Raw genomic sequence first — 115,343 nt, forward strand, 5'->3', positions numbered from 1 at the left:
TTTGATTTATGGTTTGATGGGGCTGATTCTTTCACTATCGTACTATAAAACACAACGCTTGGAGGTAAGTATATCCATTCATTTTTTAAACAATATACTTCCAGCAATCGTGATTGCTTTAGGTTTGATATAATAAAATAGAAATAAAAAAAGCAAAAAATCTCGATGATTTTTTTGCTTTTTTTATGATCAGGAGCTAAAATTTCTTACAACATTCCGCGAATTATGATCAGTATAACCATGTGCAGTGGGTAAAATAGATAAAAGCCCCATTTAACCCAATTTGGCGAGTAGCCACGTTGACCATTATAATGTAAAAGCAACGGAATTGTTCCTAAAATGCCCAAAACGGATACCAGTTCATACCAAGGGACTGAACTAGGGGAAATAAGATAGGCAATCAATAGCAATAAAAACAAGAACCCAGCCGCATAAACGGGCGGAATAATTTTTTTAAAGTTAGGATTTTGAATCCGATAAAAACCAAAAATGATCAACACGCCAATCAAATTCCAATCAGACATTACTGTGGCAAAAGAAAAGCCAATGACTAAAAGGGTATGTTCAGCTGTATTTTCTGTTTTATCATATAAAGTAATCAAAATCAGCCCCATTAGAAGCGTAAAGAAAATATTATTGACTAACTCGGTCGCACTAAAAGGATGATCAGGATAGAATAACATATGAAATGGATAGATAGAAATAATCCAGAAGAAAGCTAAACGCGTTGCATATTTTTTGATATTTCGCGTGTAATGAAAGCCTTCCACTAATAAATAGGCCATGATAGGAAACGTCAACTTCCCAATGAATTCAGTAAAAAAGAATAACTGATCGGAATACTCATAAAGCTTAAACCCGCTACCAATATGATTCAGCAACATAGCAACAATTGCAATTACCTTTAAATGAAAGGCATCTAATTTTTTGTTCATAAAATAATTCCCCCTAAACCTTCTGATTTAAAAATAACATATGTATCATTAAGAATCTTGGGGCTTTAGCTGTATTTTTCACTCTGATTTTTTAGATTGATGTTCACAATAATGGATTTAAGTGGTTCGTTTTGTATACATTTTTTTAGTTTTAGATTTTTACATCGTGTAAAAAAAATGATATATTATTCTTATGAGGAAAAATAGTGAAAGTCTTAGGTTAGACAGATGCATGGCATCGAGCGTTATAGGCTATCTCGCTATTAAAATGAAAGGAGGACAAAAATGAAAGAAGATCAGCGTTTCGGAATAATGAAAAAATATGTCAATCTTGTTTTAGATATTGTTTTAGGCGTGCTTGCCGTACTTATTTTAATTTTTATGATTCGTCAATTGATTGACATCAGTACATTTATTGCCAAACCAATGACACCAAAAAACTTATCGATCGTAATGCAGGAAGTTGTGGCATTTTTCATGTTATTTGAGTTTATTATGATGGTGATTCGTTATATTCAAGAAGGTCATCATATTCCAATTAGGTATTTGATTCTGATTTGTATTACGGCAATCTTAAGACAACTGATGGTGATACATGGGGATGCAATTCAAACTTTACTGTTATCAGTGTCAATTTTATCATTGGTGATTGTATTGTTTGTACTTAATTTAAGCGGCAATAAGTCTTATGTGGGATTTAAAACCAATGTGGACGAGAGCAAAGAATCAATTAAATAAACAGAAAAGAGGTTACTCCAGTGTAAGGCTGAAGTAACCTCTTTTTAAATACTTAATAATGAAATCAAGACGATTGCTAAAAGTACTTGAATAAAACCAACGGATAATCCGTAAATCAAAAAACGTTTTCCTTCTTTGAAAAACTTTTGAAAGTCTAAGCGTAAACCAATTGCTGCTAAAGCAGTGATTTCAAACCAACCACTAAAGAAATGGGCTATTTCACTGAATTCTTTCGGTAAATGAATCAGACTATTTACAATACAAAATAAAAGAAATCCTATTACGTACCATGGTAAAGCTGAGCTCTTTTTCTTAGATGGTGATCCGACATTCTCTAAACTAGGCGTTCGTTGTTGTTTGAAGCGACCAAAAAGGTAAACAACTACTACCAACAACATGATGCGCATGATCTTAAATAACATAGCGAGTTCCACTACTTGTCCATTGATCATACTGGCACTTGCTACTACTTGCCCAACGGACTGTAAAGTACCGCCAATCAAAGCACTTTTTGTTAAAATGTCACTCCCATAAATAATAGACCCAATAAGGGGGAGTAGCAGCATCAGGATCGTGCCTAGCAAATTGACTAAAGTGATGATTTGCCCTTTCTCTTCTTCCTTTGCATGGATCGAAGGGGCGATCGATGCAATCGCAGAGGAGCCACAGACAGCATTTCCACCAGCCATCAATAAGGACATATTATCTGAAAATAACATTTTTTTTCCAAGAATATACGTCGCAATAATTGTCAAACTCATTTGTAAAAGGATAAAAAGTCCGCCTTTTAGCCCGATTTGAGAAATGGTCTGAAAGGTAACGGTTGCCCCTAACAAGACCACGGAAAATTCTAACAACTTTCCTTCAGCAATTTTGGTTCCTTTTTCAAGAACTGGATTTTTCAAAAAAGTATTGCCTAATAAAATACCCAGTAAAATAGCAATCGTAGCAGCGCCCAAAGTTGGTAGCCAAATAGCCACTACTTTGCTGATAACAGCTACGACAAACGCAGTTATTAGTCCTGGTAAAATGAGCATGATCGTTGTTGCATAAGAATTTTTTCCATTATTATTTTTCACTAAATCATTCCTCTTCTTTCTTTGTATCTCTTTGAATCTAGTATAACGAAATAATTTGCATTTGAGAAATAAATAGTTAAAATAATATCTATAACGAAAATGAATGGAAAGGATTACTATGTTTAAATTACTGAAAACCTTTCGTAGTGTTTACGAAACAAAAAATTTTTCAAAAGCGGCAGAACAGCTGTTTATCTCCCAACCAGCAGTGTCTAATCAAATTAAACAATTAGAAGAAGAATTAGCTATTCAACTATTTATTCGAAATGGGCGCCAAGAAATCATCACAACCAAGCAAGCAGATATTTTATATCATCATTTGCTTAATTTATCAGATGATTGGGAAGATGCACTACAAGCACTGCGAATCAAAGCAATTCCTAGAGAAACATGTCGGGTTGTTGCTTCGAATACATTCGCCGTGTATTATCTGCCAGAAATGATAGTGCAGTTGATAAGACAATTTCCAGAGGTTTCATTTATTTTAGAAATGGATAACTCTGAACAGGTCTTAGACAAAATCGAAAAACATCAAGCACACTTTGGCTTTATTGAAAAACCTTTAGTCACAGATTCAATTATTCGCCAAGAGATTTTATCCGATGAGTTAGTTCACGCTGGTGATTTTTCTCAAAAGCTTTGGCTTGTTCGAGAGGAAACTTCTGGTGTTTTTCATTATACAGAACGTTATTTTTTAGAGCAGAATCTGAATCCTCAAAAGATGGTCATCAAAAATAATGAAATGATCATTCGATGTTTAGAGCAAGGCATAGGTCAATCCATCATATCCAAAAAATCCCTGACGAAGAAAATAACCTGGCATTCTCTAAGCCAAGAATATCGAAGAAACTTTTATTTTATAAAAAGACAACACATCGAATCATCACAATTGCAAGCAATCAATCGATGGATTCAGGTCTATTGTCATAAAACAAATAGTTGAACTGCTTAAGAATGGTCGTTAAATGAATCGAAAGATTATTGTGTAAATAAAATAGCCGTTTTAATGGAAAAAAATAGGTGTCCTGTGCTATCTTAAATAAGAGATAATGAATAAAAATAGAGCAAGTATGTAGCTGAGTTTTGAGATGTGAGATGTAGTATAGTAGCTGTATGACAGGAGGAAACATCGTGGGAGAAGGATTTTTATGGAACATTCAGTTAAAAGAGTATGTGGCAACAGTGGACCAAACAATCAATATCGACCAAGAATTCATTGATTATTATCAAAAATTGGCAACGCAAGCCAATCAATTAGTAGCCAAAATAAATGCTGAGACATTGGCTGTAACCCTACCTAAATTGATGGCGATAGATGAAAAATGCACATTGGTTATTTTTTTTATCTTTAATGATTATGCACTAGAAAATGATACTGCCATCGATACAATTCGCTTAATTGAACAAGACTATAAAAAAACACATAGGGAAAAATACATTTTTGATATGCCGGAATACGAAACCTGGTCAATTTCGCAAAGAATTTTCTGATCGGTCTATCATTGTTACATAGGAACTTATTGGTAACAGCTAAAATCACTAGAACAATTTTGAAAAAGTGCAGCAAACGGTTAGCGTTGGTTGTATTTTTTTGTAAGTATTTCTAAACGTAGGAAAAACGATGAAAAGTGCTTTCTTTTTAAGAAAATGGCATGATACAATAATTCAGTCTAACTCGTTGACATAGTGAATAAAAGGGGGTGTAATAGCATAAAATCAATTGATTATGTAGCAAAAATTATTAAAGAAATGGGAATAGATCACTTATCAGAATTTAAAATAGAAGAACAAAATAAAGCCTACGAAGGCGCAACCTTTGAAGTAGGAAATCAATCCTTTAGAAGTAGAAGAGCCAAAAAAACACCTAAAAAGTTAGGCTATTTTGTTGCATTTTGGGAAAAAGACGAGAACCGTAAAAATCAACCTTACGACTACGAGTCAGCACCAGATAAATTAATCATCACTATATTTGATCAAGATAAAATAGGACAATTTGTCTTTCCAAAATCAATTTTAGCAGATAAAAATAGTTTAACTAATAAGAAAAAACGAGGTAAAATGGCCTTACGCCTTTATCCAGACTGGATAAAGGGGTTGAATAAAACAGCAGCGGAGACACAACGTTGGCAACATTCTTATTTTATAGATCTGACAAATACGTGGGATTTGGATTTTTTAGACAAACTTTATTTTGGCTGAGCGTTTAAAAAAAGCTCAATCAAAAAAATGGAGATAAGCAAAATGCTTATCTCCATTGCTAATAGTCATCAATTAAGAAAATACAAATAACGATGTTTTTATAAAAGGAAGTATTGAAAAAGGGTGCGTTGGTTTGTACATTGCATTTTCTTAAAGAATACTTGGGAGTAGTAATTGACTATTAGCTTAAAAGAAACGCTGCTTACTCGTTTAATCATCCAGGAGAATGGGTAAGGCTGGTTGGGATCAGCCTTTAATCTTGTCAATGGTTGGTTGACATTGATATGTTATGAAAAAAAGTAAGCAAGCGTTCCTACCAGATAGAAACGGATAAATAAAAAAATGGCGCTGGATACACATCCAACGCCATTGTAAGTTCAATAAATAAACATAAACATCTCCATGCCAGAAAAAACTAGTACAAACCTCTAGAAATTTCTGTCAAAATTGAGTAAAATGGAAGATGTCAATGTATAAATATTGGCTTAAGCAACTTGATTGGTCAGGTGTTCACTGACTGTTCAGGGCTTCATGATTTAGTTGGTAGCTAAATCATGAAGTGCTTTTTTTTATCCTATTCGTTTCTATCTAACTTCCATTTTATAGGAAAACCGTTTTAGGGTCAATAAAGGGTTGGAAAAAAATTACATGAATGAGTATTTTCTAGTACTTTTCATGTGTAAATTATCTCTTTCATTAAAAAGGAAATAACTGTCCATTCTTGTTTTTAATAAAGAGAATAGAATACTAGCTTCCTTGAAGTGGATGGATGAGATGGCTACTGCTATCAAAACAATACCATTATTTTGGTTCTACAGGATATTTCACTGCGTTTTTTTTCATCTTTTCACGAATGATTTGTGGAACATCTAGGTCTAAGTCTGAAGCCAACATGAGTGAATAGATGAGGACATCTGCTAGCTCCTCTTGGATATTTTCAAAAGTGGCTGAGACTGCTTGTTCACTGGAACACCATTGGAAGTTTTCCAATAGTTCTGAGGCTTCTAAAGAAATTGAAATGGCTAAACTTTTTGGGGTATTATAAGGACGCCAATTCCGTTCATCTCGAAACGCATTTATTTCTTGAATCAATTCATTCATACTTATTCTCCTAACCATTTACATTTTTATCTATTCTAACATAGAAATTTTTGACTGAAATAGTTTCTGCCAAAAATTCAATGATTCTTCCCTTTGAAAAAAGCCAATGCTAGCGTAAAATGAATGGAGTACAAACAAAAAAGCTGTGAGGAGAGAAGCAGTGTTGATAGAACTTGTAATGGTACTGACAGTTTTTACATATGGCAGTAATTTTATTTTATACATGACTCTTAGAACAAAAGAAAAAATCCAAGGAATTGAAAAGTTATCGATCTTTTTTGGTGTGAATATGACGGTTCTGCTTTTAGTTGGTATTTTCTTGTTTATTGGTAAAGTCTTATCCGATAGTGGTATAACTGTTTTGGAATAGGTAAATATAAATTTCTGATAACAAATTATAGATATAGTAGCCAACAATACAATTTGTAGAAGAAATAAATGATTATTTTTCATGAAAATGAAAAAGATTATGAGCGAATAAAGATGATTTTGGGAACACTAAAGCAGAAGCAGATGAATTGACCGTAGGTAAAAAATATACGGGAAAAATTGATTATGATTCAGATGAAGATCATTTTTTCAGTAAAGTTGATTTAAATAATCCCTATGTGATAGTAACGAACAAACGATTAGTTGCGTTTGAAAAGAGTGAAGACCTAGAAAATCCGACTAATTGGGTTAGCGGAAGAGGAATACGCCAGTCTGATGAAAGAAATGGCCGATTCTACGCAACGTGGGAAACGAGCAATCCATCGAATAAAACGTTAACCTACCTTTATTATTGTATGAGATGGGGAAAGGGCGACACTTATGAGCTGGAATTAGTGCCATATAAAAAGACAGCGCCAATCGTCAAAGAAAAAGAAGTCAAGATAAAGGTTGGCGAAAGCTATCAAATCGAAGCACAAGCCACAAGTGGACTACCAGAAGAATATCGCTTAAAGAAAGAAGTGTTCTACGAAAAAAGAAATGACCGAATCGCATTTGGTAAGAACAATCTAGACGAAACAAACCGAACAAAAGAAATAATAGGAGTGGAACCTGGGACGTCATCTGTGACAGTAATCGACGAAATCTCTTATGAGAGAACAGAAATTAATGTGACGGTAGTTTCTTAGACACAACCATATTGAACGATGAAAAAATAGTCTATAGTTAAATCTTATTTACTTGAAAAGATTAATCATAGGCTATTTTTTTATTTAGAAATATAAAACTAAGTTGTAACATTGTTCCAAAAATAGAATGCGCATTGTTAAGAATGGGTTTGCTTGGAATTAATTTCCATTTTTTAAAAGAGGCTATAGAATTTACGTGATTAAACTTAGCGAGGGGAGATAGAAAAACTTTTGTTTCTTTTTTTTATTAAAATTTCGGCTAAAAGTCCTATATGAATGACGCAAATTTTCTGATAAGGTACAATAGAAGGAAATAACTGGAGGGTAAAAGAATGGCAAAAATCATGATTATAGAAGATGAAGCAACGATTCGCGAACTGATCAGTGAAGAGTTGCAGAAATGGCAGTTTGATACCTTTGGAACAACGGATTTTAATAATGTTTTAGAAGATTTTCAGCGTGAAGAACCACAATTGGTTTTATTAGATATCAATTTACCTGTGTTTGATGGGTACTATTGGTGTCAGAAAATCCGAGAAATTTCGAAAATTCCAATTATCTTTATTTCAAGTCGCAATACGAACATGGATATGATCATGGCGATGAACATGGGCGCAGATGATTTTGTCACAAAACCATTTCAAATCGATGTGTTGATTGCTAAAATCAATGCTTTACTGCGTCGTTCGTATAATTATTCTGAGGTCGGTAGTGAAATCATGTCCCACAACGGAATTACATTGAATGTGGATAACGGCAGTATGGAAATCAATGGTGAAGTGATCGATTTAAGTAAAAATGAATACCGTCTATTGTATATTTTGATCAAAAAACATGGGAAAATTTTAACGAGAGAAAAATTATTGCGTGCGTTGTGGGAAGATGAACGTTTTGTAGATGATAATACCTTGACCGTCAACATCAATCGGTTAAGAAAAAAAATTGAACAGGCAGGGCTTGAAGGCTATATCGAAACAAAAGTTGGGCAAGGCTATATTGTTCCATAGATAGGAGAAGAAAATGACGATTTATAAGTATTTAAAAGATCATTGGCTTCTGTTGATTGGCTGGCTATTTTTTATTGGAGTGACCTGTTTTATTTTATGGTTATCGCCTGATATGGTTGTGAATCCATCGATCATTGGGTATCTCGTGTTATTACAAGGACTATTTTTACTCTTGTTTTTAACGATCGATTATTCCTTAAAAAAACGGTGGTGGCGCTCATTAGATATTACGGAGCATCCGCCCTCTTTACAACAATACCTAGGAGAAGCGTCAAAATCAGAAGAAAAATTAGTGCAGGATTATATCAATGGCTTGTTAGTGGAGCATCAGCAAGGTATGCAACAAGCAATCAATAATCAACAGGAACAAAAAGATTATATCGATTCATGGGTTCATGAAATTAAAGTTCCTTTAGCAGCAGTCAATTTGATTTTGCAATCGATCGAAGATGATATTCCAGAGAAAAAATATTACTTAGTTGAAAATGAGCTGAGCAAAATCGATGAATATGTGGAACAAGTACTTTATTATGCTCGTTTAGACAGTTTTTCTAGAGATTATTTAATTCAGGAGTATTCGCTAAAAGAAATCGTCCAATCTGTGATTCGCACGCAAGGCAATTATTTTATTCAAAAGAATTTGCGTTTTTCGATCGAAGGGGATGATCAAATAGTTTTGACTGATGCGAAGTGGGTCGCATTTATCTTCAAACAATTAGTGAGTAATGCCATTAAGTATACACCGGCTGGCGGTGAGATTACAGTTACTTTTTCACAGACCAAAGAAGGTGCTTGGTTAGCCTTAAAAGATTCAGGAATCGGAATTCCTAAAGAAGACCAGCGTCGGGTTTTTGACAAAGGCTTTACAGGTGAAAATGGCCGGACAAGTGAACAGCATTCAACAGGTTTAGGACTATATTTGGCGAAAAGTCTTGCTGATAAGCTAGGTCATCAATTGACGATGGAATCAGTCGAAGGAGAAGGAACAACGATTTACTTGTTGTTTCCATTTTTAAGTTATTTTAACGAGCGAAGATAAGCATTAACATACTAAGTAAGGTGCTAATAACGAATAAAAGAATGTTAAAATCTTTAAATGAGAAAAAATCTATCAAAATTTTCCTATCTTATAGTTGTATAGTAAACGCTTTTATTGTTAGACTGAACACATCATACTTTTGATAGGAGTAGATTATGGAAATAGTAGTAGCATTGATCCCAATGTTTGCCTGGGGCAGTATTGGTCTTGTCAGTGGTAAAATCGGTGGTAGTGCGAATCAGCAGACTTTAGGCATGACCATAGGTGCGTTGATTTTTTCAATAGTTGTTTTTTTTGTTGTTCAGCCAGTGATCACTATTCAGATGATCGTGATTGGTATTTTATCCGGTTTATTTTGGAGTGTCGGGCAAAAATCAGCAGTTTCATGGTATGAAATATTTAGGTGTGTCTGTAGGATTGCCTGTTTCAACAGGAATGCAGCTGATCGTCAATACGATTGCAGGTGCGGTTTTTTTTCATGAATGGAAAGGTAGTCGGGATTTTATTTTAGGATTTATTGCACTTGGGTTATTGGTGTTAGGGGCGTATTTAACGGCTCGACAAGATGATGACAGCGGTGTAGAAACAACGAATAAGCTATTTGATTTTAACAAAGGGTTACGAGCATTAATTGTTTCAACAATTGGTTATGGTGCGTATACGATCATGATCAACGCAGCTGGCCTTGATCCGATGGGAATCATTTTGCCTCAAAGTATTGGTATGGTAATCGGTGCGAGTTTCTTTGCATTTAAGAAGGTTAAGCTGGATCGTTATGTCTGGACGAATATGACTTGTGGTCTGTTGTGGGGGCTAGGAAATATTTGTATGTTGTTGACGATGCGTCAAATTGGTTTGGCAATTAGTTTTTCTCTGTCCCAAATGGGCATTATTATTTCAACTTTAGGCGGAATCTACTTACTTGGTGAGCGCAAGTCTAAAAAAGAAATGAGATATGTCATTATTGGTTGCCTATTCGTTATTTTAGGTGGTATTCTTTTAGGGTATATGAAAGCGTAAATGTCTTATTTACGCTTATTTTTATGAGGACATTTTGGCAATGATTAAGAGTAGAAAATGGATAGATTTATTGGAGGAAAAGCAATGTCGATGTTTCGGAAAAAAGAGCTAACGGCTGTCTCAAGTGAGCCAAGCGCAATGAAAAAGGATTTAAAAACAATGGATCTGATCATGCTTGGGATTGGTGCCATTGTTGGAACAGGAATTTTTGTCGTGACAGGAGTTGCGGCTGAACAATACGCAGGACCTGCGTTGTCGCTTTCATTTTTAGTTGCGGCAGGAGCAATTATCTTAGCCGGGTTATGTTACGCGGAATTTGCCTCAAGGATTCCGGCAATCGGCGGTCCATACGCTTATATGTATGTTGTGTTTGGCGAACTTGTTGCTTGGATGACAGGCTGGTTAGTGATTTGTGAATTCTTTCTAGCTGTTTCTTCTGTAGCTTCAGGCTGGTCAGGTTATGTTCATGGCTTTTTAAATAGCCTTGGTGTAGATTTTCCAAAGGCATTGAGTAGTGCCTACAATCCAGCGAATGGTACTTATGTTGATTTGATCGCGATGCTGGTGCTTTTAGCAGTTACTTTTTGGGTGTCATTAGAAGCCAAAACAGCTTTACGGTTAAATAATGTGATGGTATTTGTTAAATTTGGCATTATTACTCTCTTTTTAATCGTCGGCATTTTTTATGTGAAACCTGATAATTGGCAGCCGTTTATGCCGTTTGGATTTTCAGGTGTGGTAAGTGGTGCAGCTGTGGTTTTCTTTGCCTTTTTAGGATTTGATGCAGTAAGCATGACGGCAGAAGAGGTAAAAAATCCTCAAAAAGATATTCCAAAAGGCATCATCGGTTCGATCATTATAGCCACTGTTTTATATGTGATCGTGACATTAGTTTTAACTGGAATCGTACCGTTTGATGCTCTTGGTGTGAAAGACCCTGTCGCATTTGCGATGCGTTTTGTACAGCGCGATGGCGTAGCAGGTGTCATTTCCGTTGGGGCGATTTTAACACTTTTGACTGTGACAATTTCCATGATGTACAGTTTAGCTAGAATTATTTATGCCATCAGTAAAGATGGTTTATTGCCAAAATTTATGAGTAAGATCGATGAAAAAAACCGCACACCGAAAAATGCGACTTATGTAGCTGGGGTTTGCACCATGATTTTCGCAGGGCTAGTCCCAATGGAATTATTAGCCGAGTTGACGAATATTGTGACTTTGATGTACTTGATCGTTATGGCGATTGGCATTATTCGTTTAAGAAAAGTAGCCGGTGATCCTAAACCAGGGGAATTTAAAATTCCTTTTGTCCCGCTTGTTCCTATTTTATTAGTCATCGTTAGTATTGGGTTAATGCTGCAATTACAGGCGGCAACTTGGAAAGCTTTCGCAATAGCCTTGGTTTTAGGCTTTGTTATTTATTTTGCTTATGGTTATAAACATAGTAATGAAGGTAAAATTAAACATTAAACGTCAAAATCAGTGATCGAAAAGGTTGCTGATTTTTTGCTGTCTTTTTTTAGAATAAAGGAATTTTACTGTAAATCGTGATTCGTTTACAGTATAGTGATAGTAAATAATGAAAAAAGGAGAGGATCAAAAGCATGTCCTATCGTATTGAAAGGGATTCTATGGGAGAAATTCAAGTCCCAAAAAATGCTCTTTGGGGAGCGCAAACCGAACGCAGCCGTCAAAATTTTAATATTGGTATCGAAAAAATGCCGATTGCGCTTATTCAAGCCCTAGCACTGGTAAAAAAGAATGCGGCTAAAGCCAATGAAGCAGCTGGGAAGTTAAATACGGAGATCAGTCAAGCAATTCAACACGCAGCAGATACGATCATCAAAGGTGAGGTAGATGAACAGTTTCCGCTCTCTTTATGGCAGACCGGCAGTGGGACTCAAACCAATATGAACGTTAATGAAGTCATTGCTTATTTAGCGGCTAAAACTGGCATGACCGTGCACCCCAATGATCATGTCAATATGTCTCAAAGTTCAAATGACGTTTTCCCCACAGCGATTCATGTAGCCGCTGTTCGGTTGATTGAGCAGCAGCTATTCCCGGTCATGGAGCAGATGATTCAAACGCTGAAAAAACTAGAAACTGAAAATGAAAAAATCATAAAAATAGGAAGAACTCATTTACAAGATGCAACACCAGTGACTTTTGCACAAGAAATCAGTGGTTGGCGTTCTGGTCTGGAACATAGCTATCAGATGCTAGAGTTGACGTTGCATGAACTGAAACAATTGGCGTTAGGAGGCACAGCGGTAGGAACTGGATTAAATGCGTCAAAAGAATATATCCAACTATTTTTTAACTTTTTGAATGAAGAGACAGATAATCAATTTATAGAAAATCCTAATAAATTTCATGCATTAGCAAGCAAGGATGCTGTTGTTTTTACTTCAGGAGCATTAAAGGCGCTCGCTGCTAATGCGATGAAAATGGCTAATGATATTCGTTGGATGGCAAGTGGACCAAGGAGTGGCTTAGGTGAAATCACGATTCCTGCAAATGAACCAGGTAGCTCTATCATGCCTGGGAAAATCAATCCAACGCAATGTGAAGCATTGACCATGATTGGAATCCAAGTCATGGGAAATGATACAACAATTGGGATCGGTGCTTCCCAAGGCAACTTTGAATTAAATGTCTACATGCCAGTAATAGCATATAATCTGCTCCAAAGTATAGAATTGTTGGCCGATGGATTGCGTTCATTTGATCAAAATTGCTTGATTGGAATTAAAGCAGATCAGGAAAAAATGGCTTTATATGTGGAACGCTCGCTGATGCTTGTAACAGCTTTAAATCCTCATATCGGTTATGATAATGGCGCGAAGATCGCGAAAAAGGCTTTCGAAGAAAATACAACGCTAAAACAGGCCGCTCTATCTTCTGGATTAGTGACAGAAGAAGAATATGAACGTTGGGTCATACCAGAACAGATGTTAGGACAATAAATAGCGTTAATTTGGAAAGGAATGGGGAAATTATGGCAGATATTTATGAAGAAGCATTAAAAGCACACGAACAATGGCGTGGGAAAATCGACATTCATTCAAAAGTAACAGTAAAAACAAAAGAGGCCCTATCTTTAGCTTACACACCAGGAGTCGCTGAACCATGTAGAAGAATCCATGAAAATCCAAATAAAGTCTACGATTATACGTGGAAAGGGAATACTGTTGCAGTCGTAACGGATGGTACCGCAGTTCTGGGTCTAGGTGATATTGGTCCTAAAGCTGCATTGCCAGTTATGGAAGGGAAAGCCTTATTATTTAAAGAATTTGCTGGAATCGATGCGATCCCAATTTGTCTAGATACGAAAGACCCAAAAGAAATCATCAATATCATCAAAGCTATGGCTCCAACATTTGGCGGTATCAATCTAGAGGATATCTCCGCTCCACGCTGTGTAGAAATCGAGCGGACATTAATGGAAGAGTTGGATATTCCTGTGTTTCATGATGATCAGCATGGTACGGCCATCGTTACGATTGCGGCATTGATCAATGCGCTAAAAATCGTTGGTAAAAAAGTCGATGAAATAAAAGTAGTTGTATCAGGAACAGGCGCAGCTGGTAGCGCAATTATAAAAATGTTGCATCATTTTGGCGTGAAGAAGATCATCGCATTTAATATAGATGGTGCATTATCTAAAACGCTGGACAGACCGCTGAATTTCTTAGAAAAAGAAATTATTGAAATCACGAATCCTGAAAATTTTAGCGGTTCTTTAGGAGAAGCGATGGTTGGAGCTGATGTGTTTATCGGTGTTTCTGCGCCTAAATTAGTCTCAAAAGAAATGGTCGCTTCAATGAATCCAAGTGCTATCGTATTCCCAATGGCGAATCCGGAATCAGAAATCGATTATCAAGATGCGATCGATGCAGGTGCGGCAGTTGTTGGAACCGGTCGTTCAGATCATCCAAATCAAATCAATAATGTCTTAGCTTTTCCAGGCTTGTTCAAAGGGGCATTTGTCGCGGGAGCCACGAAAATCACTGAAAACATGAAACTAGCGGCAGCAAAAGCAATTGCAGAAATCATTCCTGAATCAGAGCTTACAAGTGAGTACATTATTCCTTCACCGTTTAATCAAGAATTAGTGGATGTCATTATACGTGAAGTTGCTGCAACTGCAGTACAAGATGGTGTTATTAGAAGATAGATAAAAAAGACAAAAAAGTTCTATCTATTGCTTTTTGCAAAATAGGTGGAACTTTTTTATCTAGAGAAAATAACAGGATTTCTAGTTCAATAAAGCCAAGTGTGGTATACTATTTAGGAGTAATTTCAAGAGAATGCTAGAAGGAGGATGTTTCTACATGTCAGAAAAAGAAACATTTTATATCACCACCCCGATTTATTATCCAAGCGGACAACTACATATCGGCAATTCTTATACAACGATTGCCTGTGATGCGATGGCCCGTTACAAACGTTTGATGGGCTTTGATGTATTTTACTTAACAGGTGTGGATGAGCACGGACAAAAAATTGAAAATAAAGCCTCGGAATTAGGCGTTACACCAAAAGAATATGTCGATAAAATGGCAGCAGATGTTCAAAAGTTATGGAAAACGCTTGATATCAGCTATGATAAGTTTATCCGTACAACAGATGATTACCATAAAAAAGCTGTTCAGCAAATTTTTGATCGCTTATTAGCACAAGGTGATATTTACCTTGGTGAATATGAAGGCTGGTATTCTGTGTCAGATGAGGAATACTTTACTGAAACACAACTAGCTGAAGTGTATCGTGATGATGAAGGCAAAGTGATCGGTGGTAAAGCACCTAGTGGGCACGATGTTGAATTGGTAAAAGAAGAATCGTATTTCTTTCGTATGAGCAAATACGCGGACCGCTTGTTAGCATATTACAATGAACATCCAGAATTTATCCAACCAGAATCACGTAAAAATGAAATGATCAACAATTTCATCAAACCAGGTTTAGAAGATCTGGCTGTCTCACGTACAACATTTTCTTGGGGAATTCCTCTATCGAATGATCCAAAACATGTTGTTTATGTATGGATCGATGCATTATCAAATTACATTACCGCATTAGGCTACGGCTCAGAAGATGACAGCTTGTTTAAAAAATATTGGCCGGCAAATGTTCACATGGTCGGCAAAGAAATCGTTCGTTTTCATACGATTTATTGGCCAATCATGTTGATGGCGTTAGAATTACCACTACCAAAGAAAATTTTTGGACATGGTTGGTTATTGATGAAAGATGGAAAAATGTCTAAATCTAAAGGAAATGTTGTTTATCCTGAGATTTTGGTCGACCGTTACGGCTTAGACGCATTACGTTATTATTTATTGCGTGCGATTCCATTTGGAAGTGATGGCGTCTTCACACCAGAAGATTTTGTTTCTCGTTTAAACTACGATTTGGCGAACGACTTAGGTAACCTTTTAAATCGTACGATTGCAATGATCAATAAATATTGTGAAGGACAGGTTCCGACCTATGCCTCAAAAGTAACGCCTTTTGATAGTGAATTATCTACAACTGCGGCAAATGTAATCGGAAAATATCATGAATCAATGGAAAAAATGGAATTCAATACGGCAATTGCTGAGGTTTGGACATTGATTTCACGTGCCAATAAATATATTGATGAAACACAACCATGGGTTCTAGCAAAAGATGAAGAAAAGAAAAATGAATTAGATAGTGTGATGGTCCATTTAGCTGAAAGTTTACGGATTGTAGCGATCCTTTTACAACCAGTGATGACTGAAACACCCAAAAAAATCTTTGAACAATTAGGGTTAGATTCGGAAACAATGAATATGGAAGTCATCCATTTTGGTGAGTTTCCAACAGATATTAAAGTTGTTGCAAAAGGGACCCCAATTTTCCCTCGTTTAGAGATTGACACGGAAGTTCTCTACATTCAAAAGAAAATGGCGCAAAACGCCCAAACAACGACAGAAGAAATCAAATGGAATCCAGAAGAAACAGAGCTTATTTCAACGAAAGAAAAAGAAATCAAGTATGAGGATTTCGACAAGGTAGAATTAAAAGTTGCTGAAGTCATTGATTGTAAAAAAGTCAAAGGTGCAGATAAATTATTACAATTCCGCTTAGATGCAGGTGATGAACAAGATCGTCAAATCCTTTCTGGAATTGCTGAATTTTATCCAGACCCAAGTGCATTGATCGGTAGAAAAGTCGTGATTGTAGCGAACTTAAAACCAAGAAAAATGCGTGGTCAGATCAGTCAGGGAATGATTCTTTCCGCTGAATCACCAGAAGGTAAACTACAGATCGTTGACGCACCGAAAGATATGCCGAACGGGGCAAGCATTGCCTAATTAAAACAGTAGAACATATAAAGAAGAGTAACAGCCTCTATGCTAAGAGTTATCTTACATAGAATTAGCTGTTTCTTTTTTTTTAATTATTTACAAAAAGGCAAGGATGATTTTATATAAATATAAGTAAAAAAATAATATCGCTAAAAATTATATCAAATAAACTTATTTTATTGTATCATTATGATAGAACAAAATAATTGAATTGGAAATAAGGAGAATGTTGGATGAAAGTGAAAAAGTATCTGTTGGGGATCATCACAAGTGTAGTGATTTTGTTATTAGCAGCATGTGGATCAGATCCTAGAAAAGAATTTACTAATGCCATGTTTAGCTCTAAAGGACAAGAGTATAATGCAGCAAGTTTTGAAATGAAGATCAAGGATTTAACGTATGATGGGGATGAAGGCGGCGCCTATGTCAAAATGTTTGCTAGTCAACTGAAAGATATGAGTATTGATGGAAGCTATGCGGTCGATGAGAAAAAAGATACGGTGGAAATGGAAATTACAGCAAATTTGTTTGGTGAAAAATTACCATTCCAATTCGTCGGAAATAAAGAGAACTACTATATGTCTACTAGTTTTGTCTCTGGATTGTTGGATTTAGCCAATTCATTTGGTTATCCCTTTGAGCTTAGTAAAAGCGATTTGAATAAACTAAAAGGAAAATATATTGATATTGCTGAAGCTGGTGATACACTTTCATCAGGTGAATTAGACAAGAAAACGAAGCCATTGAAGGATAAAACTTTTGTAAATATGGAAGAGTCCAAAATGGGAAGCGAAATGAAAAAATTAATTGAAAGCTTCGATAAAGATTCGTTTAAAAAAGATAAGGATGTTATCACACATACCTTTACTAAAAAAGAAATTATTAGAATGATGGAAAAAATCGATGAAGTTGCCAAAGAAGACAAAGACTACAAAAAATCAGATGATGCGAAAGAAATGAAAGATGCCATCAAATCACTGAAAAAAGACATGGACAAAATGGATATAAAGGTCAGTATCAATCAAAAAACAAAAGCCTTTGATACAGAAATTGCTATTGCAGCAACTGATGAAGATGCAGCGTCCATGACTATGGTCATGGCAATCTCAGTACAACCACAAAAAAATAGTGCAAAAATCAAAATACCAAGTAAAAAAGAAATCATCAGCCAAGATGAGTTGGAAGAAATTTTAGCAGAGATCACTGGAACTATTTCGGACGATTCGGATTTCGAGTTAGAAGATGATATATATGATTACAGTGATTTAAAAGATGATCCAGATATGCAAGAGCTGATCGATGCTCAATTAGATGCAATGATCGAACAAATCGAAGCCAATCCAAGTGCCGTCACCGAAGCAAAAGCTAGTGAAGCACGTGAAGAGGCGAAAGAAATTTTCAACGACAAACAAATGAAAAAATTAAATGAAGCACTAGACAAAGCGCTAGAAGCGGGAACCATTTAAAAGATCATAAATAAGCGGTAGCTTCTACAATCAAATCAGTGATTTGATTTGTACAAAGCTATCGCTTTTTCTATTACGATAGAACGGTCATTGTGTAAACGATCAGGGCACAGAAAATTTACTTGAGTAACTAGAGTTTCAGTTCAAAGGAGGAGTACGATGTGTATTTTTTGCGAGATATCGGATTTTGTTTTAGAAAATGAATTAGCTGGAGCATTTTATGATAAATTTCCTGTGAATGAAGGACATTTGTTGATCATACCTAAAAATCATAGAAGTGACTATTTCGATTTATCACAAGTGGAAAAACAAGCAGTCGAGGAACTGATTCAAGCAGGGAAACAACTACTAGAAAAAAACTATCAACCCGTAGGTTATAATATTGGGACCAACTGTGGTGTATATGCTGGTCAAAGTATTATGCATTGTCATATCCATCTAATTCCTAGATATGTTGGCGATCTAGAGAATCCTAAAGGCGGAGTAAGAGGTGTGATTCCTACAAAACAAAATTATTAAAATAGGAGTGAAGTAGCATGCTTTTAAAGGAAGTAACGTTATTAGATGAACAGATGTATTCAATTACGAAATGAGTTGACAGAGGAGAGATTACAAAAATGGTTCCGTGCTATTGGGTTGAGTTAAACGGCCAAAATAAACAGCACTTCCTAAGTAAAAGTGCTGTCTATTTTGGCTGTTTACGCCTATCATCAACTAAAATCTTAATTTTTTATTTGATTTAAATTTGTGGAAACGAGCGGGTAAAAGCATGATCAAAATCGCATAAGGAACACTGATGATCGACCAAGCCAAAGTTCGGCTCAAGCTATTGTATTTATATAACCAGTTTAATAAAAAATGTAGGCCTAAGATACCAAGAGCTACAAAAGTTAGAACAGCGTAGCTCGACTCATTTTTTATGGCAAAGCGAAAAATACTGCCAATCAGCGGGACCAAATAAAAATAGGCACTCGTCAATGAAATACGCCAACTTTTAGCAATCGTTTCAAGATTGATCAAAAAAAATACAATGGATAACACAATTCCTAGTGGTGGAAAAAATGCAACCAAGGTGGCATAAATAGCTCCCCATAAAATCATCAAGGGTCCCTTTACAATTGCTGCAATCACAATAAAAAGAGCAATCAGCAGAAATTGCTGTGTCATCGTTCCATAAGCCAATAAACCGAACAGAATCAATAAAAGCCAATGCCAAACTGTATTAACTTGAGGCTTCCTCTGGATCGTAACATTTTTTTGAATCGTTGATTTCAGAAAGTCAGAATCTTCGAAGAAATTTTTCAAAAGCACTCACTCCTATCAAATTGAAAATTAGACTGGAATTAAGTTTACTGCTGAATAGATAAAAAAACATCGGGCTAAAGTCGGTTGTTTTAGCCTGATGTTTTTAAGAATTCATTAAGTAGCATGGATTCGTTTTTAATATTACTTAGAGGCAAGCAACTCAGAAATCTCCCCGATATAAGGTAGAAATACCTGTTTCATCCCCCGAGAAATTGCTGTATAAAGAATTTTCTTCTCTCTTTCAGTTGTCCCATAACGCACGGTAGAAGGATCGTGGATGATCACATTATCAAATTCAAGCCCTTTTGCCATATCAATCGAAAGAATTTGGGCATCAAAAGCACTATTTTTTTGTAGAAGCTGCTGTTTCAATAATGCTGCTTCGGACGCTGTTTTGGTAATCACTACAGTATCTTCTTTCTGTGCCAATGAATCCAAAATAGAAATAAGAGTATTTAGATAACTCGCTTCATCTTTACATGAAATAAAGGTCGGTTTTTCGCCATCTTTTCGGATAGAAACAATCTTGAGTTTCTCATGATTTGTCACTAACGTTTGGAATAGCTGTGTAATTTCTTTGCTTGAGCGATAGCTATTCAATAATTGATACGAAGTAACAGAACGACTGGAAGCGGATAACAACTCTTTCAATGCCATAAAGCTGATCGATGTATTAAAAATCGCCTGATTTTCATCTCCAGCTAAAGTAAAGTTCGCTTGCGGGAATAATTTAAGCAATAAAAGAATTTGAGCTTCAGTATAATCTTGTACTTCATCTACCAAAATAAACGCCATTTGTCGATTCGATAAATCTTCAATAAATGTATCTTTGAGCAATAACAAAATTACGACTTCATCTGCCGTATAGGCGGTCGTTACTCGTTCATACGTCTCTTGCTGATACTGTTGATACAATGCTTCAAAAAGTAACCATTGATCAAACCAAGTAAAATCAGCAATCGCAGTCACTACTTTGCGGTATTTTTGTTGCAATCGTTGAAGGGCAAATTCTGCTAATTGTTCCTCATCTTCTTCTGTAAAAGTCATGTCAAAATAGCGTAATTGTTCTGTTTCAGTTAAGTCTTGCATCTGATCGATCATTTGTTTCGATTTCGCTTGCTTGATCAAATAACGATTCCACAAACTTGAAAGCTTTTCCTTTGTTGCAGAAAGTCGATCTCTGATCGATAAATTCGTTGGGGTTTCTTGATATAAACCAAAAATCAATTCAGCAGAAAATAGTGTTTTTCGTTTGAATAAAATTGGTTGGAATAGCGATTGTTGAATGAGAGATGCATCTTGAAAATATTGAATGAAGTCCACAAATTTCTGTGACTGAATCACTCTTTGTTGGGTAGCGACTTGTTCAGCAGTGATTCGTTTAAAATAAGCTGCTTCACTTTCAATGGGTGCTTTTTCCCGAAAGGTAAATTTAAGAAATTGCAGCAACGTCAAATTCATGGGATTCCGCTCCCCTAAATTTGGCAATACTTGAGAAATATAGTCAATAAAAGTTGAATTAGGAGAAAGCAGTAAAATATCATCGGCAGTGATTTTAGTCCGATGATTATAAAGTAAATAAGCAATCCGTTGCATGATTGCAGACGTTTTCCCACTGCCGGCGATGCCATTGACTAAAAGCAAGGGATGACTTTCATCACGGATGATCTCATTTTGCTCTTGTTGAATCGTCGTCGTGATATCTTTCATATATTGAGAAGAATCAGCCTCAAGTGTATGAAGTAAAATATCATCCTGAATCGCAAGGCTGGTATCAAAAAAGTTGATCAAACGATCTTCTTCAAGGATCAATTGTCTTTTCAAATTTAAGGTAACAGGAATTTCATTGTTGCTGACATGATAATTGCTGTCGCCTAAAACATTATTGTAAAAAAGAGAAGCAATCGGTGAACGCCAGTCGTAAATTCGTGATTCTCCATCCAAATTGGTAAAATCATTCATGCCGATATAAAAAACGTCACGATCCGCACCATCATCTAAAAAAGTCACATCGATTTTTCCAAAATAAGGGACTTGAAGTAGGCGTTCGACTTTTTCTAATTGTTTAGCCGCAGTTGCCTGCTGCAAATTTAATTGATCGATTTCTCTATTTTTCATTTCCATTACGGCAAATGTCTCTAAGTTATCAGAATAACTGTCGAAATTTAGTTTAGTATCACCGCTAAATTGGTCTAATACTGATTGTCCTGTCATATTAACATCATCAATAGCGGTTTGATAGACATCTTTTGCTTGGGTCAATTCCTCGTAAACTTGGTGCAGATGCTGGGTTTCTTGTGTACGCTCGTTTGACATAGGGGTTCCTCCTGACATAAATTGCCGTGACCGAATAGTATAAGCTATTTTGTTGAATAAAGCAATTATAAGAAGCTGATAATTTATCAGTGCTGTCCATTCAGATTTTGGTTAAAATGTGATAAAGTATAGAAGACAGAGGAGGGGTTTACTTGATTTTTGATTCTCATACCCATTTAAATGCAGAACAATTTAATGAAGATATTCCAGAAACAATTCAACGTGCGAAAGAATTAGGTGTAACGGAGATGGCGGTGGTTGGTTTTGATACACCAACGATCGAAAAATCTCTGGAGCTTAGCCAACAATATAAAGAAATCCAAAGTATTATCGGATGGCACCCAACAGAAGCAGGGAGCTATACACCTGAAATCGAGAAAAAAATTCAGCAATTATTAACCACGCCTAAAGTAGTCGCACTTGGCGAAATCGGTTTAGATTATTATTGGATGGAAGATCCAAAAGAGGTTCAAGATCGTGTGTTTCGACGTCAAATCGCAATCGCCAAAGAAATGAATTTACCAATCAGTATTCATACACGGGATGCGATGGAAGACACATACAAGATTTTAAAAGAAGAAGATATTCGTGATATTGGCGGAATCATGCATAGCTTTAGTGGTGACCCTGAGTGGATGGCAAAATTTTTAGAGATGGGCATGCATATTTCTCTAAGTGGCGTTGTTACGTTCAAGAAAGCTTTAGAAGTGCAAGAAGTAGCCAAGGCAGTGCCGTTAGATCGTTTATTAGTCGAGACTGATGCACCGTATTTAGCACCTGTTCCCTACCGAGGCAAACGTAACGAACCAGGCTATACCCGTTATGTAGTAGAGAAAATCGCAGAATTACGAGAAGTCCCATTTGAAGAAATTGCGAAGCAAACAACTACGAATGCTCATCGCTTATTTAGGTTAGATAAATGACAGACAAATTGAGAATTGAAGAAATTATTGTCGTTGAAGGAAAAGACGATACCAGACGTATCCAAGAAGTTGTGGATGCTGATACGATCGAAACGATTGGCTCAGCAATCAATGAGGATATTCTAGAACAAATCGAGCATGCACAAGAAACACGCGGCGTGATCATTTTCACTGATCCAGATTTTTCAGGTGAAAAAATTCGTAAAACGATCATGGAAGTTGTTCCCGATGCCCAGCATGCGTTTCTCTCACGACAACTTGCTGCCCCTAAAAAAAGAGGGAATAGCTTAGGTGTGGAACATGCCAGTGATGAAGCGATTTTAGAAGCACTAGAAAAAGTAGTGACGCCTGTTATTGAATCAGATGATTACCAAGAAATAGCTAGACAAACCTTGATTGAATATGGTTTAATAGCGGGAGCTCGTGCAAAAGAACGTCGTGAAAAATTAGGAGATGAATTGCGCATTGGTTATACCAATAGCAAGCAATTGACCAAACGCTTGAAAATGTTTCGTATCACAGAAAAAGAATTGATAGAGGCAATGCATAATATAAACGACTTACCTAGTGAAAAATCGGAGGAATCAATTTGACAGAGTACAAAGAAATCGCCACTCCTTCAAGAACCAAAGAAATTTTGAAGAAACATGGCTTTTCATTCAAAAAAAGTTTAGGACAAAATTTTTTGACCGAACCAAATATTTTACGCAAAATCGTTGAAACAGCAGGAATCGATACCCATACTAATGTAGTAGAAGTAGGTCCTGGTATTGGGGCTTTAACAGAACAGCTAGCCAAAAACGCAGCCCAAGTCTTAGCTTTTGAAATCGATGATCGCCTGATTCCTGTTTTAGAAGAGACAATGAGTCCGTATCAAAATGTCACAGTTGTCCATAATGATGTACTAAGAGCCGATTTAGTCGGTACAACCAAAGAAGTTTTTAAAGAAGAGCGTCCAATCAAAGTTGTTGCCAATTTACCTTATTACATTACAACACCGATCATGATGCACTTTTTAGAATCTGATTTAGATGTCCAAGAAATGATCGTTATGATGCAAAAAGAAGTCGCAGATCGAATCTCAGCAAAACCCGGAACAAAAGCTTATGGCTCGCTATCAATCGCAGTCCAGTACTTTATGGAAGCAAGTATCGCGTTTATTGTACCGAAAACGGTCTTTATCCCGCAACCAAATGTTGATTCTGCCATCATCAAATTAACTAAACGTGACAAACCAGCCGTTGAGGTAACAAATGAAAAAGAATTCTTCAAATTAACAAAAGCGTCTTTCCAGTTACGTCGTAAAACACTATGGAATAACCTGATTCATTACTATGGTAAAGATGATGAGACAAAAGCATGGTTAACCCAAAGCTTATCCGAAGCGGAAATTGACCCATCACGTCGTGGTGAAACATTGTCACTAGAAGAATTTGGACGTCTAAGTAATACATTGGAAAAAAATCGTTAACTCTGTACTAAGCAAAAAGGGAGTGAGAAAAGTTGATAACTTTTCTCACTCTCTTTTTGATAGTAGACGTATAGAAGTCTATCGAAATAATTTATTTTAACTTTATGTAAAATAATTGCTTTCAGTTATTGACTTTTTCTGAATATCAAGGATAATCATAAATAGAAAGCGCTTTCTTTCGTTAGGAGTGAAAATATGGAAAATAAGAAGACGAGAAATATTCATTGGATGCTGGCAGCTATTTTTTTAGGATACACATGTATTTATATCGATAAAACAACAATTGGTATGTCACTGGTGACGATTGCAAATGATTTAGGATTTGATCCGCAGCAAAAGGGTTTGGTGTTGAGCGCCTTTTTTCTAGGGTATACAGTTTTTCAAATTCCTTTTGGGTATTTATCAAGTAAGATTGGTACGAGAAAAATGATGATCATCTCCGTTTTTTTAGTAGGAATTTTTCTATTTTTATTCGGGTTTGGCTTTTCTTTATTGTATTTGATTTTAGTTCGTTTCATGACAGGTGCGGTTGCTCATTCGGGTTATCCGTCTTCTGTCAGCACGTTCATTTCACAAGAATTGCCAATAGAAAAACGTGGGCCGGCACAATCGACTATGATCGCTTCATCAGGTTTTGCGGCAATTGTTGGTCCCTTACTGATTGCGCCACTTTTACTTCAAGTTGGTTGGCATAGGACTTATTATATTTTAGGGGCGGTGGTTCTTTTGATTGCAGTATTGATGTATGTTGTGATTCCTAAAGAATTTGGTGGAGTAAAAGAGCATTTAAAAAATAAGCGTACGATTTCATTCAGAGAAGTATTACAGGATAAAAATGTTTGGATTTTGATATTTGCAGCGTTTTTCATCAATGCTGCAATTTATGGACTAAATGGCTGGATGGCGACTTATCTAGTCGAAGCGCACGGACTGGCTCTAACTCAAACGGCTTATGTAACGGCAGTTATTGGCTTTTTCACAATGGTGGCAGCGATGTTAGGCGGGGTTATGGTCAATAAATATTTTATTGGAAAAGAAAAAAAGGTGATTTTTGTCGCAACGATAGGTGGCGGACTTTTTGCTCTTCTAGTTTCAGTTGTCGGATCATTCTTCATGAGCATGATTTCATTAGCTTGTGCGGTGGCTTTTGCTAGTTTAGCTTTTGCGACGCTAATGAGCATCCCAGTGAAAATATTCCCTTCAGATGAAGTTTCTGCTAAATATGCGACGATCAATGCGATTGGTGTTTCAGGTGGGTTTGTGGCGCCGACTATTATTGGGGCATTGATTCAATTTTCTAATGGCGGCTTCTTCAGTTCATTTTTATTTATTGGCGTTTCATTCGTTGTTTCTGGAGGGATCACGTTATTGATTCAAAAAAATCAGAAATCCTAATTCAGAATTTTGAAAAAAGTAAAAGGGTGTGAGAAGATGTGTACGGGAATCACAGTGAAATCTAAATTAGGGAACAGCTATTGGGGACGGACACAAGAATTTAATGTATTGTTGGATTACGACGGTGCGATTATCCCTAAAAATTATGATTTAAGTACATCATTGGATCATTATAGGACACATTTTGCTGCAATGGGTATAGCTCTAGCTGGTAATCCATTATTAGTAGACGGAGTGAATGAAAAAGGATTAATGGGTGGCTCTTTTTATTTCGGCAATGATAATCGCTATGTTGAATCGGATGAAATTCGCAAGATGGGAAAATTGCCATTGGCTGGCGCTGAATTTGTGACCTATGCCTTAACAAATTATGCATCAGTTGCGGCAATAAAAGAGCGAGTCAATCAAGAGACAGCGATTGCAATTGTTGACAATCAGGTTGGCATTCCGCAGCACTACATTTTCCAAGATGAATCTGGTGCATCGATCGTTGTAGAACCATCGATTGAAGGCGGCTATGAAATATATGATAATCCTGTGGGAGTTTTTACGAACAGCCCAAAATTTGACTGGCATTTAACCAATCTTCAAAATTACGTAGGACTTAGTGACATGATCGCACCAGCTATTCAGATGGATAATCTTTATGTGTTTTCAAATGGTAAAGGATCTGGTTTGCTCGGAATCCCAGGCGATTTTACTCCACAATCTCGTTTTATTCGTGCAGTCTATCTAAAACACTTTTCTGAAAAAGTAGATGATGAACAGGTAATAGAACAAATTTTCCATATTTTAGATAGCTTTGATATTCCTAAAGGAGTTGTGAAAGTCAGTTCACAGACGGATGTGCAGTACACCCAATATACCAGTGCCTACGATAGTAAGGAAAAGCAACTGTATATTCATTTGTATGAAAATCGTATGATCCAAACCTTGTCATTAAAAGCCGGTAGATTAGATAATTCTGTACCTCAGTATTTTGAATTAAAGAGGGAACAACAATATTATTCAATGCCTAAAAAGAACGAAAAATAGACCTAAAATAAAGTTGATGGAAGAGAATTACGGGAGAGACTAGTCATAGCACCGAAGGAATAAATAATCAATGACGCAAATCATTGATCATGAAGATCTCAGGTAAAAGGACCGTAATTGGACATCACTCTGGAAAGCGAAAGCACCGAAGGAGCAACTCTTCAAGAGGAAGACGAATCTCTCAGGTTTTTTACAGAGGAACTAGCATTTTTTTAAGATGCCTGTTCCTCTGTTTTTTTATATAGTTTAGATAGCTTGGAGGTGTCATTGGTTAAGTACTAAAAATACACAGAAGCAAAGGAGTAGAAAAGATGGATTTAAAAACACCTTTATATGACGCACATCTTGAAGCCGGTGGAAAAATGGTTTCATTTGCTGGCTACACACTACCTGTTCAGTACAAAGACAGCGGTGTGATCAAAGAACATTTAGCTGTTCGAAATCAAGTAGGATTATTCGATGTTTCCCATATGGGAGAGGTCGTTTATGAAGGAAAAGATGCTTTAGCGAATTTGCACTATTTGTTAACCAATGATTTTAGTAACTTAGAAGTAGGTCGTGTTAGATATACCTTGATGTGTAATGAAAACGGCGGTGTGATCGATGATCTACTCGTTTATAAATGTAGCGATGAAAAATATTTATTAGTAGTCAATGCAGCGAATAGAGCAAAAGATGTTGCATGGATGAAAGAACACTTATTTGGTGAAGTGGCATTTTCGGATCAATCGGATCAATTTGTTCAAATTGCATTGCAAGGCGCATTTGCCAAAGAGATGATTGAAAAACGAACGAAAGAAGAAGAGATTCCTAAAAAATATTATAGCTTTACTGAAAATGCGGATGTAGGCGGTGTGACGTGTCTATTATCACGAACCGGTTACACCGGAGAATTTGGGTATGAATTGTACTGTAAACCAGAAGACGGAATCAAATTATGGAATTTATTACTGGAAACGGGTCAAGAATATGACATCATTCCCTGCGGCTTAGGAGCTCGTGATACGTTACGGTTAGAGGCTGGGATGCCGCTTTATGGTCATGAAATGACAGAAGAAATTACTCCTCTTGAAACGGATTTAAATTTTGCCGTCAAGATGAAAAAAGAAGATTTTATCGGCAAAAAAGCGCTCATTGACAAAGGGGAACCTAAAATTACTCGAATCGGTCTGCAGTTAACGGATCGAGGAATTGTTCGTGAAGGAGCTGATGTGTATTTTAATGATAAGAAAATCGGGCAGACCACCTCAGGCACCATGTGTCCATTCATTAGTAAAGCCTGTGCAATGGCTTTAGTTGAGAAAAATAGTGTAGAAATTGGTTCTCCCATAGAAGTTGAGGTTAGAGGCAAAAAAATTAAAGCAGAAGTTGTCACACTACCATTTGTAAAAAAATAATTGAAAAAGAAGGAGTCGTTTATTATGACAAAAGCTATGGAATTGAAGTTTTCAAAATCACATGAGTGGGTACTTTTTGATGGAGATAAAGTAAAAATCGGTCTGTCTGATTATGCACAAGATCAATTAGGTGATATCGTTTTTATTGATTTACCAGATGAGGGTGACGATGTTACCAAGGGTGAATCGTTTGCAGATATTGAATCTGTCAAGGCTGTTTCAGAAGCGTATTCTCCAATCACAGCTACAGTGACAGCAGTCAATGAAGAGCTTTTGGACAGTCCTGAGTTGATCAATTCAGCACCGTTAGAGTCATGGTTAATTGAAGTGGAAGGGGTAGACGAAATCGAAGACTTGCTAAGTGCTGAGGAATATAAAAAATTCTGTGAAGAAGCTGAGGAGGCATAATGAATGGGTAACTATCTTGGTTCAACGCCACAACAACAACAAGAAATGCTGAGAACGATCGGTTTAAAAAATATGAGTGACCTATATCAGGATATCCCGAAAGAAATGATTATAAAAAATCTAGCTATTCCAGCGGGAAAATCAGAATTTGAAGTACGACGTATTTTAGAAAAGATGGGCAAGAAAAATAAAGTCTTCTCCAGCATTTTTCGGGGTGCGGGTGCCTATAATCACTATATTCCTGCTATTGTAAAGCAAATTTCAGCAAAGGAAGAATTCATGACGTCTTACACGCCATATCAACCAGAGATCAGTCAAGGATTGTTACAGTCGATTTTTGAATATCAAACAATGATTTGTGAAATTACCGGAATGGATGCAACGAATGCTTCTGTTTACGATGGTGCAACGGCTGCTGCTGAAGCGATCAATATGTGTTTAGAAAAAAAACGCTTAAAGGTTTTGATTTCAGAAACGACAAATCCAATGACGATTCAAACAGCGTTGACTTATTTTAGTTCTAGAGAAATCGAATTTGTGATGATTCCAGAGAAAGATGGATTGACAGATTTATCTGTTTTAAAAGAAAAATTAGATGATACAAGCGCTTGTTTTATTGTCCAACAACCTAACTATAATGGAGGAATTGAACCTGTCGAGGCAATCGCTGAAATGGTTCACGAAGCAAAAGCTAAATTTATTATGAGCGTCAATCCAGTTGCTAGTACGGTACTAAAGACAGCTGGTGAAGTTGAGGCAGATATTGCGGTTGGCGATTCACAGCCATTTGGGATACCATTAGCTTTTGGTGGACCTTATATTGGGTTCATTGCGACAAAAGAAAAAATGATTCGTAAATTACCTGGGCGTATTGCAGGGGAAACAGTGGATGAAGCAGGTGATCGAGCATTTGTTTTAACACTGCAAGCTCGTGAACAACATATTCGTAGAGAGAAAGCAGCTTCTAATATTTGTTCAAATCAGGCACTGTGCGCCTTAACTAATGCTGTTTATATGAGTACAATGGGCGCTCGGGGTATTCAGGAAGTAGCTGAGCAATGTTACAGCAAAGCTCATTACCTTTTGGATGGACTAACGCAAATCAAAGGGGTAAAACGAACGAATGATAGTCCCTTTTTCCACGAATTTGTGACAACTTTTCCAGTAGCAAATGAAGTGGTTCTAGCTAAATTAGAAGAACATGACATCTTAGGCGGCTATCCGACAGAGCAAGGTTTACTATGGTGTGTAACAGAAATGAATACGAAAGAACAAATAGATGAAGTCGTTGCATTGGTGAAGGAGGCGTGTGGACAATGAAATTAATTTTTGAACGTAGTGTAGAAGGGTATTATAACGAAATGATTTCACCATGTGATGTACCAACCACGGCTCTTCCAGAAGAAATGAAGCGCCAAAAAGAACTCCATTTGCCCTCACTGCCTCAACCTGAGATCAGTCGACATTATACAGAACTAGCAGATGCAACATTTGGTATCAATAATGGCTTTTATCCTTTAGGTTCTTGCACAATGAAATACAATCCTAAAATCAATGATGAAATGGCTACCTATCCCGCTTTTGCAAGTATTCATCCTTTGCAGCCAGAGCATACAGTTCAAGGTTCGTTAGAAGTTTTTACCATGACGGAAATGTTGCTGAAAGAAATCACGGGGATGAATGCAATAACATTTCAACCAGCAGCGGGTGCACATGGTGAGTTTACTAGCTTATTGATGATCAAAGCGTATCACAAAAAGCATGGTCAACCACAACGAAACAAAATTATTGTCCCTGATTCTGCTCATGGAACAAATCCTGCAAGTGTAGCAATGACAGGGATGATCACAGTGAATATTCCATCAGATAACTATGGTTGTGTGGATATTGAAGCGCTGAGAGCTGCGGTTGGGGAAGATACCGCGGGTTTGATGTTGACCAACCCAAATACAGCTGGGATCTTTGATAAAAATATTTTAGAAATCACGAAAATCGTTCATGATGCGGGTGGATTGAACTATTATGATGGTGCAAATTTAAATGCCATTATGGGTGTTGCACGTCCAGGTGATATGGGCTTTGACATTATTCATTTAAATCTACACAAAACCTTTTCAACACCACATGGTGGCGGTGGCCCAGGATCTGGCGCTGTTGGGTGCAAATCATTATTAAAACCATTTTTACCGGACTATTATCCAGTCAAGGAAGGAGCGGAAATAGGCTTTACGAGACCTGTGAATTCAATTGGATTAGTAAAAGGCTTCTATGGTCAATTTTCAGTCTTCTTGCGAGCGTTGACCTATATTTTATTTTTAGGATCAGAAGGAATTTCGTCTGCCTCCAAGAGTGCAGTATTAAATGCTAATTACATGCTTCATGAATTAAAAGATATCTTTGAAGTGCCATATGGCGAGTCTTGTATGCATGAATTTGTAATTAGCTTAGATAAATTGAAAAAAGAAACAGGTGTAACAGCACTAGATATAGCGAAAGGGATTTTAGATCATCATATGTATCCGCCAACGATGTATTTCCCCTTAACTGTACCGGAAGCTCTGATGGTGGAACCGCCAGAAACAGAGTCGAAAGAACGGATGGATGATGCAATTGCCGTTTATCGTAAACTTTATGAAGATGCTCATAAAAATCCGGAAGCTTTTCATGAATATCCTTTACATGCTCAAATCCATCGTGTAGATGAAGTAAGAGCTGCTAGACATCCCATTGTTCGTTATGACTTTGCTTTGGAAAACAATGAATAAAATGAGCTGCTATTGAAAAGTACAAAGCGGAACGTTGTTACCTTGAGTTATCTAGCTATGCAGGCTAGTCTCTCAGGAAATAAGAAAAATAAAATGTGATAAAGAGCATTGCAGTTCATTTTTCCTATTTTTCAGTCGAGATTAAATAAGCCCGCTATGCTTTTTACCAAAAGAGTAAGGAGGAATGGTATGCGGTATGATCTAATCATAATCGGGGCGGGGCCTGGTGGATATGTTGCAGCGATCAAAGCGGCTCAGCTGGGGATGAAAGTAGCTCTTGTTGAACGTGATCGAGTAGGAGGAACATGTTTAAATCGAGGCTGTATTCCGACGAAAGCATTATTACATTCAGCTGAAACAGTTCGTGAAATAAAAAACGCGAGTGAATATGGTATCTATATTGATGATAGCCAAATGAACATGGAAGAAATTTACGCAAAGAAAAATAAAGTAGTTGAGACTCTCGTTCAAGGAATCGAAGGTTTGGTCAAAGCAAATAAAATCGAATTGATTTTCGGATCAGCACAAATCATCCAAGTGGGTGTAATTGACGTTGACGGATCAAGATACGAGACCGAAAAAATCATGATCGCAACAGGTTCAAAACCAGTGATTCCACCGATTCCAGGTAGCAATTTACCAGGTGTATTAACAAGTAACGAACTTTTAAAACAGCCAAATACCTATAAAAAAATGACCATTATCGGCGGTGGAGTGATTGGCGTTGAGTTTGCCTCGATTTTTAATGCGTTAGGTTGTGATGTAACGATTATTGAAACTGCTAATACATTATTACCAAATTTTGATAGTGAAATTTCCAAAAAATTAGCAATGGTTTTAAAAAAACAAGGAATCAAAGTAGCAACCAAATCGATCGTGTCCGGTATTTCTAAGGAGGAACAGTTGACCTGTACCTATACGTCTAAAGGAAAAGAAAAAACTGTTACAAGTGATGCAGTTTTGATTGCTACTGGTCGAAAAGCAAGCTTTGAAGAGGTATTTTCAGCTGATTTGAACGTAGAAATTGAAAATCAAAGTATTTGGGTCAATGATGCTTTTGAAACGTCTATTAAAGGCATTTATGCCATCGGAGATGTAGCAAGCCGTGGCACTCAATTGGCTTATGTAGCTTCTGCACAAGGCGTGAATGCTGTTTTGGCGATGAATCAAAAAGCAGTGGAATATGATTTAGAGGTAATTCCTTCTTGTGTTTACACTACACCTGAAATCGCTGCTGTCGGAATGACAGAAGAAGAGGCAAACAGGCAAGGAATCTCTGTGGATGTTGGCAAATACAACATGGCGGGAAACGGAAAAACAATGATTGCAGGGAATTCATTAGGATTCATCAAAGTCATTGCAAATGCACAAAATGGCAAAATTATTGGTGCGCAGCTGATGTGTGATCGGGCAACAGATATGGTCAGTGAATTTACGACAGCAATTGTTAACTGGTTGACGATTGAGGAAGTAATGTCGATTGTTCATCCACATCCAACGTATAATGAAGGAATAGGCGAGGCTTATGAAACGCTTCAAGGTCTTGGAATCCACACAATCCCTAAAAAATAATAGAAATATACCAAATATTCTGAAATATTTGGTACTATAATAAGAGAAGCAATTTTTCCGTTCGCTTTGGGTACATGATTGGTTTTTACAAATTTATTGAAAGTCATTTCATTTAAAAAGAAAAGGAGAAAAAATAATGCTGACAGAAACACAAAAAAAAGTTGCCGATAGTTTAGAAGACGAACTAATTCAAATCAGAAGACATTTACATCAGAATCCAGAAATAGGGATGGACTTACCGAATACTGTGGCTTTTGTAAAAGAGAGACTCACAGAATACGGCTATGAACCTAAAGCATGCGGAGAGTCTGGTGTCACCGTTGTGGCGGGTAAAAAAAGTGGTAAAACATTTTTACTAAGAGGTGATATGGATGCACTGCCGATTCGCGAGCTGACTGATCTACCATTTAAATCCGAAAATGGCTATATGCATGCCTGCGGTCATGATATGCACACAACGATGTTGCTTGGTGCTGCAAAATTATTAAAAGAATTTGAAAATGAATTAGACGGACAAGTGAAGTTATTATTTCAACCTGGGGAAGAAATACTTTCAGGTTCAAAAGACTGTATCAAACATCAGGCACTAGAAAATCCTACAGTAGATGCTGGCATGATGATCCATGTTTTCCCATTTGAAGGGTTTAAAGCAGGTCAGATCATGCCAACACCAGAAGGGACTTTTATGGCTAGTGCGGATTGGTTTGAAATCAATATCAAAGGTCGTGGGGGACATGGATCCCAACCTGAAACATCAATCGATCCAATCAATGTAGCTGTCCATATTTATACAGCGCTACAAGAATTATCAGCGAGAGAAATTGGTTCAGAGGAACGGTTTGTGCTGACCATCGGCGAATTTATTGGGGGAACACCAGGTGCTTCTAATATTATTCCAGAAACGACAGTGATGAAAGGAACCTTACGAACCTTAAAAGAAGAGGTCCGTGGACAGGTCAAAGAACGAATGGTTGCAATCGCTGAAAATATCGCAAAAGCATTTCGTGCCGAAGCTGAGGTGGTTTTCACGAATGGTTGCACAACCAATGTGAATGATCCTGAATTAACGGCATTTACTAAAAATTCACTGATAGAAACATTTGGAGCAGAACGTATTGTCGCTATTCCGATGTCAACACCATTGATGGGTAGTGAAGATTTTGGCGAAATCAGTCAATTGATTCCAACAACAACCGTTCTTTTGGTGGCATCTGAAGAAAATATCAATCTCCATAATCCAACTATTGTTTTTGATGAGTCTGTGTTGGTTGAAGGAGCAAAAGTTTATACAGATACAGCAATGTCGTGGTTAAAGAACAACTGAAAGAATTGATGGAATGGAGAGGAAAGAATGGTCAAAACAGATATTGAAATTGCACAAGCTACTACGATGTTGCCTATCACAAAAGTAGCAGAACAACTTGGTTTGGATGAAGAACAATTTGAATCGTATGGAAAATACAAAGCTAAAATAGAAGTTGAAAAAATCAAAGGCAACAAAGAAGGCAAAGTGATCCTGGTTACAGCAATCACACCCACGCCTGCTGGGGAAGGCAAGACAACCACAGTTGTCGGTCTAGGTGACGCATTGAATCGAATCGGAAAAGAGGCGATTATCGCGTTAAGGGAACCTTCTTTGGGACCTGTTTTTGGAATAAAAGGAGGAGCAGCTGGCGGCGGCTATGCGCAAGTTGTTCCAATGGAAGATATCAACCTTCATTTTACAGGGGATTTTCATGCGATTGGAGCAGCAAATAACCTGTTAGCAGCAATTATTGACAATCATATTTTTCAAGGGAATGAGCTAGGAATTGATAATCGTCGTATCACTTGGAAAAGAGCGGTGGATATGAACGATCGTCAATTAAGAAATATTGTTGATGGTTTAGGGGCTCGGGTCAACGGTGTTCCTAGAGAAGATGGTTTTGAAATCACAGTTGCTTCAGAAATCATGGCCGTTTTATGTTTATCTAATGATATTGAAGATTTGAAAGAAAATCTAGCTAATATCATTATCGGTTACACCTATGATAATCAACCTGTTACGGCCAGAGAACTGAATGCACAAGGCGCTATGACAGCTTTATTGAAAGATGCGATCAAGCCCAACCTCGTTCAAACATTAGAAAACAATCCAGCATTGATCCATGGTGGACCATTTGCCAATATCGCACATGGCTGCAATAGCGTGATTGCAACGAACACGGCTAGAAAACTAGCCGATTATGTTGTGACAGAAGGTGGTTTTGGTGCTGATCTAGGCGCTGAAAAATTTATCGATATCAAATGTCGGAAATCTGGTATTCGACCTTCGGCGGTTGTTGTTGTAGCGACTGTTCGTGCATTAAAAATGCATGGTGGTGTACCTAAAGATCAACTTGGCGCTGAAAATATAGCAGCCTTAACAGACGGATTGCCAAACCTTTTAAAACATATCGAAAATACAACGACTGTGTTTGGGTTACCAACAGTAGTAGCCATCAATAAGTTTCCTACAGATACAGATGCAGAACTTGAACTTGTGAAAGAAGAATGCCAAAAACGCAATGTGAATGTAGTTCTTTCAGATGTTTGGGCTCAAGGTGGTGCCGGTGGTGAAGAGCTAGCGAAAGAAGTAGTTCGACTAGCCGATCAGGAAAATCATTTTTCATTTGCCTATCCAGACGAATTGCCAATCAAAGAAAAAATCAGTGCCATCGTAGAGAAAATTTATGGAGGAAACGCTGTTCGCTATGAGCCTATTGCGGAAAGAGAAATTGCTAAACTGGAAAAACTCGGGTTCGGTCATTTGCCAATTTGTATGGCTAAAACTCAGTATTCATTTTCAGATGACCAAACCAAATTAGGAAGACCCACCGATTTTGCGATAACAGTCAGTAATATCAAGATATCGGCTGGAGCAGGGTTTATTGTAGCTTATACGGGGTCAGTAATGACAATGCCTGGGTTACCAAAGAAACCAGCTTATGAAAAAATCGATATTAACCCCGATGGAAAGATCATTGGTCTGTTTTAAGTCGAAATAATCTGTAACATAATAAATAAACTCATTGATACGGCTATATACTGTCCGCAATGAGTTTATTTAGGTTTCTATACGAGCAACTACTTTTTAGTCAAAAGCATTACCTATGTGTCTTGACACCTAGTTGTTTTTACTTTAAAATGAATATTATCAGATATGTCAAGACACATAGGAGGGAATATGAAAAAGAACTCAGTAAGACATTTAACAATTGCCTCTTTATTAGTGGCAATGGGCATTATTATTCCTATGGTCATGCCCAGGATCACGATCGGACCAGCATCCTTTACATTGGCTAGTCATGTACCGCTATTTTTAGCAATGTTCTTTTCACCAGGAGTAGCAGTAGCAGTTAGTTTAGGAACTGGATTTGGGTTCTTTCTTTCAGCAACGCCGATTATTGCGTTAAGGGCACTTTCTCATTTACTATTTGCTGTGATAGGTGCTTTTTATTTAAAGAACCATCCAACGATTGTTTTATCTAAGCATAAATTGGTTTTGTTCAATGGACGTTTTCAATTGTTTAATTTAATGATAGGCTTTATACATTCTGCTGCAGAATTAGCTGTAGTAAGTGTTTTTTATACAGTGGGTAATCTGCCGGAAACTTACTATTCACAAGGGTACATGTATTCGATTTTTTTGTTGATGGGACTTGGTGGATTGATTCATAGTTTGATTGATTACAACATTGCTTATTTTGTAGCGAATGCTTTAAGTAAACCGTTTGATATTCCAGTATTTAGTCAGGCTAAAAAATTGGAACGAGCAAAAGTGGCCATTCTTCCCCAAAAGACTGAACCACAGATATAAGAGGTTGTTACAAAAGTCGTTTAGGCTTTAGCAATTGGACCAAAGAGGTTGGGACAGGAGTGTTTAATCCCGAGAATCACGTAGGTACTGTGCAACATCAACTCATACTTCGTTGTATTTTACAGCAATAAGAAGGAATTCACAAAAATGACAAGAAACACGGAATGTTTAATTACGATGTTGAATGATTCCTAATTGGTGCTTTTCAAATTTTTGTGAATTTCAGCTTATTTCCGAAGCCTTCAAATCTTAGTGCTTTAGCACTTAGAATTTGATGTGATCGAAGCGAAGCGTAGTGATTGCTTCTGCTCCCACCGTTTATTTGGCTTCACGGTGACATCAATAAATCGCAAAGAGTTTTGTCTTAGTCACTTTTATAGTTTAAGGTAGTTTGATTACTTGCTCAGTTTCTGGATCGAAGAAATGGGCTTTATTAATATTGAATGCTAAATCGACCAGTTCTTCTGGCTGATGGAAATCACGCGCATCAACTTTTGAGATGAATTCTGTATCACCTAATCGGGTGTACAACATTGTTTCAGCACCTAGTAATTCTGATACAACGACCTCAGAACGAACGACAGCGTCATTCATTGTATCTAAAGCTACTTGCTCACTATGGATATCTTCTGGTCTAATACCAAAAATAATCGATTTTCCTTCGTAACCTTTTTCACCTAATAATTTATTTTTTCCTTCTGGAATCTTTAGTTCTAATCCATGACCATCACGAATAACACCATTATTTAAGGTAACATTAAAAAAATTCATCGCAGGTGAACCGATAAAGCCTGCTACAAAAACGTTATTTGGTGTGTTATAGACCTCTTTTGGTGACCCGATTTGTTGAATAAACCCGTCTTTCATGATAACGATGCGATCAGCCATTGTCATCGCTTCGGTTTGGTCATGTGTCACATAAACTGTAGTTGTTTCCAAACGACGATGCAATTTAGCGATTTCAGCACGCATAGCAACCCGTAATTTTGCATCCAAGTTTGATAAAGGTTCATCCATCAAGAAAACTTTTGCATCACGAACAATTGCTCGACCTAAAGCGACACGTTGGCGTTGTCCACCAGATAGTGCTGCTGGTTTGCGTTGCAGATAATCAGTCAAACCTAAGATTTCACCTGCATTTTCTACCCGTTTTTTGATTTCTGCTTTATCATATTTACGCAGTTTTAAGCCAAAGGCCATATTATCAAAAACAGTCATATGTGGATATAAAGCATAATTCTGGAAAACCATGGCAATATCTCGGTCTTTCGGTGCGACATCATTCATTATTTTATCACCGATGGAAAGTTCGCCTTCCGTAATATCTTCTAAACCAGCAATCATTCTTAAAGTTGTAGATTTTCCGCAACCTGATGGGCCAACAAATACAATGAATTCACGATCAGCAATTTCTAAATTAAAATCAGTTACAGAATAATTTTCTGCATTGTCGTATTTTTTATAGATATGTTTTAGCGCCATTTCTACCATTGTCGTCACTCTTTTCTTTTTTTTGTACCTTCAGTATAAATGAAAGCGCTATATAATCTCAACGGAAGGTTGCACAAGAAAAAAACGTTTTTTCGTCAAAGTGACAAATAATCAATCGTTCTTTTACTTTGTGAGGGTTGTCTTTGTTATAATAAGGAAAAGAAATGAAAAGAGGGCGTAATCATGAAAATTGCATTGATCGCACATGATCGAAAAAAAGAATTAATGGTCAAACTATCTTTAGCCTATCAACCAATATTAAAAGAGCATGAACTATTTGCCACGGGAACGACAGGATTGAAAATTGCGGAAGCAACTGGATTACCTGTTCACCGTTTTAAATCAGGTCCTTTAGGTGGCGATCAGCAGATTGGAGCCATGATTTCAGAAGATAAACTAGATATGGTGATTTTTTTACGAGACCCACTGGCGGCACAACCTCATGAGCCAGATGTGACCGCTTTGATTCGTTTGAGTGACGTTTATGAAATTCCTTTAGCAACCAATATCGGTACTGCTGAAATTTTATTAAGAGGCTTACAAGCAGGCTTCGCAGATTTTAGAAATGTAGTGCATGAGACAGATAATAAGCCCTTATCTTTTTAGTCAAAATTGATTGCAGTGAATAATGGAATATGCTATATTGCTCTTAGGCTTAGGCCTAATAAAACAGAGTAGGAAATAAAGCGTTAAGTGCCGAGAGGATGGGATGTTGCCTTTCGGACGAAGAATATAGGAGAATAGTGATTTTTACTATACGAACTAGCTTTTTGAAAAGTAGATAATTTTCAAAAGAGATCAGCAGTTCGCTTCACTTTTCAATGATCTAGCTGCATGAAGCAGCCTTTGAGGAAAGTAGACAATATGAACATGGAACAAAAGACGTTCCATGTTCATATTCCTAACTTTCTAAAAGGCTAAACGCTTCATTCCGCTTTTCAATGATCTAGTTGCACGAACCATCTCTTTAGGAAAATAGACAAAGTATCAGTGAAACAAAAAGCGTTTCAATGCTACTTTCCTAATTTTCAAAAGAGATAAGCAGTTCGCTTCCCTTTTCTATATTCGCGGTTTTGTTTTCGCATTCGCTGCATATTTTGTGTAGCAGCTCTTAGAGGAGATGCTAGAAATGAATAAGACAAAGATTGAGACCCGAATCATTACGTTGATGAGTCTATTGATCGCATTAATGGTGGTTTTCACACGATTTATTTCGTTTGAAACCCAATTTTTACGTATTAGTTTTACCTTTATCCCAGAATCATTGATGGGCATTCTTTTTGGTCCGTTTTGGACAGGGATCGGTAGTGCTGTTGCTGATACAGTCGGCATGTTGCTGTTTCCTAAAGGACCTTATTTTCCAGGGTTTACCTTGAATGCGTTTATTTCCGGCGCGATTTATGGTTTCTTTTATTATAAGAAGGAGTTAACCTGGAAACGAGTGTTTTTAGCGACTTCATTAGTCACGTTGATCATTCATATGTTTCTAACACCACTATGGCTTGGTCTAATGTATGGCGTAGATCTCTCTAATCTGGCTTGGTGGATACCTAGGATTGTGAAGAACATCGTCTTTTTACCAATCCAAGTAGTTGCTACTTACTATTTAGGCAATAAAATTCCTTATAAGCAAATTTTAAATAAATCTTTAATTAATTTAAAATAAAAAGAACCTCAAACTGTCCTACATCCCAAGGAAGTTTGAGGCTTTTTTGTTCTTTATTTTACAGTTGATTTTTAAATTGAGCTTCATATAATGCGTGATAATACCCATCTTTTTTATCAATCAATTCATCATGACTGCCGATTTCAACAACAGATCCTTGTTCCATTACTAAAATTTTGTCCGCATTTTTAATGGTTGAAAGTCGGTGCGCAATCACAAAACTTGTTCGACCATTCATCATCTGTAAGAAGGCATCTTGAATATTTTTTTCAGTCAACGTATCGACCGAACTAGTTGCTTCATCTAAAATCAGCATTGGTGGATCACTGATCATCGTTCTTGCAATGGTCATCAATTGTCTTTGACCTTCAGAAATTTTGATGCCACTAGCACCAATCAAGGTGTCTAAACCCTCAGGCAAACGAGTAACAAAATCAAAAATATAGGCTTTGTTCATAGCAGCATTGATTTGTGCATCAGTTGCTTCTGGATTTCCATACGTCAGATTATCACGGATTGTGCTATCAAATAACCAAGTATCTTGTAAAACCATCCCAAAACTTTTTCGTAAACTGTCTCTTGTAATCTGCGTGATCGGATGACCATCGATTGAGATCTGACCGCTATCAACTTCATAAAAACGCATTAATAAATTGACTAAGGTTGATTTACCAGCACCTGTTTTTCCAACAATAGCAATGGTTTCACCAGGAAATGCCGTTAGGTTAAAATCTTGGATCAGTGGTTTTGAAGGCGTATAAGAGAAATCTACATGATCGAAGATCACTTTTCCCTTCGCATCATTTAAGACAAAACTATGTGGTCCATCTGTTTTTTCCTCAGACTGATTGATGATTTCAAACGTTCGATCTAGTCCAGCTAAAGCCGTTTGGATTTGCGTTGTGATTCCTGACAATTCAATAAACGGTTTAGAAAATTGACTAGAATAAATAGTGAAACTCGAAATAACACCGATCGTGATTGTTTGATTGCCGCTTAACAACAACAAACCACCCACAAGACCAATCGATAAATAAGCTAAATGATCAATAAAACGCGATAAAGGATTGGTTAAAGAAGAGGAGAATTGCGCTTTTTGACCGCGAACATATAATTGTTGATTTAATGCTTCAAAACGTTGTTGAGAAACGTTTTCTTGCTGAAAGGCTTTGACGATTTTTTGATTGCCAACCATTTCAGTAACGAAACCAGAAATCTCTCCAACAATTTTTTGTTGAGCAGAAAAGTTTTTCTGAGAAGAGGTTGCCACTAACCAATTGACGAGAAATATGATTGGTGTTGCAATTAAAACAACAACAGTAAGTAATGGGCTTAACTTGAGCATAAAGAAGAAGGCGATGACTACAACAGATAGTCCAGAAAAAAGCTGGTTAAAGACAGCTGAACAGGCCACCGAAATATTATCCATATCATTTGTAAAACGGCTGACGATATTTCCATGAGAAGTCTGATCATAATAATTTAAAGGCAATCGATTTAAATGAGCAAACGCATCCTTTCGAAGTTCAGCAACAGACAGGTAAGAAACACGATTACCTAAACGTTGGATCAGCCATTGACTAATAACAGTGATCATCAAAATACCTGCTAACGAACTAAGAAAATGGAACAAAAGCATAAAGTTGACGTGCCCTTTGGCAATCATTGTATCCACAGATTTTCCCATATAATAGGTCATTAAAACGGTTGTTAAACCGCTGAGGATGCCTAAAATGACCGCTGCGGTCATTTCTTTTGGATAACGTAACAAGTAAGGCATGAAACGATTCAATGAATTTGAGGTTCTTTTTTTTGTCTTCATTTTTCAGTTTCCTCCTCTTGTGATGCGACGATTTCTTGATAAGCTGTAGAATGGTGTAATAGTTCCTCGTGAGTCCCTAAGCCAACCTGTTTTCCACTAGCTAAAACGAGAATCTGATCAGCTTGTTGAATCGAGCTGATACGTTGTGAAATCAGGATAAGAGTTGTTTCTTTTAAATCTTGTTTTAGTGCTGTTCGTAAATTTAAATCGGTTTGATAATCCAAGGCGCTTAAAGAATCATCTAGAATCAACACGGCTGGTTTATGAATCAAGGCACGAGCAATAGTTAAACGTTGCTTTTGACCACCGGAAAAATTTTTGCCGCCTTCATAAACTTGCGTATCTAAACCGTCACTTAAATTTTCAACGAATTCTTTACATTGAGCAGTCTCGAGTGCTTGCCAACATTCGTCATCACTTGCCTTTTCTTTACCCCATTGAAGATTTTCTCGAATCGTTCCTGTAAATAAAATAGCTGTTTGAGGTGCAATTGCGATTTTTTTGCGTAGCTTATCTAGAGACCAGTCACGTACATTGATTCCATTGACAAATAGATTCCCTTCACTTGTATCATAAAAACGTGGAATCAATTGAGTCAGCGTACTCTTACCGCCACCTGTGGGACCAGTGATCCCTAGAACAGAATTTGCTGGGATTTCCAAGGAAATATCTGTCAATGCTAGTCCGGCAGTTGGCTGATAGCGGAAGGAGACATGATCGAATACGATGCCTTTGGCTTGTTCTTTAAAGGCTGGATCGAACTTTTCTGATTGAATACTAGGAACAACAGCGAGCACTTCACTCACTCTTGAGGCAGATGCTGAAGCTCGAGTAAAAATAATCACTAAATTTGACACAACGATCAAAGCCAGCAGCATTTGATTCATATAATTGATTAAAGCTAACACCTCACCTTGTTGCAGCCCGCCAATCTCGACTTTGATCCCGCCAAGATAAAGTAACGCTAAGATCCCAAGATTCATGACTAAGGTTGTAGCGGGAGTTAATAAAGCGGAAATATTTGAGACACGAATATAAATAGCAGAAAGGTCATCTGTTACGTTGTTGACTCGTTTTTCTTCCGTTTGTTTTCTAGCAAAGGCACGAATAACGCGGACACCACTCAAATTTTGACTGATCTGACGATTGAGCGAATCCAGTTTTTCTTGCACCTTCTTATATAAAGGTACAGTTGTTTTTATAATAAAATAAAGAATAAGACAAAAAATTGGCAGCATCAGTAGAAAAATAAAGCCCATTTGCACGTTGATGTAAAAGGCCATAATCACTGAACCGATACTTAAAAAGGGGGCCCGAATGACAAGGCGAATCAACATTGCTAAGGCTAACTGTAATTGATTGATATCATTCGTCATTCTTGTAATCAAGGTATCCGTTCCGAAGCTATTCAATTCAGCATGTGAAAGTTGATTGATCTTTTTCATCAGTTGATTTCTTAGTTCAGTTCCAAACCCTTGTGAAGCAATTGAGGAATAATATTGACAAATCATTACGCAAATTAGTCCGATGATCGACATCAAAAGCATCCAACCGGCCATTTGGATTACGTAGGCACGATCATTATTACGAATTCCTTGGTCAACTAAACGGGCCATAAATAATGGTAAGACTAACTCAAAACAAGCTTCTAAAAACTTAAAAAAAGGTCCAAGTATGATTTGCTTGCGGTACTTCTTCGCGTATCTAAGTAAATTGAACATGAATTTCCTCCTAAAATGAAAAGCGTATTACAGAATTTCTAAAAGATGAACATGATTTATTTTCCCTTCTATTGTATATCAATATTTCTTGAGAATAAAGTTGCTAGCATAAAACCATAATTATTTGTTACAATAGCTAGTAAATGCTGTTTGAAGGAGAAAATATATGAATGAATTTATCAAAATTGTTTTATTGTTTTTTATCTACTCGTTTGTCGGTTGGCTCTGGGAAACTGTTTACTGCTCATTAAAAGCTGGAAAGTTTGTCTATCGAGGGTTCTTAATCGGACCTTATTGCCCAATTTATGGCTTTGGTATTTTAGGTGTCCTGTATTTTTTAGAGCCGCTCAAACAAAATATTGTTGTTTTATATTTATTATCGACGATTCTAGTCACTATCTTAGAGTATATCACGAGTTATGGCTTGGAAAAATTATTCCACGCTTCATGGTGGGACTACAAAGATGTTCCCTTAAATATCAATGGCCGAGTTGCCTTGCCGGTATCGCTATTTTGGGGAATCGGCTGTGTATTGATCGTTCGTGTCATCCATCCCAAAGTCATGCTCCTTGAGACATTTTTATCTGAAAAATTTGGACTAGTACTACCGATCATTTTACTATTTTTGTTGCTTAGCGATTTAGTTTATACCTTAGTTAATATGCAGTCATTCAAAAAAGTTACGTCTCAACTCAATACAGCTGTGGAAGAACGTAAGCAAGAATTAACAGCAGTTTTGGCTGAAAAAAGAGAGGAGCTTGCAACGAATCTTTCTGAATTTAAAGAGTCCGTATCAGAAGAAATCAATGAACGGAAACAAGCTAAAATGACAGAAAGAATCACTTGGTTGGAAGAGTTCAAAGAAACGCCTGCAATCAAAAAATTAGTCACACATATGAGCTTTAATCAAAAGCGTTGGGTTCGAAATTATCCCAATTTGAAGCTGAAAAAGGTGAAAAACTCTTCTGAAGTCCAAGAAATCATCAAAAAAAACAAAAAGAATGTTAAATAATTTGGTGTGACTATAACAGTCGGAAAGAGTGTTTTATAACGCTTTAAAGCATTGGTATGTAAGCATTCTTTTCAGTAAAACACATTAGATAAAAACAAACAATGTTACAGCAAAAGGGATGTTTTCGCTGAAATGTAACAAATTGTAACGCTATTGAAATAAAATAAGCCTGATAGATTAGTATAATAGGTGGAGTTGGATTTAGTTAGGAAAGGTGTTGGATTCAGTGAAAGTAAAAAAATTGATACCATTTTTAGCTGCTATCATGCTAGTAAATGTTGCTCTTCCAGTTGGTGCCGCAGCAGAGTCATTAGACGAGCTGAAGGATAAAGAAACACAAGCCGCACAAACAGGAGAATCACTTAGCAAAGATATCAATACAGCTTTGAATGATGTTAATGAAAAATACGCTGAAATTGAAAAACTTAAAGCAGATATTTCAAAAGCTGAAGAAACAATCAAGAACTCTGAAGCTGAAATCACAGTGACAGAACAAAGCATTGCACGCCGTAAAGAAGTCGTTGGAAATCGTATGAAAGATATCCAGCTAAGTGGGGAACAGCGTACATGGCAAGTATTATTAGATGCTGAAAGTGTATCAGATTTCTTTAATAAAGCATATGCGATGACAATCTTACAAAATGCAGAACAAGAAAAAATCGATAGTCTATCTAAAGATAAAGAAAAATTGTCTGAACTTCAAGAAACTGTAAAAAATAAACAAGAAGAATTACAAACCAACGAAACGAAATTACAGGATGAAGCTTCAGCAATGGATGAACAAGTTGTGACATTAAAACAGCAATTATCTGATAATCAAGCAGCGTTACAACAAATCGCTGATCAAAAACAGACAGAAGAAAAACGAATCACAGATGAAAAGAATGCAGCTGAAGCGCGTAAGCAGGCAGAAGCCGCTCAAAGTAAAGCTAAAACGACTGTTTCATCGTCAAGTACAAGCAACAGTTCATCATTAAGCAGTGATTCAAGTAGCTCTTCTAGCGAAGAACAACCTGTTGTCACACCACCATCTCAGCCGGAAGAAGTACCAAGCGCTGGCGGGGATACTGGACAAGGCAATGCTAACGGGCGAGTACTCTACATGCAATCAACAGCTTATTCTTTTAGAGAAGCTGGTTCAGGATATATCACAGCGACTGGGATCGATCTTCGTTCACAAAGTAATGTGATTGCCGTTGACCCAAGTGTGATTCCACTAGGCTCATTTGTTGAAGTAGAAGGCTATGGCTTTGCGGTTGCTGGTGATACCGGTGGAGCAATCAAAGGGAATATTATTGATGTACATTTCCCATCTGTTGACCAATGTTTAACTTGGGGTCGCAGAAATAATGTCAAAGTTACAATTCAATAAAATCAAAGACACTCATTCGAGTGTCTTTTTTGCTGCAGATTTACTGTTTTTCTCATTGTTTGTTAAAACAAATTAAAAAAAAAGTGAATGTAATGCATTAACAAATAATAAATGGTACACTTCATTATAGAAAGTGAGGAATAACAATGATTCGTTTTGCAACAAAAGAAGACGGAGAGGCTATTGCTCCGTTGATCTTAGTTATTTTAAAAGATATGGAATTACCTTTATTAGAAATTATCCCAGAGAAAACACTTTTAGCCGTTCTAGCCGAAGCAGTAGCCGATCCAACTTATCGTTATGGCTATCAGCGAGGATTGGTTTATGAAGACAATGGGCATGTAGCTGGAATTGCTTTTGGTTATCCAAATGAAGACGAACCAATAATTGACGAACCGTTAAAAAAAGTCTTGCGTAAATACAATTTGGATGAAGAAATCAGAATATTTATCGATCCTGAAACATTACCGGGAGAGTGGTATTTAGATTCGATCTCCGTTGATGAAAAGTATCGTGGGACTGGAATCGGTTCTAAACTGTTAGATGCTTTGCCAAAAATGGCGAAGCGAGATGGTAAAGAAATCATTGGTTTAAGTGTAGACAAGGGAAATCCTAATGCTAAAAAATTGTATAGCCGCAAAGGGTTTAAAGATGTGGCTGAGATGATGATCAGCGGACACTTGTACGATCATATGCAGAAAAAAATCAGCGAATAAAATCCGCTGATTTTTTATGTATATCAACAAGTACCCCAACCAATGATTGGTTTGTGATTCTGATCTTTCTTTTTATTATATAGCCAATAATCTAAGACTGCTGCAATACAAATACATAATGGCGCATCTTCGTCATCTGCAACATCCAGGGTAAAGTAATTACCAGAGAAAAGAGTAGCCTTACCCATTTCCATCACTTTATGATTCACTTGGTAAATAGAATACCGATGATTTTTAATATCCCCTAAAACGGTCCAATGCATATGTTGGATATAATAAAAGTCAGCATTCAAATTTAAAATCTTCCGTAAAACACCGACTTTTTCAAATCCTTTATACAAGTCAAAACGTGAACCAAACGCAAAGGAGGTCTGTCTGATGCTAGCGACTAATTCACCACTCATCGTATATAAGGACAACGCATCACCACGTGTTCCCCAACGGCCAACAAGTAAGAAAATGGACTTGCCGTCTTCGTCTTTCACAATGGTTCTTGTAACCTTGCTCAATTGTTGTTCTTGAATAAAAAATTCAGACACCATCTCTCACCTCTTTTCCTTGTTGTTTAGCCGTTTAATACATTATAAATTTTCTCTAATTGCACGTAATATCGCTTCGCCGACCCCGTTTTCTAAGTTGGTAGACGTGATATATTTTGCATGATCTTTGACTTCTAATTCAGCATTGCCCATTGCGAAACTAACACCCGCCCATTGCAACATACTAACATCATTAAAATTATCGCCAATGGTCATCACTTCTTTTTCGGAAATTCCACGATCTTTTGCAACATGAGCGACTGCGATTCCTTTTTGAGCATTTTTGTGATTGACCTCAATATTATTTTGAGCAGAGGAAGTGACTGCTAAATCATTCAATTGTCTGATTTGAGCACTTGCCGGGCCTAATACTTTTGGTCCATCCATACTGAAACCAATGATTTTTAAGACTTCGATGTCGTCTTCTCTAATTAAAGTGCGCATATCCTCTATATAAGTGATATCTAATAAAGATAAATGCGCTGCAGCCATAGCAATAGCTACTTTATAGGTCAAATGGGGCATAGTCGTTGCAATATGTGAAGCAAAATTTTCAATTCTTTTTTCTTGTTGTTCAGAATAAATCCCCTTGTTTGTAGAGACTTCAAAATAGATATCGTGCGCTTCTAAAATATCTAAGATATCTGTTGCAGTTTGCTTTTCGATTCCTGCGGTAAAAAGTGAATTACCAGCCTTGTCAAATACTTTTGCACCATTCAACGTGATCATCGCACATTCGATCCCAGCTTCATCTAGAGCAGGTTTTGCTTCGGTATAGGCACGTCCTGTCGCAACCATAAATTCAATGCCTTGTCGTTCTGCTTCTCTGATTGCAGAAGCATTGTCCTTTGAAATCCCCATTTTTGAATCGAGTAATGTTCCATCCATGTCTGAAGCAATCAATTTAATCATAAAATTTTCTACCCCTCGTTTATTTAACTTACCTATAGTTTACCATGTTTTTGCAATTTCAGTGCAGAAAAAATTTTCTTGTCACTACTCAAAAAATCAGATATGCTTAATGTGTAAAAGAAATCTGTCAGAATAGTAGTTTTAATGAGTAAATAAAACCAATACAAGGAGGACAACATATGAAAGCTATTATCCATAATAGTTGGCAAGAGGTTTTAGAAGAAGAATTTACAAAAGAATATTATTTGAATTTACGTGATTTCCTGAAACAAGAGTATAACCAGCAAACCATTTATCCAGATATGTACCACATTTATTCCGCACTGGAATTAACACCTTATGAAGAGGTAAAAGTAGTAATATTAGGTCAGGATCCGTATCATGGACCAAATCAAGCACATGGTTTAAGTTTTTCTGTACAGCCTGGTGTGAGGATACCACCTTCTTTAATGAACATTTATAAAGAACTACAAGCGGATTTAGGGTATTCGCCAGTCTCACATGGCTTTTTAGAGAGTTGGGCGAAACAAGGTGTCCTTTTATTGAACACAGTTTTAACTGTTCGTAATGGTCAAGCTTATTCTCATCGAGGACAAGGCTGGGAAAATTTAACAGATGCCATCATCAAAAAGTTGAATGAACGTGATAAACCGATCGTATTTATTCTATGGGGCAAACCAGCACAAGAAAAAATTAAAATGATCGATACCAATAAACATATTATTATCAAATCACCCCATCCAAGCCCTTTGGCAGCCCATCGCGGCTTCTTCGGTTCAAGACCATTTTCAAAAGCAAATCAGGCTTTGGAGCAATTAGGGGAGACACCAATCAATTGGCAGTTGCCTGATACAGTGTCTTAAAACAGAACAATCTGTTATAGTGCAGTAGAGCTAGTTTGTGAAAATAATATCAGAATCAGCATTTTTTACACTAATACAGCTATAAATAACTGTTATTTTCTTGGAGAATGGTGTATGATTAGTTTGTATAAATAATCAGTTGGAGGGTATATCGTGGAATTATTCGATAGCTTAAAATTTAAAGTCATTCGCCGTAACATCAAAATTGTTTTCCCAGAAGCAACAGATCCTCGTATTTTAGGAGCTGCAGCTCGTTTGAAAGCAGAAGAATTAATGGAACCAATTTTGATCGGTAAACAAGAAGCGATTGTGGAAGCAGCACATGCTCGTGGAATCAAAACATCTAACTTTACGATTATCGATCCAGATAATTATGATGGATGGGAAGAAATGGTTACAGCGTTTGTTGAACGTCGTAATGGAAAAGTTACAGAAGAAGACGCACGTAAGATTTTAAAAGACGTCAACTATTTTGGAACAATGCTAACTTACATGGGATTTGCTGATGGTATGGTCAGTGGTGCAATCCACTCAACTGGAGACACTGTTCGTCCAGCCCTACAAATCATCAAAACAAAACCAGGCGTTAGCCGTACAAGTGGTGCAATGATCATGGTTCGTGGCCGTGATCAAGAGAAATATATTTTTGCTGATTGCGCGATTAATGTAAATCCAACAGCCCAAGAATTAGCTGAGATCGCTGTTGATAGTGCAAAAACTGCTGAATTATTCGATATCGAACCAAAAGTAGCAATGATGAGTTTTTCTACTAAAGGTTCAGCAAAAGCACCAGAAGTTGATAAAGTAGTTGAAGCAACTAAAATTGCGAAAAGCTTAGCCCCAGAACTTGAGATCGATGGTGAATTACAATTTGATGCGTCATATGTTGCGTCTGTTGCACAATTAAAAGCACCAAATTCATCTGTAGCGGGACAAGCAACAGTCTTTGTTTTCCCAGAGTTACAATCAGGAAATATTGGCTACAAGATTGCGCAACGCTTAGGTAACTTTGAAGCGATTGGTCCAATTTTACAAGGATTAAACAAACCAGTTTCTGATTTATCTCGTGGTGCAAATGAAGAAGATATCTACAAATTATCAATTATCACTGCTGCACAAACATTAATGAACGAGTAAGCTATTAGAGAACTGAAACTAGACGCTCAGCGTTTTGTCTCAGTTCTCTAGTTTTTTTTGTGAAAATTCGGTATACTACACTACATAGAAATATCAATTGTTGAAATAAGTAGGTGAAAAAATGGATATTATGCTCAACAATCCAAAAGAAACAGAAGGAATTGCGAAAATTATCGGTTCGGTCGCTGCCCCAGGAGATACGATCATACTTTCCGGAGATTTAGGTGCAGGAAAAACAACCATGACCAAAGGAATCGCAGTAGGCTTAGGTATCGATCAAATGATCAAAAGTCCTACTTATACAATCATTCGTGAATATCAGCAAGGGCGCTTGCCACTGTATCATATGGATGTTTATCGTATTGAACATGGTGCAGATGATCTTGGCTTAGATGAATATTTTGAAGGTGATGGCTTATCTGTTGTCGAATGGGGTAAACTATTAGGAGAATTTTTACCGACAGATTATTTAGACATCACGATAACGAAAGATTCTGAAGATATGGAAAAAAGAATCGTTTCCTTTCAAGCAATTGGCACGCAAGCAGAACGATTTTTAGAACGCATTCACAAAAAAATGGAGGACCATGTATGACAGAAGTTGAGTTTACGATTCGAGAAGCCATTCCAGATGATGCCACAGAGATTTTACAGGCATTAAAAATCATCGGCAGTGAGACTCCTTTTCTTGTAATGGATGAAAAAGGAATGGGCATGACATCAGCTGAGATGAGTGAGAACTTAGCAAACCTATATGAATCTGTGAATAACGTGTTAATGCTTGCTTTAGCGGATGGGAAGGTCATTGGTACAGCTTCTGTTAAAGCATCATCGAAAAAGCGAATGGAACATATTGGGGAAATCGGTATCAGTATTTTAAAGGATTATTGGGGGTTTGGGTTAGGTAGCTTGATGATGGAAGAGCTGATCGAATGGGCAAAAGAAAGTAAGGTTATCCGCCGGCTAGAATTGACTGTTCAACATCGCAATCAACGTGCAGTCCATGTTTATGAAAAAATTGGCTTTCAAACAGAAGCGATCATGGCTCGTGGTGCAAAAACGGATGAGGGCGAATTATTAGATGTGCATTTGATGAGTTTAATGATTGATTGAGAGAGGTAAAGTATTGGACATGAAAATAGTGTTCAATCCTTTTTTTGTAACGTCTTGATACATCAATGTTACAAGTGACTTCTTCTTTTGTTCTGTAACCACTTTCTTCTTTCCTATATATTCTCAATCAGCAAAAGGCTATACTAGAATCAGATAAAACGCTTAAGGAGCTGAACGAGATGTCAAAAGGAATTAAAATCGTTACGATCGGTGGAGGATCAAGTTATACACCAGAATTAGTGGAAGGATTTATTAAACGTTACGATGAATTACCTGTACGTGAGTTATGGCTAGTTGATATTGAAGCAGGAAAAGAAAAACTAGAAATCGTTGGAGCAATGGCAAAACGGATGGTCAAAGCCGCTGGTATTAACTGTGAAGTTCACTTGACATTAGATCGTCGTGAAGCACTGAAAGATGCTGATTTCGTTACAACTCAATTACGCGTAGGGCTTTTAGATGCACGTATTTTAGACGAACGCATTCCATTAAGCCACGGCTTGATCGGTCAAGAAACAAATGGTGCTGGCGGTATTTTCAAAGCGTTGAGAACTGTTCCAGTGATTTTAGATATCGTAGAAGATATGAAAGAGCTTTGCCCAAATGCTTGGTTGATCAACTTTACGAACCCAGCCGGTATGGTGACAGAAGCGGTTTTACGTTACGGAAATTGGGATAAAGTTGTCGGTTTATGTAATATTCCAGTCAATGCAGTCTTTGAAGAAGCCGAATTATTAGGTGAAAATAACCATGATTTATTCTTCCAATTTGCTGGAATCAATCATTTACATTGGCATACAATTACAGATAAAAACGGAAAAGATCGTACAGATGAATTAATTAAAGTAATGTATGGTCAAGAGGATGCTAAATCAATCGTAGCCAATATCAAAGACAATAACTTGATTTGGGAACAAGTTGAGAACCTACACATGGTTCCATGTCCGTACCACAATTATTATTATTATACAGATAAAATGTTAGCTGAAGAATTAGAAGACTTCAAAAACAATGGCACACGTGCTGAAAAGGTCAAAGAAATCGAGCATGAATTGTTTGAATTATACAAAGATCCTAATTTAGACTACAAACCAAAACAATTAGCAGAACGTGGTGGCGCACGCTACAGTGATGCAGCGTGTGAAATCATCAACTCGATCCACAATGACAAACGTACAACAATGACTGTCAGCACTAGAAACAACGGTACGATCACAGACTTACCTGCTGAAAGTGCCGTAGAAGTAACGTGTACAATTACTGGAAAAGGCCCCGTTCCTTATAACTTTGGCAGCTTTAAACCCCAAGAACGTGGGTTACTACAAGTAATGAAATCAATGGAAGAATTAACGATCGAAGCGGCTGTTACAGGTGATTACGGGACATTATTACAAGCCTTTACGATGAATCCCTTAATCACAAGTGGAAATGTCGCTAAAGAAGTGATGGATGAATTGTTAGAAGCACATAAACACTATTTACCAGCTTTCTTTAAATAAGAGAAAAAACAAGGCAACTCGTTTTTATGAGTTGTCTTGTTTTTGTTTTTGGACTTCCTTTGCTAGATACTCCACCGTATAAAGAGCTGGCACCTGAGACGTAATATCACTATCCCCAATTCTTTCCGTAGAAATATAATAAGGAATATTTACATCGGAAAGCGCAGCAATCGGAGATTTTTCACTATTCGTGATCGAAATGATCGTACTATCATTTGTAATAAAATGATTCAAATAATTAATGATGGCTTCATTTTCACCACTAACTGAAAGAGCAATCACACACACATTTTTCGCCATACTTTTATTGAAAAAATTCACAGGATGGTTGATCGGATCTTCAATATGAAACGCCATACTGAAAATAGAAGAAAAATACAAGGCACCATATTCAGCAATGATATTTGAAGAGCCTGTTCCAATAAATAAAACAAGATCTTTTTCAGACAACAATTTAGCCGCGGCTTGAATTCGTTCTTGAAAAAAAGCCTCAGTAGACCGTTGGATAAAATGAGTAAAAGAGGTTTCATCTACAGCATGGGTTGTCACAGGTTCTGCCAAAGATTTGCGATATAAGTTCAATTTGATTTTAAATTCAGAGAATCCTTCACAACCAAATTTTCGGCAAAAACGCAAAATACTAGCAGTACTACTATGGGTTTCTTGGGCGAGCTCACGAATCCGCATATACACCACTTCGTCAATATGAGCTGCAACATATTTATAGATTTCTAAATCGATGGGGCTAAGGTCAGGACTATGATCTAAAAATAACAAGATATTCCCTACTTTCTTTGATCAATGATTAGGAACTGCTTCGCTTAGAAAAAAGTCGATCACAAGTGATGCAACCAATTCTGGCGCTTCTAAATTTGCTAAATGAGCGACATTGGGAATCCCTACTTTTTTAGCATGACTGATTTTTTGATATAAAAAGGTAGAAATATCTTGAAAATCAGCAACATCCAAATCGCCAATCATAATCAATACTGGTAACTTGAGCTGATCTAATCGAGCAGACAAGGGTTGAGTTGGTGACATTTCTTTGATTGGTCGAGCTGGTTCCGGTTTAGTAAGAGCCGTCATTTGCATTTCACGAATACGCTCTTTTATTTGAGGAGCAATTGCTTCAGGTCGACGATCTCTTAGAATCCACGTTCGATAATTAAGCTCTGCTACTTGATCAAAGGACTTCGCTGTCAATAACTGCTCTTCCTTTTCATCATATTGCTGCAAGGCTTCTGAAAAATTCCATTCGTCAATGGCGGAAGACTCTAAAGCCAAACACAAACACCGTTCAGGATTTTCAGTGACAAAATCTAAGGCTATTCTTCCACCAAATGAAGCGGCAAAAATGTACGTTTGCTTAATTTTCAAATGATCTAGGAGTTCATTAATGATCATTGTATAAGAAAAAGCGCCTCCTGTAAATGAACTCTGACCAAAGCCAGGTAAATCAAATCGAGTGACTTGAAACTGCTGAGATAATGAATGAAATTCATAATCCCACATTCGTGAATCCGCAATTCCAGCATGAATCAGCAACAGATGTGGTCCTGATCCTTTAGAGTCAAAATAAATAGTTGCGCCAGAAACACTTAGATAAGGCATGTGATCCCTCCATGATTAATTAGTTAAATCAATACTATATACAAAATGACGAACGGGCAGACCAGAATAGTCTTTATCAAATTCTTTGACGATGGTCATACCATTTTTCTCAGCAACCATGCGAGAAGAAAGGTTCGTATCTCGAATGATGGAACAGATTTTTTCCGCTTTTAATTCATTTTTCGCATAGCTTATACACAATTGGCTAGCAGACGTTGCATATCCCTGATTCCAATAGCGTTTATTGACTAAGTAGCCAATTTCTAATAATGATTCAGCTTCAACATCAGAATAGACAATCCCACATTGACCAATAAAGTGTTGCTTTTTTTGATCGATGATCGCCCACAGACCAAAGCCGTTTTCTTGATAGCTTGTTAAATTCCAGTTCAGCCATGCGTTGACTTTTTCTTCTGAAAATGCTGATTCATAGGTGTACATCGTTTCTTTATCTTGTAAAATCAAACATAAATCATCAAAATCAGCGGGTGTGAATTCTCTTAAATAGAGTTGTTCATTTTCGCTTATTTTTTTACCATCGCTTTTCTCCTTTAATTTAGACGTTCACTCAAGATAGACAAAGGACCATGTGCTCCGTTGATGCTTCGTTTTGATCATTAAAGTTCTGTTTTTTTAAGGCACTTTTTCACATATCATTCATACAAATGCTTCAGCTATCTATCAGAAAGAACGTTTCTCTATTTTACCATAGTAATAGGTTAAGTCTGTAAAAAACACGTTGTAAAAAGCCAAACTGTGAAAGGAAAGTAACAGAATCTTGGGATGATTTTAACAGAACCCTGGGAGTTTCGCATCGTTATATCTTTGTATACTAGGTTCATCAAGTACGAACGGCTGTAACGATTTGATACTTAAGTCGCCCGTGACTTTAAATGAGAGGAGATGTCAAGTTGAAATCAAATGATCGTTTTGTGTCAGAAAATCAATATTTTACTTTTGAGCAGCAGAATCAGGTAATCAAAAAACAATTGAAAGTGATCGGAAAGCTGCAAAAAAGGGTGAAAGCAGAACAACGACGAAAAAATCAGCTTGCATCTCAATTAAAAAAATTGAAGCAGCAACAACACACTAAGGAGGAAATAAACAGATGACAGCATTAAGCGGAGTAGATGTAGTTTGGCGTTTTCGTTTAGCCGAAGACGAAGGAAATGAACGTGCCTGGGGCTTAGCATACAGCACAGAAAATGGCTATTCAAAATCAAAAGAAAGTGAATCAACTGTTACGAAAGATGGTAGCGTAGTGACACCAGGAGCAACCGAAACAACCGTAACGGCAACAACACTATATAAAATCGGTTCAACACAAATCGATAAATTAGAAACAGCAATGGATGAAAATAAACGTGTTCAAATTTGGCGTATCAACACCAAGGAGATTGGCACTGGCAACAACGAAGGGAAATTCAAAGCGAAATATTTTGAAGGCTATTTTACTTCGTTTGAAGAAACAGATTCAGCTGAAAATAAAGTGGAATACTCTTTGGAATGGGCAATCGAAGGCGCAGGTAAGAATGGTTTTGCAGCATTGGAGCTTGATACTTCTGAAGGTGGCGACTATGAATTCAAAGACACTGTTAAAGTGGAAACAACGCCGTAATGATTGATACGCAAGTACACATTTTAAGAGGTTAGTCTGACTAACCTCTTTGGAAATCAGGAGGAATAAATATGGAACTTACAATGAACGAAAAAATAGTCAGCTGTAAATTTGGGTACGGATTTTTAAAAGAAATCAATAAGCGTTATTCAGTAGAACGTGGTGGAATGCAGTTGAAATTAGGCGTTGGCGCCATCGTTTCAAATTTGCTTTTATCAGATGTAGATACTCTTTTTGAAGTATTGTTGATTGCAAATATGACCGAGAAACCGCGAATGACAGTCAAATGTTTAGAAGAGTACGTTGAACAAAACGGTACGAAGAATCTGTTTGAAGAAGTGATCGATGAGCTAAAAAAGTCGGAATATACCGGGATGATGACCAGCAAGATGTTGGAAGAAACACAAGCGTAAAATCGATCGAATTTGATGAAGTCTATGAGCAGGTTCGTTTAAACTGTTTACGTTTTTTGAAAATCGAAGATTTTACTGAAATCGACCGCTTGACGATTCCTGATTATGAGTTGCGAATGAGAGCATATCAATTGAAGCAACTGGATCGGCAATATGAGATCCATATGCAAGCATGGGCTACAGTGATGGCTGGACAAACGCGAAAAGGCAAACCAATTTTTAGGACCTTTGATAAATTTTTCGATTATCGCAAAGCAGAAAAGAAACTACTAGGCAGACAACAAAGAACGTCTCCAGATAAAGAAAAACTTCAAAATTGGATCGCGAATTTTAATTCATAGGAAAGGAGGGGAAAAATGGACTATAAAATTAATGTAAAGGCCATCTTATCTGCTGTAGATGGAGGCTTAAACGGAGCATTAACTCAAATAACTGAAAGCACTGCTCAATTAGAAACACAAATCAATCAATTATTTTCTTCTTTTTCAAACCCGGGCACAGCAAAGGATACTTTTAATGAAATAAAAGGCTCCCTAGAAGAATTAGATAGTGCTTTAGAGAAATTTGGTTTACCCTCTGTTGAATCAATGTTTACAAGCTTTGGTTCACAGGCAACAAGTCAACTAGGAAAAGCTGCAGAGGCGTTCAATGCACTAGGTAAAAAATCACAGGGACTAAGTGGGATTGTTTCAACTAGTTTTAGTAAGATGCAATCACCCTTTAAAGAATTACCTACAAAAATGTTAGACCCGTTTATCTCATTAGATTCTAAAGTAACTGGCTTTACACAAAATCTAGCCAAAACAGTGACAAGCTTAGCGCCACAGATGGCATATGGCATGCTGTCTTTAGAAGTAGGCGTAGGAAAAGCAATGGATAAAATGGGTTCAGGTGCATTGAATGTAGCAGGTTTTTTTGAATCGATTTCATTAGGTTCTAAAAAAATTGCTGGAGAAGTTCCCTTGGTCACAAAAGCCTTTGGCGGCATCGGTCAAGGAATCCAAAAATCTGCCGGAGTAGGGACAACCGCTATGACGACAATGATTCAAGGATTAACATCTGTTTTCGGGGTTGCTTTACAAGCATTGGGGCCAGCAGCGATTTTGGGTGTTGCTCTTGTCGGTCTAGGATTAGTGAACAGCCAATTCGGAGATCAGCTGGGAGGAATGATTACTACCGCAATTGAAAAAGGCCCCGAAGTGATCCAAGGTTTTATCAGTGGAATCATTTCCAAATTACCCGATTTAATGGCTTCAGGAACACAATTGATTGCAGGTCTTGCAGAAGCGATCGCTGTCAATCTTCCTGTAATCATGCAAAGTGCAGTCGATCTGATTAACGCACTCGTTCAAGGTGTGATTGAAAGCTTACCAACCTTGATTCCAGCAGCTTTAATGTTGATCGAATCTTTAGCCACAAGTTTACTATCAGCAGCACCACAGTTGTTGATGACAGGTTTAGATTTATTGATTGCGTTAGTTGACGGAATACTGGCGAATAAGGACCAAATCATTGATACAGTAACCAATATAATTGAGGCCTTCACTGCAAATATCACAAATAATTTACCGTTGATCATTGACAAAGGGATCGAAATTTTAACCAAGCTAGCTGAAGGGGTAGCCTCTGTTTTACCTGCATTAGTTCCAGTGGCATTGCAAGCTATTACGACCTTAGTTAGAACCCTATCTGAAAATTTACCGAAACTATTAGATGCAGCAGTAGAAATTGTTGGAAAACTGTGCGAAGGATTGTTAGCGAATTTGCCACAAATCTTAGCTGCCGCAGTTGAACTTATTTTAGCTCTAGTAAAAGGCATCGGAGAAAGTATCCCGAAAATCATTGCAGCTGGTGCTAAAATTGTGTTGAAACTTCTTGAAACAGTGATCAAAGCGGTTCCAGATTTAAAAGAAGCCGGCACAAACTTAATCCAAGGCCTGATTGATGGGATCAGTGGTATGGCTAAAGCAGCGTTAGATGCCGTTATGGACATTGGAAAAAGCATTGGAGATACCTTCAAAGGTCTGTTCAAAATCCATTCTCCATCTCGCTGGATGCGAGATGAAATCGGCGCAATGCTGCCAGCAGGTCTTGCCATTGGGATCGAAAGAAATGCTCATGTAGTAGATCAACCAATGGACAAACTAGCTTCACAAATCATGCTACCAAGCCTAGACAGTTTAGATCAGCATTTGGCAACAGTACAAGATGTGTCCGTCCAATCCAGCAGTAAACAAATGCAAGTTCAAACCAAACAACCAGCAACATTCAACATCAAACTCGGCAATCAACAATTCAAAGCCTTTGTTTCAGATATTTCAGAAGCAATGGGACAAGATTCTGCTATTAACTTAGCATTTTAGAAGGAGGGAAAACATGTATTATTTTGAAGACACAACGAAAAAAGTCCATAAAGATGATTTGATCCTTCCTTCTTCAGCCATGATGTATGACGGTGTGTATCTAGAAAAAATGATCGACGGCTACCGTACGTTAGCTGTAACAGGTAGAGAAATGCTATCACTGGATATTGAAACACAAGAAACACAAGTAGGGAGCATCAAACTGAATCAAAAATTACCAGCTCGAACAATCAAAGTAAGCTATCAATTGATCGGAAATGATGCGAAAGATATACAGAAGAAATACCGGCAATTGATGCATTTACTTTATAAAAAGTCAGATGTTGAGATTCGCTTCAAAGACGAATTGGACTACCATTATCATGGACAATATAGGACGACAGATGATGTTCGGGGAGATACAAATAATATTATTGCAAGTTTTGAAATTCTTTGTACAGATCCAAAAAAATATTCCGTTCTGTTAAAAACAGACGGAGCGATTACGACCTATTTACCCTATCACACAGCACCAGAAAAAATTGCTGTGACTATTGCAGCGTTTGGTTCTTTAGTGATTACAAATGGAGCAAAAACAATCAAAATCACAAGCTATAATTTAAGTGCGGGCGACCAAGTTGTTTTTGATTTCTTAAAGGGAAAAGTCTTTGTCAATGAACTAGATCAAACCTTTTTACTAGATTTAGAAAGTGATTTTGAAAATTTTAGTATTAAAGAAGGTCAAACTGTTCAGTGCAACAATGGTAAAATGACTATTTCCTATAGGGAGGTTCAGTTATGAATAAAAGTGTTTATTTCTTTGATGAGCGCCAGCACTTGTTACGAATCGTGAAAGAAAATGAGTTGATAGAAGTCATCCAGGAAAAGGAAATTACCGCAAACAAAGAGGAATTGATGAATGATACTCTAAATGTATCTACTCTATATGATGACGAATTAAAACAAGCAGCTTATATGGCTGTGAAAGAAGAAGCATCTTCCTATAGTTTATACAGAATTATTTTAGATAGTGAAGAGGAAAATTTGTTATCCTTTGTGGGAATTAGCTTTGCACCTGACGAGCTTGATTCATATGTTGTTAAAAATATTCAAGTAACAAATGAATCAGTCAAGAGTACAATTCAAAAATTATTAGTAGAAACAGAATGGCGCGTAGACAAATTAGACGCGAATTTACCTGCAATAACAGACGATTTCAGTTTCCTATCTGTACGGGATGCATTAAAAAATATTCAAACACAAGGCTGTGAAATTCTTTTTAAATATAAGATAGATGGCATTGGGATTACAGATAAATGGATAGAAGTTTATCGTGAAATCGGTGTAAAAAGCAAACAACGTTTTACTTACGGTGACAAGGCATTAAGCATTGTGAAAGAACAAGACCGTAATCAAGTATATACAAGCTTGATTGGCCGCGGACGTGGTGAAGATGTGGGAGATGGCAAGGGCAAACGGATCGAATTCACGAATGTAGAGTGGAAAAAAAGCAATGGCAATCCTTTGAATAAACCCAAGGGCCAAAACTGGTTAGAATTTCCTGAAATGACCAAACTATATGGTATTCCCTTAAAAAATGGCGGCATGCGCAGACGAGAAAAAGTCATCACGTTTGACGATGAAGAAAGTCCAGAAAAATTACTACAGCAAACCTATCAGTCTCTGGTGGAGTATTCTCGACCACTTGTCCAGTTTAAAACTGAGATTTTAGGCGGCGATACAATTGGCAATACCGTAACGATTCATCGACACGATCGGAATTATCATTATCAAACACGGATTTTTAAAGTGAAGATCGATCGTTTAACTGGAAAAGTCGAAGCAGGCTTAGGGGATAACATCACGAAAAGCATTTCAAAAGCCACATCTGATTTAAAGGGGAATGTTGATTCTTTAGAAGAGAAGAAGATGACTTTTTATGACTCAGAAGAAATTTCGAAATGGCAAGATGATATTATTCGTGGAGCTAAAGGCGGCTCGATAAAATTGATGAATGGGATTGAAACAGGTAAATCCCAAAGTCGTGAACCATATCAGCAAGTTTTTATGAATGGCAATTCGCTAGAAAATAGTAAACATTTTTTGATAATGAATTCTGACGGCATAGGTTTTGTTAAAGACAAATTTACCAATAAACCTCAAACTGCTTGGACAATCGATGGGAAATTTAATGCTGATTATATTAACACGGGGACTTTGAGAGCCATTGATATTAAAGGCGTAAATATTTACGGCTCCCAATTTGAATCAGATAGTAATGGATTTAAAGTGCATATTCTTGATGGTAAAATTCGCTTTCTTAATTCAAAAACAGGAAAAGAGCTCGGAGCAATTGCTCCAGCATTTACAGAAGGCAAATTAGATGGTTATACCATTATCCAAAAATCAGGCTATTCGATCAATATAGCGACACAATCAACCGATGCTAAAAATCATGCCAATGTGATTAGTATTCCACCCGACAGCACAGCAGATAATCCTAAGCTAGAGATTTTTGGAAAAGTTGCTCTCAAAGGTGAATTAAATATAAACGGTAAACTATTTCTTAATGGAAAAGAAATTACAGGAAACGGCAGCGGCGGGTCTGGTGGAGGCGGTGGCATCCCACCAGAGCTGACAACAGATCAAGAAAAAAATGCCTGGGGAATTTGGCAATTTTTTAAAAATAAAGGCTGGACAAAGCAATCTATCGCTGGAATGCTTGGAAATATCCAATCAGAATCGGGAATCATGCCTGATATTGACGAGTTAAGTGGTGGCGGCGGTTATGGGTTAACCCAATGGACACCTAAATCTAAGCTTGTTAATTGGTGTAACGAACATGGGTTGGACCATCGAACGCTTGATACTCAATGCCGTCGCATTCAATGGGAAATGGAAAATAATCAACAGTGGTTTCCAAATTATGAACGCCCAGACTTATCAACTATATCATTTAGGGACTTTACCAAATTATCAGATGTTAGACTGGCAGCGGAATATTTTATTGCATTTTATGAGCATCCTAAATATCCAAATCAACCAGCCAGAGCTCAGCAAGCTCAGTATTGGTATGACAAATTAAGAAATTTAAAACCTGGAGCTGCTACTGGAGCAGCAGGCTTGGCTCATTTAGATACATTGTACAAACAGCCTTTAGGTAATGGACAATGTTATGCTGTCTCAGCAGAGTATTCTGGATTTCTAGGAGGCTGTGGTTTAGGCGCTAATACAGGCTATCCCTTAAGCCATGTAATCGGAAATACAGAAGCAGCGGCTGAAATTGGTAGTGGATATAATTGGGCCGCAGTCGGTTGGAAAGTTATTTATAACCCGTCTTATCAACAGTTAGTCGTAGGGGCGATCATCAACTGGAAGCGTGGCGGCAATATTGGCGGCTTTACTGTCGACAGCACATATGGTCATACAGGCGTCATCCGTGGTTTAGCCAATGGAGGTTTCCAAACCTATGAACAAAATATCGGATTAGGACAAGTAGTCGGCAAATATGAGCGATCATGGGTCGGAGCAAGTGAAATCAGCTCAATTGTCATCCCGCCCAAATAAACAATTTTTAGAAAGGAGTGAGTAAATGTCAATCGTCTATCCAATTTTTTTATCAACAACACAACCAAACGATAATATTCCTTCGATCATGATTCGTCAATTTGACGAAGGAAGCCAAGTCTTGGCTGTAACTATAACAGAACATGGAAAACCAAAAGACATTTCAAATTTAACCCCTTTTTTCTGCGTCAAACAAGGACATCATGCAGGTCTCGGTTTATCGGAACAAAAAGTCACTAAAATCATCGACGCAAAAAAAGGAACATTAGAATACACCTTAACCAATTACGATATGCAAAATATTGGAGAAAATACGGCTTACTTTAGCTTTAGAGAACTGCAAAAAGACTTAAGCTGGCACCAACAATTTTCTACCAGTGATTTTACGTATCAAGTCAAAAAAAGCATTTATGATGATGGGGTCAAAGATAGTAACTACATTTGGACATTTGAAGAAATTTTACGCTATTTTACTGAATGGGTGAAAACATGTCAGGAGGTCTATGATGACTGGTATGTGGTAGCACAAGAAGAACTACAGCGGATTATTGCTGAATTCCAAGTGTGGATCACAACAAACCAGCAGCGCTATGATCAATGGTCACAAGGTCAAAGAACAGAATTTGACCAATGGTTTGCTACGATCAAAGGAATTTTAGATGAAAATGCTGCGGGGAATCTTTTGCATTTGATCGAAGACTTAAAACAAGCACATTTTACTTTAAAAAGTGGTGAAACCGGAATTCTTAGAACGATTCGAGATGATAAATTTAGCTTGAATCATAAGGTGACGAAAGTAGGAAGCGTTACTCATAAAAAAGAAGCTTCAGCCTTAGTGATAGCTGAAATCGACAGTGAAAAACAACATACTTTCTTACTAAGAAAGGTAGGCTCAGTCTAATGGCACATGAAGTAGAAATCAAAAAAGTTATGGAAACCGAGGAATCAGGTGTACAACGTCAAGTTTTTCCTGAAACCCATGTTAGTGCAGTTCTTGGTTTAGATCAAATCGCAACAGCAGGAATTGGTGTTAGATCAATCAATGGAAAAACAGGCGACATCACCTTAACAGCTAAAGATTTAGGTGTTGAGGGAACAGGAATAACAATAGAGAAGGTGGGAAAAGTATGACGGATATCGTTGAATTAAAAAGTGATGGATTCGTTGTTTATCCTAAAACCCATGTCAGTGCGGTTGAAGGAATGACAACAATCAAAGGTGAAAAAGGAGACACAGGTCCACAAGGTGCAACTGGAGCTACAGGATCAGCTGGGACAAATGCTACAACAACAGCTGTGGCAACTCAAATCGCAAGTGGATTGATGAGTGCAGCCGACAAGAAAAAATTAGATACATTACCAACAATAACGTTTAGTAAGGTGGGATCAGTATAATGGCAGATATTGTACAATTAGAAGAAAAAGGGAATCTACTTTATCCGAAGACTCATGTAAGTGCGATTGATAATTTTGATGAAACAGTTGTTAAAAAGACTGGTGATGAGGAAATCACTGGAGTTAAAAACTTTAAAAATAGTATTCAGATTAATGGAAAAAATTTGCTAGATATTTTTTATCCAATTGGTAGCATTTTTCAAAGTACAGATGCAAGTAATCCAAGTACTATCATGGGAGGTTCCTGGGAAAGAATTAAAGGTAGGGTACTTATCGGTGTAGACGAGGCAGATACAGACTTTACAAGTGGAAAAATTGGTGGAGAAAAAACGCATCAGCTAGCTATATGGAATATACCGAATAGAGTAATTAAATGGACTTCATGGAAAGGTGGAAATATCTCTTATTCTCCTTGGCAAAGTGGAAATGTCGAAAAAGGAAAATTTATAGCAACTGATCCATATGATGCCGGAGACGAGTCAAGTAGACCAATTAGTAATTTACAACCATATATGACAGTTTATATATGGAAACGTATAAATTAGAATAGTAAATCTATACTTTATGGTGATAGTTATTAAGAAAAAAATGAAGTGTTTCGCAAAAAAAGGTATATGAATTATAGACTAATTAACTGGTATGATTTCGGAAGTGAACCGAACTCATACCAGTTAATGTTATTTTAATTTGAATGATATAAGTGTATTTTAACCAATAGCTTTGAGAATTACATTTGATGTTTCGAATTTAACTTGACCGATATGTAACTCTTATCGTAATATAGTTAGGAACCGAACTATGTAGCGAGGAGGAAAATAATGAACAAAAAAATCGGTCTAAAAATCAGAATTTTAGCCAACGAACTCAATCGAAAGTCAGCAGAAATTCTAAAAGAAGAAGACGGCGAAGCCTCTTCAAGTATCCAAATGCGCATTCTAAACTTCATTCACCGCCGTAATAGTCAACAAATCCCAGTCTATCAAAAAGACATCGAACAAGAATTTGACATTCGACGTTCCACTGCAACAGGCGTTCTACAAACAATGGAGAAACGCTTATTTATCGAGCGAAGCAGTTGTAAAGAAGACAACCGCTACAAAACGATTATTCTAACGGGATTAGGCGAACATAAAGTCAAAGAAAATATCGTGAAGCTACATAAATTTGATGAGTTGCTCATGCAGGGAATTCCAGAAGAAGAACTAGCAATCTTTTTCAAATTATTGGAAAAATTATCAGAAAACAGCAAAAAAATAAATAAGGAAGGTGAACGGATTACATGATAAAAAAACTGATCGCCAATATCGGTGTCTATAAAAAAGAAAGTATCATTACGCCGCTTTATGTAACTGGAGAAGTAATTTTAGATATCATTATCCCATTGGTTATGGCAATGATGATCGATAACGGCATCGAAAAAGGCGATACCAAAGCCATTTTGATGTATGGCGCGATTTTATTTGTTTGTGCCATCATTGCGTTATTTTTTGGTGCGATGTCCGGTCGATATGCCGCAGTTGCATCAGCTGGCTTTGCGAAAAATTTGCGAGACCAATTATTTGTTCGCATCCAAGGGTTTTCTTTTTCAAATATTGATCGTTTTTCAACCTCTAGCCTGATCACACGGATGACAACAGATGTGACCAACGTTCAAAATGCGTATCAAATGATTATTCGGCTTTTAGTCCGGAGTCCATTGATCATGATTTTTTCATTAGCCATGGCTTATAGTATCAATAAGGATCTGTCCTTGATTTATTTAGGCGTCGTGCCATTTTTGATGATTGGTTTAGCGGCAGTTATTTATTTTGCTCACCCAAATTTTAATAAAGTTTTTCGTATTTATGACAAATTAAATAACGTTGTTCAAGAGAACTTACAAGGAATTCGTGTTGTTAAATCTTATGTAAGAGAAAAGCATGAAGATGAGAAATTCAAAACGGTTTCTAAAGATATTTACAAAACATTCTCGAAAGCACAAAGCATTGTTGCCTTCAACAATCCGATTTTACAGTTTGCAGTCTACACATGTATGTTGTTGATTTCATGGTTAGGGGCAAAATTTGTAGTAGGGGGTACGTTGACTACTGGGGAACTGGTCAGTATGTTTACGTATACGATGCAGATTTTAATGAGTTTAAATATGTTATCAATGGTTTTTGTCATCGTACTGATTGCACGGACATCTGCTGAACGGATCACTGAAGTTTTATCAGAAGAAAGTGATTTAAAAAACAATGCAGATCCGCTTTATGAAATTCCTAATGGTTCTGTCCGCTTTAATGATGTTTGTTTTAGCTATGCGAATGATCTTGACAAATTAGCATTGATGCATGCAAATATGGAAATCAAATCAGGTGAAGTGATCGGGATCGTTGGTGGAACAGGTAGTTCTAAATCAACATTAGTCCAGTTGATTCCAAGATTATATGATGTGACGCAAGGATCGGTCGAAGTTGGCGGATATGATGTGCGAGAGTATGATTTGAAATCTTTGCGGGATCAAGTCAGTATGGTTTTACAAAACAATGTATTGTTTACAGGAACAATCAAAGAAAACCTACGTTGGGGAAATGAAGATGCGACAGATGAAGACTTGATCAGAGTTTGTAAGATTGCACAAGCGGATAGTTTTATTGAAGAATTTCCTGATAAATATGATACGATGCTTTCCCAAGGTGGGAATAATGTATCTGGTGGGCAAAAACAACGTCTATGTATTGCCCGTGCGTTGTTGAAGAAACCAAAAATTTTGATTTTAGATGATTCGACAAGTGCCGTAGATACAAAAACAGATCGTTTGATTCGGGAAGGAATGCGACAAGAAATTCCTGGAACGACAACCTTTATCATCGGACAACGTGTTTCTTCTGTTCAAGATTCTGATCGTATTATTGTGATGGATAAAGGCTTGATCAATGCCATCGGAACCCATGACGAATTACTTGCTACTAATCAAATATATCAAGAAGTCTATGAGTCTCAGGAGAAAGGATTTGGTGAAGAGAATGCGTGATGAACAAACAAAAGGGATTCGCAAAAGTCAAGATCCTTTGAGAACGCTAAAGCGACTGTTTTCATATATGGTTAAAAAATATAAGTTTCGTCTCGTATTAGTAATGATTCTCATTTTGCTGAGTACCTTCGCCAATGTTCGAGGCTCGTTATTTTTACAAGTTGTGATTGATGACTATATCACACCATTACTTGGACAAAGTAATCCTAATTTTTCTGGATTATTGAAGGCAATTACGACGATGGCACTAATTTATGGTGTTGGGATCATTTCAAATTTAGGGTTTAATCTCATTATGGTACGTATCAGCGAAGGCACACAAAAAACGATTCGAGATGAAATGTTTACCCATCTTGAGACATTACCGATTCGCTATTTTGATTCGAATTCTGATGGGGATATCATGAGTCATTTTACAAATGATACGGATACTTTGCGGCAGATGATTTCTCAAAGTATTCCTAATCTGATTGCAGCGGTGGTTAGTTTTATCAGTGTGTTTATTGCAATGTTTACCATCAGTGTGCCATTGACTTTAGTGGTGCTCGTCTCTGTTTCTATAATGATTGTGACCATTCGAATGATAGCTGGGCGCAGCAGTGGTTATTTTGGCAAACAGCAACGGGATTTAGGTAGTGTGAATGGTTATATCGAGGAAATCATGCATGGGCAAAAAGTCGTGAAAATTTTTAATCATGAGCCTCAAACAATCAAGCAATTTAAAGAAATCAATGAAGAACTACGTCAAAGTGCTACACAAGCCAATAAGTATGCCAATAGCCTAATGCCGATCATGATGAATTTATTAAATATTCAATATGTCCTTTTGGCAGTCGTTGGAGGAATCTTTTCGGTATATGGTGTTTCTGGTTTGACGATTGGGATGATTGCCTCATTTCTACAATTGAGTCGTTCATTGAATATGCCGATCAGTCAAGTGTCCCAACAAATCAATTTTGTCATTATGGCTTTAGCTGGAGCAGATCGGATTTTTACATTGATTGATGAAAAATCAGAAGTAGATGACGGGTATGTGACGTTAGTTAATGTGAATCGTGATGGAGATAAATTTGTTGAAAGCGACACAAGAACTGGTATTTGGGCATGGAGGCATCCGCATCACGATGGCACGGTAACCTATACGGAATTAACTGGAGATGTTCGTTTTGAAGATGTGTCCTTTGGCTACAATAGTCAACATCGAGTATTAAAAGACATCAATCTGTACGCAGAACCAGGTCAAAAAGTTGCCTTTGTCGGCGCCACCGGAGCTGGTAAAACCACGATCACGAATTTGATCAATCGTTTTTATGATATTCAAGAAGGTAAAATTCGCTATGATGGGATCAACGTAAAAAAAATCAAAAAGAGTTCTTTAAGACGATCTTTAGGAATTGTTTTACAGGACACCCATCTATTTACTGGAACGATTCGCGAAAATATTCGGTATGGTCAATTGAATGCATCTGATGAAGAGGTGATCCATGCAGCCAAACTTGCCAATGCAGAAGATTTTATCAATAATCTACCTGAGAAGTACGATACTGTGATCACAGGTGACGGAGAAGGCTTGTCACAAGGACAGCGTCAATTATTAGCAATCGCACGAGCAGCCATTGCTAATCCACCAGTGATGATTTTAGATGAAGCAACCTCTAGTATTGATACCAGAACCGAAAAACATGTACAAGCTGGAATGGATCGTTTGATGAAGGGCAGAACTGTATTCGTTATCGCTCATCGTCTATCAACAATCCAAAATTCGGATGCCATCATGGTGATGGATCATGGTCGTATCATCGAACGAGGCAGTCATGAAGATTTACTAGAAGAAAAAGGAATTTATCATCAACTGTACACGGGAAAAGTAGAACTATCATAAGAACAATAAAAAAACACCAGCCAATAAATGGTTGGTGTTTTTCATATAAACGTTTAAAATAATACGCCAAGAGAGATTCGAACTCCCGACCGCTCGCTTAGAAGGCGAGTGCTCTATCCAGCTGAGCTATTGGCGCAATATGTTAACGCAACAGAGTTTATTATAATGAACATATAAAATAAAGTCAATCATAAATTTGAAATAACAACTAATTTTTTTGAAAAGTGATTTATAGGACTAAAGCATTAAGTTTTTATTGACTCTCAGTCCTTAATTTGATATAGTATTAATGTTGTAATTGTGGACTCCACAGCTACAACCGCACAGAACAAGTTTTTAAGTAGAACAGTTATGTTGTCACTTGGGATGGCGAGTCTAAGTTTAGAAGAAGGAGGTGCTGTATAGCATGTACGCAATTATCAAAACTGGTGGTAAACAAGTAAAAGTTGAGGTAGGTCAAGCAATTTACGTTGAAAAATTAGACGTAGAAGCTGGCGAAAAAGTTGTTTTTGACGAAGTTATCTTAGTGGGTGGCGAATCTACGAAAGTAGGAGCTCCAACTGTCGCAGGTGCAACTGTCGAAGGAACTGTAGAAAAACACGGCAAACAAAAGAAAGTCGTGACTTTCAAATACAAACCTAAAAAACACACTCACCGCAAACAAGGTCACCGTCAACCATATACAAAAGTTGTAATCAACGCAATCAACGCATAATTCTTTTAAGTTGCATAGGAAAGAAGGCCTATCAATGATTAAAAGTTCTTTTAAACGAAATGACTCAGGTCAAATTGTTTCTTTTGAAGTCTCAGGGCATGCAGAATCAGGTCCATATGGGAGTGATATCGTTTGTGCAGCTGTGTCTGCTTTAACGATCAGTACTGTCAATGGGATCGATGCGCTAGCTGGCTTTGAACCGATTGTTGAAACCAACGAAGATGAAGGTGGTTACCTTTATGTTGAAGTGATTTCAAAGGCCAATCAGGAACAAACCAACATCGCCCAAATTCTCTTGGAAAACCTTTTATTAGGTCTACAAGCAGTCGAGCGAGAAAATCTTGACTTTATTCAAGTCAAAACCATAAATGAAAAATAGGAGGTGCAGACGATGTTATTAAACATGAATTTACAATTATTCGCCCACAAAAAAGGTGGAGGTTCGACTTCCAATGGTCGTGATTCAGAATCTAAACGCCTAGGTGCTAAAAGTGCTGATGGACAAACTGTTACTGGTGGATCAATTTTATACCGTCAACGCGGAACTAAAATTTACCCAGGAGCAAACGTAGGTATTGGCGGAGACGACACTTTATTTGCTAAAGTTGACGGTGTAGTACGTTTCGAACGTAAAGGCCGTGACAAAAAACAAGTGTCTGTTTACCCAGTAGCTCAATAATAATTAATAATGTAGCTGTAATCCTTGTATTAGAAGGGTTACAGTTTTTTTAATGTTGTTATTACTTATTTATTTTTAGAGTTTATGTATGTTTTTAGTTATATATTGTATTGGTTTGCCAATGTTATTAGGTATAATGAAAGTCTTTACCTGAACTTAAAGGTAGCATTAATATTGGTATTTTGTATTTGTATGGCCAGCACTTATGTGGTGGCTTTTTTCTATGGGAGATTATTGATAGAGAATTGATAGGTCTAGAGTGAAATGTTCTAATATACTAGTGTTGTAAGATCTTACGAAATAAATAGTGTTAGGAGGTAGAACATGGTTAGGGTATTAGAAGTTGTAAGCTATACAGAAAGTCTAGTAGGGAAATCAGTTGATGAAGATGGAGCTTATGGCTCTCAATGTATGGATTTAACTGTTCATATTATGAAACGTTACTTCGGTTGGCATCCATACGGAAATGCGATTGAATTAACTTCACAAAATCTCCCAAATAGTTTTTCAAGAGTAAGAGTAACAAGTGCGGACCAGATTAAGACAGGAGATATTTTAATCTGGGGATTAGGAGAGTTCGCTACGTATGGGCATACTGCTATTGCGATTGAAGATGGAAGTTCTAATGGTACTTTTGTTTCGATTGACCAAAATTGGCTCAATCCAAGTCTAACTGTAGGTAGTCCAGCAGCGAGAATTAGACACAATATGCACGGTGTTTGGGGAGTTATTCGACCAAATTATGAACAAGAGAATATGAATGAAACAAAAAAAGGAGAGGTAACTATGCAATGTTTTTACAAGGTTGACAATAAGGCACAAATTTATTATTTTGACGGGCAAAAGGTTAGACGTGTAGGTGCGCCAGATGAAAAAAAAGTTTTGAATGATATTTATAGAGCGAACAATGGTAGAGATATTCCAGAATTTAATTGGAATTCGAGTGGACCGATGTATGCACGATTACTTGCGGTAATTAATCGAGAAACAATTTAAGTATATAAAATAAAGAGAGCACTCATTGAGTGCTCTCATTATTTGGAATAGGAATGATAGAAAGAAGATTCTTGTAGTTGTAGTGTTGTACAAGAAGATATTATTAACAAAAGAAGAAACCTTGTTTTAAAATACTGATAATAAGAATACAGATACAATTTTTTTGGTAAGAATTATCTCGAAACAGCAGATGTAAAAATCAATAATTTTAAAGTAATAATGATTACTAAAATAGTCAATTACAATTTTTGAAGCGTTTATAAGATAGCCTTTATTGATTATGTTTCAGTCTTTTTTATTGGGTGAATAATGACAGAATAACGAAAGTCTAGATAGACAATTATATACTACAATAAATTTTGTAAGATCTTACAACTAAATTATGTTAGGAGTGAATAAGTATTGGCTAATGAAAATATGCAATTATCGTCTAAAGGACGTAATTTAATTGCTAAGTGGGAAGGGTTACGGTTAACTGCATATCAAGATTCTGTTGGTATCTGGACTATCGGTTATGGGCATACATCTGGTGTTACTCCAGGTATGACAATAACCGAAGATCAAGCTAATTCATTTTTAGATGAAGATGTTAAAAGTCATGTTACAGGTATTTTTCGATTTGTGACAGCACAACTTAATCAAAATCAATTTGATGCTTTAGTAAGTTTTCATTTTAACTTAGGTGCATACATTTTACAAAACTCACAACTGTTAGTTTATATAAATAGCCAACAGTGGCAATTAGCTGCAAGTGAGATGCAAAAATACGTGTATGCTAACGGAAAAATTTTACAAGGACTTGTGGATAGAAGATACGATGAAGCAAATTTATTTTTAGAGTCAAGCGAATCCAAACCAGAACAAACAAAAAAAGGAGAGATAACAATGAACTGTTTTTATAAGATTGACAATAAAGCGCAGATTTACTATTTTGATGGGAAAAAGGTGCGATTAGTAGGGCATCCAGACGAAAAGAAAGTGCTGAATGATATTTATAAGGCGAATAATGGTAAGGATATTCCAGAGTTCAGTTGGAATTCAAGTGGGCCAATGTATGCGCGATTATTAGCGGTGATTAATCGAGACACAATCTAAGAGTACAAACTATTGATAAGAATACTGGATGTTGAGGGTGAAAAGGAGCGGATTTCCAAAATCACACTCAGGAAATAAAAAGGGAAATATCATTTTTCTAGTTGTAAGCTAAAAGATAGAGGAAGAAAAATGTGATTTGTGATAAATTTTAAATATAAGAACACCTTGTTAATTTATTTGATTAGCAAAGTGTTCTTATATTAATACAAAAGACGTTTCAGACTTATCTGGGAAATTCTGATTATATAATCAAAAAGATATAACAGAACCATTGAACATTGAAATAAAGACATAAACCATCAAGATTACAATTAAAATCAGCGATAGTATAAGTAGGAAAACAGTTGTTCTTTTTTTCTTTTCCCAACTATAAGTCGTTTTTTTAGACTTACCACCAAAAAATTGAAAATAATGCTAAAAGTAAAACCTACATACATCATTTTTATTCTCCAATCATTTTAGCCTTAATTTATCCCAAAATAGCTGGAAAAAACAAGTATATTGATTTTTAATAGATTGAAAAATTTCATTCGTTCTCTATTTTTTCCTTCTTTAAAAAATATTTTTGGATTTTTCTCTAAAATTAGAAAAATTTAACTTACGAGATTTTTTTATATATGATAGCATAAACTCTGCTACAAAAATCAAAGAGGAGTGTCTATATGCCGCAAAATAAAAAAGAAGGAATATTTTTTACAACGATTGTCTGTTTTTCAATGGTGCTTTCTATGAGTGCCTATAATCTTTTACTACACGGACAATTTTCACTAAGTAATCTATTGGTAGGGCTTGTTCCAGGTTTTATCGTTGCCTTTTTATTCGATGTCTTAGTTGTTGCAACACCTGCTAAAAAAATTGCTTTTGCTCTACCGATCAATAAATCAAAAAAAATTCATATGATCATTGCTGTTTCTAGTTGTATGGTTTTGGGAATGGTCTTTTTTATGTCAATGTATGGTGTTGTCATGCAATTTGGGTTTACACAAAATTTCTTAGGCTATTATATTGGAGGCTTTTTTAGCAATTTAATTATGGCGTTGCCGCTACAATTATTGATTGTCGGTCCGCTTTGCCGCTGGATTTTAAGTAAAAGTCGCCAAAGCAATTGGTTGAAAGAAAAGAATCAAATCAGCGAGTAGGCTTGTTGAAACGAGAAGAAATTGTGGCAAATGTTCTTCTCGTTTTTTCCTTTGTTAAAAAAGGGTATAGCTTTCCAAAAGCACTATAACCTTGTTATAATTAATAGAAACTTGATTAACAGGGGGCCTTCAACGATGGAAATACATGAGCGAATTGTCAGGTTATTAAATTCAAGTACCGTATTTTTGATTTCAACAATTGATAAACGTGATTTTCCAACGGTTATTACTGTTTCTGAACCGCTATGGAGAGAGGGCTTATTGAAGTTACAATTTTATTTAGATGGACATGGTGAAACAGTAAAAAATATTCAATGTAATCAAAACGGATCGGTTTGTTGCTATCAAGAAATTGAACATGAGAGTCTGCTTTTAAAAGGGAAGTTTGCCATTGAGCAGATTGAATCAATGGAAATGATCGAACCTAAATTATCCTCCTATCAAAAAGAATTGAATCATCCAGAACCTGTCTTGGTTACTTTCGAAACTTGGACAGCTAGAATACATATGGATAAGAAAACAAAAGACATTATTGTTTAGCAGTACAGTCAGTCGTTTTTTTGATCATTTATTGTGAAGAGCTGAGAGAATAAACGATCTCCGCTCTTTTTTGTTTTTCAAGGAGAAAAAATATTTTTAAGCAAAAATAATTGTTTTTCGTAATGTCTTAATAAGTGTTCATAAAATCTTCGAGGATTTTTATGTTTGGGTTAAGTTGTGTTGGCTATAGTTAAGTTACATCAATTAGTACAGTTCATAAATGATAAAGGGGGAATGGTAATGTACGCTGTAAAAGTATTACATGGCTATATTGGTAGAGACGGGCAACGTACAAGAGATAAAAAAAGTGTTCGAATCTTTCAAACTAAAAATTATGCAAAAAAATTCGCTGATAAAATTGGCGGTCGAGTAAAGGAACTTGATTAACGTACTAAACTAACAGGAAACGACTACCCCAAAATAATATTATTTTGGGGTAGTCGTTTCCTGTTGATTCTAAATATAAAGATCGAAAACGGCAATTTCAGGGGGCACTCTAAACCGTGCTGGAATTTTTGTCGTTCCCAACCCTGTATTGACATAGAGAGTTGTGTTGTTTGCTAAATCATAAAAGCCAGTGAAATACTTTTCTGCCAACGTATTCTTAATAGTAATAAAAGGAAGCTTGATTTGACCGCCGTGGCTGTGACCCGATAAAATCAATTGAACATTGTGATCAAGAACGTCATCAGCTTTATCTGGCTCATGACTTAGTAGAATAGTATACTCACTTTGACGATCAACTAAAGTGTCATTGATGGATGAATTTCCCAACATGGAATCATCTAAACCGCCGATATAAACTGATTTTTCGTTAGGCAATGAGACATTTAAGCCCGTATTTTCTAGTAGCTGAAAATCTGCAGCTGCTAAAATATCGGGGTAAACGCGAGCCGCACCACCGCCATAATCATGATTGCCCCAAACCGCGTATTTCCCTAGAGGAGCTTTTAAGCGGCTCAAAGCGGCGATTACTTCTTCGGCTGGTCCGTATTTAGCGTAGTTATCGAATAAATCACCTGTAAATACAATGATATCTGGATTTTCATTATTTACTTTTGTTACGATTTTTTCTAGTTGGGTAACAGGATATTTTTCTTGAATATGAATGTCTGAAAGTTGAACAATTTTGACTGGTTTTTTTCCGTCATTATTTCCAATTGTGTAGTTATGTACGACAATCCTTTTTGGTTCTATAAAAAAGGCATAAACGATTATACCGATGATAGCGAACAGAGTTAAATAGATAAAGTATCTTTTCTTCATTCAGTAACCTCACTTTCGCTTTAAACTATAACTGAAATAAATTAAAAAAGAATAAAATTAGCGCTTATACTGGAGAAACTTTAGAATAATTTAGAGGTTGTATGTCTTCGGTGTTTTTCAAAATCATTATTTGTTATAATAAGGAAGAACCTATTTTGGAAAGAAGGATGAAAAAAATGATGGCAAGAGTAAATAAATTAAGAACATTGATGAAAAAAAACGATCTTTCAGGGTTTTTAGTGACAAGTCCGTATAATTTACGTTATTTAACGAATTTCACAGGAACAACTGGATTAGCCGTTATCACGTTGGACAAAGCTTTTTTTATAACGGATTTTCGTTATACTGAACAAGCAGCAGAGCAAGCACAAGGGTTTGAAATCATTCAAAATTCTGGTCCGATTTATGATGAAGTTGTGGCTATCGCAGAAAAAGAACAATTGGCTAATTTGGCATTTGAAGAAACGTTTGTTAGTTTTGCAGAATATAGCTTATTGGAAGAAATTACACCGTGTGATTTAATTCCAGTAGCAGGCTTGATCGAAGAGCTTCGTGAAGTTAAAGATGAAGAAGAAATTGCGATTATTGAAAAGGCGTGCAGCATTGCAGATATGGGCTTTAAGCACATTTTGACGGTAATCAAACCAGGTATGACGGAAATTGAAATTGCCAACCAATTAGATTTTTATATGCGTTCTTTAGGTGCTTCGGGCGTATCTTTTGAAACAATCGTTGCAAGCGGTGTTCGTTCAGCAATGCCTCATGGCGTTGCGAGTCAAAAGGTTATCGAAAAAGGGGATTTGATCACACTAGATTTTGGCTGTTATTATGAAGGCTATGTTTCAGATATGACTAGAACCTTTGCAATCGGGGAACCAGATAGCAAATTAAAAGACATCTACCAAATTGTTTTAGAAGCACAATTAAAAGTATTAGATGAGGCAAAACCTGGCTTAACAGGTATTCAATTGGATGCGATTGCTCGTGATCATATCGTTTCTTATGGCTACGGTGAGGCATTTGGTCATAGTACAGGTCACGGGATTGGTTTAGAAATCCACGAAGGACCAAATGTTTCCTTTAGAGCAGATCAACAATTTTTTCCTGGAAATGTAATTACGGATGAACCAGGAATTTATCTGCCTGGCCTTGGAGGTGTTAGAATCGAGGACGATTTATTGATTACTAAAGATGGGAATCGAGTACTGACACATTCCCCTAAAGAATTGATTATATTATAAAAATGAGCATACTCATAAGAAAAAACCAGTAGATTTCTGGAGTGACCCTTTATTTTAAGCTCAAACCGTTTTTGACTCATTTTCTCATAGTTTTTTTGGTAGCGAAACGAGTGAATTAATGATAAACTATGGAAGAATGGAAACATTAGATAGGTAAATGGATAGAAGCTTTGATGATTTAAAAAGTTTCTTGTCATAACTGAATGTCAACTACGTTTGTGTGTTTATCTAGCTACGCTTTTATTATAAGGAGGATTAAAATGACTGACGAAAAAAATCTAGTGATCAATACAAAAGATTCTTTAGGCGAAATCGTGATTGCGCCGGAAGTAATTGAAGTCATTATTGGTATTGCAGCATCTAAAATTGATGGTGTATATGGCATGCGAGGAACATTTGCTAATAATGTAACAGAATTTTTAGGCCGTGCCGCTCACGGTAAAGGCGTTTATTTAAGAGCTGAAGAAGAAGGATTAAAAGTCGATATTTATTGTTACTTAAATTATGGCATCTCTGTCCCTAAAGTAGCATTAGAGATGCAAGATCGTGTGAAACAACAAGTATTATTCATGACGGATATCGATTTAGTAGAAGTGAATATTCATGTCGTCGCTGTTGTTCCTGAAAAGCTTCCTGAACCAGATTTTGATGAATTATTCCCAGAAGATGAGGGCGAAAATGAGTAAGCCAAGTTTTACTCGTCGAGAGATTCGTGAAAAAGCGCTTCAAGCGTTATTTCCTTTAGATTTTAATGTTGACTTAACAAAACAAGATGCAATTTCTTATGCATTAGAGTTAGATAATCAAGAAATCATTAGTGAAGACGGAGAAGAATTTGTTCCAACTTACTTAGATTTATTGGTAGGTGGCGTTTGTGATCGAAAGGCAGAACTTGACGAGGTTATCAAAAAACATTTAGGGAACAATTGGTCAATCACCCGTATTGCTAAAATGGATCTGATCATTTTACGGATAGCAATTTTTGAAATGCTTTATGTGGGAGATGTTCCTAACACAGTCGCTTTAGACGAAGCAATTGAATTAGCGAAAAAATATAGTGACGACCGTTCAAGAAAATTTGTTAATGGTGTCTTATCGAATGTAATGAAAGAAATTGATTCAAAGTAGAAATACTTTGAATCTTTTTTGTTGTGAATCACTACGACTGGCTTAGCCAGAGTAGATGATGAACAATACTTGGCGACCGAAGGGAGAGAAGTGACCTTACTAGAGAATCACTAAGAGTTAAAACTCTAAGAATTGAAGGATTACGACTGGCTTAGCCAGAGTAGATGATGAACAATACTTGGCGACCGAAGGGAGAGAAGTGACCTTACTAGAGAATCACTAAGAGTTAAAACTCTAAGAATTGAAGGATTACGACTGGCTTAGCCAGAGTAGATGATGAACAATACAAGGCGTGCAAAGGGAGAGAAGTGACCTTACTAGAGAACCACTAAGAGTTAAAACTCTAAGAATTGAAGGATTACGACTGGCTTAGCCAGAGTAGATGATGAACAATACAAGGCGTGCAAAGGGAGAGAAGTTTCATTGATATACAATTCAAGGAGATAGACAGTATAGAGTGTTAAGACTAGCAGAATTATGCTAAAATAAAAGAATATAATCAAAAAATGAGGAGTGATCTTATGGGAGAGTTAATCAACGGCCGCGAATTAGCAGATAAAATGCAAGCACAAATCAAAGAAGAAGTGCAAGACCTTGAAAAAAAAGGCATTCATCCTGGGTTAGTTGTATTATTAGTTGGTGAAAATCAGGCAAGTCAAACCTATGTGAAAAACAAAGATTTGGCTGCTGCTAAAATCGGTATTCGCTCGAAAATCGAACGTTTGCCGGAAACTATTTCAGAAGTAGAGCTACTTTCTGTAATCGAACAGTACAATCAAGATCCAAATTACCATGGTATATTGGTTCAGTTGCCGCTACCAAAGCATATTGATGAAGAAAAAGTTTTGTTAGCTGTTGATCCTAACAAAGATGTCGATGGTTTCCATCCAATGAATATGGGGCATTTATTCATTGGTGAGCCGACGATGATCCCTTGTACTCCTTATGGCATTATGAAGATGTTTGAAGCCTATAATATTGACCTAGAAGGAAAACGTGCAGTTGTGATTGGTCGCAGTAATATCGTGGGTAAGCCAATGGCTCAATTAATGATGATGAAAAACGCGACGGTAACGATTGCCCATTCAAGGACCGTTGATCTACCAGCAGTAGCAAAAGAGGCGGATATCTTAGTTGTTGCAATTGGTCGGGGGCATTTTGTGACAAAAGAATTTGTCAAACCAGGTGCAGTCGTGATCGATGTTGGCATGAATCGAGATGAAAATGGCAAACTGATCGGGGATGTAAAATTCGACGAAGTTTCAGAAGTTGCGAGCTTTATCACACCAGTACCAAAAGGTGTGGGTCCGATGACCATCACGATGTTGATGTATCAAACAGTTGAAGCCGCTAAAAAACAAAAGTAAGGTGAGAAGATGGAACAGCAGTATTTAACAGTCACAGCTTTAACCAAATATTTGAAACGTAAATTCGATGCTGATCCATATTTAGAACGGGTTTATTTAACAGGCGAAATTTCCAATTTTCGTCTGCGCCCAAATGCACATCAATATTTTAGTATAAAAGATGATGGTGCTAAGATTTCTGCGATCATGTTTAAATCTGCTTTTCAAAAACTAAAGTTTCAACCAAAAGAAGGGATGAAAGTCTTATTGGTTGGTCGGGTTTCACTATATGAAAGCGGGGGCTCTTATCAAATTTATGTCGAGCATATGGAGCCCGATGGTGTGGGAGCTTTATATCAAGCTTTAGCTGAGTTGCGTGAAAAATTAGGCAAAGAAGGTTTGTTTGAAGGACCTAAAAAGCTATTACCTCGATATCCTAAGCGGATTGCAGTGGTTACTAGTCCAAGCGGCGCAGTGATTCGAGATATTATTACGACAGTCAAACGAAGATATCCGATCGCTCAATTGGTCTTATTTCCAACACTTGTTCAAGGAGATCAAGCGGCTGATGATATTGTTCGTAATATTCAACGCATTGAAGAACTTGGGACATTTGATACAATGATCATTGGACGTGGTGGTGGCTCGATCGAGGATCTGTGGCCTTTTAACGAAGAAAAAGTTGCTAGAGCCATTTATCAAGCAAACACACCGATCATTTCTTCAGTGGGACATGAAACGGATGTGACGATTGCCGATATGGTAGCAGACGTCAGAGCCGCAACGCCAACGGCTGCAGCTGAGTTGGCTGTCCCTGTTTTAAATGAAGAATTGCTAAGGATCAAGGAACGACAAACGCGTTTAGAGCAAAGCTTCCTTTATCAATTACAACAAAAAAACGAGCGTTACCAACGATTGAAAAACTCCTATGTATTTAAACAGCCTGAGCGTTTATATGAAGGTCAAACGATTAAATTAGATCGAATCAATCAAAGACTGTTTCAATCGATGGAAACGATTTACCATCAAAAGCAACGAACAGCACAGGAAATCATTGCACAATTTAGACAACAAACACCGCTTGGACAAATTAGAGAAGGACAGCAGCAACTAAGTTTTTTGGCTAAATCGCTTCATGACCGAATGGATCAATACATGAAAGACAGACAAAAACAATTTACTTCTGCTGTTCAGCAACTTGATTTGTTAAGCCCGTTAAAAATCATGGGCCGCGGTTACAGTTATACGACCAAAGATCAACAAGTGATCAAGTCGGTCAATGAATTACAAGTAAAAGAAAAAATCCAAATCCATTATGTCGATGGATTAGTAGATACGGTGATTGAGAAAATAACACCAGTTGAAGAGGAGTAGAAAGATGGCCAAAGAAAAAGCAGTCGAAAAAACATTTGAAGAATCATTAGCTGAATTAGAAGAAATCGTTCAGCGTTTAGAACGTGGTGATGTTCCTCTAGAAGAAGCCCTATCAGCCTTTCAAGAAGGGATGGTTTTAAGCAAACAATGCCAAGATACCTTGGAAAAAGCAGAAAAGACATTGACGAAAGTTATGACGGCAAACGATGAAGAAGTCGCTTTTGAAGAAAGTGAGGAAAATTGATGGAAGATTTCAATGATTTTCGTGAGCAGAGTCTACCGCTTATAGAAAAAGAAATGGAAAATTTTATCAATGACTACACGACAAATAACCAACTAAAAGAAGCAATGTTGTATTCGATTCGTGCAGGAGGCAAGCGATTTCGTCCACTTCTAGTATTAGCTGTGCTTCAGGCTTTTAACAAAGAAGTGCAAACACATGACTATCAAGTAGCGGCAGCCTTAGAAATGATTCACACATATTCCTTGATTCATGATGATCTACCTGCAATGGATGATGATGATTTAAGACGCGGTAAGCCAACAAATCATAAAGTATTTGGAGAAGCGCAGGCAATACTAGCTGGCGATGGTTTACTGACCGCTGCATTTCAATTAATAGCTATCAGCCAAATTGAGTCAGATCAAAAGATCTTGCTGATTCAATTATTAAGTAAGGCGGCTGGTACCCAGGGAATGGTCGCAGGCCAAGCAGGAGATTTACAAGGTGAAAATCAATCGCTCTCTTTGAGTGAATTAGTGGATATCCATGAAAAGAAAACAGGGGCTTTGATTGAATTTGCACTTTTGGCAGGCGGTATTTTAGCTGAGCAACCAGAAGAGATCGTTCTTTTATTAGGCACATTTGCCCAACATTTAGGGTTAGCGTTTCAGATCAAAGATGATTTATTGGATGCGACTAGTTCAGAAGAAGCGTTAGGAAAACAGGTTGGACGTGACGAAGCGTTACACAAAAGTACCTATCCAAGCCTACTGGGTTTAACGGGTGCTAAAGAAGCGCTAGAGGAACAATTGGTTTTTGCCAGTACGGTTCTAGAGACAATAAAGCAAACTAGCTGTGAGTTTCATTCGGAATTATTACAAGAATTAGTCGAACAATTGCGATTATGATAGAAAGAAGGCCCTTATGAAAAAAGAGCGCGTAGATATTTTAGCGTTTACTCAAGGATTATTTGAGACAAGAGAAAAAGCCAAACGAGCAGTGATGGCTGGATTAGTTTATAATGACAAGAATGAACGGTTGGATAAACCAGGTGAGAAAATCTTGATTGAAACGCCACTTCAGGTAAAAGGACAAACATTACCTTATGTGTCGCGTGGCGGTTTGAAATTGGAAAAAGCTTTAGACGTATTTGGTCTAGATGTTGCTGGGAAAACCATGTTAGACATCGGTTCTTCAACTGGCGGATTTACGGATGTCGCTTTGCAAAATGGTGCGCGTTTAAGTTATGCGTTAGATGTGGGTTACAATCAGTTAGCTTGGAAGATTCGTCAGGATGAACGTGTAGTAGTCATGGAACGAACGAATTTTCGTTACAGTACACCAGAAGATTTTCAAGAAGGTGTTCCAGATATCGCTACGATTGATGTATCATTTATTTCACTAAAACTAATCTTACCTCCACTGCACAACATTTTAAAACCTGGTGGGAAAGTTGTCGCCTTGATCAAGCCGCAATTTGAAGCCGGAAAAGAATTGGTTGGTAAAAAAGGAATCGTTCGAGAACCAGAAACCCATAAATTTGTGTTGAATGAGATTCTTACATTTGCACAAGAGCATGGTTATTCAATTGGCGGCTTAGATTTTTCTCCTATTACAGGCGGAGAAGGAAATATAGAATTTTTGGCTTACTTGACGTCTGTAGAAGGTCAAGGTAGTCTTGAAGCTACAGTAGACATAGATGAAACTGTAGCAACTGCACACCAACAATTAAAAAAATAGAAAAAAACAAGTACCAGTATACACTGAATAATCGTCGTGTACGCTAGTGCTTGTTTTGTTTGTGCTTAAACAGTTGCTGTTATATCCGTATCTTTGACATGTTTTTTATACTCATGTGCTTGTTCTGATTTGTCATGAAGAGGATTCCAGACTTGAGCAAAAAATGGACTATGTTTAGCTAATTCATGATAATTCCAGCTTGTTCGCTCACATTCATCACACCAATGTCCACCTTCTAAAATCAGACGAGGGCTGGCAGAAAATGTATGCCCCTTATGACAGACGAAAGCCAATTGAGTCGTCCAATCGCCTGTGGTCATTGTTTCTGAAAGACAAGTGCCACCTCTAAAGTGAGCCGCTTGCTGCAAGTCGTTGATGGTTAATTCTGCTTCTGGTTTTGCTTCGTCATAGCCGTGATCCAATACAATCGCATCGCCATCTGGGCGATAAAGAATAAAGCGATCCCAGCCAGGAATCTTAGCCCACTGTTCTTTTGAAATGAAGAAAGGATTTAGTTGTTCATCTTGATTGTGAATAAGCCAATGTAAGGTACCAGTATCAGTTAAAGCAACTTGCTCATTCCCTTGCTTGATCATAGCCGCAATCTGTTGACTCGTCATAACAGGTGCATTTTCCGGCGCTTGTTCACGCATCACTTTCCCATAATAACGAACAAAATCTTCTGTTGTTTGCGAACGGAAATGAAGAAAATCATTTAATTTATCTGAATCTAAATACCATTGACCGTGGAAATTATGTGTAGCGTACCAATTTGGCTCGCACACGTCTTTAAACTGTTCAACACCGATTTCCTTCATCATAGCAGCCATTAATTCATAATTTGTGTTTCGACAGTCTTCACCTCCGCCGATATTGTACACATGTCCCCAGAAATCACTATCGACCCACTCCTCACAAGCATTGGCGCACAGCACACCAGAATCCTGATCGGTCACCCATTCAAGAACATTATTTAACGGTTGATGAAAAGCGATCCCTTCATTTAAGCTGAATTCTTTGATCGACATGATGCCAGTCTGACGTAAAGACACCCAATGTTTGATGCCAGAGTCAATAACTGCACGTTCAGCTGCGATTTTTGATACAGCATAATAATCATGAACACTGGGTTTTAGAGGGTCCCCGATGCGTCCCCAATGAATAGGTGCTGTTCGATCACCAGTTTCTGCCACGGTCCCGATATTGACCAACTTAATCTCCTCTTTGTTGGGTTGAGCTAAAATCGCTTTGATTAAATTTAGAGTACCGCCATAATTGATTTTCATTGCATCGGCAGGATAACGATCAGCTGCAGGAGAGACAAATGCAGCACAATGAATCACAAAGTCACAGCCAGTGACACATTGAAGGACATCGTCATAATTTACAAGATCCCCCCAGTAGATTTCTAGGCTAGAATTATTCTTGTACTGTTCCATAAATGTTCGATTTTTTTCTGAATCTCTTGCTAAAGTAACCACTTGAAATCGATCAGATCGATTTAAGAGCTGCTTCATTGTTTCGCCGCCCATCGTACCTGTTGTACCAGTAACAAACACTCTTTTTTTATTCATATAAACTCTCTTCCTTTCTTTGATGTAGTTGTAATGTTAGCGCTTTCTTGTTCGGTTTGTCAATAGTAGATGACTTTTTTTGAATAGGATTAAGTATTTCTTTAGATGAAAAAACAAGTATTCAATAGATAACATGAACTAGATCGTAGCTAAAGACTTGCATATTCCCATGGATTCTTAGCTTTTACACTTTCAAAATGAATAAAAATACGCTATGATAAAATGGAAATGAAACGAAAAAGGGGTCAATTATTTATGAGGAAAAAGGATCGGCATCGTTTGATTACTCGTTTATTAGCTGATAAAAATATTCAGAAACAAGAAGATTTTGTTATATATCTAGAAGAAAAAGGAATAGAGGTCACTCAGGCAACAATTTCTCGTGATATTAAAGAAATGAAGCTGATCAAAGTTCCTTCAATCGATGGTGGTTATCGTTACAGTATTCCTGCTGAAACAAAAGAAGATACGTCGGTAAAATTAGAAAAATTATTAAAAGATGCATTTGTTTCAGTTGACCAGATGGAAAAGCAGGTTATTTTGCGTACTATACCAGGGAATGCTGCGGCTGCTTCCAATTTAATAGAAAAGCATTATAAAGAAATTGTTTTTGCCACACTCAATGACGATGATGGTGTTTTGATCATTGCACGCACTGAAAAAGATGCTGAATTTTTAAAAAATGAATTTTTCCGATATCTATAAAATCGAGGTGAATAGAAATGCTGCAAGAACTTTCTGTAAAGAATTTTGCGATCATATCCTCTTTACAATTAGAATTCCAGATGGGAATGACTGTCTTAACAGGTGAAACGGGTGCAGGTAAATCAATTATTATCGATGCCATGAGCTTGTTGACTGGGGGAAGAGGATCAAGCGATTATATCCGTCAGGGTGCTTCAAAATGTACATTAGAAGGTTTGTTTACAATGCCTAAAAATCAAGAATTGTATAACCTTTTACATGAGCTAGGCATCGAAATGGATGAAGAATCGATCGTGATCCAACGCGATATTTCAACTTCTGGTAAAAATGTTTGCCGCGTCAATGGTCGGATCATCAATATCGCCAATTTACGTAAGGTCGGTGAATTTTTAGTTGATATCCATGGTCAAAATGAGCATCAAGAATTGATGCAAAGTGAGAAACATTTAGGTATGTTGGATGATTTTGGCGGTAAAGAGTTGCTTAAAATAAAAGAACGATATGAAGAGTTGTATTCTGAATACCGTATGATCGAAAAAAAAGTTAGAAATCGTCAAAAAAACGAAAAAGAATTTGCACAGCGGATGGATATGCTACAGTTTCAAAGCGATGAGATTGCTAGCGCAGAACTTGTCTTAGGTGAAGAAGAAAAATTGATCGAAGAACGAAATAAGTTAGGGAATTTCCAAAAAATCGCAGATGCATTAGCAACAAGCTATGAAGCCGTTAATGGAGAGTCTGAAAGTAGTCTGGATAAAATTGGCTATGCAATGAATGAACTATTGTCGATTGAAACACTTGATCCAGAATACAAAGCAATCTCAGAAGCATTTCAAAATAGTTATTATCTGCTGCAAGAAGCAAGCGGCGACTTGTCGCGGCATATCGATAGTTTAGAACTGGATGAAAACCGCTTGAATGAAGTTGAAACCAGATTAGAACTGATTCGGCAGATGAAAAGAAAATACGGTGAATCAATCGAGTCGATTCTTGATTACTATCAAGAAATCACGCGTGAGTTGGCGGATGCTGATTTTCTAGAAGGTCGTACGGGTGAATTGGAATCATTACTGGTTGAAAAGAGAAATCAGGTGATTGAAAATGGCTTGAAGTTGAGAACGATCAGAAAAAAAATTGCCAAAAAATTAGAAAAAAATATTTTGCGAGAATTAAAAGAATTATATATGGAAAGAACGGTCTTTGATATTCGCTTTACAGAATTGGCCGAAGAACAAATCACAGAAGAAGGGTTGGACCAAGTTGAATTTTATATTACGACGAATCCAGGTGAACCATTAAAACCTCTAGTTAGAGTAGCTTCAGGTGGAGAGCTTTCTCGTGTGATGTTGGCATTAAAAACTATTTTTTCTAAATCTCAAGGAATCACTAGCATCGTTTTTGACGAGGTAGATACAGGTGTGAGCGGACGCGTTGCCCAAGCAATTGCCGATAAAATCTATCAAATCTCTGAAAATTCACAAGTTTTATGTATCACCCATCTTCCGCAGGTTGCAGCTGTTGCGGACTACCAGTATTTTATTGAAAAGGAAATTATTGGTGAGCGGACTGAAACGAAAGTCCGTAGATTAAATCAAGATGAACGTGTGGCAGAGATAGCCCGCATGCTTTCTGGCAGTGAAATCACTAAACTAACCACAGAACATGCTAAAGAATTACTGAATATGGCTGGAAATGAGCGGAAAAGTCGTTAAAAAACTTTTTGAATACAGTAAAAAATGGAGAAGAACAGACGATGCTTTACATCATGTTCTTCTCCTAATTGTTTATTTAGTTGATTATCCTAAACTCATTACAGCAGTCAAAATTGTTGAGCCAGCAATGGCAATCAGCATCAACCAAACAACGATTTTTGTGACTTTAGAAAATGTACTTGTCTTTTTATCGTTCATTGATCATACACATCCTTATTCTTTACTTCCTACAGTTTACATCCTTTTGTTAAAATCAGCAACTAGAAATTTTACAAAAGGTTTCGTTTCTTTAGCCTGTGGATAACGAAAACGCAAGTCGCTGTAGTTATGATAAAAATCCAAAAAAAGGCATCTTCACGATTTGCAAAAGGGAGTTTAACATTCATTCCAAAAATTCCCCCGATGATCGTTGGGATCGTTAAGACAATTGTCAAAGAAGTCAAAATCTTCATGACATTATTTAGATTGTTGGAAACGATAGCTGAAAAAGTGTCACTGATTTTATCTACAAGTTTTAATTGGATCTTCGTTGTTGTGGCCGCTTGTTTCGTTTCGACAAGAATATCATGGAGGCGTGGTAAATGTGCTCTGGGATCTTTGAAAAGACTGGCACTATAAAGCATATTTAACACGTCAAGATTGGAATTGATCGCCGATTCGAAATAGACTAAACTTTTTTGGATATCCATGATTTGATAAAGCTGGCTATTTTCTGTAGAGACTTTTAGTTCGCCTTCTAATTTATTCGTTTCTTTAATCAACTCTTTTAAAAAACGATTATAGCAAGTTGAAATCTGCCAAGATAAATATAAAATAAGTGTCTCTTGAATTGGTAATTCAATTGTTGGAACTTCTGTAGAAAGAGCCTTTTTTATAAAATCAGCAGAATTGTTGATCACTGTAATTACTTTTCCATCAGTCGTTAAAATGACTGCAAACGGAAAGGTATTTAACTGAGTATACCCGCTGGGGCTAATTGTTGCATGGGGATACTGAATCAACATCAGGGCAGGTTCTTCCAGTACATTTTGATGAAGACCTTCAAAACGAGAATTTTCGTCATCATCTAGTACACCTGTGATATAATCTTTAGGGAGCTTGTAAGTCGTGACTAAGTGATCGATTTCTTCTTCAGTAGGCTTTTCAACAGCAAGCCAAACTGTATCCTCTGTATCGGTTCTCGATGGAGTGAAACGTCTATTTTCTATTTTCAAATAATTGATCAAAGTGCCACCTCATTTTTTCAAATCTATTTTCCTCCATTATAATAGACTTGACCTGTTTTTGGCGAATAAAGGCCTTAGAAATTAGTATTATTTAGGCATGAACATTTAAACGAAATGAAACACAGGTGTAAAGAAAATAAAGTATAGTTAATAAAGCGTGTTACGAAAGGAATTGTTAGTAAATGGTGTCGTTTTCAGTCATTATGCTTTTTTGGTATGTTTTTCCAGTAATTGTGTTATTTGCGTGTAATTTTATTATTTCAACGTTTTCCTTAACGGAACGTTTTAAAGTCAAAGCACCAGATATCTCGATTCCATTTTTATTTATAGGATTAAATGAACTATCCAAAGACAGTTATGGACAATCAATTGTGCCTTATATGATCATCTCTGTTTTATTACTCGGTATTTGTGTGGCAGTTTTTCAAGCCTATTATTATGGGGAAATTCTGTATGGCAGATATTTTAAAATGTTTTGGCGCTTAGTCTTTCTTCTAAGCTTAGTCTTATATGCAGTACTCGTTCTATTAAATATCCTCCATTATTTTTCATAAAATAGAATAGGTTGGGCAGCTATCTGCCCACTTCTCCCCACGCATCCTGTTTGTAATATTTTTATGAGAGAGTTGACGGAGAAATAAACAGGTGATTTCTTTTAAAAATCAATTACATAGATGATGAGAACGCTTTTCTTCGAAATTAAACCACCAATTGAAATATTACAAACTTTTTAAATAACTATTAAAAGAAAGAAGATTTATTGTTTTTGGTGGTAGAAAGTGGTGGGATGTGGTAGACTGTTTCTATCAAGTGGAAAAGTGGGAGGAATTGGCTATGTTTATGGGTGAATTTCAACATAATATAGATGCCAAAGGCCGACTCATTGTACCAGCTAAATTTCGCGACCAATTGGGTGAGAAATTTGTGGTAACTAGGGGAATGGATGGCTGTTTATTTGGTTATCCAATGTCCGAATGGGAGCAATTAGAGGAAAAGTTAAAAGAAATGCCTCTAGCTAAGAAAGATGCCCGCACATTTGTCCGCTTTTTTTACTCGGCTGCTACGGAATGTGAGATCGACAAGCAAGGTAGGATCAATATCCCTGCCGCTTTGAGAACACACGGTAGTTTGGAAAAAGCTTGTGTAATCATCGGTGTTTCAAATCGAATTGAGATTTGGGATGAAGCCCGTTGGCAAGAATTTTCAACTGAAGCTGAAGAAAATTTTGATGAAATTGCAGAAACAATGATTGATTTTGGTTTTTAGAAAGAGGAGCATTATGACGGAAGAGTTTCAGCACTATACTGTTTTATTAAAAGAAACAGTTGACGGCTTACATGTGAAAGAAGATGGCATTTATGTCGATTGCACATTAGGCGGTGCAGGTCATAGTGAGTACCTACTCTCACAATTAGGGGAGCATGGGCACTTATACGCATTCGATCAAGACCAAAAAGCTTTGGACTTTGCAGCACAACGATTAAAAAAATATGTTGATCAAGGCATGGTGACTTTTATCAAGTCGAATTTTCGACATTTAAAACAACAATTAGCGAATGATGGAATCGATCATGTCGATGGTATTTTATACGATTTAGGAGTGTCTTCTCCGCAATTGGATGAAGCTGAGCGTGGCTTTAGCTATCATCAAGATGCGCCGCTTGACATGCGGATGGATCAAGATGCACCCTTATCTGCTTATGACGTCGTTAATGATTACAGCTATCACGAATTAGTGAAGATTTTCTTCCGCTATGGTGAGGAAAAATTTTCTAAGCAGGTTGCTAGAGAAATCGAACGAGTACGGGAAAAAGCACCGATCGAAACAACTAGTGAATTAGTAGAAATCATTAAATCTGCAATCCCTGCACCTGCTAGACGTAAAGGCGGACATCCAGCCAAACGAATCTTTCAAGCCATTCGAATTGCTGTGAATGATGAGCTAGGTGTTGTAGAAGAGTCGTTAGAGCAAGCAATTGCTTTACTGAATAAAAATGGTCGAATCAGTGTGATTACATTCCACTCTTTAGAAGATCGAATTGTAAAAAACATGTTTAAAGAATATAGTACGATGCAAGATTTACCACCAGGTCTTCCAGTGGTTCCAGAAGAATTCCAACCAGAATTAAAAGTTATTACTAGAAAGCCGATTTTACCAGGTGAGACTGAATTGGCTGAGAATAATCGCTCACGAAGTGCTAAATTAAGAATTGCCGAAAAAGTTAAATTAATCTTATAAAGAAAGGGGTAACGACATGGCTGAGCTAAAAAAAATGGAAGATTTTCAATATGATATTCCAGTAATTGATGAACCAGTCATTGGTCCTGAACATGAGCCTAAGGTTCAAAGAAATGTAGACCTACCCCAATCTCCTAAAAGGAAGTTGAGAAATATCTCACTTTTAGAAAAGACAATCGGCTTTTTATTACTCGTAGCGATTATTGGTATAGCAATTCTCACCATTCAAGTACGTACCTCCATTACACAAATGACCAATGAAATCACTGAAACACAAGCAACAATCCAAGAAAAAGAAGAGTCTGCATTGAAGCTAGAACAACAAAAAAATGAATTATCAAAAGCAGATCGTATCAAAGAAGTTGCTAAAAACAGAGGTCTTTCAGATAACCTTGATAATATAAGGAAAGTGAAATAAATGAGCATAAAAAATAAAATAAAGAATTTTGTCAAAAAGAAGAACTTAAATCCAATGAACAATCGTAAAAAAGTAGGCATTATTTTATTTGCTACGAGTATTGGATTGTTCTTTTTATTTGCCTTTAGATTAACGTACATTGTAGCTGTAGGAAAGGTTGCAGGTGTTTCTCTTCCTGAAAAGACAGCGAATCTTTATCAAGGCAGCAGTGTGGTCAAAGCGAAAAGAGGAGCTATTTTAGATCGTAACGGGGAAGTTATTGCAGAAGATGCTACCTCTTATTCCGTTTATGCGATCTTGTCTGAGACTTATTTAGGTGAAGAAAATAAAAAACTTTATGCACAGAAAAAAGATTTTCAAACACTAGCAGAAATCTTAGATAGAAATACTGAGCTGACCAAAGATGAAGCATTAGGTTTTCTTAATAGTGGAGTAAATGAAGATGGAACTGTAAAATTCCAAGTAGAATTTGGTTCTAAAGGAAAAGATATCACATTAGAAACAAGACAAAAAATTGAAGATGAACTAAAACAAAATAAACTTGCGGGTCTCTATTTTGAAGGCCATCCAGCAAGAATCTATCCAAATGGCGTCTTTGCTTCTCATTTTATTGGATATACTGACTCTGCCGACGCAGAGGACGATTCAAAAGGGTTAATCGGAAAAATGGGAATTGAAAAATCGTATAATGACATCTTAAGTGGACAAGATGGCAAAATCGATTACGAAAAGGATGTATACGGAAATCCTTTACCTGGGACAGTTGCTAGTGAGAAGAAAGCTGTTGATGGAAAAGACATCTATACAACGCTGGATACTCGTATTCAAAGCCGCTTAGAATCATTGCTCGATCCAGTGGTAGAAGAATTCAAGCCGGAAGATATGACGGCAATGTTAATGAAAGCTAAAACAGGAGAAATTCTCGCGATGTCACAACGCCCATCGTTTAATCCGGAAACAAAAGAAGGATTAGACAAAGACACAGTTTGGCGTAATATTCTCGTAGAAGATAAATTTGAACCTGGTTCAACTATGAAATTATTTACGGCAGCAGCAGCGATGCAAGAAGGGAAATTCAGCCCTAACACAACGTTTACTTATCCAGCCGGTGGGTACAAGTTAGATGACCGTATAGTGAACGATCATGATTATGGTGCGGTTGGACCATTAACATTCCGTCAAGCGATTTCTTGGTCTAGTAATGTCGGAATGCTGACATTGGAACAGGCGATGGATCCAACTGGTGAAGTTTGGAAAAGCTATTTAGAAAAATTTGGGTTTGGAAAATCAACGAATTCAGGCTTAGCAGGAGAATCTGCTGGAGAACTTCCTGGTGATAACTGGGTCGATCTAGCGATGTCATCGTTTGGTCAAGCTGTTTCGGTAACAAATTTTCAAATGATGCAAGCTTATACAGCGATTGCAAATGATGGTTCTATGTTGAAGCCACAATATATTAGTAAAATCGTGGATAAGGATACTGGTGAAGAAAAAGTAACTCAGACAGAGAAAGTGGGTCAACCTGTAATAACTCCGCAAGCCGCAAGCGATATTCGGACTTATATGGTTGATACTGTAGAAGATCCTAATTATGGGATTGCATATGATGTATATTCAGTTCCAGGTTATCATGTAGCAGCTAAAACGGGAACGGCTCAAATTACTGGAGAAAATGGTTATATGGCAGGATTAACAGATTACACCTACTCAGTGGTAGAAATGGTTCCAGCAGATAACCCTGAATATATTTTGTATCTTACAATGAAAAAACCTCAAACTTATACAAGAGAGGCGCTTGCAAAAATTGCGAATCCATTAATGAAAGTGGTAATGGATTCAATGGACAGTGAATCAACAGAATCGGTAGATGCAGCGAAATAAATAGTTAAAAGAATATCAACGTAGACCAATACGAGTCGAATAATTAGGAGAGATATCATGGAGTGGACACAGATTTTTATTCCCATAGTATGTAGTTTTGCTATAACAGTGGCAGTGATGCCAATGTTTATCGGTTATTTCCAAATGAAAAAACAAGGACAAACAACACGCGAAGATGGTCCTACTTGGCATAACGTCAAAACTGGGACACCAACGATGGGTGGGTTAGTCTTTTTAGTAGCAAGCTTTATCACGTCACTATTAGTGGGACTATGGAAACAAGAGCTTACTCCGTCTTTACTAATTATTCTATTTATTTTGGTTCTTTATGGACTATTAGGATTTTTAGATGATTTTATCAAAGTGTTTAAAAAAAGAAACCTAGGCTTAAATTCTCGCCAAAAGCTGATTGGACAAATCATTGGCGGACTTGTTTTTTATTTTGTTTACCGTTCAGAAGGCTTACCTGATACATTAGATTTATTTGGTGTAGTGACATTACCTTTGGGTATTTTTTATGGTGTATTCGTCATTTTTTGGCTAGTTGGATTTTCAAATGCAGTGAATTTGACTGACGGTATCGATGGTTTAGTAGCAGGCTTAGGGACGATTTCATTTGCTACTTATGCGATCATTGCATGGAAACAGCAACAATTTGATGTAGTGATCATCTGCTTGAGTGTGATTGGAGGCTTATTAGGCTTCTTTCCTTATAACCGAAAGCCAGCCAAAATCTTTATGGGCGATGTTGGTTCGCTTGCTTTAGGTGGTTTGCTTGCAGCTATTTCTATTATCTTACGTCAAGAATGGACATTATTATTGATAGGACTTGTTTATGTTTGTGAGACAGCCAGCGTAATTTTGCAAGTGGCATCATTTAAACTTTTTGGTAAACGGATCTTTAAAATGTCGCCGATCCATCATCATTTTGAAATGTGTGGCTGGTCAGAGTGGAAAATCGATATTATTTTTTGGTTGACTGGAGCTATTTGCTCGGCCATCACATTGTGGATCGTATTTTAAAAAAGTTCAGAGATTTTGATTCTATCTAACATCGAGAATGAGCTTTTAAGAAAGTAGAGAATAGTGAACTGGAACTAAGAGCGTTCCACCTCACTATTCCTAACTTCCTACAGAGTTAACCGCTTTTTTCAGCTTTTCTAAGATAAGGGGAAATGATAATGAAAAAAATAACAGATTATGAAAACAAAAAAGTCCTTGTTCTTGGACTTGCTAAAAGTGGCGTTAGTGCGGCGAAGTTGTTGCATGAGTTAGGTGCGTTAGTGACAGTCAATGACTTTAAACAATTTGATCAAAACCCGGAAGCCCAAGATTTATTAACCTTGGGTATTCGTGTTGTTACAGGTGGTCATCCAATCGAGCTGTTAGATGAAGACTTTTCCTTGATCGTAAAAAATCCTGGTATTCCTTACTCGAATCCTTTAGTAGCAAAAGCGTTAAGCATGAAATTACCTATCTTGACAGAAGTTGAATTAGCCTATCAGATTGCCGAGTGCCCAATTATCGGGATTACTGGAACAAATGGAAAGACAACGACAACGACAATGATCGGGTTACTTTTAAATGCTGATCGTGAAAGTGGGACAGCGCGTTTAGCTGGAAATATTGGTTATCCAGCCAGTGAGGTCGCTGAGAGTGCTAGGGCTGATGATGATATTGTTATGGAATTATCAAGTTTTCAATTAATGGGAATTCAAACATTTCGCCCTCAGATTGCTGTCATCACAAATGTGTATGAAGCACATTTAGACTATCATGGTTCAAGAGAAGAATATGTGAAAGCAAAATGGGCAATTCAACAAAATATGCAGGAAACGGATTTCCTTATATTAAATTGGAACCAAGCAGAACTTCAAGAATTAAGTAAAACAACGAAAGCTGCAATTATTCCTTTTTCAACAAAAGAAAAAGTCGCAGGAGCGTATCTTGCAGATGAGAAAATATATTATAAAGATGAATTCATTATGCTTGCTGGTGAATTAGGTGTACCTGGCAGTCACAATATTGAGAATGCACTGGCTGCAATTTCTGTAGCAAAGTTAAAAGGTATTCCTACAGATGTAATCAGACAAACATTGATGGTCTTTACTGGCGTTCCTCACCGCACGCAATACGTGGGGGAGATCGCGGGAAGAAAATTCTATAATGACTCAAAAGCGACAAATATATTAGCAACTGAGATGGCATTAAGCGGATTTGATCATTCTGCACTGATTTTGTTAGCAGGCGGATTAGATCGAGGAAATAGCTTTGATGAACTGATTCCTTCATTAGTAGGAATCAAAGCAATCATTCTTTTTGGTGAAACAAAAGATAAACTGCACAAAGCCGCAATCGAAGCAGGCGTCAAAACAATTAAATTAACAAAAAATGTTGAAACGGCTGTACGTGACGCCTATGATTTTTCTGAAAAAGATGATACTATTCTATTATCGCCCGTATGCGCAAGTTGGGACCAGTATCCTAATTTTGAACTGCGCGGTAATGCCTTTATTCAAGCAATGCACCAGCTAAAAGACATAGAAAAGTGAGAGAATTATGAAGATATTGATAACAGGCGGCGGAACAGGTGGACACATTTATCCTGCTTTGGCTTTCGTTAACTACGTAAAAAAAATCGAACCGAATACCGAATTCATGTATGTAGGAACTGAAAACGGCCTAGAAAGTCAGATTGTTCCTAAATACAAGATCCCATTTAAAACAATCAAGATTCAAGGATTTCGTCGTTCACTTAGTCCTCAGAATGTCAAAACGGTCTACCTTTTCTTAAATAGTATTGGAAAAGCAAAAAAAATTATTAAAGATTTTCAACCAGATATTGTGATTGGAACAGGGGGCTATGTATCTGGTTCTGTTGTGTATGCTGCTACACGCTTGAAAATACCAACAATCGTTCATGAACAAAATAGCATCCCTGGAATGACAAATAAATTTTTAAGTAAGTATGCTACAAAAGTGGCCATTTGTTTTCCTGACGTTGCTGATTACTTCCCTAAAGATAAGGTGATTTTAACCGGTAATCCAAGAGCGCAAGAGGTCGTAATGATCGAAAAAACGAATATCCTTAAAGAGTATGGCTTAGATCCTAACAAGAAGACGGTTGTGATCTTTGGCGGTAGTCGAGGTGCATTGAAAATAAACCAAGCATTCATTGAAGCATTTCCTTTATTTGAAAAGAGAGAATATCAAGTTCTTTATGCATCAGGAGAGCGATATTTTAAAGAATTACAAGAAACCTTAAATCTTTCTGAAAAAAAATTGACAAACATCAGCATTCAGCCTTATATTGATAAAATGGCAGAAGTTTTAGCTGCTGCGGACCTAATGGTTGGTCGAGCGGGTGCAACTTCAATTGCGGAATTTACAGCATTAGGGTTACCTGCTATTTTGATCCCAAGTCCATATGTTACCAATGATCATCAAACGAAGAATGCACAAAGTTTAGTCAAATCTGGAGCAGTAGAAATGATTACTGACCAAGAGCTGACAGGGCATAAATTGATCGCCGAAATCGATGCCATTTTACTGGATGAAACTCGTCATCAATTGATGGCGAATGCCTCAAAAAAAGAAGGTATTCCTGATGCGGCAAAACGACTTTACGAAGTGGTAAAAGAAATTATTTGATAGGGGGTGTAAAAGATCAGTAAGAAAAAAGAGGATTCAGAGGGTCAAACAGACCAACAACTAGAGTCTGCTGAACAACCAGATGAGCAAAAACTGACCCCATGGCAAAAAGAAAATCTAGAGTACTTAAAAAAACACGGTAATCAGCCTGTATGGAATCCGTCTGTTGTTTCTGAAGAAGCAGAACAAGAAGAAGTGACGGAAGAAAATGCAACTGAAACAGAAGACTCAACAGAAGAGCCTGAAACAGAAGAAAAACAAAAGAAAACTTACGAATCTTTTGCAGACCGCTTACCAAAAATAAAAGAAGTACGAAACAAACGATTATACCGTCGGCTGACGTTGATCGTCTCGGTTTTTTTAATCGCCATATTAATCGTACTTTATTTTGTTTCACCACTTAGTAAGTTAGGGAGTATAAGTGTAACTGGAAGTGTGTCTGTTGATAACCAGCAAGTCATTGTCCAATCTAAACTGGAAAAAGGTAAAAGTTTATGGGAGCAGTTTGGTGACAGAACAATTTATGAAGAAAAGATCAAGCGTCAATTGCCACGTGTCAAAAAAGCAACAATCTCATTGAGTGGGATCAATTCATTGAATATAAAAATTGATGAATATGAAGTAGTGGCTTTAGAATCAGTCAATAATGTCTACCACCCTATTTTAGAAAACGGTAAGATTTTACCAGAAGAAATGAGTGCGCCAATAAGTGGTATGCCAGTTTTTCAAAACTTTCAGGACCAATCAATTATAAAAAACTTAATGGATTCTTATAAAAAACTTCCTGAAGATATAAAACAAAATATCTCAGAAATTCGCTATATACCTTCTAATGCAAACAAAGAATTAATCACTCTTCACATGAAAGATGCTAATGAAGTAATTGTTAATATCTCTCAATTAGTAGAGAAGATGGCGTATTATGGGAAGGTAGCAAGCCAAATGGAGAAACCAGGAATCATTGATATGGAAGTCGGGATTTTCTCATATCCTTTTAATAATGAGTCAACTGAAGAAAGTGTAGACGAATCTTCACAGGCACTAGAATGAAGTTAATAAAAATAAAAGAATAAAATAGTAGAATCTGCTTTCTAAAAAGCCTATGTTTATGGTAAAATTGAAAGAAGTGAGTATTCATAAAAAATATATATGTAAATGGGCATTTTTTGCCACGTACATATTGGAATTAATAGGAGGAGGAACCCCATTCATGGCAAAGACAGGAATGTATGTAGGCCTTGATATTGGTACAACATCAGTAAAAGTTGTAGTGGCTGAGTTTATTGAAGGTCAAATGAATATCATTGGCGTAGGAAACGCAAAATCTGATGGATTAAATCGAGGGATCATTGTCGATATCGATAAAACAGTAAACGCGATTCAAAGAGCAGTAAGACAAGCAGAAGAAAAAGCGGGAATTCAAATTAAAAGTGTGAATGTGGGGTTGCCAGCAAACTTACTTGAAGTTGAAAATTGTCAAGGGATGATCGCTGTTAGTAGTGAGTCAAAAGAAATCACTGATGAAGATGTAAGAAACGTTGCATCGGCAGCTCTGGTTCGTTCAACTCCTCCTGAACGTCAAATCGTAGCAATCCTACCACAAGAGTTTACAGTGGATGGATTCGAAGGGATCAAAGATCCTAGAGGAATGATTGGCGTTCGTTTAGAAATGTTCGGCGTAGTTTTCACAGGACCGAAAACGATTATTCATAATACAAGAAAATGTGTTGAAAAAGCTGGGTTGATCGTTAATGAATTAGTCATTATGCCATTAGCGTTGACAGAAACAGTTCTTTCAGACGGTGAAAAAGATTTTGGTACGATTGTCATCGATATGGGTGGCGGTCAGACAACGACCTCTGTTATGCATGATAAACAATTGAAATTTACTCATGTGAATCAAGAAGGCGGCGAATTTGTCACTAAAGATGTTTCGATTGTATTAAATACTTCATTTAATAATGCGGAAGCACTGAAAATCAATTATGGTGATGCATACCCTGAAAGAACGTCTGTCAGCGAAGAATTTCCAGTTGATGTGATCGGCAAGTCTGAACCTGTAAAAGTTGATGAACGTTACCTTTCAGAAGTGATCGAAGCAAGAGTGGAACAAATCTTTAAAAAATCAAAAGAAGTATTAGACGAAATCGACGCTTTGGAACTTCCCGGCGGAGTAATTTTAACTGGTGGCGGTGCAAGCCTTCCAGGAGTAGTTGACTTGGCACAAGAAATTTTTGATGCGAGTGTGAAACTATACGTACCAAATCATATGGGATTACGCAATCCAGTATTTACAAATGTGATTAGTATCGTAGAATATTCAGCTCAATTAAATGATATTTATCATATTGCCAAAGGCGCGATTCCAGGAGAGAAAATCAAATCGGCGCAACCAATCGCTGTTCAGCAAGAAGTACAATATGATACTTATGCAGACACAACTCAAGATGATTACGATGATTCTGAAATTCACGAATCTGGTGAAAAAGTTACAGGTAAAATCAAAGACTTCTTCTCAAACATTTTTGACTAACAATTAAAACAGGAGGAAACGATACTATGGAATTTTCTTTAGATAATAACATTAACAATGGCGCAGTCATCAAAGTTATCGGTGTAGGCGGCGGCGGCGGTAATGCTGTTAACCGCATGATCGATGAAAACGTCAAAGGCGTTGAATTTATCGCTGCAAATACAGATGTACAAGCTCTTAAAAACTCGAAAGCAGAAACAGTGATTCAACTTGGTCCTAAATATACACGTGGTCTAGGTGCTGGTTCTCAACCAGAAGTTGGCCAAAAATCAGCAGAAGAAAGTGAACAAGTTCTCTCAGATGCCTTACAAGGAGCTGATATGATTTTTATCACTGCTGGTATGGGTGGTGGAACCGGGACTGGAGCAGCTCCTGTAGTTGCAAAAATCGCCAAAGAATTGGGCGCTTTAACAGTTGGGGTCGTTACGAGACCATTTAGCTTTGAAGGACCAAAACGTGGACGATTTGCTGCTGAAGGTATCGCTCTTTTGAAAGAAAACGTTGATACATTACTAATCATTTCGAACAACCGTCTATTAGAAGTTGTTGATAAAAAGACACCAATGCTTGAAGCTTTCCGTGAAGCAGATAATGTATTGCGTCAAGGTGTACAAGGTATTTCAGATTTGATTACAGCCCCAGGCTATGTCAACTTGGACTTTGCGGATGTGAAGACTGTTATGGAAAACCAAGGAACTGCTTTGATGGGAATCGGTGTTGCTAGTGGTGAAGATCGTGTGATCGAAGCAACTAAAAAAGCAATTTCTTCTCCATTATTAGAAACATCTATCGATGGAGCCGAACAAGTGTTATTGAACATCACTGGCGGTTTAGATATGACATTATTTGAAGCACAAGATGCTTCTGATATTGTGACAAGTGCTGCAACAGGAGATGTAAATATTATTTTAGGTACATCGATCAATGAAGATTTAGGCGATGAAATTCGTGTTACAGTAATTGCAACAGGAATCGACCCTTCAAAAAAAGATCGTAAACCACACCGTCAAAATCGACCTACTCAAATCCAAACCGTGCAACAAGCACCAGTCTTGGATATGGAACAGTCAAAACCTGCGCCATCACAACCACAGCCACAAGAAGAAACAAGTGCTTTTGGTGACTGGGATATCCGTCGTGAGCAAAACGTACGACCTAAAGTCGAAGATACAACGTTTGAAAATGTTGAAAAGAAAGATTTTGAAACATTTCATCGTGAAGAACCATCGCATAACAATGACGATGAATTAAATACACCACCATTTTTCCGCAGAAAAAGATAGGAGCGATTTTTAATTATGCTAGTTGATAACTTAGAAAAAATAAATCAAGAAATTCAGCTAGCATGTCAAAAGTCTACTAGGTCAGTCAATGATGTAACCATGATTGCCGTGACTAAATCTGTGGAAAGTGGCACTGCCAAGGAGCTTGCTGAACTTGGTATTGAGAATATGGCTGAAAACCGAGTTGATAAATTATTAGAAAAAAAGATGGCACTGAGAAAGTTTTCATCGATTAAGTGGCATTTAATTGGTAATTTACAACGTAGGAAGGTAAAATCAATAATAAATGAGATAGATTATTTTCACGCTTTAGATAGTTTCAAACTAGCAGAGGAAATCCAAAAACGAGCAGAGAAGCAAATTCTCTGTTTTGTGGAAGTGAATATCACTGGTGAGGAGAGTAAACACGGTTTCAAATCAGATGAAGTAATTGATTTTATTCATCAATTAGCGGAATTTGATAGAATAAAAGTTGTAGGATTAATGACTATGGCTCCGTTGGATGCTTCTGAGCAAGTTCTTCACGAGGTGTTTTCTCAGTTGAAAAAACTACAAACAGCAATAAATAATCAGCATCTGTCATATGCACCATGTACAGAGCTTAGCATGGGAATGAGTAATGATTTCCCAATTGCTATTGAAGAAGGTGCAACTTTTGTACGAATCGGAACAGCAATTTTCAGAGGTGCGTAAAGGAGGGGAATCTATGTCAATTTTTAGTAAAAATGCGTTATCGAGCTTTTTTGGATTATCTGGTGAAGATGAATATGATAATTATGATGAATATGAAGAGCAAAAGGTTGTTAACGAACAACCCAGACAGACGGTTCGACAAGCACAAGTACAAAGACCGACTGCAACTGAACCTTTAACCGAAAAACCATCTGCTCGTTATCGTTCAACAGAAACGCATCAAGATAAGAAAGAAAGCCGTCAGGAAACAGCATTTAATGAGCAAAAAGTTGTCTCCATGCGTAGCTCTAATAACTCAAATTCAAAACGTTCGCAAGATACACATAGTACAAGTAAACCAGGTAAGATTACAATTATTGAACCAAGGGTTTATTCTGAAGCAATGAACATTGCTAAACATATTATTGCAAGTGATGCTGTATTGATCAACTTTCATTTAGTGGAAGAAAATCAAGCAAGAAGAATTGTTGACTTTCTTACGGGAACTGTTTATGCGTTAGATGGAGACATTCAACGTGTAGGCGATGAAATTTTTCTTTGTACACCATCAAACATAGAAATCGATAGTGCTACCGCACAATCGTTAGCTAAGAAACAAATGTTTGATTTTTAGTTAGGAGGTAATGAGTATCGCTCTATTTATATTTCTATTGTATAGAGGTGTCCAAATCTATTCGGGTATTTTAATTATTTATGCATTATTATCTTGGTTTCCAGGAGCATATGATTCTACGTTTGGCCGTTTGATTTCAAGAATTGCTGAACCTTATTTGAGCCTATTTGATCGATTAAATTTGCGAATTGGTATGGTAGGGTTTAATGTAATGATTGCAATTATCGTGTTGAACTTAGCAGCGAGTGGATTAGGTCGGATTTTGCAATCAATCATGTATTAATAAAAGAAAGGATGATCTATCTATGAACGCAAATGTGTACCAACATTTTCGAAAAGATGAGCATCCTTTTATTGATTCTGTTGGTGATTGGTTAGAACAAGTTGAAAGTCAATATGCACCATATTTGTCTGATTTTTTAGATCCTAGACAAGCATATATCTTAGAGACACTGATAAGGCAAAGCAGTGAGCTTGAGTTTAAATTTTATGGTGGATATGAGCAGGCTGAGCGCAAACGCTGTCTGATATTTCCAGATTATTACGAGCCAAAAGAGGAAGATTTTGAAGTAGAATTACTAGAAATCGTTTATCCAGTAAAATTCTCTACGTTATCTCACAGTAAGGTGTTGGGTACCTTAGTGAATACAGGGATTAAGCGTGAATACTTTGGAGATATTATTTCTGATGGTGAGAGATGGCAAGTATTTATTGCAAAAGAAATAGTCAATTTCGTGATTACTCAGGTAGAAAAAATCGGGAAAATATCTGTGCGATTAGAAAAAAGAAAGTATACAGAGATCATACTGCCTAAAGATGACTGGACACATGAACGGACAACAATAAGTTCCTTACGTCTAGATATTTTGATCTCTAGCGTATATAATATATCTAGACAAAGATCAAAGCAGTTGATCGAATCTGGAAAAGTCAAAGTGAATTGGACGGAGAATGTCAGACCAGATTTCTTAGTAGATTTGCTAGACATTGTGTCGATTAGAGGATTTGGGCGAATTCAGATCCAAGAGTTAGAAGGTAAGACGAAAAAGGACAAGTTTCGTTTGTTATTGGGAGTTCTACGAAAATAATCCAAAGAGGTGAAGGAATATGGCATTAACTCCATTAGATATTCAAAATAAAAATTTTTCTTCAAAAATGAGAGGGTACAATCAAGACGACGTAGATGATTTTTTAGATCAAGTAACGAAAGATTATGAAGATTCTCTACAAAAAACACGAGAACTTGAAAAATCATTAAAGCATGCCGAGGAAAAATTACAATATTTCAATGAATTGAAAGATGCATTGAACCAATCGATCATTGTAGCACAAGATACTGCTGATAAAGTAAAAACAAGTGCAAACAAAGAATCAGAAGTAATTGTAACATCCGCTGAAAATACAGCAAATGAAATGATTTCTTCTGCTGAAAAGCGCTCAAGTAATCTTATTACATCTGCAGAAGAAAAAGCAAAAGAAATTTTAACAGATGCAACAGATCGTGCGCGTCAATTAGCCGCTGAAACAGATGATTTGAAGAAAAAGACACGTGTTTTCCATCAACGTTTAAGTTTGATGTTAGAAGCACAATTAGAACAAGTGAAAAGTGAAGAGTGGAATGAACTATTAAAACCATTTTCAAGCTATGTAAGTGACTCACATACTGTGATCAAAGAAGTATTAGCAGATGAACTTGATAAAAGTGACGATGCGGCTGTCAAACCAGTTGAAGCTGATACACAAGCAAAGCCGACACTTGAACAAGCGGCATTGGATCCAAAAGCAATGCTTGATTTATTAAATCAAGATCCTAAATAATTTTAGTAAATAAATAGAACAGAAAAGTCAATAACCATTCTTTTAGCGAGTCAATGATAGTGAAAGTTTGACAGATCCTGGTATTGAAAAGATCCTCTATTTTACTCAAGTTTGAAGCAAGTAAAACTTGACGAGTGATTTCGTTAACAATCAACAGAGGAAATAATTGAATGGCTTAATTATTTTAAATTTGGGTGGTAACGCGAGTACTTTCGTCCCTTGGGATGAAGGTACTTTTTGCTGTTCATCACTACACTTGGTTTCGATCTCATCAATTTCTAAGGCTAAAGCACAAAGAATTGAAGGACTACGATTGGCTTCGCCAGAGTAGATGATGAACAGTACTTGGCGAACGAAGAGAGCGAAGTATCCGTACTAATGAATCACACTATGAAAGTACGATTAATCAAAGCGAGACAATAAAATACCCAATCAAAAATTGTAAAAGGTTGGTTTATACGCTATTAAATCGAACAACAGTATTAATAGCTACAAAAGAAAGTGAGGAAATAAAAATGAAAATGAAAGAAACATTACAATTAGGAAAAACAGCTTTTCCAATGCGTGGGAATTTGCCAAACCGTGAAGTAGAATGGCAAAAAGATTGGGAAGAGCAAAAAATCTATGAAAAGCGTCAAGAATTAAATGAAGGTAAACCAACGTTTGTTTTGCATGATGGACCGCCATATGCTAATGGAAATATCCATTTAGGTCATTCCCTAAACAAAATTAGTAAGGATATCATCATTCGTTCAAAATCTATGTCAGGCTTCCGTTCACCATATGTACCTGGTTGGGATACTCATGGTTTACCAATTGAACAAGTTTTAACGAATAAAGGAATCAAAAGAAAGGAAATGACCTTAGCTGAATACCGTGAAAAATGTGAAGAATATGCTCGTTCGCAAGTCGACACTCAACGTGCTGATTTTAAACGTTTGGGGGTTGCTGGTGATTGGGATCATCCTTATGTCACACTAGATCCAACCTATGAAGCAGCTGAAATTCGTGTATTTGGAAAAATGGCTGAAAAAGGGTACATCTATAAAGGCTTAAAACCAATTTACTGGTCTCCATCAAGTGAGTCTTCTTTAGCAGAAGCTGAAATCGAATATAAAGATGTTAAATCAGCCTCTATTTATGTTGCATTCAAAGTGGTTGACGGAAAAGGAATTTTAGATACAGATACATCATTTGTGATCTGGACAACTACGCCTTGGACACTGCCAGCAAACTTAGGGATTTCAGTAAATCCAGCGTATCAATATGTTGTAGTAAATGCCTACGGTAAAAAATATGTAGTAGCGAAAGATCTTCTAAACACAGTTAAAGAGGCGATTGGTTGGGAAGAGGTCGAAGTTCTTGAAACGATTTCTGGTAAAGACATGGAGTACATGACAGCTCAACATCCGTTCTATGATCGTACGTCATTAGTAATGCTTGGCGATCATGTCACATTAGAAGCTGGTACTGGATTGGTTCATACTGCACCAGGACATGGTGAAGATGACTACATTGTAAGTAAAAAATATAATCTAGATGTTTTATCACCTGTGGATAACAGAGGAGTATTTACTGATGAAGCACCTGGCTTTGAAGGTGTTTTCTATGATAAAGCAAACCCAATGATCACAGCTTTACTTGATGAAAAAGATGCCTTATTAAAATTAGATTTCTTTACTCACAGTTATCCACATGACTGGCGTACAAAAAAACCGGTGATTTATCGTGCAACACCACAATGGTTTGCCTCGATCGATAAGTTCCGCCAAAATATCTTAGATGAAGTAGAAAAAGTTGATTGGATTCTGCCATGGGGAAAAACACGCCTTTACAATATGATTCGTGATCGTGGTGACTGGGTGATTTCTCGTCAACGCGCGTGGGGCGTACCATTGCCGATTTTCTATGCTGAAAATGGAGAGGCAATCATCACATCGGAAACAATCGAACATGTTGCCAATTTATTTGCGGAACATGGATCTAATGTTTGGTTTAAACGTGAAGCAAAAGAATTATTACCAAAAGGCTTTACACATCCAGGTTCGCCAAATGGTGAATTTACAAAAGAAACAGATATCATGGATGTCTGGTTTGATTCAGGGTCATCACATGAAGCTGTTTTACGTCAACGTCCAGAACTGACTTTCCCAGCTGATATGTACCTAGAAGGCTCTGATCAATACCGTGGCTGGTTTAATTCAAGTATTACAACTAGTGTAGCTATCAATGGTGTAGCACCTTATAAAGCAGTCTTGTCACAAGGCTTTACATTAGATGGTGAAGGCCGTAAGATGAGTAAATCTTTAGGGAATACAATTTTACCTGATAAAGTAATCAAACAAATGGGTGCGGATATTTTACGCCTGTGGGTAAGTAGTGTGGATTACGAAGCAGATGTACGTGTTTCAATGGAAATCTTGAATCAAGTTTCTGAAGTTTATCGTAAAATCCGTAATACAATGCGCTTTTTATTAGCAAATACAAGTGATTTTGAACCCAAAGAGCATACTGTAGCCTATCAAGAGTTGCGGTCTGTGGATAAATATATGATCGTTCGTCTAAACCAAGTAATTCAAGAAATTCGTGAAAAAGGCTACGAAAAATACAACTTCATGCAAATCTATCGCTCAGTGATGAACTTCTTAACAGTTGATCTATCTTCATTTTATTTAGATTTTGCGAAAGATGTTGTCTACATTGAGGCGGAAGATAACGATCAACGTCGTTGCATGCAGACGGTGTTCTATCAAACAGCTGTTGCATTAACGAAACTGTTAACACCGATCATCCCTCATACTTCTGAGGAAATCTGGAGCTTCCTAAAAGAAGAGGAAGACTATGTACAATTATCTGAATTCCCAGGTTATCAAGAGTTTGCCAACCAACAAGAGCTTTTAGATACATGGGCAGCCTTTATGGACTTTAGAGATAATGTACTGAAAGCTTTAGAAGAAGCACGTAATTCTAAATTGATCGGTAAATCATTAGAAGCTAAAGTAACCGTCTATCCTAATGAACAAATCCATGAGTTATTAACAGCTGTAGATGCAGATGTGGCACAATTATTGATTGTTTCAGATTTTGAGGTGGCTTCAAGAACGGCAGAAGTTCCAGAAAATGTTGAAAAATTCGATGATATGTCGATTCTTGTAGAAAAAGCAGCGGGGGAAACTTGTGACCGTTGCCGTGCGGTACGTACGGATGTTGGGGAGGATGAAAAATTACCTCATTTATGCGGACGTTGCGCAGCAATCGTTGAAGAAAATTATCCAGAAGCTGTAGCAGAAGGATTTGAAGAGTAAGAACTAAAAAAGGCTGAGGAAAAAAGTGTCTCGCCTACAAATTGCCGTTTTTTTCTTATCATTATACAGATAAAGAGTGTGAACCAAAACGAGTTTTGAAGTGAGCCCCCTAAGTTAGACCAGAAAATCTAACTTAGGGGGCTTTTTATAGTGGCTAAATATGATTATGACTTTAAAAAATCAGTAGTTGAAGCGTATCAGAGGGGAGAAGGTGGGTATGTGGCTCTAGCTCGCCGATACGGTATTCCAGCTGATTCAACAGTAAGAAAATGGGTAAAGATTGTAGAAAAATTGGACTTTAATGCCTTAAACCGACGTAAAAATAAACAAACTTATTCTTCCCAATTCAAGCAAGATGTCATACACTATTATTTGACTAGCGGTGACTCTTACCTTAATGTCGCATTGAAATATGGATTGCCATCTGGAAATCTACTCCAACATTGGCACCAACTATTTCTGCGTGAAGGCATTGAAGGTCTCTTACCGAAACTGAAAGGAAGGCCTTCAATGACTAAGAAAAAGAAGAAACAAATACCAAAAAGGCCGTTAACGCGTGAACAAGAACTGGAACGAGAAAATGAACTGCTTCGTGCAGAACTGGCCTTCGTAAAAAAGCTCCGAGCTTTAGGGATGAATATCCCAGATCGACTCAAGAACGAGATGCACGAATCATCCACGAACTCCGAAAGGAGTTCCGATTAACGATTCTTCTTGAAGCGACAAAATTTCCTAAAGCGACATACATGTATTGGCAAAAGCGATTGAATCGTGGGAATCCAGATGCCAAGCTAGAGGAAACCATTCAAGAAATCTTCGAAGAAAACGATGGGAACTATTGGTATCGTCGGATTCAAATCGCCCTGAACGAACAGGGAGTAAAGGTAAATCAAAAGAAAATCCGTCGAATCATGCGTAAGCTTGGGCTGAAGAGCGTAAAGTTTACACGCAAATCACGTAAGTACAATTCCTACAAAGGGACTGTTGGACGAGTGGCAAAGAATCGGATTCACAGACGATTTGTTACCTCGGTTCCTCATCAAAAGATTACAACTGATACTTCTGAATTTAAGTATTATGAACAAGATACGAACGGAAAACCTGTCATCAAGAAGCTGTATTTAGACCCATTCCTAGATCTGTTTAACGGGGAAATTCTGTCCTATCGAATATCAGAAAAACCAAATGCAAAGGCCGTTCTTGATGCTCAAAAAGAAGCCATAGAACAAACCGCGGACTGCCCCTATCGTCGGGCTTACCAGATGAATGGTTATAGAAAGCCTTTAGCGGAGAAAAAAATATTCCAGAGCATGTCCCGAAAAGGGAATTGTCTTGACAATTCACCGATGGAAAGCTTCTTTGGTCTATTAAAGCAAGAAATTTATTATGGTGTGATTTATACAAGCTTTAAAAGGTTGAAGAGGGCAATTAAAGAGTGGATTAATTACTATAATCATCACCGAATCAAAACAAGGCTCGGCTGCAGTCCCGTTCAATATCGCAAACGGATGACCGCATAAAAACCCGACCAAATTTCTTCGGTCGGGTTATGGTCTAACTATTGGGTCTCACTTCATTTTTCGTTTTGATTCACACTCTTTTTTTATTCTAATTTTCCACGTTCTCGGTACCAAATATCAGGTTCCCAATCCCAAGTGAAACCATCTTGTTTCAATAAATCAAATGCAGTATCAGGTCCCATGGAACCCGCTGCATAATTTGGGAAATCAACAGATGTTTTATCCCAAGCTTGACGAATGATATCCACAATGCGCCAAGATTGCGCAACCTCATCCCAATGAGAGAAGTTTGTACCATCACCATTCAAACTATCTAATAAAAGTTTTTCATACGCTTCAGGGCTATTTCCTGTCGTTTCAGCGCTGTGTCGATAATCTAATTTTACAGGCGTTGTAGTAAATCCTTGCCCGATTTCTTTGCCATTCAATGTCATTGAGAAGCCTTCTGTTGGTTGGATGTAAATGGTTAAGACGTTCGGTGGTAGATCGGTTTTCTCTCCACATTTATCGATATCATCTTTGAAGACATTGACTGGGACTTGTTTGAAAACAATATTGATTCGTGTCCCTTTTTCGGTCAGACGTTTTCCTGTACGGATGTAAAATGGAACCCCAGACCAACGGAAATTATCAATCAGGAATTTACCAGCAACAAATGTCTCAGTCTGAGAATCTTCCGCAACATTTGGTTCTTTACGATAGGCAACAAATTTTTGGTCATCAAGTTCTCCTTGACCATATTGCCCTCGAATAAAGTTTTCTAGGGCTTCTTTTTCTGAATACAGACGAATCGCTTGTAAAGCTTTGACTTTTTCAGCACGAATTTCAGCTTCTGAAAAGGCAACAGGAGGCTCCATTGCAAGTAAAGCAACGACTTGCAGGATATGATTTTGAACCATGTCTTTTAAGGCCCCACTATGGTCATAATAACCACCACGGTCTTCAACACCGAGACTTTCTGCAAACGTGATCTGAACATTATCGATGTAACGATTATTCCATTGTGATTCAAAAATGTTATTTGCAAAGCGGATCGCTGAAATATTTTGGATCATTTCTTTTCCTAAATAATGATCGATTCTAAATATATCTTTTTCAGGAAAGACTGCTCGAATTTCTTCATTTAATTGATAAGCTGAAGCATAATCAGAGCCAAATGGTTTTTCGATCACTAAACGATCAAAGCCATTATCAGTTAAAATCGCTTGTGATTTTAAGTGTTGGACGATCGTGCCGAAAAATTGTGGCGCCATCGCTAAGTAGTAGATATGATTACCACCTAACTCATATTGTTCATTTAAGGTGTCGGATAATTTTTTTAGAGTATCGTAATGGTCAGAATCATTCACGTTATGAGCTTGGTAGTAGAAGTGACTTGAAAAAGCTTCTGCTTCTTCCTTTGTTGGATTCAAGTCTTTAATTGTCTCGCGTACGATTTCACGATAGTGATCATCTGACCATTCTCTTCTTGCTGTTCCGATAACAGCAAAGTGATCAACTAAGTTTCCTTTGCGATATAAACGGAATAAAGAAGGATACAGTTTTCTTTTTGCTAAATCGCCAGTGCCGCCAAATATAGTAAATAGCGCTATTTTTTCGTTCATTTTATGTCCCCACTTTCTTATAGTTGATCAACAAAAATCGTACTTGCCGCTTTATAGCTGATCGCTAATTCTTTTTTAGTATTGCTTATGCTGATTGGACCTTCATAGGCTGCAATTGCATCAATCGTGTATTCCTCATGAATTTGTAAATCGATCGAGACTAGATAGTCTAATAACTCTTTTTCATCCAATACTCGAGCAATCCGTATGGTCGTTCCAACAGGATAATCTATTAAAGTTTGTCGTTTTTCTTCGTGAACAGGTTGATCATCTCCCGGGATGACCCCGCCATGAGGACAAAATTTAGGCTGATTCAAATATGCAGATAAACGATTCGCCAACGTCTGAGACGTAACATGTTCCAGCACCTCTGCATCATCATGTACTTCATTCCAAGAATAATTTAGATGTTCAACTAAAAATACTTCCCATAAACGATGTTTACGAATCAGCGTACTGGCTTTTTTTAAGCCTAGTTCAGTAAGTTGAACACCTTGATAAGGTGAATGTTCAACCAGTTTTTCTTTTACTAACTTTGAAATCATTTCACTGACAGAAGCGGCTGAAACGTCTAAGCCAGAAACGATTTGTTTATTGTTGATTTTATTTTCATCGCCACCTAATTCAAATATCAGTTTTAAGTAGTCTTCGCGATTCGGGGTCATATAGTTCATCCTTTCAAAGAAGCCATCAGGATAAGTTTATCAGAAAATTGTTTTTTTGACCATTTAATAATATGTTAATCTTCAAAAAAATCTTTGTCCTGCTATTTATAGACGAACAGGATAAACAAACATCGTATTGATAACGTTTTCTTTAGGGATAATGGAATGAAAGCTCAAATGCTTAGTGCATTTTAGTATCTAATGAAAATGAATTGTTAAAAAATGATGAGAAATCAGTTTTAGACAGAAAAATTCTCAATATCTTTTTATGAGTAAAATAACTATTGATTATTCTTTTAGGAATGGTTAAACTAACAAAGTAACTGAAATGTAAAGGGGGAGTAAAATGAAAGTACCGGGGATTTGGAAGGGACTAGGTTGGTTTTTAGTGATCATTCCGTTGATTGGTTTATTTGGTCTACTAAAATTAATTGTTGAAATAGGTATTGGTTATACCTTTGCTGTATTGGGCGTGTTAATGTGGCTAAGTTTGCTCAGTGTAGTCTTTTCAATTGTTGTTGGAGTATTGCTGATCAGAGGAAGTATTTGGGGCTATTATTTAACAAAAGTTTTAATGGTTATTTCGGTCATCAATATTGTTTTTCTGTTGTTCGATTTTGATTTAAGATCATTTGTATCTTTGATCTTTAGATTAATTATATTAAGTAAAGTTATATATGCTGATACAACGAATTTATACTTATCAGAATTAAGAAGTGCTTCAAAAAACTAAATGCTTAAACAAAATAGAAAAACATGCTGAGAGTCTAAAAATCTTAGCATGTTTTTTTATTTGTGCTAGAACAGGACTTTTGATTGAATTATGTTTTATAATGAAAGTATCATTTTTGGGGAGCGAACGAGGCATGTTAAAAAATAAATATATCTTATCGATTGATCAAGGAACGACAAGTTCAAGAGCGATTATTTTTAATCATCAAGGACAAGAAATAGCGAAAGCACAAAAGGAACTGACGCAATATTTTCCAAATCCTGGCTGGGTAGAACATGATGCAAATGAAATCTGGAACTCGGTTCAATCTGTGATTGCAGACGTATTGATTGAGTCTAAGTTAAAACCTGTTCAAATCAAAGCGATTGGGATTACGAATCAGCGTGAAACAACAGTTGTTTGGGATAAGGAAACGGGAGAACCGATTCATCGGGCGATTGTCTGGCAATCAAAGCAGACAAATGAGATTGCTGATGAACTAAAAGCTAATGGACATCAAACCTTTATTCAACAACAGACAGGATTGATCGTGGATTCTTATTTTTCAGCAACTAAGGTAAAATGGCTGCTGGATAATGTTGCAGGAGCGAAAGAACAGGCACGAAATGGTCAATTGCTTTTTGGCACAATCGATACTTGGGTTTTGTGGAAATTAACAGGAGGGAAAGTCCATAAAACAGATTATACCAATGCTAGTCGTACGATGCTGTTTAATATCCATACCTTAGATTGGGATCAGGAGATTTTGGATATCTTGGATATTCCTCGAATAATGTTGCCAGCAGTCTGCTCTAATGCAGAAGTGTATGGCTATACAGAAGATTATCATTTTTATGGAGAAAATATTCCGATCGCTGCCATGGCAGGTGACCAGCAGGCGGCTTTATTCGGTCAAGCGGCTTTTGAAAAAGGAATGGTCAAGAATACCTATGGAACTGGTGCGTTTATTGTGATGAATACTGGTGAAACAGCGATTCTATCTACCAGTGGTTTACTGACGACGATCGGTTATGGACTCAATGGAAAAGTGACGTATGCATTAGAAGGAAGCATTTTTGTTGCAGGTTCTGCTGTACAGTGGTTGCGTGATGGGCTAAAACTGATTGAAAAGGCGAATGAATCGCAAGCCTTAGCAGAGCAAGTCACGGATTCTGATGGCGTGTATGTCGTTCCAGCATTTACTGGTTTAGGAGCACCTTATTGGGACCAAGAAGCACAAGGCGCAATCTTTGGGTTGACTAGAGGAACAACAAAGGAGCATCTGATTCGTGCCACATTAGAATCGATTGCTTATCAGAGTGCGGATGTGATCAAAACAATGGAAAATGATTCAAATATTGAGATCAAATTATTAAGAGCTGATGGCGGTGCCTCAAAGAATGACTTGTTGATGCAATTTCAAGCAGATATCATTGATAAACCAGTGGAAGCGGCTGATTTTTCTGAAACAACGGCCTTAGGTGTAGCTTATTTAGCAGGGTTAGCGGTAGGTTTTTGGCAAGACTTAGCTGAAATCAAATCATTTGTACAGACCGGCAAACGATTTGAAGCGGAAATCACAGAAGAAAAACGCAATGATCTATATGATGGTTGGCGTCAAGCAGTTCATGCAACGATGGCTTATAAAAAGAAAGAATGAATCTGACGATATAAAGGAGGCGAATCAATGTATCAACCAGAAGTTTGGCAAGGCTTGACCAGTACGTACCAAGAAATCAAACCTGATAATCGTCTGAACGCTTACATTCAATCTTACTGGTTTAGCCATGGTGATCGTACCGAGGAACCAGCTAGGATCATCCCAGATTTATGTTCAGATTTGATTGTTCAATTAAGCCCTGAGTTGGATATTTTATCCATTGAGCTTTGCGGTCCAAGCACGAACTTCTTTTATTCAATTGTAGAACAACCAGTTATATATCTAGGGATCCGATTTTATTTAGGTGGTCTGTATCCTTTTTTCAATCACTCTTTCAAGGAAATGAAAAATCAGCTTTTAGCATTAAATTTTATTGATAAGGTATTTGCTAATGATTTAGCTGACGTACTTTCTGGGAAAAAATCGTTTGCTGCGATAATTAAAAGTGTCGATTTTTATTTCCTGAAGCGTTTCAATCGTTTGGAAACAAAAAAGATTTCTCAGCCAGTTCGAGAATTTATCACGAGTCATTATGAGACGATAGACTATCGAAAAGAGGGAATAAATAATCTGATTTCTGAGAGAAGTTTACAGCGCTTGTTTAGAGAAGAAACTGGCTTGTCACCTTATGAAGCCTTTGACGTACTGCGTTTTCAAAAAGTTTACCAAGAGTTATTGATCGATCCTCAGATCAAGCAACTGGATCTTGTGGAAAAGTACCATTTTTTTGATCAGGCGCACTACACGCGAAAAATGAAAAAAATGACGGGTTTAACGCCTAGTCAAATAAAGCAATATGTCGGAATTTTACAAGACAAGTATTAAGCGACTGATTATAATAGAAGAAAAGAATGGAGGGCATCAAGATGCGTTTAGATATGGTCGGAATCATTGTAGAATCAATGGCGCAAGCAATTCTATTTTATGAACGCTTAGGTTTTGAAGCAATAGGAGAAAAACAGGCTGATTATGTAGAGCTGAATCAGGCAGAGATAAGAATTTCACTAAATACAAAAAAAATGATTGAAGGAATTTATGGTTACCCACCAAAAAGTGACGGAGATAAAATCGAATTAGCTTTTCTTTGTGATGATCCAGCCGAAATCGATCAGCGGTGTGAGGAAATGAAAAACTTTGGTTATGAGATTTTTCGTGAACCTTGGCAGGCGTTTTGGGGACAATATTATGCGATCATAAAAGATCCAGATGGTAATCTACTCAGTCTATTTTGTAATGAGCAGAAGGTATAAAAAGATGAAAGAGACCATTCACTATTTAAAAGAAGAAGCAAAAAAATGGCCCGGTGCAACGGTCAATTACCGAGAAGACTGGGATTGCGATTATTTTGGGATCGAGAAAAAATGCTTTTGCATGCTTGGAACCAATAAAACAGGTGACTGGGTGATGACAGTTAAAGGTGATCCTGAGGAAAATGAATTGCTACGTGAGCAATACTCCGATGTGATTCCTGGATACTATGCGAACAAGACCCATTGGAATTCGTTTTTACTGGAAAAGTCATCATTTACAGATGAACAGTTGGCGGTGTTTTTGAGAAAATCCTATACATTAGTTTTTGGGAAATTGACTAAGAAAGTGCAAGCAAAGTATGAATAAGTGAAGATAAAAACGACAAAGGCAACCGCGGTCTTTGTCGTTTTTATCTATGGTAAAGTGTAATTATTGGTCACAGTTAATGCTACATTGCCTTTTTTTCGACCAGTTTCCACATATTCATGCGCTTGCGCTGCATTTGCTAATGAGTAGGTTCTATCGATCGTTGCTTTGAATCGTTCTTTTTCAACTAGCTCTTTAAGAAGATACAAATCTTCTACAAGCCCTTTGACCATTCCTTTGGATACGGAAACGAATTTCCCATTTTTACTTGTAAGCTGTTTTCTCTTTGATTTGTTTAGCTTTCCAACAGCATCAAAGACAATATCATATGTTTTATCTAGTGTGTTAAATTCTTCGGTTGTGTAGTCAATAGTAGCATTGGCACCAAGTGAGTGAACAAATTCAAGATTTTGAGTGCTGCAAATTCCAGTAACATCTGCGCCAAAGTAGGTAGCAAGCTGTACAGCTGCTGCACCGACGGAGCCAGAAGCGCCGTAAATCAAGACTTTTTGATTGGGTGCAAGACTAGCTTTTCTTAAAAAATGAAGAGCTGTTGTTCCGCCAAAAGCCAATGTAGCAGTTTCTTCAAAAGTAGCATTTCTAGGAGCTAACGAAACTACAGCGTTTTCGGACAAACAGATATATTCTGCATAACCACCAAACTTCATTCCAGTTAAGGCAAATACAGCATCTCCCACCTTGAATTTTGTGCTATTTTCACCAACTTCTTCAATAATACCTGAAAACTCAGTGCCTAAAATGGGTTGTCTAGGTCGCTTAAAGCCAAACATGATTTTCATGATCGGACTATATCTTTTTGCTCCTCTAACAACACAGTCGCCAGATGTCACTGTTGTTGCATGGATCTTTATAAGAATTTGGTTGCTTTTCGGCGTAGGTTTTTCGATCTCTTGTAACATAAGAACATCTGGTACTCCATAGCCTGTACAGATGATGGCTTTCATATCCTTTTTCCTCATCTCCTAAAATTTCGGTTACTATCCTTTGTAAGAAAATACTACTTCTAATGGTTGATCAAATACTTTAGCAATCTTAAATGCTAGTTCCAAGGATGGAGAATATTTTTCTTGTTCCAATGAAATAATCGTTTGTCTTGTAACACCTACAGCATCAGCCAAAGCTTGTTGGGTCATTTCGCCATGCATAAAGCGCTGTTTCCGAATCGTATTGCTAATTAATGACTTTCCCATATTTAATACCCTCTTTCATAATAAAAAATGTAAGAAACGTAAGAAATAACATCGGAGACGAACACAGTGAAAGCCAAAATTGTAAACATTGTAGAAATAGGTTGATGGATGGCTAATGCACCCATTGCTAAAAAGAAACCAAAAGCCAATAGAAAACAAAAATTTCGAACAGCTCTGAGCTCGATCAAACGATCCCGCTCATCTGAAATAGTTGGAGCCTTATTTTTGCTGAACATGTTATTGAGTAGATTAAAAATAATCAATACAACGATATTAGAGATGACTAAAACGAACAATAGTGTTAAAAAGAACCCGCCCCATAATGAAAGAACGTCAGCTTGATTTAATTGCAATTTATTTAAGTGACCTAAATATAAATAAAAGAAAATAACCACATTTGAAACCAACAAAACCAACGCCTTTTTTGATTGATAAATCATAAGAATCCTCCTAAATAGTTTTGTGTATAAACGTTTATTCAAGTTGTAAAAACATTTATACATAGATTATCATGAAAAAAGACCTGTGTCAAAGTATTTTGACACGGGTCTTTTTTTTCTATCTAATTCTAGTGATTCAAATACCAATTAACCAAGGTAATGATCCATAAATGTGCTGGATAAAATACATAAAATAAGTATTTAAAGCCTGGATTATCGCTGCCTTTTTTCCCATTATACAGATGAATAAAAGGAATCACTAAAATAAATAGAAAATCAGGATTTCCTTCAAGCATCATTCTGATTGTGTTAAAAGAGTAATCTGGTAAGCCTAATAACGGTAGTATAACCAATGGAATTGCTAAAACAAGATAAGATATATCTCTTTTTCTAGGGGTATCTCGGAAGAAATAACTAAGCAACATAAATGGAATAACAACGATACCTCCCTCAGCAGGAATCAGTCCTAAAACAGTTGCTACCGTTAAAATGATGGCTAAGACACTTAAGGAAATTTTAGAGACTGGTTTTTTTGTGTGTTTTGCAAAATCAATCAATGTTAAAATGCTCACGCCGATTGCTAACGTTAGAAAGATATTGTTGT

116 protein-coding genes, 1 tRNA gene, 1 pseudogene, 2 riboswitches and 1 other annotated feature (2 of these 121 running past the window's edge) are annotated in these 115,343 nt (G+C 37.0%); of the genes and pseudogenes, 94 read left to right on the forward strand and 24 right to left on the reverse strand.

Features of this window, described 5'->3' with window-relative positions:
• Window positions 1-133 carry the end of a CPBP family intramembrane glutamic endopeptidase gene (locus tag IGJ55_RS03345; RefSeq protein ID WP_069639336.1) on the forward strand. It extends 536 nt beyond the left edge of the window, so 133 of the gene's 669 nt are visible here — the last part of the coding sequence; its start codon lies off the left edge, out of view; its stop codon occupies window positions 131-133.
• A gap of 73 nt (window positions 134-206) precedes the next feature.
• On the opposite strand, the gene IGJ55_RS03350 is transcribed toward IGJ55_RS03345, so the two are convergent.
• Window positions 207-935, reverse strand: coding sequence for a TraX family protein (locus IGJ55_RS03350; RefSeq protein WP_430607295.1), 729 nt, complete (start codon window positions 933-935; stop codon window positions 207-209).
• A gap of 285 nt (window positions 936-1,220) precedes the next feature.
• Between IGJ55_RS03350 and psiE the strand changes: the two genes are divergently transcribed.
• Entirely contained in the window at window positions 1,221-1,673 is a 453-nt protein-coding gene (gene psiE, locus IGJ55_RS03355) for a phosphate-starvation-inducible protein PsiE (protein WP_069639334.1), read from the forward strand.
• A 44-nt stretch (window positions 1,674-1,717) separates the two neighbouring features.
• On the opposite strand, the gene IGJ55_RS03360 is transcribed toward psiE, so the two are convergent.
• Window positions 1,718-2,710: a YeiH family protein gene (locus IGJ55_RS03360; protein WP_430608116.1), complete on the reverse strand. Its 993-nt coding sequence runs from the start codon at window positions 2,708-2,710 to the stop codon at window positions 1,718-1,720.
• Between the two features lie 160 nt (window positions 2,711-2,870).
• Between IGJ55_RS03360 and IGJ55_RS03365 the strand changes: the two genes are divergently transcribed.
• The 3 genes from IGJ55_RS03365 to IGJ55_RS03375 all read left to right on the forward strand — a co-directional run bounded on the left by IGJ55_RS03365 (window position 2,871) and on the right by IGJ55_RS03375 (window position 4,951).
• On the forward strand, window positions 2,871-3,695 hold the full coding sequence (locus tag IGJ55_RS03365; protein ID WP_430607297.1) for a LysR family transcriptional regulator: 825 nt from the start codon (window positions 2,871-2,873) through the stop codon (window positions 3,693-3,695).
• A 188-nt stretch (window positions 3,696-3,883) separates the two neighbouring features.
• Window positions 3,884-4,243 (forward strand): DUF7006 family protein, encoded by a 360-nt coding sequence (locus tag IGJ55_RS03370; protein WP_239574205.1) that lies wholly within the window; start codon window positions 3,884-3,886, stop codon window positions 4,241-4,243.
• Between the two features lie 258 nt (window positions 4,244-4,501).
• Window positions 4,502-4,951 carry a MepB family protein gene (locus IGJ55_RS03375; RefSeq protein WP_069639331.1) on the forward strand — a complete coding sequence of 150 codons (450 nt, stop codon included), beginning with the start codon at window positions 4,502-4,504 and terminating at the stop codon, window positions 4,949-4,951.
• Between the two features lie 801 nt (window positions 4,952-5,752).
• Here IGJ55_RS03375 and IGJ55_RS03380 read toward each other — a convergent pair.
• Window positions 5,753-6,052: a nucleotide pyrophosphohydrolase gene (locus IGJ55_RS03380; protein WP_069639330.1), complete on the reverse strand. Its 300-nt coding sequence runs from the start codon at window positions 6,050-6,052 to the stop codon at window positions 5,753-5,755.
• Window positions 6,053-6,215: 163 nt separating this feature from the next.
• On the opposite strand from IGJ55_RS03380, the gene IGJ55_RS03385 reads away from it, so the two are divergent.
• The 11 genes and pseudogenes from IGJ55_RS03385 to IGJ55_RS03435 all read left to right on the forward strand — a co-directional run bounded on the left by IGJ55_RS03385 (window position 6,216) and on the right by IGJ55_RS03435 (window position 18,565).
• Window positions 6,216-6,422: a hypothetical protein gene (locus IGJ55_RS03385; RefSeq protein ID WP_430608119.1), complete on the forward strand. Its 207-nt coding sequence runs from the start codon at window positions 6,216-6,218 to the stop codon at window positions 6,420-6,422.
• A gap of 148 nt (window positions 6,423-6,570) precedes the next feature.
• Window positions 6,571-7,170 carry a hypothetical protein gene (locus IGJ55_RS03390; protein ID WP_430607298.1) on the forward strand — a complete coding sequence of 200 codons (600 nt, stop codon included), beginning with the start codon at window positions 6,571-6,573 and terminating at the stop codon, window positions 7,168-7,170.
• A 332-nt stretch (window positions 7,171-7,502) separates the two neighbouring features.
• Entirely contained in the window at window positions 7,503-8,177 is a 675-nt protein-coding gene (gene sapR, locus IGJ55_RS03395; RefSeq protein WP_069639328.1) for a two-component system response regulator SapR, read from the forward strand.
• A 13-nt stretch (window positions 8,178-8,190) separates the two neighbouring features.
• A complete protein-coding gene (sapS, locus tag IGJ55_RS03400; RefSeq protein ID WP_069639327.1) occupies window positions 8,191-9,216 on the forward strand; it encodes a two-component system sensor histidine kinase SapS in 1,026 nt (341 codons plus the stop codon).
• 155 nt (window positions 9,217-9,371) lie between these two features.
• Window positions 9,372-10,236 (forward strand): annotated as a pseudogene (locus IGJ55_RS03405) (GRP family sugar transporter).
• Between the two features lie 84 nt (window positions 10,237-10,320).
• On the forward strand, window positions 10,321-11,709 hold the full coding sequence (locus IGJ55_RS03410) for an amino acid permease (RefSeq protein WP_430607300.1): 1,389 nt from the start codon (window positions 10,321-10,323) through the stop codon (window positions 11,707-11,709).
• A gap of 134 nt (window positions 11,710-11,843) precedes the next feature.
• Entirely contained in the window at window positions 11,844-13,208 is a 1,365-nt protein-coding gene (gene fumC, locus IGJ55_RS03415) for a class II fumarate hydratase (protein WP_429950236.1), read from the forward strand.
• Window positions 13,209-13,240: 32 nt separating this feature from the next.
• The gene (locus IGJ55_RS03420) at window positions 13,241-14,419 is read left to right on the forward strand and encodes an NAD(P)-dependent malic enzyme (protein ID WP_430607301.1); all 1,179 of its coding nucleotides are present in this window, start codon (window positions 13,241-13,243) and stop codon (window positions 14,417-14,419) included.
• 157 nt (window positions 14,420-14,576) lie between these two features.
• Window positions 14,577-16,586 (forward strand): methionine--tRNA ligase, encoded by a 2,010-nt coding sequence (gene metG / locus IGJ55_RS03425; protein WP_429950239.1) that lies wholly within the window; start codon window positions 14,577-14,579, stop codon window positions 16,584-16,586.
• A gap of 227 nt (window positions 16,587-16,813) precedes the next feature.
• A complete protein-coding gene (locus IGJ55_RS03430; RefSeq protein WP_429950241.1) occupies window positions 16,814-18,046 on the forward strand; it encodes a hypothetical protein in 1,233 nt (410 codons plus the stop codon).
• Window positions 18,047-18,205: 159 nt separating this feature from the next.
• The gene (locus IGJ55_RS03435; RefSeq protein ID WP_069639320.1) at window positions 18,206-18,565 is read left to right on the forward strand and encodes an HIT family protein; all 360 of its coding nucleotides are present in this window, start codon (window positions 18,206-18,208) and stop codon (window positions 18,563-18,565) included.
• 195 nt (window positions 18,566-18,760) lie between these two features.
• On the opposite strand, the gene IGJ55_RS03440 is transcribed toward IGJ55_RS03435, so the two are convergent.
• Together IGJ55_RS03440 and IGJ55_RS03445 are read right to left on the reverse strand one after the other, a co-directional pair.
• The gene (locus tag IGJ55_RS03440; RefSeq protein WP_430607302.1) at window positions 18,761-19,351 is read right to left on the reverse strand and encodes a hypothetical protein; all 591 of its coding nucleotides are present in this window, start codon (window positions 19,349-19,351) and stop codon (window positions 18,761-18,763) included.
• Window positions 19,352-19,492: 141 nt separating this feature from the next.
• On the reverse strand, window positions 19,493-21,667 hold the full coding sequence (locus tag IGJ55_RS03445) for a HelD family protein (protein WP_429950243.1): 2,175 nt from the start codon (window positions 21,665-21,667) through the stop codon (window positions 19,493-19,495).
• A gap of 152 nt (window positions 21,668-21,819) precedes the next feature.
• On the opposite strand from IGJ55_RS03445, the gene IGJ55_RS03450 reads away from it, so the two are divergent.
• The 13 genes from IGJ55_RS03450 (at window position 21,820) to IGJ55_RS03510 (ending at window position 36,471) form a co-directional block, all read left to right on the forward strand.
• Complete coding sequence (locus IGJ55_RS03450; protein WP_429950245.1) at window positions 21,820-22,590, forward strand: TatD family hydrolase; 771 nt, start codon at window positions 21,820-21,822, stop codon at window positions 22,588-22,590.
• A complete protein-coding gene (gene rnmV, locus IGJ55_RS03455) occupies window positions 22,587-23,183 on the forward strand; it encodes a ribonuclease M5 (protein ID WP_181429541.1) in 597 nt (198 codons plus the stop codon). Before IGJ55_RS03450 ends, rnmV begins: the two co-directional genes overlap by 4 nt.
• A complete protein-coding gene (gene rsmA, locus IGJ55_RS03460; protein WP_430607303.1) occupies window positions 23,180-24,061 on the forward strand; it encodes a 16S rRNA (adenine(1518)-N(6)/adenine(1519)-N(6))-dimethyltransferase RsmA in 882 nt (293 codons plus the stop codon). The genes rnmV and rsmA overlap by 4 nt, the downstream gene beginning before the upstream one ends.
• A gap of 195 nt (window positions 24,062-24,256) precedes the next feature.
• Complete coding sequence (locus IGJ55_RS03465; RefSeq protein WP_430607304.1) at window positions 24,257-25,456, forward strand: MFS transporter; 1,200 nt, start codon at window positions 24,257-24,259, stop codon at window positions 25,454-25,456.
• Window positions 25,457-25,492: 36 nt separating this feature from the next.
• Window positions 25,493-26,491, forward strand: a complete 999-nt coding sequence (locus IGJ55_RS03470; protein WP_430607305.1) for a linear amide C-N hydrolase — start codon at window positions 25,493-25,495, stop codon at window positions 26,489-26,491.
• Window positions 26,492-26,511: 20 nt separating this feature from the next.
• A riboswitch (glycine riboswitch) is annotated at window positions 26,512-26,615 on the forward strand.
• 187 nt (window positions 26,616-26,802) lie between these two features.
• On the forward strand, window positions 26,803-27,888 hold the full coding sequence (gene gcvT / locus IGJ55_RS03475) for a glycine cleavage system aminomethyltransferase GcvT (protein ID WP_069639312.1): 1,086 nt from the start codon (window positions 26,803-26,805) through the stop codon (window positions 27,886-27,888).
• A gap of 24 nt (window positions 27,889-27,912) precedes the next feature.
• Window positions 27,913-28,296, forward strand: a complete 384-nt coding sequence (gene gcvH / locus IGJ55_RS03480) for a glycine cleavage system protein GcvH (RefSeq protein ID WP_069639311.1) — start codon at window positions 27,913-27,915, stop codon at window positions 28,294-28,296.
• Window positions 28,297-28,299: 3 nt separating this feature from the next.
• Window positions 28,300-29,616 carry an aminomethyl-transferring glycine dehydrogenase subunit GcvPA gene (gene gcvPA / locus IGJ55_RS03485; RefSeq protein ID WP_430607306.1) on the forward strand — a complete coding sequence of 439 codons (1,317 nt, stop codon included), beginning with the start codon at window positions 28,300-28,302 and terminating at the stop codon, window positions 29,614-29,616.
• Window positions 29,613-31,061, forward strand: a complete 1,449-nt coding sequence (gene gcvPB / locus IGJ55_RS03490) for an aminomethyl-transferring glycine dehydrogenase subunit GcvPB (protein WP_069639309.1) — start codon at window positions 29,613-29,615, stop codon at window positions 31,059-31,061. Before gcvPA ends, gcvPB begins: the two co-directional genes overlap by 4 nt.
• Window positions 31,062-31,250: 189 nt before the next feature.
• Window positions 31,251-32,633 (forward strand): dihydrolipoyl dehydrogenase, encoded by a 1,383-nt coding sequence (gene lpdA, locus IGJ55_RS03495; protein WP_430607308.1) that lies wholly within the window; start codon window positions 31,251-31,253, stop codon window positions 32,631-32,633.
• A gap of 136 nt (window positions 32,634-32,769) precedes the next feature.
• A complete protein-coding gene (locus tag IGJ55_RS03500; protein ID WP_069639307.1) occupies window positions 32,770-33,957 on the forward strand; it encodes a M20 metallopeptidase family protein in 1,188 nt (395 codons plus the stop codon).
• A 27-nt stretch (window positions 33,958-33,984) separates the two neighbouring features.
• On the forward strand, window positions 33,985-35,649 hold the full coding sequence (locus tag IGJ55_RS03505; protein WP_430607309.1) for a formate--tetrahydrofolate ligase: 1,665 nt from the start codon (window positions 33,985-33,987) through the stop codon (window positions 35,647-35,649).
• 189 nt (window positions 35,650-35,838) lie between these two features.
• A complete protein-coding gene (locus IGJ55_RS03510) occupies window positions 35,839-36,471 on the forward strand; it encodes a hypothetical protein (protein WP_430607310.1) in 633 nt (210 codons plus the stop codon).
• A gap of 381 nt (window positions 36,472-36,852) precedes the next feature.
• Here IGJ55_RS03510 and IGJ55_RS03515 read toward each other — a convergent pair whose 3' ends face one another.
• Complete coding sequence (locus IGJ55_RS03515) at window positions 36,853-37,962, reverse strand: ABC transporter ATP-binding protein (protein WP_069639304.1); 1,110 nt, start codon at window positions 37,960-37,962, stop codon at window positions 36,853-36,855.
• Between the two features lie 183 nt (window positions 37,963-38,145).
• On the opposite strand from IGJ55_RS03515, the gene mgsA reads away from it, so the two are divergent.
• Both mgsA and IGJ55_RS03525 read left to right on the forward strand, forming a co-directional pair.
• The gene (gene mgsA, locus IGJ55_RS03520; RefSeq protein WP_207120985.1) at window positions 38,146-38,568 is read left to right on the forward strand and encodes a methylglyoxal synthase; all 423 of its coding nucleotides are present in this window, start codon (window positions 38,146-38,148) and stop codon (window positions 38,566-38,568) included.
• 62 nt (window positions 38,569-38,630) lie between these two features.
• Window positions 38,631-38,733: riboswitch (THF riboswitch) on the forward strand.
• 358 nt (window positions 38,734-39,091) lie between these two features.
• Window positions 39,092-39,628 carry a folate family ECF transporter S component gene (locus tag IGJ55_RS03525; protein ID WP_083244304.1) on the forward strand — a complete coding sequence of 179 codons (537 nt, stop codon included), beginning with the start codon at window positions 39,092-39,094 and terminating at the stop codon, window positions 39,626-39,628.
• Between the two features lie 58 nt (window positions 39,629-39,686).
• Here the strand turns inward: IGJ55_RS03525 and IGJ55_RS03530 are convergent, their stop codons facing one another.
• Together IGJ55_RS03530 and IGJ55_RS03535 are read right to left on the reverse strand one after the other, a co-directional pair.
• Window positions 39,687-41,450 (reverse strand): ABC transporter ATP-binding protein, encoded by a 1,764-nt coding sequence (locus IGJ55_RS03530; RefSeq protein ID WP_207120986.1) that lies wholly within the window; start codon window positions 41,448-41,450, stop codon window positions 39,687-39,689.
• Entirely contained in the window at window positions 41,447-43,171 is a 1,725-nt protein-coding gene (locus IGJ55_RS03535) for an ABC transporter ATP-binding protein (protein ID WP_429950264.1), read from the reverse strand. Before IGJ55_RS03535 ends, IGJ55_RS03530 begins: the two co-directional genes overlap by 4 nt.
• Before the next feature lie 166 nt (window positions 43,172-43,337).
• Between IGJ55_RS03535 and IGJ55_RS03540 the strand changes: the two genes are divergently transcribed.
• The 3 genes from IGJ55_RS03540 (at window position 43,338) to IGJ55_RS03550 (ending at window position 46,271) form a co-directional block, all read left to right on the forward strand.
• Complete coding sequence (locus tag IGJ55_RS03540) at window positions 43,338-44,183, forward strand: putative ABC transporter permease (RefSeq protein WP_069639299.1); 846 nt, start codon at window positions 43,338-43,340, stop codon at window positions 44,181-44,183.
• A gap of 217 nt (window positions 44,184-44,400) precedes the next feature.
• Window positions 44,401-45,555, forward strand: a complete 1,155-nt coding sequence (locus IGJ55_RS03545; RefSeq protein ID WP_083244303.1) for a 3D domain-containing protein — start codon at window positions 44,401-44,403, stop codon at window positions 45,553-45,555.
• 146 nt (window positions 45,556-45,701) lie between these two features.
• Window positions 45,702-46,271 (forward strand): GNAT family N-acetyltransferase, encoded by a 570-nt coding sequence (locus IGJ55_RS03550; RefSeq protein WP_069639297.1) that lies wholly within the window; start codon window positions 45,702-45,704, stop codon window positions 46,269-46,271.
• 23 nt (window positions 46,272-46,294) lie between these two features.
• Here IGJ55_RS03550 and IGJ55_RS03555 read toward each other — a convergent pair whose 3' ends face one another.
• Window positions 46,295-46,810 carry an LURP-one-related/scramblase family protein gene (locus tag IGJ55_RS03555; protein ID WP_430608121.1) on the reverse strand — a complete coding sequence of 172 codons (516 nt, stop codon included), beginning with the start codon at window positions 46,808-46,810 and terminating at the stop codon, window positions 46,295-46,297.
• 42 nt (window positions 46,811-46,852) lie between these two features.
• Window positions 46,853-47,722, reverse strand: coding sequence for a Cof-type HAD-IIB family hydrolase (locus IGJ55_RS03560; RefSeq protein ID WP_069639296.1), 870 nt, complete (start codon window positions 47,720-47,722; stop codon window positions 46,853-46,855).
• A gap of 179 nt (window positions 47,723-47,901) precedes the next feature.
• Here IGJ55_RS03560 and IGJ55_RS03565 point away from each other — a divergent pair, with 179 nt between their 5' ends.
• The 5 genes from IGJ55_RS03565 to IGJ55_RS03585 all read left to right on the forward strand — a co-directional run bounded on the left by IGJ55_RS03565 (window position 47,902) and on the right by IGJ55_RS03585 (window position 52,334).
• Window positions 47,902-48,585, forward strand: a complete 684-nt coding sequence (locus tag IGJ55_RS03565; protein WP_069639295.1) for a uracil-DNA glycosylase — start codon at window positions 47,902-47,904, stop codon at window positions 48,583-48,585.
• 153 nt (window positions 48,586-48,738) lie between these two features.
• Window positions 48,739-49,722 carry a phosphate acetyltransferase gene (gene pta / locus IGJ55_RS03570; RefSeq protein ID WP_069639294.1) on the forward strand — a complete coding sequence of 328 codons (984 nt, stop codon included), beginning with the start codon at window positions 48,739-48,741 and terminating at the stop codon, window positions 49,720-49,722.
• Window positions 49,723-49,843: 121 nt separating this feature from the next.
• Window positions 49,844-50,317: a tRNA (adenosine(37)-N6)-threonylcarbamoyltransferase complex ATPase subunit type 1 TsaE gene (tsaE, locus tag IGJ55_RS03575; protein WP_069639293.1), complete on the forward strand. Its 474-nt coding sequence runs from the start codon at window positions 49,844-49,846 to the stop codon at window positions 50,315-50,317.
• Window positions 50,314-50,835 (forward strand): GNAT family N-acetyltransferase, encoded by a 522-nt coding sequence (locus IGJ55_RS03580; protein ID WP_069639292.1) that lies wholly within the window; start codon window positions 50,314-50,316, stop codon window positions 50,833-50,835. Before tsaE ends, IGJ55_RS03580 begins: the two co-directional genes overlap by 4 nt.
• A 179-nt stretch (window positions 50,836-51,014) precedes the next feature.
• Complete coding sequence (locus IGJ55_RS03585) at window positions 51,015-52,334, forward strand: 6-phospho-beta-glucosidase (protein WP_069639291.1); 1,320 nt, start codon at window positions 51,015-51,017, stop codon at window positions 52,332-52,334.
• 24 nt (window positions 52,335-52,358) lie between these two features.
• Here IGJ55_RS03585 and IGJ55_RS03590 read toward each other — a convergent pair whose 3' ends face one another.
• Genes IGJ55_RS03590 through IGJ55_RS03600 form a run of 3 tightly spaced genes read right to left on the reverse strand, consistent with a single transcriptional unit; the run spans window position 52,359 to window position 54,473 of the window.
• Window positions 52,359-53,111: a MurR/RpiR family transcriptional regulator gene (locus IGJ55_RS03590; RefSeq protein WP_069639290.1), complete on the reverse strand. Its 753-nt coding sequence runs from the start codon at window positions 53,109-53,111 to the stop codon at window positions 52,359-52,361.
• Window positions 53,112-53,132: 21 nt separating this feature from the next.
• On the reverse strand, window positions 53,133-53,945 hold the full coding sequence (locus IGJ55_RS03595) for an alpha/beta fold hydrolase (RefSeq protein ID WP_069639289.1): 813 nt from the start codon (window positions 53,943-53,945) through the stop codon (window positions 53,133-53,135).
• Between the two features lie 15 nt (window positions 53,946-53,960).
• Entirely contained in the window at window positions 53,961-54,473 is a 513-nt protein-coding gene (locus tag IGJ55_RS03600; RefSeq protein ID WP_429950967.1) for a GNAT family N-acetyltransferase, read from the reverse strand.
• Window positions 54,474-54,856: 383 nt separating this feature from the next.
• On the opposite strand from IGJ55_RS03600, the gene IGJ55_RS03605 reads away from it, so the two are divergent.
• From IGJ55_RS03605 to IGJ55_RS03670, 14 genes are all read left to right on the forward strand, one after another.
• On the forward strand, window positions 54,857-55,057 hold the full coding sequence (locus IGJ55_RS03605) for a hypothetical protein (protein ID WP_239574202.1): 201 nt from the start codon (window positions 54,857-54,859) through the stop codon (window positions 55,055-55,057).
• Window positions 55,054-55,563 (forward strand): phage major tail protein, TP901-1 family, encoded by a 510-nt coding sequence (locus IGJ55_RS03610; protein ID WP_069639286.1) that lies wholly within the window; start codon window positions 55,054-55,056, stop codon window positions 55,561-55,563. Before IGJ55_RS03605 ends, IGJ55_RS03610 begins: the two co-directional genes overlap by 4 nt.
• Window positions 55,564-55,634: 71 nt before the next feature.
• Window positions 55,635-55,976 (forward strand): tail assembly chaperone, encoded by a 342-nt coding sequence (locus IGJ55_RS03615; RefSeq protein ID WP_069639285.1) that lies wholly within the window; start codon window positions 55,635-55,637, stop codon window positions 55,974-55,976.
• 56 nt (window positions 55,977-56,032) lie between these two features.
• Window positions 56,033-56,317 carry a hypothetical protein gene (locus tag IGJ55_RS03620; RefSeq protein WP_083244301.1) on the forward strand — a complete coding sequence of 95 codons (285 nt, stop codon included), beginning with the start codon at window positions 56,033-56,035 and terminating at the stop codon, window positions 56,315-56,317.
• Window positions 56,318-56,332: 15 nt separating this feature from the next.
• Entirely contained in the window at window positions 56,333-58,339 is a 2,007-nt protein-coding gene (locus IGJ55_RS03625) for a phage tail protein (RefSeq protein ID WP_430607315.1), read from the forward strand.
• A gap of 13 nt (window positions 58,340-58,352) precedes the next feature.
• Window positions 58,353-59,120 (forward strand): distal tail protein Dit, encoded by a 768-nt coding sequence (locus IGJ55_RS03630; protein WP_430607317.1) that lies wholly within the window; start codon window positions 58,353-58,355, stop codon window positions 59,118-59,120.
• Window positions 59,117-61,885, forward strand: coding sequence for a phage tail spike protein (locus IGJ55_RS03635; protein WP_430607318.1), 2,769 nt, complete (start codon window positions 59,117-59,119; stop codon window positions 61,883-61,885). The genes IGJ55_RS03630 and IGJ55_RS03635 overlap by 4 nt, the downstream gene beginning before the upstream one ends.
• A gap of 25 nt (window positions 61,886-61,910) precedes the next feature.
• Entirely contained in the window at window positions 61,911-62,786 is an 876-nt protein-coding gene (locus IGJ55_RS03640; RefSeq protein ID WP_430607319.1) for a phage baseplate upper protein, read from the forward strand.
• A complete protein-coding gene (locus tag IGJ55_RS03645; RefSeq protein WP_069639280.1) occupies window positions 62,786-63,016 on the forward strand; it encodes a hypothetical protein in 231 nt (76 codons plus the stop codon). Before IGJ55_RS03640 ends, IGJ55_RS03645 begins: the two co-directional genes overlap by 1 nt.
• A complete protein-coding gene (locus IGJ55_RS03650; protein ID WP_430607321.1) occupies window positions 63,013-63,279 on the forward strand; it encodes a collagen-like protein in 267 nt (88 codons plus the stop codon). Before IGJ55_RS03645 ends, IGJ55_RS03650 begins: the two co-directional genes overlap by 4 nt.
• A complete protein-coding gene (locus IGJ55_RS03655) occupies window positions 63,279-63,824 on the forward strand; it encodes a phage baseplate protein (RefSeq protein WP_430607323.1) in 546 nt (181 codons plus the stop codon). Before IGJ55_RS03650 ends, IGJ55_RS03655 begins: the two co-directional genes overlap by 1 nt.
• Before the next feature lie 273 nt (window positions 63,825-64,097).
• On the forward strand, window positions 64,098-64,562 hold the full coding sequence (locus IGJ55_RS03660; RefSeq protein WP_429950279.1) for a MarR family winged helix-turn-helix transcriptional regulator: 465 nt from the start codon (window positions 64,098-64,100) through the stop codon (window positions 64,560-64,562).
• Window positions 64,559-66,295: an ABC transporter ATP-binding protein gene (locus tag IGJ55_RS03665; protein WP_069639276.1), complete on the forward strand. Its 1,737-nt coding sequence runs from the start codon at window positions 64,559-64,561 to the stop codon at window positions 66,293-66,295. The genes IGJ55_RS03660 and IGJ55_RS03665 overlap by 4 nt, the downstream gene beginning before the upstream one ends.
• Window positions 66,288-68,177, forward strand: coding sequence for an ABC transporter ATP-binding protein (locus IGJ55_RS03670; RefSeq protein WP_069639275.1), 1,890 nt, complete (start codon window positions 66,288-66,290; stop codon window positions 68,175-68,177). Before IGJ55_RS03665 ends, IGJ55_RS03670 begins: the two co-directional genes overlap by 8 nt.
• 62 nt (window positions 68,178-68,239) lie before the next feature.
• Here the strand turns inward: IGJ55_RS03670 and IGJ55_RS03675 are convergent.
• A tRNA-Arg gene (locus IGJ55_RS03675) sits at window positions 68,240-68,313 on the reverse strand.
• A 171-nt stretch (window positions 68,314-68,484) separates the two neighbouring features.
• Window positions 68,485-68,564: a sequence feature (ribosomal protein L21 leader region), on the forward strand.
• Between the two features lie 19 nt (window positions 68,565-68,583).
• Here IGJ55_RS03675 and rplU point away from each other — a divergent pair.
• The 8 genes from rplU to IGJ55_RS03715 all read left to right on the forward strand — a co-directional run bounded on the left by rplU (window position 68,584) and on the right by IGJ55_RS03715 (window position 73,728).
• Entirely contained in the window at window positions 68,584-68,892 is a 309-nt protein-coding gene (gene rplU / locus IGJ55_RS03680) for a 50S ribosomal protein L21 (protein WP_010762829.1), read from the forward strand.
• Between the two features lie 34 nt (window positions 68,893-68,926).
• Complete coding sequence (locus tag IGJ55_RS03685; protein WP_429950281.1) at window positions 68,927-69,271, forward strand: ribosomal-processing cysteine protease Prp; 345 nt, start codon at window positions 68,927-68,929, stop codon at window positions 69,269-69,271.
• A gap of 12 nt (window positions 69,272-69,283) precedes the next feature.
• Window positions 69,284-69,571: a 50S ribosomal protein L27 gene (gene rpmA, locus IGJ55_RS03690; RefSeq protein ID WP_010762831.1), complete on the forward strand. Its 288-nt coding sequence runs from the start codon at window positions 69,284-69,286 to the stop codon at window positions 69,569-69,571.
• A 324-nt stretch (window positions 69,572-69,895) separates the two neighbouring features.
• A complete protein-coding gene (locus IGJ55_RS03695; protein ID WP_429950283.1) occupies window positions 69,896-70,567 on the forward strand; it encodes a CHAP domain-containing protein in 672 nt (223 codons plus the stop codon).
• Between the two features lie 402 nt (window positions 70,568-70,969).
• On the forward strand, window positions 70,970-71,662 hold the full coding sequence (locus IGJ55_RS03700; protein WP_430607326.1) for a lysozyme: 693 nt from the start codon (window positions 70,970-70,972) through the stop codon (window positions 71,660-71,662).
• Window positions 71,663-72,324: 662 nt separating this feature from the next.
• On the forward strand, window positions 72,325-72,801 hold the full coding sequence (locus IGJ55_RS03705; RefSeq protein WP_069639266.1) for a DUF2798 domain-containing protein: 477 nt from the start codon (window positions 72,325-72,327) through the stop codon (window positions 72,799-72,801).
• A gap of 135 nt (window positions 72,802-72,936) precedes the next feature.
• Entirely contained in the window at window positions 72,937-73,341 is a 405-nt protein-coding gene (locus tag IGJ55_RS03710; RefSeq protein WP_069639265.1) for a hypothetical protein, read from the forward strand.
• A gap of 240 nt (window positions 73,342-73,581) precedes the next feature.
• A complete protein-coding gene (locus IGJ55_RS03715) occupies window positions 73,582-73,728 on the forward strand; it encodes a hypothetical protein (protein WP_167351662.1) in 147 nt (48 codons plus the stop codon).
• Window positions 73,729-73,797: 69 nt separating this feature from the next.
• Here the strand turns inward: IGJ55_RS03715 and IGJ55_RS03720 are convergent, their stop codons facing one another.
• The gene (locus IGJ55_RS03720) at window positions 73,798-74,607 is read right to left on the reverse strand and encodes a metallophosphoesterase (RefSeq protein ID WP_430607329.1); all 810 of its coding nucleotides are present in this window, start codon (window positions 74,605-74,607) and stop codon (window positions 73,798-73,800) included.
• A gap of 176 nt (window positions 74,608-74,783) precedes the next feature.
• Between IGJ55_RS03720 and IGJ55_RS03725 the strand changes: the two genes are divergently transcribed.
• The 8 genes from IGJ55_RS03725 (at window position 74,784) to IGJ55_RS03760 (ending at window position 81,659) form a co-directional block, all read left to right on the forward strand.
• A complete protein-coding gene (locus tag IGJ55_RS03725; RefSeq protein ID WP_430607330.1) occupies window positions 74,784-75,848 on the forward strand; it encodes a M24 family metallopeptidase in 1,065 nt (354 codons plus the stop codon).
• A 260-nt stretch (window positions 75,849-76,108) separates the two neighbouring features.
• Entirely contained in the window at window positions 76,109-76,534 is a 426-nt protein-coding gene (locus IGJ55_RS03730; RefSeq protein WP_069639263.1) for an Asp23/Gls24 family envelope stress response protein, read from the forward strand.
• Window positions 76,527-76,976 (forward strand): transcription antitermination factor NusB, encoded by a 450-nt coding sequence (nusB, locus tag IGJ55_RS03735; RefSeq protein ID WP_069639262.1) that lies wholly within the window; start codon window positions 76,527-76,529, stop codon window positions 76,974-76,976. Before IGJ55_RS03730 ends, nusB begins: the two co-directional genes overlap by 8 nt.
• A gap of 521 nt (window positions 76,977-77,497) precedes the next feature.
• Window positions 77,498-78,343 carry a bifunctional methylenetetrahydrofolate dehydrogenase/methenyltetrahydrofolate cyclohydrolase gene (locus IGJ55_RS03740; protein ID WP_430607333.1) on the forward strand — a complete coding sequence of 282 codons (846 nt, stop codon included), beginning with the start codon at window positions 77,498-77,500 and terminating at the stop codon, window positions 78,341-78,343.
• Window positions 78,344-78,352: 9 nt separating this feature from the next.
• Window positions 78,353-79,696: an exodeoxyribonuclease VII large subunit gene (xseA, locus tag IGJ55_RS03745; RefSeq protein WP_430607336.1), complete on the forward strand. Its 1,344-nt coding sequence runs from the start codon at window positions 78,353-78,355 to the stop codon at window positions 79,694-79,696.
• 4 nt (window positions 79,697-79,700) lie between these two features.
• The gene (locus tag IGJ55_RS03750) at window positions 79,701-79,940 is read left to right on the forward strand and encodes an exodeoxyribonuclease VII small subunit (RefSeq protein WP_069639259.1); all 240 of its coding nucleotides are present in this window, start codon (window positions 79,701-79,703) and stop codon (window positions 79,938-79,940) included.
• A complete protein-coding gene (locus IGJ55_RS03755) occupies window positions 79,940-80,827 on the forward strand; it encodes a polyprenyl synthetase family protein (RefSeq protein ID WP_069639258.1) in 888 nt (295 codons plus the stop codon). Before IGJ55_RS03750 ends, IGJ55_RS03755 begins: the two co-directional genes overlap by 1 nt.
• Window positions 80,828-80,843: 16 nt before the next feature.
• On the forward strand, window positions 80,844-81,659 hold the full coding sequence (locus IGJ55_RS03760) for a TlyA family RNA methyltransferase (protein ID WP_430607339.1): 816 nt from the start codon (window positions 80,844-80,846) through the stop codon (window positions 81,657-81,659).
• Between the two features lie 65 nt (window positions 81,660-81,724).
• Here the strand turns inward: IGJ55_RS03760 and IGJ55_RS03765 are convergent, their stop codons facing one another.
• Window positions 81,725-83,233, reverse strand: a complete 1,509-nt coding sequence (locus tag IGJ55_RS03765) for an NAD-dependent epimerase/dehydratase family protein (protein ID WP_430607341.1) — start codon at window positions 83,231-83,233, stop codon at window positions 81,725-81,727.
• A 255-nt stretch (window positions 83,234-83,488) separates the two neighbouring features.
• On the opposite strand from IGJ55_RS03765, the gene IGJ55_RS03770 reads away from it, so the two are divergent.
• Window positions 83,489-83,938 carry an arginine repressor gene (locus IGJ55_RS03770; protein WP_069639255.1) on the forward strand — a complete coding sequence of 150 codons (450 nt, stop codon included), beginning with the start codon at window positions 83,489-83,491 and terminating at the stop codon, window positions 83,936-83,938.
• A 17-nt stretch (window positions 83,939-83,955) separates the two neighbouring features.
• Window positions 83,956-85,650 carry a DNA repair protein RecN gene (gene recN, locus IGJ55_RS03775; RefSeq protein ID WP_430607342.1) on the forward strand — a complete coding sequence of 565 codons (1,695 nt, stop codon included), beginning with the start codon at window positions 83,956-83,958 and terminating at the stop codon, window positions 85,648-85,650.
• Window positions 85,651-85,734: 84 nt separating this feature from the next.
• Here the strand turns inward: recN and IGJ55_RS03780 are convergent, their stop codons facing one another.
• Window positions 85,735-85,848: a DUF4044 domain-containing protein gene (locus tag IGJ55_RS03780; protein WP_083244299.1), complete on the reverse strand. Its 114-nt coding sequence runs from the start codon at window positions 85,846-85,848 to the stop codon at window positions 85,735-85,737.
• Between the two features lie 71 nt (window positions 85,849-85,919).
• Window positions 85,920-86,876 (reverse strand): magnesium transporter CorA family protein, encoded by a 957-nt coding sequence (locus IGJ55_RS03785; RefSeq protein ID WP_429950293.1) that lies wholly within the window; start codon window positions 86,874-86,876, stop codon window positions 85,920-85,922.
• 182 nt (window positions 86,877-87,058) lie between these two features.
• On the opposite strand from IGJ55_RS03785, the gene IGJ55_RS03790 reads away from it, so the two are divergent.
• The 18 genes from IGJ55_RS03790 to IGJ55_RS03875 all read left to right on the forward strand — a co-directional run bounded on the left by IGJ55_RS03790 (window position 87,059) and on the right by IGJ55_RS03875 (window position 106,830).
• Window positions 87,059-87,430: a DUF3397 domain-containing protein gene (locus IGJ55_RS03790; protein WP_069639251.1), complete on the forward strand. Its 372-nt coding sequence runs from the start codon at window positions 87,059-87,061 to the stop codon at window positions 87,428-87,430.
• Between the two features lie 280 nt (window positions 87,431-87,710).
• Window positions 87,711-88,142 carry a division/cell wall cluster transcriptional repressor MraZ gene (gene mraZ, locus IGJ55_RS03795; protein WP_010762855.1) on the forward strand — a complete coding sequence of 144 codons (432 nt, stop codon included), beginning with the start codon at window positions 87,711-87,713 and terminating at the stop codon, window positions 88,140-88,142.
• Window positions 88,143-88,155: 13 nt separating this feature from the next.
• Window positions 88,156-89,115, forward strand: a complete 960-nt coding sequence (gene rsmH / locus IGJ55_RS03800; protein ID WP_069639250.1) for a 16S rRNA (cytosine(1402)-N(4))-methyltransferase RsmH — start codon at window positions 88,156-88,158, stop codon at window positions 89,113-89,115.
• Window positions 89,116-89,131: 16 nt separating this feature from the next.
• On the forward strand, window positions 89,132-89,533 hold the full coding sequence (gene ftsL, locus IGJ55_RS03805; protein WP_207120999.1) for a cell division protein FtsL: 402 nt from the start codon (window positions 89,132-89,134) through the stop codon (window positions 89,531-89,533).
• Window positions 89,534-91,414 carry a peptidoglycan D,D-transpeptidase FtsI family protein gene (locus IGJ55_RS03810; RefSeq protein WP_430607345.1) on the forward strand — a complete coding sequence of 627 codons (1,881 nt, stop codon included), beginning with the start codon at window positions 89,534-89,536 and terminating at the stop codon, window positions 91,412-91,414. It begins immediately after the preceding gene.
• A 57-nt stretch (window positions 91,415-91,471) separates the two neighbouring features.
• Complete coding sequence (gene mraY / locus IGJ55_RS03815) at window positions 91,472-92,437, forward strand: phospho-N-acetylmuramoyl-pentapeptide-transferase (RefSeq protein ID WP_069639247.1); 966 nt, start codon at window positions 91,472-91,474, stop codon at window positions 92,435-92,437.
• Window positions 92,438-92,595: 158 nt separating this feature from the next.
• Complete coding sequence (gene murD, locus IGJ55_RS03820; protein WP_430607347.1) at window positions 92,596-93,966, forward strand: UDP-N-acetylmuramoyl-L-alanine--D-glutamate ligase; 1,371 nt, start codon at window positions 92,596-92,598, stop codon at window positions 93,964-93,966.
• A gap of 7 nt (window positions 93,967-93,973) precedes the next feature.
• Window positions 93,974-95,065, forward strand: coding sequence for an undecaprenyldiphospho-muramoylpentapeptide beta-N-acetylglucosaminyltransferase (murG, locus tag IGJ55_RS03825; protein WP_069639245.1), 1,092 nt, complete (start codon window positions 93,974-93,976; stop codon window positions 95,063-95,065).
• 195 nt (window positions 95,066-95,260) lie between these two features.
• Window positions 95,261-96,115, forward strand: coding sequence for a cell division protein FtsQ/DivIB (locus tag IGJ55_RS03830; protein ID WP_430607350.1), 855 nt, complete (start codon window positions 95,261-95,263; stop codon window positions 96,113-96,115).
• Between the two features lie 160 nt (window positions 96,116-96,275).
• A complete protein-coding gene (gene ftsA, locus IGJ55_RS03835) occupies window positions 96,276-97,598 on the forward strand; it encodes a cell division protein FtsA (protein WP_069639243.1) in 1,323 nt (440 codons plus the stop codon).
• A 26-nt stretch (window positions 97,599-97,624) separates the two neighbouring features.
• Window positions 97,625-98,881, forward strand: coding sequence for a cell division protein FtsZ (gene ftsZ / locus IGJ55_RS03840; protein WP_069639242.1), 1,257 nt, complete (start codon window positions 97,625-97,627; stop codon window positions 98,879-98,881).
• 15 nt (window positions 98,882-98,896) lie between these two features.
• Complete coding sequence (locus tag IGJ55_RS03845; protein ID WP_069639241.1) at window positions 98,897-99,574, forward strand: YggS family pyridoxal phosphate-dependent enzyme; 678 nt, start codon at window positions 98,897-98,899, stop codon at window positions 99,572-99,574.
• Window positions 99,575-99,587: 13 nt separating this feature from the next.
• Window positions 99,588-100,187, forward strand: a complete 600-nt coding sequence (locus tag IGJ55_RS03850) for a cell division protein SepF (RefSeq protein WP_069639240.1) — start codon at window positions 99,588-99,590, stop codon at window positions 100,185-100,187.
• A 10-nt stretch (window positions 100,188-100,197) separates the two neighbouring features.
• Complete coding sequence (locus IGJ55_RS03855) at window positions 100,198-100,470, forward strand: YggT family protein (RefSeq protein ID WP_069639239.1); 273 nt, start codon at window positions 100,198-100,200, stop codon at window positions 100,468-100,470.
• A gap of 22 nt (window positions 100,471-100,492) precedes the next feature.
• Window positions 100,493-101,275 carry an RNA-binding protein gene (locus IGJ55_RS03860; protein WP_069639238.1) on the forward strand — a complete coding sequence of 261 codons (783 nt, stop codon included), beginning with the start codon at window positions 100,493-100,495 and terminating at the stop codon, window positions 101,273-101,275.
• A gap of 19 nt (window positions 101,276-101,294) precedes the next feature.
• On the forward strand, window positions 101,295-102,005 hold the full coding sequence (locus tag IGJ55_RS03865) for a DivIVA domain-containing protein (protein ID WP_069639237.1): 711 nt from the start codon (window positions 101,295-101,297) through the stop codon (window positions 102,003-102,005).
• Window positions 102,006-102,520: 515 nt separating this feature from the next.
• Window positions 102,521-105,310, forward strand: coding sequence for an isoleucine--tRNA ligase (ileS, locus tag IGJ55_RS03870; protein ID WP_430607354.1), 2,790 nt, complete (start codon window positions 102,521-102,523; stop codon window positions 105,308-105,310).
• Between the two features lie 150 nt (window positions 105,311-105,460).
• Window positions 105,461-106,830, forward strand: a protein-coding gene (locus IGJ55_RS03875; protein WP_430607272.1) for an IS3 family transposase whose coding sequence is annotated in 2 segments (ribosomal slippage) — window positions 105,461-106,001 and window positions 106,001-106,830 — 1,371 coding nt in all. Because the reading frame shifts where the segments join, the coding sequence is not laid out codon by codon here.
• Between the two features lie 83 nt (window positions 106,831-106,913).
• Here the strand turns inward: IGJ55_RS03875 and zwf are convergent.
• Window positions 106,914-108,434: a glucose-6-phosphate dehydrogenase gene (gene zwf / locus IGJ55_RS03880; RefSeq protein WP_430607355.1), complete on the reverse strand. Its 1,521-nt coding sequence runs from the start codon at window positions 108,432-108,434 to the stop codon at window positions 106,914-106,916.
• 17 nt (window positions 108,435-108,451) lie between these two features.
• On the reverse strand, window positions 108,452-109,099 hold the full coding sequence (locus IGJ55_RS03885; protein WP_207121662.1) for a metal-dependent transcriptional regulator: 648 nt from the start codon (window positions 109,097-109,099) through the stop codon (window positions 108,452-108,454).
• A gap of 346 nt (window positions 109,100-109,445) precedes the next feature.
• Between IGJ55_RS03885 and IGJ55_RS03890 the strand changes: the two genes are divergently transcribed.
• From IGJ55_RS03890 to IGJ55_RS03910, 5 genes are all read left to right on the forward strand, one after another.
• Window positions 109,446-109,832 carry a hypothetical protein gene (locus IGJ55_RS03890; RefSeq protein ID WP_069640467.1) on the forward strand — a complete coding sequence of 129 codons (387 nt, stop codon included), beginning with the start codon at window positions 109,446-109,448 and terminating at the stop codon, window positions 109,830-109,832.
• Window positions 109,833-109,965: 133 nt separating this feature from the next.
• Window positions 109,966-111,471 carry a glycerol kinase GlpK gene (gene glpK / locus IGJ55_RS03895; RefSeq protein ID WP_207121663.1) on the forward strand — a complete coding sequence of 502 codons (1,506 nt, stop codon included), beginning with the start codon at window positions 109,966-109,968 and terminating at the stop codon, window positions 111,469-111,471.
• Between the two features lie 27 nt (window positions 111,472-111,498).
• Window positions 111,499-112,296 carry an AraC family transcriptional regulator gene (locus IGJ55_RS03900; protein ID WP_207121664.1) on the forward strand — a complete coding sequence of 266 codons (798 nt, stop codon included), beginning with the start codon at window positions 111,499-111,501 and terminating at the stop codon, window positions 112,294-112,296.
• Window positions 112,297-112,337: 41 nt separating this feature from the next.
• Complete coding sequence (locus IGJ55_RS03905; RefSeq protein WP_207121665.1) at window positions 112,338-112,721, forward strand: VOC family protein; 384 nt, start codon at window positions 112,338-112,340, stop codon at window positions 112,719-112,721.
• Between the two features lie 4 nt (window positions 112,722-112,725).
• Window positions 112,726-113,088 (forward strand): MmcQ/YjbR family DNA-binding protein, encoded by a 363-nt coding sequence (locus IGJ55_RS03910; RefSeq protein WP_207121666.1) that lies wholly within the window; start codon window positions 112,726-112,728, stop codon window positions 113,086-113,088.
• A gap of 47 nt (window positions 113,089-113,135) precedes the next feature.
• On the opposite strand, the gene IGJ55_RS03915 is transcribed toward IGJ55_RS03910, so the two are convergent.
• From IGJ55_RS03915 to IGJ55_RS03930, 4 genes are all read right to left on the reverse strand, one after another.
• On the reverse strand, window positions 113,136-114,053 hold the full coding sequence (locus tag IGJ55_RS03915) for an NAD(P)-dependent alcohol dehydrogenase (RefSeq protein ID WP_207121667.1): 918 nt from the start codon (window positions 114,051-114,053) through the stop codon (window positions 113,136-113,138).
• Window positions 114,054-114,086: 33 nt separating this feature from the next.
• The gene (locus IGJ55_RS03920) at window positions 114,087-114,299 is read right to left on the reverse strand and encodes a helix-turn-helix transcriptional regulator (RefSeq protein WP_069640473.1); all 213 of its coding nucleotides are present in this window, start codon (window positions 114,297-114,299) and stop codon (window positions 114,087-114,089) included.
• A gap of 2 nt (window positions 114,300-114,301) precedes the next feature.
• Entirely contained in the window at window positions 114,302-114,739 is a 438-nt protein-coding gene (locus IGJ55_RS03925; RefSeq protein ID WP_430607358.1) for a hypothetical protein, read from the reverse strand.
• Between the two features lie 128 nt (window positions 114,740-114,867).
• Window positions 114,868-115,343 carry the 3' portion of a TraX family protein gene (locus IGJ55_RS03930; RefSeq protein WP_069640475.1) on the reverse strand. It continues 268 nt past the right edge of the window, so only the last 476 of its 744 coding nucleotides appear in the window; its start codon lies off the right edge, out of view; its stop codon occupies window positions 114,868-114,870.

It is taken from the genome of Enterococcus sp. AZ170, assembly GCF_050545135.1.
GTDB lineage: Bacteria > Bacillota > Bacilli > Lactobacillales > Enterococcaceae > Enterococcus_L > Enterococcus_L ureilyticus.

What these genes read in the sequence shown, in the direction of transcription:
- IGJ55_RS03470 (WP_430607305.1), top strand. Translation starts at nt 25,493, where the DNA reads ATGTGTACGGGAATCACAGTGAAATCTAAATTAGGGAACAGCTATTGG.
- IGJ55_RS03850 (WP_069639240.1), top strand. Translation starts at nt 99,588, where the DNA reads ATGTCAATTTTTAGTAAAAATGCGTTATCGAGCTTTTTTGGATTATCT.
- gcvPA (WP_430607306.1), top strand. Translation starts at nt 28,300, where the DNA reads ATGGGTAACTATCTTGGTTCAACGCCACAACAACAACAAGAAATGCTG.
- mraZ (WP_010762855.1), top strand. Translation starts at nt 87,711, where the DNA reads ATGTTTATGGGTGAATTTCAACATAATATAGATGCCAAAGGCCGACTC.
- IGJ55_RS03645 (WP_069639280.1), top strand. Translation starts at nt 62,786, where the DNA reads ATGGCACATGAAGTAGAAATCAAAAAAGTTATGGAAACCGAGGAATCA.
- IGJ55_RS03540 (WP_069639299.1), top strand. Translation starts at nt 43,338, where the DNA reads ATGAATGAATTTATCAAAATTGTTTTATTGTTTTTTATCTACTCGTTT.
- IGJ55_RS03655 (WP_430607323.1), top strand. Translation starts at nt 63,279, where the DNA reads ATGGCAGATATTGTACAATTAGAAGAAAAAGGGAATCTACTTTATCCG.
- mgsA (WP_207120985.1), top strand. Translation starts at nt 38,146, where the DNA reads ATGAAAATTGCATTGATCGCACATGATCGAAAAAAAGAATTAATGGTC.
- rsmH (WP_069639250.1), top strand. Translation starts at nt 88,156, where the DNA reads ATGACGGAAGAGTTTCAGCACTATACTGTTTTATTAAAAGAAACAGTT.
- IGJ55_RS03705 (WP_069639266.1), top strand. Translation starts at nt 72,325, where the DNA reads ATGCCGCAAAATAAAAAAGAAGGAATATTTTTTACAACGATTGTCTGT.
- IGJ55_RS03860 (WP_069639238.1), top strand. Translation starts at nt 100,493, where the DNA reads ATGAACGCAAATGTGTACCAACATTTTCGAAAAGATGAGCATCCTTTT.
- IGJ55_RS03780 (WP_083244299.1), bottom strand. Translation starts at nt 85,848, where the DNA reads ATGAACGATAAAAAGACAAGTACATTTTCTAAAGTCACAAAAATCGTT.
- IGJ55_RS03685 (WP_429950281.1), top strand. Translation starts at nt 68,927, where the DNA reads ATGATTAAAAGTTCTTTTAAACGAAATGACTCAGGTCAAATTGTTTCT.
- ftsZ (WP_069639242.1), top strand. Translation starts at nt 97,625, where the DNA reads ATGGAATTTTCTTTAGATAATAACATTAACAATGGCGCAGTCATCAAA.
- IGJ55_RS03760 (WP_430607339.1), top strand. Translation starts at nt 80,844, where the DNA reads ATGAAAAAAGAGCGCGTAGATATTTTAGCGTTTACTCAAGGATTATTT.
- IGJ55_RS03730 (WP_069639263.1), top strand. Translation starts at nt 76,109, where the DNA reads ATGACTGACGAAAAAAATCTAGTGATCAATACAAAAGATTCTTTAGGC.
- murG (WP_069639245.1), top strand. Translation starts at nt 93,974, where the DNA reads ATGAAGATATTGATAACAGGCGGCGGAACAGGTGGACACATTTATCCT.
- IGJ55_RS03585 (WP_069639291.1), top strand. Translation starts at nt 51,015, where the DNA reads ATGTCAAAAGGAATTAAAATCGTTACGATCGGTGGAGGATCAAGTTAT.
- IGJ55_RS03845 (WP_069639241.1), top strand. Translation starts at nt 98,897, where the DNA reads ATGCTAGTTGATAACTTAGAAAAAATAAATCAAGAAATTCAGCTAGCA.
- ftsL (WP_207120999.1), top strand. Translation starts at nt 89,132, where the DNA reads ATGGCTGAGCTAAAAAAAATGGAAGATTTTCAATATGATATTCCAGTA.
- IGJ55_RS03435 (WP_069639320.1), top strand. Translation starts at nt 18,206, where the DNA reads ATGTGTATTTTTTGCGAGATATCGGATTTTGTTTTAGAAAATGAATTA.
- IGJ55_RS03650 (WP_430607321.1), top strand. Translation starts at nt 63,013, where the DNA reads ATGACGGATATCGTTGAATTAAAAAGTGATGGATTCGTTGTTTATCCT.
- IGJ55_RS03615 (WP_069639285.1), top strand. Translation starts at nt 55,635, where the DNA reads ATGGAACTTACAATGAACGAAAAAATAGTCAGCTGTAAATTTGGGTAC.
- gcvT (WP_069639312.1), top strand. Translation starts at nt 26,803, where the DNA reads ATGGATTTAAAAACACCTTTATATGACGCACATCTTGAAGCCGGTGGA.
- glpK (WP_207121663.1), top strand. Translation starts at nt 109,966, where the DNA reads ATGTTAAAAAATAAATATATCTTATCGATTGATCAAGGAACGACAAGT.
- IGJ55_RS03625 (WP_430607315.1), top strand. Translation starts at nt 56,333, where the DNA reads ATGGACTATAAAATTAATGTAAAGGCCATCTTATCTGCTGTAGATGGA.
- IGJ55_RS03535 (WP_429950264.1), bottom strand. Translation starts at nt 43,171, where the DNA reads ATGTTCAATTTACTTAGATACGCGAAGAAGTACCGCAAGCAAATCATA.
- IGJ55_RS03350 (WP_430607295.1), bottom strand. Translation starts at nt 935, where the DNA reads ATGAACAAAAAATTAGATGCCTTTCATTTAAAGGTAATTGCAATTGTT.
- IGJ55_RS03500 (WP_069639307.1), top strand. Translation starts at nt 32,770, where the DNA reads ATGCTGACAGAAACACAAAAAAAAGTTGCCGATAGTTTAGAAGACGAA.
- IGJ55_RS03610 (WP_069639286.1), top strand. Translation starts at nt 55,054, where the DNA reads ATGACAGCATTAAGCGGAGTAGATGTAGTTTGGCGTTTTCGTTTAGCC.
- IGJ55_RS03900 (WP_207121664.1), top strand. Translation starts at nt 111,499, where the DNA reads ATGTATCAACCAGAAGTTTGGCAAGGCTTGACCAGTACGTACCAAGAA.
- IGJ55_RS03630 (WP_430607317.1), top strand. Translation starts at nt 58,353, where the DNA reads ATGTATTATTTTGAAGACACAACGAAAAAAGTCCATAAAGATGATTTG.
- IGJ55_RS03790 (WP_069639251.1), top strand. Translation starts at nt 87,059, where the DNA reads ATGGTGTCGTTTTCAGTCATTATGCTTTTTTGGTATGTTTTTCCAGTA.
- IGJ55_RS03375 (WP_069639331.1), top strand. Translation starts at nt 4,502, where the DNA reads ATGGGAATAGATCACTTATCAGAATTTAAAATAGAAGAACAAAATAAA.
- IGJ55_RS03515 (WP_069639304.1), bottom strand. Translation starts at nt 37,962, where the DNA reads ATGGTAGAAATGGCGCTAAAACATATCTATAAAAAATACGACAATGCA.
- IGJ55_RS03885 (WP_207121662.1), bottom strand. Translation starts at nt 109,099, where the DNA reads ATGACCCCGAATCGCGAAGACTACTTAAAACTGATATTTGAATTAGGT.
- IGJ55_RS03430 (WP_429950241.1), top strand. Translation starts at nt 16,814, where the DNA reads ATGAAAGTGAAAAAGTATCTGTTGGGGATCATCACAAGTGTAGTGATT.
- IGJ55_RS03410 (WP_430607300.1), top strand. Translation starts at nt 10,321, where the DNA reads ATGTCGATGTTTCGGAAAAAAGAGCTAACGGCTGTCTCAAGTGAGCCA.
- IGJ55_RS03695 (WP_429950283.1), top strand. Translation starts at nt 69,896, where the DNA reads ATGGTTAGGGTATTAGAAGTTGTAAGCTATACAGAAAGTCTAGTAGGG.
- tsaE (WP_069639293.1), top strand. Translation starts at nt 49,844, where the DNA reads ATGGATATTATGCTCAACAATCCAAAAGAAACAGAAGGAATTGCGAAA.
- IGJ55_RS03550 (WP_069639297.1), top strand. Translation starts at nt 45,702, where the DNA reads ATGATTCGTTTTGCAACAAAAGAAGACGGAGAGGCTATTGCTCCGTTG.
- zwf (WP_430607355.1), bottom strand. Translation starts at nt 108,434, where the DNA reads ATGAACGAAAAAATAGCGCTATTTACTATATTTGGCGGCACTGGCGAT.
- rnmV (WP_181429541.1), top strand. Translation starts at nt 22,587, where the DNA reads ATGACAGACAAATTGAGAATTGAAGAAATTATTGTCGTTGAAGGAAAA.
- gcvH (WP_069639311.1), top strand. Translation starts at nt 27,913, where the DNA reads ATGACAAAAGCTATGGAATTGAAGTTTTCAAAATCACATGAGTGGGTA.
- mraY (WP_069639247.1), top strand. Translation starts at nt 91,472, where the DNA reads ATGGAGTGGACACAGATTTTTATTCCCATAGTATGTAGTTTTGCTATA.
- IGJ55_RS03525 (WP_083244304.1), top strand. Translation starts at nt 39,092, where the DNA reads ATGAATAAGACAAAGATTGAGACCCGAATCATTACGTTGATGAGTCTA.
- murD (WP_430607347.1), top strand. Translation starts at nt 92,596, where the DNA reads ATGAAAAAAATAACAGATTATGAAAACAAAAAAGTCCTTGTTCTTGGA.
- IGJ55_RS03560 (WP_069639296.1), bottom strand. Translation starts at nt 47,722, where the DNA reads ATGATTAAATTGATTGCTTCAGACATGGATGGAACATTACTCGATTCA.
- sapS (WP_069639327.1), top strand. Translation starts at nt 8,191, where the DNA reads ATGACGATTTATAAGTATTTAAAAGATCATTGGCTTCTGTTGATTGGC.
- IGJ55_RS03660 (WP_429950279.1), top strand. Translation starts at nt 64,098, where the DNA reads ATGAACAAAAAAATCGGTCTAAAAATCAGAATTTTAGCCAACGAACTC.
- IGJ55_RS03565 (WP_069639295.1), top strand. Translation starts at nt 47,902, where the DNA reads ATGAAAGCTATTATCCATAATAGTTGGCAAGAGGTTTTAGAAGAAGAA.
- IGJ55_RS03770 (WP_069639255.1), top strand. Translation starts at nt 83,489, where the DNA reads ATGAGGAAAAAGGATCGGCATCGTTTGATTACTCGTTTATTAGCTGAT.
- IGJ55_RS03445 (WP_429950243.1), bottom strand. Translation starts at nt 21,667, where the DNA reads ATGTCAAACGAGCGTACACAAGAAACCCAGCATCTGCACCAAGTTTAC.
- IGJ55_RS03755 (WP_069639258.1), top strand. Translation starts at nt 79,940, where the DNA reads ATGGAAGATTTCAATGATTTTCGTGAGCAGAGTCTACCGCTTATAGAA.
- IGJ55_RS03510 (WP_430607310.1), top strand. Translation starts at nt 35,839, where the DNA reads ATGAAAAAGAACTCAGTAAGACATTTAACAATTGCCTCTTTATTAGTG.
- IGJ55_RS03915 (WP_207121667.1), bottom strand. Translation starts at nt 114,053, where the DNA reads ATGAAAGCCATCATCTGTACAGGCTATGGAGTACCAGATGTTCTTATG.
- IGJ55_RS03530 (WP_207120986.1), bottom strand. Translation starts at nt 41,450, where the DNA reads ATGAAGACAAAAAAAAGAACCTCAAATTCATTGAATCGTTTCATGCCT.
- xseA (WP_430607336.1), top strand. Translation starts at nt 78,353, where the DNA reads ATGGAACAGCAGTATTTAACAGTCACAGCTTTAACCAAATATTTGAAA.
- IGJ55_RS03750 (WP_069639259.1), top strand. Translation starts at nt 79,701, where the DNA reads ATGGCCAAAGAAAAAGCAGTCGAAAAAACATTTGAAGAATCATTAGCT.
- IGJ55_RS03855 (WP_069639239.1), top strand. Translation starts at nt 100,198, where the DNA reads ATGAGTATCGCTCTATTTATATTTCTATTGTATAGAGGTGTCCAAATC.
- IGJ55_RS03580 (WP_069639292.1), top strand. Translation starts at nt 50,314, where the DNA reads ATGACAGAAGTTGAGTTTACGATTCGAGAAGCCATTCCAGATGATGCC.
- IGJ55_RS03505 (WP_430607309.1), top strand. Translation starts at nt 33,985, where the DNA reads ATGGTCAAAACAGATATTGAAATTGCACAAGCTACTACGATGTTGCCT.
- IGJ55_RS03865 (WP_069639237.1), top strand. Translation starts at nt 101,295, where the DNA reads ATGGCATTAACTCCATTAGATATTCAAAATAAAAATTTTTCTTCAAAA.
- IGJ55_RS03360 (WP_430608116.1), bottom strand. Translation starts at nt 2,710, where the DNA reads ATGCTCATTTTACCAGGACTAATAACTGCGTTTGTCGTAGCTGTTATC.
- IGJ55_RS03765 (WP_430607341.1), bottom strand. Translation starts at nt 83,233, where the DNA reads ATGAATAAAAAAAGAGTGTTTGTTACTGGTACAACAGGTACGATGGGC.
- IGJ55_RS03665 (WP_069639276.1), top strand. Translation starts at nt 64,559, where the DNA reads ATGATAAAAAAACTGATCGCCAATATCGGTGTCTATAAAAAAGAAAGT.
- IGJ55_RS03710 (WP_069639265.1), top strand. Translation starts at nt 72,937, where the DNA reads ATGGAAATACATGAGCGAATTGTCAGGTTATTAAATTCAAGTACCGTA.
- recN (WP_430607342.1), top strand. Translation starts at nt 83,956, where the DNA reads ATGCTGCAAGAACTTTCTGTAAAGAATTTTGCGATCATATCCTCTTTA.
- IGJ55_RS03810 (WP_430607345.1), top strand. Translation starts at nt 89,534, where the DNA reads ATGAGCATAAAAAATAAAATAAAGAATTTTGTCAAAAAGAAGAACTTA.
- rplU (WP_010762829.1), top strand. Translation starts at nt 68,584, where the DNA reads ATGTACGCAATTATCAAAACTGGTGGTAAACAAGTAAAAGTTGAGGTA.
- gcvPB (WP_069639309.1), top strand. Translation starts at nt 29,613, where the DNA reads ATGAAATTAATTTTTGAACGTAGTGTAGAAGGGTATTATAACGAAATG.
- IGJ55_RS03595 (WP_069639289.1), bottom strand. Translation starts at nt 53,945, where the DNA reads ATGCCTTATCTAAGTGTTTCTGGCGCAACTATTTATTTTGACTCTAAA.
- IGJ55_RS03365 (WP_430607297.1), top strand. Translation starts at nt 2,871, where the DNA reads ATGTTTAAATTACTGAAAACCTTTCGTAGTGTTTACGAAACAAAAAAT.
- fumC (WP_429950236.1), top strand. Translation starts at nt 11,844, where the DNA reads ATGTCCTATCGTATTGAAAGGGATTCTATGGGAGAAATTCAAGTCCCA.
- IGJ55_RS03420 (WP_430607301.1), top strand. Translation starts at nt 13,241, where the DNA reads ATGGCAGATATTTATGAAGAAGCATTAAAAGCACACGAACAATGGCGT.
- psiE (WP_069639334.1), top strand. Translation starts at nt 1,221, where the DNA reads ATGAAAGAAGATCAGCGTTTCGGAATAATGAAAAAATATGTCAATCTT.
- IGJ55_RS03725 (WP_430607330.1), top strand. Translation starts at nt 74,784, where the DNA reads ATGATGGCAAGAGTAAATAAATTAAGAACATTGATGAAAAAAAACGAT.
- IGJ55_RS03905 (WP_207121665.1), top strand. Translation starts at nt 112,338, where the DNA reads ATGCGTTTAGATATGGTCGGAATCATTGTAGAATCAATGGCGCAAGCA.
- ftsA (WP_069639243.1), top strand. Translation starts at nt 96,276, where the DNA reads ATGGCAAAGACAGGAATGTATGTAGGCCTTGATATTGGTACAACATCA.
- lpdA (WP_430607308.1), top strand. Translation starts at nt 31,251, where the DNA reads ATGCGGTATGATCTAATCATAATCGGGGCGGGGCCTGGTGGATATGTT.
- nusB (WP_069639262.1), top strand. Translation starts at nt 76,527, where the DNA reads ATGAGTAAGCCAAGTTTTACTCGTCGAGAGATTCGTGAAAAAGCGCTT.
- rpmA (WP_010762831.1), top strand. Translation starts at nt 69,284, where the DNA reads ATGTTATTAAACATGAATTTACAATTATTCGCCCACAAAAAAGGTGGA.
- IGJ55_RS03635 (WP_430607318.1), top strand. Translation starts at nt 59,117, where the DNA reads ATGAATAAAAGTGTTTATTTCTTTGATGAGCGCCAGCACTTGTTACGA.
- IGJ55_RS03920 (WP_069640473.1), bottom strand. Translation starts at nt 114,299, where the DNA reads ATGGGAAAGTCATTAATTAGCAATACGATTCGGAAACAGCGCTTTATG.
- IGJ55_RS03715 (WP_167351662.1), top strand. Translation starts at nt 73,582, where the DNA reads ATGTACGCTGTAAAAGTATTACATGGCTATATTGGTAGAGACGGGCAA.
- IGJ55_RS03380 (WP_069639330.1), bottom strand. Translation starts at nt 6,052, where the DNA reads ATGAATGAATTGATTCAAGAAATAAATGCGTTTCGAGATGAACGGAAT.
- IGJ55_RS03740 (WP_430607333.1), top strand. Translation starts at nt 77,498, where the DNA reads ATGGGAGAGTTAATCAACGGCCGCGAATTAGCAGATAAAATGCAAGCA.
- IGJ55_RS03720 (WP_430607329.1), bottom strand. Translation starts at nt 74,607, where the DNA reads ATGAAGAAAAGATACTTTATCTATTTAACTCTGTTCGCTATCATCGGT.
- IGJ55_RS03640 (WP_430607319.1), top strand. Translation starts at nt 61,911, where the DNA reads ATGTCAATCGTCTATCCAATTTTTTTATCAACAACACAACCAAACGAT.
- IGJ55_RS03670 (WP_069639275.1), top strand. Translation starts at nt 66,288, where the DNA reads ATGCGTGATGAACAAACAAAAGGGATTCGCAAAAGTCAAGATCCTTTG.
- IGJ55_RS03910 (WP_207121666.1), top strand. Translation starts at nt 112,726, where the DNA reads ATGAAAGAGACCATTCACTATTTAAAAGAAGAAGCAAAAAAATGGCCC.
- ileS (WP_430607354.1), top strand. Translation starts at nt 102,521, where the DNA reads ATGAAAATGAAAGAAACATTACAATTAGGAAAAACAGCTTTTCCAATG.
- IGJ55_RS03465 (WP_430607304.1), top strand. Translation starts at nt 24,257, where the DNA reads ATGGAAAATAAGAAGACGAGAAATATTCATTGGATGCTGGCAGCTATT.
- IGJ55_RS03925 (WP_430607358.1), bottom strand. Translation starts at nt 114,739, where the DNA reads ATGATTTATCAATCAAAAAAGGCGTTGGTTTTGTTGGTTTCAAATGTG.
- sapR (WP_069639328.1), top strand. Translation starts at nt 7,503, where the DNA reads ATGGCAAAAATCATGATTATAGAAGATGAAGCAACGATTCGCGAACTG.
- metG (WP_429950239.1), top strand. Translation starts at nt 14,577, where the DNA reads ATGTCAGAAAAAGAAACATTTTATATCACCACCCCGATTTATTATCCA.
- IGJ55_RS03890 (WP_069640467.1), top strand. Translation starts at nt 109,446, where the DNA reads ATGAAAGTACCGGGGATTTGGAAGGGACTAGGTTGGTTTTTAGTGATC.